The following is a 113,496-nucleotide window of genomic DNA, read 5'->3' on the forward strand; positions in this document are numbered from 1 at the left end:
TGCACGTCGCATCCAGCAGTTCCTCTCGCAGAACACCTACATGGCGAAGAAGTTCACCGGTGTCGAGGGCTCGACCGTCCCGATCAAGGAGACCATCGAGTCGTTCGACGCGATCGTGAAGGGCGAGTTCGACCACGTCGCCGAGCAGGCGTTCTTCAACGTCGGCGGCATCTCCGACGTCGAGGCCAAGTGGGCGCAGATCCAGAAGGAGAACGGCTGATCATGCCGCTCAACGTCACCCTGGTGTCGGCCGAGGCGGAGCTGTGGACCGGCGAGGCCAGCCTCGTCGTCGCCAAGACCGTGGAGGGCGAGATCGGTTTCATGGCCGGACACGAGCCGGTGCTCGCGATCCTCGCCAGCGGCCAGGTGCGCATCACCGGCGCCGACGGCGCGAAGGTCGTCGCGGATGCCTCGGACGGGTTCATCTCCGTCGAGGAGGACGTGGTGACGATCTTCGCCGGTCACGCGACGCTGGTCGCCTGACGTCGATCCCTCGTTCGACGCGCCGTCCGTGATCCACGGGCGGCGCGTCGCCGTCTGACCCGGAGGGTCTGCATGCTGGTGCTGCTTCCGCCGTCCGAGACCAAGCGTCCCGGAGGACGCGGCACGTTCGCCCTCGAGCGGCTGTCGTTCCCCGAGCTCGACCTTCCGCGCAGGGAGGCGATCGCCGCGCTCGCTGCACTGTCTCTGGACCCTGAACGTGCAGCGTCCGTGCTGGGGCTGAGTGCCCGTCAGCGAGACCTCGTCGCCGTCAACGCGGCGATGCCGCACGCGCCGACGCTGCCGGCCATCGATCGGTACACGGGGGTTCTCTTCGATGCGCTCGACGCCCACAGCCTCGACGCCTCGGCGCGGCGGTGGCTCGGCGGTCACGTCGCCATCCAGACGGCGCCGTTCGGGCTGGTCGGTGCGACGGACCGCATCCCCGACTACCGCTTGTCCGCGGGTGTCTCGTTGCCGGGCATCCCCGCTCAGCCACGGCACTGGGGCGCGCCGACGACCGCCGCGCTGGTCGCGGCATCCCGATCATTCGTGCTCGACCTGCGCTCCGAGGCCTACGCCGCCCTCGGGCCGGTGCCGAGCGGGGTGCCGAGCACCTACGTGCGGGTCGTCGCCGATTCGGGCGACGGCGAGGTGAGGGCCCTCAACCACTTCAACAAGCGCACCAAGGGTCTGCTGGTGCGTCTGCTCGCCACGGGTCGTCCGCCGGTGCGCTCGCTCGCGGGCTTGGCATCATGGTTGCGCGCGCACGACGTGCGGGTCGACACGACCGACGCCGCCGAGTGGCGGGTGCACGCGCTCCACTGAGCGCGCACACGACGGAGGGGTCGGGATGCCGCGGCATCCCGACCCCTCCGTCGTGACGATTACTTGATGAAGCGGAAGTTCACCGGGTAGCGGTAGCTGCCGCCGGCGTTCACGCGCACGCCGCCGATGATCGAGAAGATCGCGTTGATCACCCACAGGATGAACGGGAGGAACCCGAACAACGTGGCGATCGCCGCGGCGGGCGTGAAGATCAGCGCCGCGCTCAATACGGTCGAGATGATGAGGAGCGCCACGTAGCCGATCGTGAACGTGATCTGCCAGTTCAGGGCTTCCTTGGCCTCGACGTTGGTGCGGGGTCCGCGGTCCTTGAGGATCAGCCAGATGATCAGCGAGGGCAGGAAGCCGACGATGCCACCGATGTGGGCCCACATCGCGGCCGTCTTGTCGGACTCGGGGCTCAGAGGCTGTGCGGGAGCAGCGGAGTAGGCCGGCGGAGGCGTCGGCTGTTCGGGAGTGGGGGTGGAGTCGCTCATGGGATGGCCTTTCGGAAGGCTAAGGACGGGCGATGGACGTCATCGGCCCGGCCGCGGCTGGCGGCTTACCTGAAAAGGTACTGGGAAGGCTGTTCTCGGTGCAATCATCATCCACGCCGAGCCGTCACCCAGCGCCATCTCCGGGTCGCAATCCCGCCGTTTCCCTCAGGGGCCGGGAGCGTTCCCCGTGTCGGGCGCAGGGGTTAGCGTGGACCCGTGGCCACGTCTCCCGCTCAGCGCCGTGTCGGCGCCTCCGGTCTGCTCGTCTCCGCCGCCGGGCTCGGCTGCAATAACTTCGGCCGTGCCGGCAGCCGCACCGAGTCGATCGAGGGAACGCGTGCGGTGATCGATGCGGCGATCGACGCGGGCGTCACGCTGTTCGACACCGCCGACGTGTACGGCCGGGAGTTCGGGCTCAGCGAGACGCTGATGGGGGAGGCGCTCGACGGTCGCCGGGACGAGGTTCTCCTCGCGACGAAGTTCGGCCACGCGACGCTGGCACCCGCGCGCCTCGGCGCGTCTAAGGGGTCGCGCTCCTACATCCGCTGGGCGGTCGAGGGTTCGCTGCGGCGACTGCGCACTGACCACATCGACCTCTATCAGCTGCATACCCCCGATCCCGACACCCCCATCGAGGAGACGCTCGATGCCCTCCGCGATCTGGTGCGGGAGGGGAAGGTGCGCTACCTCGGGCACTCCAACTTCGCAGGGTGGCAGATGGTCGCCGCGGATGCCGCGGCATCCGATGTGCCCTTCATCTCGGCGCAGAACCACTACAGCCTGCTGGCTCGCGGCTCCGAGCGCGAGGCGCTGCCGGCTGTCGAGCACCTCGGCCTCGGGTTCTTCCCCTTCTTCCCCCTGTACAACGGACTGCTCACCGGCAAGTTCACGCGCGCCGGCGGGCCGGCCGACAGCCGCATCATGAACGTGCGCCCGCACTTGTGGCGCGACGCGCCCTGGGATGCGCTCGAGGGGTATCAGCGCTTCTGCGACGCGCGCGGCATCACCATGCTCGAGGCGACGTTCGGCTGGCTCCTCGCGCGCCCCGCGACCTCGAGCGTCATCGCCGGGGCGACGTCTGCCGAACAGATCGCGCAGAACGCGGCGGCATCCACCGCGTGGCACCCGACTGCCGCGGATCTCGCCGAGATCGACGCGCTGATTCCGCTGCCCGCCGACCCGGCCGCCTAGGAGGACACCATGCTCGGAACTCTGCTCGTGCGCTACCTGCGGCCGGCGTGGCCGCTCATCGTCGGCGTCGTCGTCTTCCAGCTCGCCCAGTCGGTGGCGTCGCTGCTGCTGCCGACCCTCAACGCCAACATCATCGACCAGGGCGTGGTCGCGGGCGACATCGGGTACATCTGGAACACGGGAGGCCTGATGCTCGGCATCAGCCTGGTGCAGATCGTGTGCGCGATCGTCGCCGTCTACTTCGGATCGCGCCTGGCCATGGGGATGGGCAAGGACCTGCGCCACGACATCTTCCACCGCGTGGTCGGCTTTTCGCAGCGCGAGGTCGGCACGTTCGGGCCGCCCTCCCTGATCACCCGCAGCACCAACGACGTGCAGCAGGTGCAGATGCTGGTGCAAGTGTCGGCGACCCTCATGATCTCGGCGCCCATGCTCGCCATCGGCGGCATCATCATGGCGATCACGCAGGACACCGGCCTGAGCTGGCTGATGGCCGTGTCGATCCCCGTGCTGCTGATCATCGTGGCGCTCATCGTCTCCCGCATGGTGCCGGCTTTCAGCCGGATGCAGAAGCGCATCGACCGGGTCAACCAGATCCTGCGCGAGCAGCTCAGCGGCATCCGGGTGGTGCGCGCCTTCGTACGCGAGGACACCGAGCGCGCCCGGTTCGGCGCCGCCAGCGGTGACCTGATGCGCACCGCGACGACCGCCGGAAACTACATGGCGCTCATGTTCCCCGCGGTGATGCTCGTGCTGAACGTCTCGAGCGTCGCCGTGATCTGGTTCGGCGCGTTCCAGGTGCAGAGCGGCGGTGTGCAGATCGGCACGCTGTTCGCGTTCCTCAGCTACCTGATGCAGATCCTCATGGGTGTGATGATGGCGACGTTCATGTTCGTGATGATCCCGCGCGCCGCGGTCTGCGCGACGCGCATCGGCGAGGTGCTCGACACCGAGCCGTCGGTCGCCGCTCCGGCCGTAGCCGCCGCTGCTCCTCCGCGCACCGGTCGGATCGAGTTCGTCGACGTCGACTTCACCTACCCCGGTGCCGATGCGCCCGTGCTGCACGATCTCACGTTCACGATCGAGCCGGGGACGACGACCGCCGTGATCGGATCCACAGGTGCCGGCAAGACGACCCTGGTCGGACTCATCGCGCGACTGTTCGACGCGACCGAGGGCTCGGTGCGGGTCGACGGGGTGGATGTGCGCCAGCTCGACCCCGACGACCTGTGGTCCCGACTCGGACTCGTGCCGCAGCGCGCGTTCCTGTTCTCGGGCACGGTCGCCTCGAACCTGCGCTACGGCGACGTCGCGGCATCCGATGACGACCTCTGGACCGCGCTCGAGATCGCCCAGGCCGGGGACTTCGTCCGCGCGATGCCCGAAGGTCTCGCCGCACCGATCGCACAGGGGGGAACGAACGTCTCCGGCGGGCAGCGGCAGCGCCTCGCGATCGCCCGCGCGCTCGTGAAAGCGCCACCCGTCTACGTGTTCGACGACTCGTTCTCGGCTCTGGATCTGAGAACGGATGCCGCGCTGCGCCGCGCGCTCGCTGTGCGCGTGCCCGGGGCGACGAAGGTGATCGTCGCGCAGCGAGTCTCGACGATCGTCGGGGCCGACCAGATCCTCGTGCTCGACCACGGCCGCATCGTCGGTCGGGGGACGCACGACGAACTCTTGGCATCCAACGACACATATCGCGAGATCGTCGATTCGCAGCTCGCGGCGGAGGAGGCAGCATGAGCGGGCCGGGAGCTGGTCGCGGGCCGATGCGGGGCGGCGGTCGCGGGCCGTTCGGAGGACAGGGGGCGCCGGCCGAGAAGGCCGACGACTTCGGCAGCAGCGCCTGGCGGCTGCTGGGCACGCTGCGACCGTGGCGCATCGCGCTCATCGGCGTCGTCGTCCTCGGTGCGGTGAGCGTGTTCCTGAGCGTGCTGGGTCCCAAGATCCTCGGCAACGCGACCGATCTCGTGTTCGCCGGCTTCCTCTCGATGCACATGCCGTCGGGAGTGACCCGTGACCAGGTCATCGAGTCGCTGCGCGCGCAGGGCCAGACCCAGCAGGCCGACCTGCTGTCCGGGGTCAACTTCACCCCCGGTGCCGGCATCGACGTGAACGCACTCGCCGGAGTCATCATCACGGTGCTTGTGATCTATGTGATCGCGAGTGTCCTCAGTTGGGCGCAGGCGTACATCCTCAACGTCGTGGTACAGCGCGCGATGAACCGCCTGCGCGGCCAGGTGGAGGAGAAGATCCACCGGCTCCCGCTCGCCTACTTCGACACTGTGCAGCGCGGCGAGCTCCTCTCCCGGGTGACGAACGACGTTGACAACATCGGACAGACCATGCAGCAGACGTTGTCGCAGGTCGTGGTCTCACTGCTCACGGTCGTGGGCGTCTTGGTCATGATGTTCGTCATCTCGCCCATCCTCGCCGTGATCGCGCTCGTGACGATTCCGCTGACCATCGTGGTCACCGCTCTGGTCGCGCGTCGATCGCAGAAGCTGTTCGTCGCCCAGTGGCGAGCGACAGGTGTGCTGAATGCCCGCGTCGAGGAGACGTTCTCGGGCCACTCCGTGGTGAAGGTGTTCGGCCATCAGAAGGAGGTCGAGCGGGACTTCCTGGCCGAGAACGACGAGGTCTACCGGGCCAGCTTCGGCGCCCAGTTCGTGTCCGGCATCATCATGCCGGCCATGATGTTCATCGGAAACCTGGTCTACGTCGCGATCGCGGTGGTCGGCGGCCTTCAGGTCGCAGCCGGCGCGCTCTCGATCGGCTCCGTGCAGGCGTTCATCCAGTACTCGCGCCAGTTCACCCAGCCTCTCAGCCAGCTCGGCTCGATGGCGAACCTGCTCCAATCGGGAGTCGCCAGTGCCGAGCGGGTGTTCGAGCTGCTCGACCAGCCCGAGGAGACGCCCGACCCTCGTGACCCGGAGACCGTCGATCCCACCGCGAGCGAGCTGCGGTTCGACGACGTCGCCTTCCGATACGTCGCCGACTCCCCGCTGATCCACGATCTGTCCCTCGTGGCGACGCCGGGGAGCACGGTCGCGATCGTCGGGCCCACAGGCGCGGGAAAGACGACGCTCGTCAACCTGCTGATGCGCTTCTACGACATCGACGACGGCGCGATCACGCTCGACGGGCTCGACACCCGGCGGATGACTCGCGCCGACCTTCGCGCGCGCACCGGCATGGTGCTGCAGGACACGTGGCTGTTCGCCGGGACGATCCGTGACAACATCGCGTACGGCGACCCCGAGGCATCCGAGGAACGACTCGTCGAGGCGGCGACCGCCGCCTACGTCGACCGGTTCGTGCATGCCCTGCCGGACGGCTACGACACCGTGCTCGACGACGACGCGGCGAACCTCAGCGCGGGGGAGCGGCAGCTCGTCACGATCGCGCGCGCGTTCCTCGCAGACCCGCGCATCCTGATCCTCGACGAGGCGACGAGCTCGGTCGACACCCGCACCGAGCTGCTGATCCAGCGGGCCATGTCGCGCCTGCGGGCCGACCGCACGTCGTTCGTGATCGCGCACCGGCTCTCGACGATCCGTGACGCCGATCTCATCCTGGTGATGGAGGACGGCGCCATCGTCGAGCAGGGATCGCACGACGAACTGCTTGCGCGCCGCGGCGCCTACTGGCGGCTCTATCGGGCACAGTTCGACGACCCGGCGAGCATCGATGTGGAGGAGCCGGTACGGTGACGGGCCTGCCCGTGGGGCGGCTCGGGTGGCTGCGGGCGGTTCCATTAGGATGTGAGGGCGCTGCGGGCAGGTGTGTCCCGGCGTCCACCCGACGAGAGGATGCCGTGTGCCCGAGCTGACGACGAGCGCGCACGACGTGCCGCTCCCGGCGGGCCCGATCCACCTGCGGTGGGCGGCGGCGACCGACACCGGCCGACGCCGCGAAGTGAACCAGGATGCGGTGCTCGCCCGCTACCCGTTGTTCGTCGTGGCCGACGGCATGGGCGGGCACATCGGCGGAGAGATCGCCAGCGCCTCCACCGTCACCCGCCTCGGCGACCTGGTCGACCATGGCAGCGTCACTCCCAAGGGCATCGAGAAGGCTCTCGGACGGGCCGTCAAGGACATCGCCTCGCATCCGGAGACGACCGACGAGGGCACGGGAACGACCGTGACCGGCGTCTATCTCGACACCGCCGTGCGCGACCCGCACTGGGTCACGCTGAACATCGGCGACTCGCGTGTCTACCTCCTCCGCGCCGGCACCCTCGTCCAGATCACGACAGACCACTCCGTCGTGCAGGAGCTCGTCGCGGCCGGGCGGCTGAGCCCCGAAGAGGCCGAGCAGCATCCGTACGGCAACGTGATCACCCGCGCGGTCGGGCCGACCGACAGTGTGCGACCCGACTACGTGCGCCTCGACATCGTCGACGGCGATCGCTTCGTCGTGTGCTCCGATGGGCTGACCAAGGAACTCACCGACTTCGGCATCCAGCACTTCCTCCGCGAGCACGCCGACCCGGCTGATGCCGTCTCGGCCATGCTCGAGGCCGCCCTCGAGAACGGCGGCCGCGACAACGTGACGATCATCGTCGTCGACGTGTCGGCGCCGGGCTACGGCCACGACGATGACGTCGACCGCGACGACGCCGACGACGACGCGCCCACCAACCCGGTTCCCGTCGTCGGGCCCTGACTCTCCTCCACACCGACGGTGACGGACGCGGCAATCCACCGCCGTCGTCCGACCGCGCCCGCGGGCCGCGTCCGACTGCTGGACTCGACGCATGTCCGGCACACCACCCACCCTCGCCCCTCTTCCGGTGGCTGTGCGCCTGCCGGCGACCCCTGACTCGCCCCGTCGGCCCGGGATCCCGATGTTCGCCGCCATCGTGCCTGTGGCCGGAGCGGTGGGAATGTGGCTGCTCACCGGATCGGTCGCGATGCTCTGGTTCGCCGCCCTCGGCCCCCTCATCGCCGGGGCGACCCTTCTCGACGGCGCCCGCACGCGGCGCCGCGAGCGGCGGGCGGCATCTCGCAGCTTCGAGGCCGAGCTCACGCGGGCCGCGGCGGAGATCGCTGGACGTCACGACGACGAGCGCCGCCGTCTTCGAGCGGTGCATCCCGATGTCGCCACGATCGCCGCGTCGCCCGACGAGATCTGGCGGATCGTCCCCGGCCGCGCCGCGCGGGTCACGGTCGGGCGCGGGTCGATCCCGAGCGCCGTTCCGGTCGACGGCGGCGCCGGCGACCCACGTGTCGAGGAGCTGCGACACGCGGCCGCGGTGCTCGACGACGCGACGGTGACGGTGCCGGTCGACGCGGGGATCGCGGTGGTCGGCCCGCGAGTCGCGGCATCCGCCGTCGTGCGCGCCCTTGCCGCCCAACTGGTCCTCACCCGTCCGCCGGGGGAGCTGCGCGTCGTCGTCCCGCGCCGAGACGCCCACCCGTGGGCGGATGCCCTGCCGCACCGCCGCGCGGCGGAAGGTGCCACCCTTGCGCTGCTGGAGCCCGGCGACATGCCGCCGGGCGAGGCCCGGCTGCTGATCGCGCGCGTGGACGACGGCGCCCCGCCGCCGCCGTGGTGCGCGGCGGTCATCACCCTCGACGGTGCCCTCCACGGGCGTGTCGACTACGCCGGATCGACGCTCCACATCGTGCCCGAGGCGCTCGGCGCCGACCAGGCCCGTGAGATCGGCAACCTGCTTCGTGAGCGCGGTCGCGCCATCCTCGGCGCAGGGGACGCGACCGAGACCGTGCCGCTCGCCGCACTCGTCGACCGCGGACGCCCGCCGCGGCCCGGCACACTCGAGGTGGCGTTCGCCGCCACGCGCGCCGGCGCGATGCCGGTGGACCTCGTGGCCGATGGTCCGCATGCGCTCGTGATCGGCGTGACCGGATCGGGCAAGAGCGAGCTGCTCATCTCGTGGGTGACGGCGCTCGCGCTGCACCACACGCCGGCCGAGGTCACGTTCCTGCTCGCCGACTTCAAGGGCGGCACGGCCTTCGACGCCCTCGCGGCGCTGCCGCACACGGCGGGTGTCATCACCGATCTCGACGGCGTCGGCGCCCGCCGGGCGATCGAGAGCCTGCGAGCCGAGATCCGCACCCGTGAGGCGGTGCTCGCACGCGCGGGCGTAAGGGATATCCGCGACGCCGACGGACTGCTGGCTCGGCTCGTGATCGTGGTCGACGAATTCGCCGCCCTTCTCGACGCCCATCCGGAGCTCGCAGCCGTGTTCACCGACATCGCCGCCCGTGGGCGCGCCCTCGGCATGCACCTGGTGCTGGGCACCCAGCGCGCGAGCGGCACGGTACGGGACGGGTTGCTCGCCAACGTACCGCTGCGGCTGGCCCTGCGTGTGACCGATCCGCATGACAGTCGATGGGTGATCGGCGACGATGGCGCCGCAGCCCTGCCGGGCGACCTTGCGTCACGGGGGCTCGCGTTCGTCCGGCGCCCGTCGGATGTCGCTCCCGTGCGCGTGCGCGTCGCGCTCACGGCACGCGAGGACATCGCCGCCGCGGCGGAGGCGGACACGTGCGAGGTGAGGCCGCCGTGGCTTCCGCCGCTTCCCGTGCGCGTGCCGCTGCGCTCTCTCGACCGCGCCGGACTCGCAACGCGCACGGTGCTCCTCGGGGTGCGCGACGAGCCCGAGCGGCAGCGCCGCACCACCGCCGTGCTCGCGCCGCACGATCGGGGGCTGCTCGTGGTCGGCGGCTCACGCTCCGGAAAGTCCGCGCTCCTCGCCGTCGTGGCGGCGCAGGTGCCGGCGGCCTCTCTGGTCGCACTCCCCGACGATCCTGAACGACTCTGGGACGCCCTCGTGCGACTCGACGAACAGGGGATGCCGCGTCGCGGTGTGCTCCTGCTCGATGACCTCGATGCCGTCGTCGCCCGGTTCCCCGCCGACTACGGTGCGGTCGTGCAGACGCGTCTCGAGCGCGTCGTGCGCTCGCTCGGTGATGGCGATGCCCGTGCGGTGGTGACGACTCAGCGGGTCTCGGGCGCTGCCGCCCGAATCGCGGAGCTTCTGCCCCACCGCGCCGTCCTCGCGCTTCCGGGCCGGTCCGATCACGTCGCGGCGGGAGCAGCGGCGTCCAGCTTCTCAACGACACGCCCGCCCGGCCGCGCCGTCTGGGGAGACCACGAGGTCCAGTTCGCGCTCGCCGCGGATGCCGACGATGCTCCGAGCGCTCCGGACGAGCGCGACGCCGAGAGTGCGGACGCACCGATCTGGCGACCGACGATGCCGCTCGCCGGTGTCGTCGTGCGCGGTGCGCGCGCGACACGCGGCCTTCACGAGGCGCTTCGCGGCCACGGACTCGCCGTGCACACCGTCGCCGAGGTCGTCGCCGAGCCCGGCCGCCTCGACGACGACACCACTGGTCGGGTCGTGATCGTCGGCGACGCCGACGACTGGCAGCGCGCGTGGGCGGTCCTCGGGCGCGTGCGGGGGCACGGGGAGCTCGTCATCGACGCCGGCCACGGCGGGGAGTATCGGTTGCTGTCGGGAGAACGCGACCTTCCGCCGTATTGGCGCTCGCCCCGCGGTCGCGGGTGGCGGATCGCGGACGGAGAGGTCACGCGCGTCACCGTTCCCGGTGTGCTCTGCTGACGCTCGGGCCCCGCGGGCGTCAGACGGTGGGTCGGATCGCTCCCACCGGAGCGCCGCCCCCGCGCACGACGAGATCGAGCGAACGGATCGCCGCGGCCGCGGCATCCGCCGTCAAGGCCCCCGCGCGCTCGAGCAGACGGACGGCGACGGCGCTCGCCGCGCGCGGCGAGCCGTCGAGCACCTTCAGTGCCGCGGTCGTGCCGTCGGGTGCGGCCATGATCATGACACCCTCGGCACCGCGCTTCGCGAAGACCCCGAGCGACGTGATGAGGGTCGTGTCGGCCGTACCCGGCCCCGCGATGGTCCACGGGTTCTCCCGCACCGCGCGCACCAGCTGCGCACCCAGACGGTGCATCGCGAACGGAGATCGCTCCGACGCCGTCGCGAGACGATGGATGCCACGGGCGAGCCCGATGAGGCTCACCGCGTGCACGGGCGCTCCGCACCCGTCGATCGCAGTGACCGCGGGCCGCTCGCCTGACAGGCGCTCGACCGTTTCGCGCACATGCACCTGAAAGGGATGGTCGATCTCCAGGTAGCCGTCGACGTCCCAACCGCTCGCGCGGCATGCGGCGAGCATCGCCGCGTGCTTGCCCGAGCACTCCATGCGCACCCGCGTCTTCGGGGAATGATCACGCACCAGCGCATCCCGGGTCTCGACATCGTTCGGCCAGGCCGCCGGGCATTGCAGCGCGTCCTCCGTGAGCTCCACCGACTGCAGGATGCCGCGCACGACATCAGCGTGCCGGTCGGTGCCCGTGTGGCTCGCCGTCGCCAGGCCCCGCTGTACATCGTCGAGCTCTGCCCCGGCGGTGAGCGCTGCCACCGCCTGCAGCGGCTTCAGCGACGATCGAGGAAGGATGGGCGCCGCAGGGTCGCCGAGCCGCAGCACCTCGGCGCCGTCGGCGGCGAGCACGACGGCGCTTCCCGCATGGCGGGACTCCACGAAGCCGTTGCGCTCGACGACGGCGAGCTCGGCGGCATCGGCGATGCGGAAGGTCTCGGGCATCCCCCCAGCCTATCGTCGGGCCTCTCCGCCCCCACCGCCTCGTGTGCGTCCGGCCGGTGCGAGACTGGGCGCATGATCGGCGAGCACACCTATCGCGTCCGTGCCACCTGGGATGGCAACCGGGGAGCGGGAACCACCGGCTACCGCGACTACGATCGCGCGGTCACGTTGGCGATCGACGGCAAGCCGGACCTCGCTGCGTCCTCCGACAAGCCCTTCCGCGGAGATCCGACACGATGGAACCCCGAAGATCTTCTCCTCGCGGCGCTGTCGGAGTGTCACCTGCTGTCCTACCTTCACGCCTGCGTCACCGTCGGCGTCGTCGTCACCTCGTACGAGGACGACGCTCACGGGGTGATGCGGGAGGACGGACGGGGCGGTGGAGCCTTCGTCGACGTGGTGCTGCGCCCCCGGGTGACCGTCGCGGACGCGTCGATGGTGGCCGCCGCGGAAGCCGCGCACGCGCAGGCGAACGAATGGTGCTTCATCGCCAACTCCGTCGCCTTCCCGGTGCGGCACGAGGCATCCGTCACCGTCGGCTGAGCGTCACGGGTGGTCCGCCCTCGTCGGCGCCAGTTCAGCGGCGCTCGTGGGGGAGCGCCTGCTTGATGCGCTCGATCGCGGTCGGAGCCGGCGGCTCGTTGTAGATTCCCGCGAGTTCCTGCTCGGACAGGGCGTGGATCGCGGCCATGATCGCGTCCGTCGCCTGTCGTCGGGCGCGGCCCGACGACGCCGGGCCCAGGTGGCGCAGCTCGAGGGGTTCACCGAAACGCACGACCATGCGCGGACGAAGCTTGGGCACCTTCGCGCCCACGGGCATGGCGAGGTTCGTGTTCTGAAGGCCGACGGGCACGACCTTCGCACCCGTCTGGAGCGCGAGGAACGCGACCCCGGTCCGCCCCTTGTACAACCGACCGTCGAGCGACCGCGTTCCCTCGGGGTAGAGCGCGACGGCCTTCCCCTCCTCGAGCATCTGCCGGTGCTGCTCGAGGGCGTCGAGTGCCGCCTGACCGGCGCCACGCTGAACCGGGCTCGCACCGAAGGACGTGAAGAACAGACGAGACAGCGCTCCCTTCAGCCCGGTGCCGGTGAAGTAGCTCGATTTGGCCAGGAAGTACACGGGACGCGTGGAGGTCACCGGGATGATCACCGAGTCGATGAACGACAGATGGTTGCTCGCGAAGATGACCGGGCCGGAGGTGGGGATGTTCTGGCGCCCCTCGACACGAGGGCGGTACACGAAGCGGGCGATGGGGGCGAGCACCGAACGCCCGAAGGCATATGTCGCCTTGGCGCGGTCGCGGCCATAGGTGGGTGCGACGTCGTCCGGAGGGCTCTGCTCGTCGTCGTCGTGAGGCACCAGACGAGGGTACCGCGCGACATATGCGCGCACGGTATGCCGCGGCATCCGTCGTTCTCAGGCATCGCATCAGGCGAGTGCGGTTAGATGGAGTGTTCCCCGACCGAATGAATCGCGAGGTGTTGCGTGCGTATCCGCTCCCTGACCACCCTGGCCGCTGTCGCCGTCGTCGCGGCCGCCCTGACCGGGTGCTCGGCCAACTCCACCCCGTCCCCGACCGCGAGCGCCGACCTCTGCTCGGCCGCGGCACCCTCCGGCTCGGCCTCCGACTCGGTGAAGGTCGCCGGCGACGCCGGCAAGCCGGCCACCGCCACCTTCACGTCGCCGCTCGAGACCTCGAGCATCGAGCGCACGGTCGTCTCCGACGGCACCGGCGCCGAGGTCAAGGCCGGCGACTTCGTCTCGTACGCGTTCACCGCGTACTACAGCGACAACGGCCAGCAGGCCGGCTCGCTCGGCTACACCGCCGGTGAGCTGCTGCCCCAGCAGCTGTCGCCGGAGTCGACCCTCGGCCAGTTCATCGGCTGCGTCAAGGTCGGCGCGCGCCTCGTGATCACGAACCCCTCGACCGAGTCGGCGCCGGGTGCCGTCTACGTGCTCGACGTGCTCGGCGTCACCCCCACCGCCGCGTGGGGAACCGCCCAGACCCCGACCGCGGGCTTCCCCGCGGTGACGCTCTCCTCGACCGGCGAGCCCTCGATCACGATCCCGAGCGGTGCCACCGCGCCGACGACGACCGAGGTCGAGACGCTCAAGAAGGGCGACGGCACCACCGTCGCCGAGGGTGACCAGGTGCTGCTGCAGTACAAGGGCGTGAAGTGGTCCGACGGGTCGACCTTCGACGCGAGCTGGGGCAAGAACGGCCCCACGACGCTCGGCACGAGCGGTGTGATCACCGGCTTCTCGAAGGCGCTCGTGGGCCAGACCGTCGGCTCGCAGGTGCTCGTCGTCATCCCGCCGGCCGACGGCTACGGCGAGAAGAGCGAGAGCAACACGAGCGCGCTCGCGGGGGAGACCCTCGTGTTCGTGATCGACATCCTTGCGACCCAGCACACGTCGACCAACTGATCGCCCGCTCGTGAGCGACCTCGCCGCGCCGCGGCGCGTCATCGTGCTCGGGTCATCCGGGTCGATCGGCACGCAGGCGCTGGACGTGATCTCCGCCAACCCCGAACGCTTCGAGGTGGTGGGGCTCGCGACCGGCTCGGCGCGCGAGGTGCTCGCCGAGCAGGCCGCGCGGTTCGGCGTCGCCGACACGGCACTGGGGGCCGAGGCTGCCGAGCAGCTGGTTCGGGATGTCGCGTGCGACGTCGTCGTGAACGGGATCACCGGTTCGGTGGGGCTCGGGCCGACGCTCGCGGCGCTCGAGGCGGGACGTACCCTTGCGCTCGCCAACAAGGAGTCCCTCATCGTCGGCGGCGATCTGGTGAAGCGGGTCGCAACGCCCGGCCAGATCGTGCCGGTGGACTCGGAGCACTCGGCGATCGCGCAGGCGCTGCGATCAGGCAGTTCGGCTGAGGTGCGGCGCCTGGTGGTGACGGCGTCCGGCGGTCCATTCCGCGGTCGTACCCGTGGCCAGCTCGCCGCCGTGACCCCCGCCGAGGCCCTTGCGCATCCGACCTGGAACATGGGACGGGTCGTCACGACCAACTCCGCGACCCTCGTCAACAAGGGTCTCGAGGTCATCGAGGCGCACCTGCTGTTCGACATCGACTACGACCGCATCGATGTGGTCGTGCACCCGCAGTCGATCGTGCACTCCATGGTCGAGTTCGTCGACGGGTCGACGATCGCCCAGGCGTCGCCGCCCGACATGCGGCTGCCGATCTCGCTCGGCCTCGACTGGCCGCACCGGGTCGCCGGGGTGGGTGCGCCGATCGACTGGACTCGTGCCGCCGCGTGGACGTTCGAGCCGCTCGACGAGGAGGCCTTCCCGGCCGTCGCGCTCGCGAAGCGGGTGGGCCGGGCCGGATCGACCTATCCGGCGGTGTTCAACGCGGCGAACGAGCAGGCGGTCGACGCCTTCCACGAGGGACGGCTGTCGTTCCTCGGCATCGTCGACACGGTGCGAGCGATCGTCGACGAGCACGACGCTCCGACCGATCTCACGCGCGAGAGTCTCGCCGAGGCAGAGGCGTGGGCGCGCCGCGCAGCCGATGAGCGGATCGCCGCGGCATCCTGACCCCGTTGGCGGGCCGCGAGGCTCGCCGGGTTGCATCGCGGCAGCGGAGCGGTCGAGCGACGCGTTGCCGGCGTCAGTACGCCGGGCGCTCCGGGTCGGACGCGGGCGTCGTGTCCGTGGGGTAGGGCACCGGCCAGTGCGGCTCGGGCACGGGCCAGCCGGCGTCGCGCAGCGCACGGCGGGCGAGTTCGCGCGCCGAGTACGGCGTGCGCACTCCGCGGATGTCGCGGTAGTCCTGGTGCCCGGGTCCCGCCCACAGGATCGCATCGCCCTCGCCGACGAGCTTCACGGCCTCGATAATCGCCCGCTCGGGCGGCGAGTACTCGTGGATCTCGGCGTCGGGCCGTGCCCGGCGCGCGCCCTCGAGGAGGGTCGCGCGGATCGTGTCGGGGTTCTCGCGTCGCGGGTGGTGGTCGGTGATGACGAGGATGTCGCTCCCCTCCACCGCGGTACGGCCCATGTCGTGGCGCTTGGTCGCGTCGCGGTCGCCGTCCGCGCCGAACAGCATCAGGACGGTGCCGGGCGTGACATGCCGCACCGCCGCGAGCGTCTTCTCGAAGGCGTCGGGGGAGTGGCCGAAGTCGACGTAGACCGCCGGACCCCGGTCGCCGGAGACCCGCTCGGTGCGCCCGGGGAGGTACGCCTCGATGCGGCGCCCGTCGAGTGCGGCGACGATGCGCTCCCAGTCGTAGCCGGCCGCATGGATCATCGCGATCGCGAGTCCCGCGTTCGCGGCCATGTGCCGGCCGATCGTCGGAACGGTCGTGGTGAGCGTGCGTCCCTCGGGGCCGCGCAGGGTGAAGTCGGTGCCGTCCTGGCGCTCGGCGAGGATCTCGACGGTCCAGTCGGCGCTCGCCGCGAGGGCGGGGTCGGCGGCGATGGCCGGGGTGCCGATGGTGGTGAACGGCACGCCGCTGCGGGACGTCACCTCGGCGGCGTACGGCGAGTCGAGTGCGATCACGGCCTGGCGCGCGCGTTCGGGACGGAAGAGCTCGAGTTTGGCCTCGAGGTACTCGCGCATGTCGGCGTAGTCGTCGAGGTGGTCGTGGCTGAGGTTCGTGAACCCCGCGATATCGAACATGAGTCCGTCGACCCGGTGGCGGCTGAGGGCCTGGGCGCTCACCTCGACGGCGACCGCCTCGACCCCCTCCTCGCGCATGAGGGCGAGGAGGGCATGGAACTCGGATGCCTCGGGCGTGGTCAGTCGCGACACGATCACCCGTCCCGCGATGTGGCGTTCCGCGGTCGAGGAGAGTCCGGTCGTCACGCCCAGCTGACCGAGGATGCCTTCGAGCAGGTGGGAGGTGCTGGTCTTGCCGTTGGTGCCGGTGGTCGCGAACAGCAGCGGGAGGTCGTCGTCGGCGCCCGTGCCGTAGACCCACGCCGACAGTGCGCCGAGGCGCGCTCGGGGGCCGTCGACCACGACGATCGGCAGACCGGCGGATGCCGCGATCTCGGCGCCCTCGGCATCGGTGATGACGGCGACCGCGCCGCGGGCCGCGGCATCCGTCGCCACTTCGGCGCCGTGCCGGTTGACGCCCCGGATCGCGACGAACGCCTCGCCGGGGCGCAGGTCCGCCGTGGCGAGTGTGAGGCCGCCGATCGTGACATCGCCGTCGAGTCCACGCACCTCGCCGTCGACCACCTCGGCGAGAGCGCGCAGCGATCGTGCGGGCGGGTGCGTCGGGCGGAGGACGGGCGGCAGGTTCGACGGTGTGGACATCGGTCCCATTCAACCAGAGCGACCCGCGCGCACCCGGGCGCCGAGCGCGCAGAGCGGGCACAGCGCACCTTGTCGGCCCGCTCCAAGACAGCCGGGGCTACCGTGGGGGCGTGACCGTTCTCGCATTCGTCATCGGAATCGTCGTGCTCATCGTGGGGCTCGCCGTCTCGATCGCGCTGCACGAGATCGGCCACCTCGTGCCGGCGAAGCTCTTCAAGGTGCGCGTGGGGCAGTACATGATCGGCTTCGGTCCGACCCTGTTCTCGCGACGCAAGGGCGAGACCGAGTACGGCGTGAAGCTCATCCCGCTCGGCGGCTACATCTCGATGGCCGGCATGTACCCGCCCTCCGAGTCGGAGCGCGCGGCGGCATCGGCCGACCCGCAGGTCGCATCCGTGGGCGGTGGCGTCGCGACGGTGACCCAGACCGAGACGGACCAGGCGACGCCCGACGATCGGGCTCGGCTCCGACGCGGACGCTTCTGGGCGACCATGGTGCAGGATGCCCGCGCGGCCAACGACGAGACGATCGCCGATGCCGACGACCGGGTGTTCTACCGGCTGTCCATGTGGAAGCGCGTCGTCATCATGCTCGGCGGCCCGTTCATGAACTTCGTGCTCGCGATCGTCCTGTTCGCGATCGTGTTCAGCGGCATCGGCCTGCAGACCGCGACCGCGACGGTCGCCTCGCTCAGCGCCTGCACGCCCGTCTCGTACTCGTCGCAGACGTGCGCGACCGATACCACCCCCGCGAAGCAGGCCGGGCTGCAGGCAGGCGACCGCATCGTCTCGATCGACGGCACGGCGGTCAGCGACTTCGCCTCGGCCTCGGCGATCGTGCAGGCCTCGCCCGGTCAGGCGCTCTCGGTCGTCGTCGACCGCGGCGGTGCCGCCCAGACCCTCACGATCACGCCGGCGACCATCACGGCTCCCGTGACGGATGCCTCGGGCAACCCGGTGACCGGAGCGGACGGGGTCGCCGAGACCCGCGAGATCGGCTTCATCGGCTTCGCCCCGACGGTGGAGTTCGTGCGACAGCCGATCTGGGACGGGCCCGCGGCCGCGGTGCAGAACGTCGGCGCGGTCGTCGGCATCGTGGCGCAGTTCCCGGTGAAGGTCTACCAGGCGGCGGAGTCGGTGTTCACGGGTGCCCAGCGCGACCCGAACGGACCGCTGAGCCTCGTGGGCGCCGGGGTCATCGCGGGGGAGGTGGCGTCGTCACCGGCCCCGATCATCAACCGCGTCTCGGTGATGCTGGGCCTGCTCGCGTCCCTCAACATCGCGCTCGGCGTCTTCAACCTCGTGCCGCTCCTCCCGCTCGACGGAGGTCACGTCGTCATCGCCCTCTGGGACGGACTGCGGCGGGCGTGGGCGCGGCTGTTTCGCCGACCCGCGCCGAAGCCCGTCGATGCGACCCGGCTCGTGCCCGTCACCTTCGTCGTCGTGGTGTTCCTGGTGGCGACGAGCGCCGTGCTGCTGCTCGCCGACGTCTTCAACCCGGTGTCACTGTTCCACTGACACCGGTTGGGCCCTGCCCCGACTGACGCCGGTCAGGCGTCGACGGGCGTGAGAGCCTGGGCGACGAGTCGTTCGAGGGTGCGCAGCCCGTCGCGCGACAGGATCGACTCCAGGTGGCCCTGCACCGAGGCGTAGCCCGGGCCGCGCAGGGCGTAGACGTCGCCGGTCGAGGGGTCGGCCGCGACATCCGCCCCGGCCACCTCGGTGGTGCCCGGAGCGACCTTCGCGGTGAAGGTGTTGTAGAAGCCGATCGAGGCGCGCTCGCCGAAGACATCGACGGCGAGCTGCAGGCCCTGGTGTGGCCGGTCGAGCGCGGCGAGTCCGATGCCGAGTCGGTCGGCGAGGATCTGATGGCTGAGGCAGACCGCGAGCAGCGGGCGTCCGGTCTCAAGGCGATGCGCGACGACATGTCGCATCGCGGCGATGCGGGCCGAGCCCTCGTCGCGGGGGTCGCCGGGGCCGGGGCCGGAGACGACCAGGTCGGCGGCGTCGAGAACGTCAGCGGATGCCGCGGCCCACGGCACGATCGAGACGTCGAGGCCGAGGTGGCGCAGTTGGTGGGCGAGCATCGTCGTGAAGCGGTCCTCGGCGTCGACGACGACCGCGGTGCGACCGGCGAAGGGGCCGCCGTCGGCGCGTTCCTGCGGGTTGAGCCAGAACGGGGCGAGGCGGGCGTTGCGCGACGTCAGCAGCTCGGAGATCTCCGGGTCGTCGGCGAGAGGCTCGCGCTCGGCCGTCGGCTGGTCGGCGTCGGCGCTCCGGCGCTCGTCGCGGGCGACCGCGCCGATCGCCCCCAGTACACCGGCGGCCTTGCCGTGGGTCTCGCTCACCTCTCCGTACGGGTCGGAGTGGCGCACGAGGGTGGCCCCGACGGGCACGCGCAGGCGGCCGTGCTCGAGATAGGCGGTGCGGATGAGGATCGGTGCGTCGAGGTCGTGACCGCCGCCGACGGCGGGCGTGAACAGTGCGGCGACGCCGGAGTAGTAACCGCGCGGCGTGCGCTCGTACCGCGTGATGACCGTGCAGGCATTCTGCATCGGCGAGCCGGTGACCGTGGGAGCGAACATCGTCTCGCGCAGGATGTCGCGAGGGTCGAGGGTCGACGTGCCCCGCAGCATGTATTCGGTGTGCGTGAGCCGCGACATCTCCTTCAGGTGCGGTCCGGTGATGCGGCCGCCGTCGGAGCAGACCGCGCTCATCATCTTGAGCTCCTCGTCGACGACCATGAACAGCTCCTCGGTCTCCTTCGTGGAGGCGAGGAACTCGCTCAGGGTCTCGCGCGTCGCGCCGCCCGCCGGGTGGCGGAAGGTGCCCGAGATCGGGTTCATGGTGACGACGCCGTCCTGCGCGCTGACGTGCGCCTCGGGGCTCGCACCCACGGCGACGTGGCCGGGCGTGACGACAGCGAACGTCCAGTACGCGCCGCGCTCGTGGGCGAGCAGCGCCCGGAACCAGGTGAGCGCTGCCAGACGCGGGTCGGCACCGACCCCGGCGGTGAAGTCGCGGCGGATCACGAAGTTCGCGCCCTCGCCGCGGCCGATCTCGTCGGAGATCACCGTGCGCACGATCCCCGCGTACTCCTCGTCGGTCAGATCGAAGCCGGGGTTCTCGAGGGCGATCGGCTCGGACGGCAGCGTGGCCACGGCCTCGGCCCGCGGCATCCGCTCGTGACCTTCGACCACGAGGCATCGCAGCGGCGCCCCGTCGTCGTGGGAGGCGAATCCGCGCTCTCGCACCTGCCGGAACGGCACGAGCGCGAGCACCTCGCGAGGGGTCCCCGTCGCATCGACGAGGGGGATGTCGGCGAGGGCATCGACGTCGACGACCTCACCCGTGAGCACCTCGACCCAGGCGTCGTCGCGCGCGATGAGCGCGAAGGGCGCGTCGGAGGCGATCAGCTCGGCAAAGGATGCGGGCATGGGATGGTCCTTCGGAGTCGGGGCGGCCGCTTCACGAAGAAGACCGCCCCTCGGGGCGGTCGGAATCGCACGATCCACCGCCTCAGGCGGTGGGCCACCAGCAGGTGCGCGCGAACATGGGGCGAACCTACCACACGGCTCGGCCGCGCCCGGCGCCGCCGGGGCTCGGATGCCGCGGGTCGGGGCCGCGGCATCCCCGTCGGCGTAGGCTGGGGGCGTGCCAGCCGTCAACATCGGGATGCCCAAGGTCCCCGAAACGCTCGCCCCCCGCCGCAAGAGCCGCCAGATCAAGGTCGGCAAGGTGCTGGTCGGTGGCGACGCGCCCGTCAGCGTGCAGTCGATGACGACCACCAAGACGACCGACATCAACGCGACCCTGCAGCAGATCGCCGAGCTCACCGCCTCGGGCTGCGACATCGTGCGGGTCGCGGTGCCCAGCCAGGACGACGCCGACGTGCTGCACATCATCGCGAAGAAGAGTCAGATCCCGGTCATCGCCGACATCCACTTCCAGCCGAAGTACGTCTTCCAGGCGATCGACGCCGGCTGCGCCGCGGTACGAGTGAACCCCGGCAACATCCGCCAGTTCGACGACAAGGTCGGCGAGATCGCGAAGGCGGCGAAGGACGCCGGCGTCTCGCTGCGCATCGGCGTGAACGCCGGATCGCTCGACCGCCGACTGCTCGAGAAGTACGGCAAGGCCACTCCCGAGGCGCTCGTGGAGAGCGCCGTGTGGGAGGCGTCGCTGTTCGAAGAGCACGACTTCCACGACTTCAAGATCTCGGTCAAGCACAACGACCCGATCGTGATGGTCAAGGCCTACCGTCAGCTCGCCGAGCGGGGCGACTGGCCGCTGCACCTCGGTGTCACCGAGGCCGGACCCGCGTTCCAGGGCACCATCAAGAGCGCGACGGCGTTCGGCATCCTGCTCGGCGAGGGCATCGGCGACACCATCCGCGTCTCGCTGTCGGCGCCTCCCGTCGAAGAGGTGAAGGTCGGCCTGCAGATCCTGCAGTCGCTCAACCTCCGCGAGCGCCGCCTCGAGATCGTCTCGTGCCCGTCGTGCGGTCGCGCCCAGGTCGACGTCTACTCCCTCGCGGACAGCGTCACCGAGGGTCTGAAGGATGTCACGGTGCCGCTGCGCGTCGCCGTCATGGGCTGCGTCGTGAACGGCCCGGGCGAGGCCCGCGAAGCCGACCTCGGCGTCGCGAGCGGCAACGGCAAGGGCCAGATCTTCGTGAAGGGCGAGGTCATCAAGACCGTGCCCGAGGAGGAGATCGTCGCGACGCTCATCGCCGAGGCCACCCGCCTCGCCGACGAGATGGGCCCCGACGCCCCCCTCGGTACCGCCCAGGTCGTCACCGCCTGAGCGCACCGGTCCACCCGTCGCCCGGTGGCACCGTCCGCCTGGTCGGGGTACGCCTCCGCGCCGCGATACGGTGCACCGGTGAGTGAACCGACCGCCGCGGCATCCAGCCCCTCGCTCGACGCGCCGCTGTCGAGGCCGATCTCGGCCGGTATCACCGCGTCGCTGGTGGGGTTCTCGAGCTCGTTCGCCGTCGTGCTCACGGCGCTGCACGCGGCCGGCGCCACGTCCGATCAGGCGGCCAGCGGTCTGCTCGCCGCGTCCTTCGCCGTGGGGGCCGGCACGATCGTGCTCGCGCTTCGCTACCGCCGCCCCATCACCCTCGCGTGGTCGACGCCCGGGGCGGCCCTGATCGCCGCGACCGGCGCCGTCGAGGGCGGCTGGTCGGCAGAGATCGGCGCGTTCTACGTCGTGGCGGGGCTCATCCTGCTCACGGCGCTCATCCCCGCTCTCGGGCAGGCCATCGCGCGTATCCCCGCCTCGCTCGCGCAGGCGATGCTCGGCGGCGTGCTGCTGCCGCTCTGCCTCGCCCCGCTCAGCGGACTCGTCAAGAGCCCGTGGGCGGTCGCGCCGGTGATCGTGGTGTGGCTCATCGCGCTGCGGTTCCTGCCCCGCTGGGCGGTTCCGCTCGCTTTTCTCGCGGCGGCCATCGCGATCGGCATCGAGGTCGGCGCGGCCGGCACCGCGATCGACCCGGCGTCCTTCCTCCCGCGGGTCGCGTTCACGGCGCCGACGTTCACCACCGGCGCCATCGTGGGTCTCGCGCTCCCGCTGTTCCTGGTGACGATGGCGTCGCAGAACGTGCCGGGCACGGCGATCCTCCGCAGCTTCGGCTACGACCTGCCGTGGCGGCCGGCGATGACCGTCACCGGTCTCGGCAGCGCCCTCACCGCCTCCGCCGGCGGGCCGGCGATCAACCTCGCCGCGATCACCGCCGCGCTGGCGGCTAGCCCCGACGCCCATCCCGATCCGCGCAGGCGCTGGTACGCGAGCATCGCGACCGGCTCGACGTACTTCGTGCTGGCCGCGGCATCCTCGTTCTTCGCCGTGCTCGTCGTGCTGGCGCCCGCCGGTCTCATCGCCGCCGTCGCCGGTCTCGCGCTCTTCGGCGCGTTCGGCTCGGCGGTGCAACAGGCCGTCGCCGACCCGCACGACCGGGTTCCGGCCATCGTGACGTTCCTCACGGCGGCGTCCGGCATCGCGTTCTTCGGCATCAGCGCCGCCTTCTGGGCGCTGGTCGCGGGGCTCGTGGTGCGCGCCGCGCTGCGACTCGGGCGGCGCTGACGGGCGGCGCCCCCGGCATCAGGCGATCTCGCCGCCCACAAGCGGGCGCCCGTCGTCGGATGTGAGGCTCACATCGATCGCGATCTCGAGGGCGCGCACGATGTCGGCGAGGGCGAGCGCCGGCGCACCTGCGGGCGCGGTCTCGGTCGACCACGGCACGTGCACGAACCCGGCACGCACGTCCGCGCGGTCGGCCGTCGCATCCAGCACGGTGTACATCGCCGCGTTGCACACGAAGGTGCCGGCCGTGAGCGACACGGAGGACGGCACGGATGCCGCGGCCACCGCCGCCGCGATCCGCTTGACCGGAAGCGTGGCGAACCGTGCGTCTGGTGCGCCCCCGACGACGACGGCGTCGGTCGGCTGCACCCCCGCATTGTCGGGGATGCGGGCATCGGCGAGGTTGAGGGCGACCCGCTCCGGCGTCACCGCCGAGCGGCCGCCGGCGAGGCCGGTGGCGATCACGACGTCGGGGGAGTGCCGCTCGATCAGGACGCGCAGGCGGGCCGCGGCATCCGCGAACGTCACCGGCAGCACCTCGACGATCAGCGTCTCGGCGCGATCCCACCGCGCGGCGACCGCGCGCACGGCGTCACCCGAGGGGTTCGCGGAGTCGCCCGCGAACGGCTCGAACCCGGTCAGCAGCACGGTCGTCATCGCTCCAGGGTAGGCGGCGGGCGGCGGCATCCATCGTCCTAGACTGGGGGATCGTGGTGACCCGTCTCTCGACCTATTTCCTGCGCACGCTGCGCGAAGACCCGTCGGACGCCGAAGTCACGAGCCACAGGCTGCTCGTGCGCGCCGGCTACATCCGCCGCCAGGCGCCGGGCATCTTCGCCTGGCTCCCGCTGGGCCTGCGCGTGAAGGCGAAGGTCGAGCAGATCATCCGCGACGAGATGTCGGCCGCGGGCGCGTTCGAGGTGCACTTCCCCGCGCTGCTGCCGCGTGAGCCCTACGAGGCCACCGGTCGCTGGGAGGAGTACGGCGACGGCATCTTCCGCCTGAAGGACCGCAAGGACGCCGACTACCTGCTCGCCCCCACTCATGAAGAGGTCTTCACGCTGCTCGTGAAGGACCTCTACTCGTCGTACAAGGATCTGCCGCTGACGATCTACCAGATCCAGGACAAGTACCGCGATGAGGCGCGGCCCCGCGCCGGCCTCCTCCGGGGGCGTGAGTTCACGATGAAGGACGCGTACTCGTTCGACCACACGGACGCCGGGCTGGATGCCTCGTACCAGGCGCAGCGCGACGCGTACGAGCGCATCTTCCAGCGCCTCGGGCTCGAGTACGCGATCGTGCAGGCCGACGCGGGTGCCATGGGCGGCTCGCGCTCGGAGGAGTTCCTGCACCCGACCCCGGTCGGCGAGGACACCTTCGTGCGCTCGGAGGGCGGCTACGCCGCGAACGTGGAGGCGTTCACCACGACGGCGCCCGCGCCCGTCCCGTTCGACGGGCTGGGTGGGCCGGTGGTCTTCGACTCGCCGAACACGCCGACGATCGACACCCTCGTCGCGCACTCCAACGCCGTGCTCGATGGCACGTACACCGCGGCCGACACCTTGAAGAACGTCGTGCTCGCGCTGACCCATCTCGATGGCACGCGAGAGCTCGTCATCGTCGGGCTTCCCGGCGACCGTGAGGTCGACGACAAGCGTGCCGAGGTGGCGTTCGCACCCGCCGCGGTCGAGGCCGCGACGGCCGAGGACTTCGAGAAGAACCCGCTCCTGGTCAAGGGCTACATCGGACCGTGGTCGCCGACCGGTGCGGTGCTGGGCGAGGAGTCGGCCACCGGCATCCGCTATGTCCTCGATCCGCGGGTCGCCGACGGCTCCGCGTGGATCACGGGTGCCAACATCGACCAGAAGCACGTGCACTCCCTCGTCGCCGGCCGCGATTTCGTCGCCGACGGGTTCGTCGAGGTCGCCAACGTGCGCGACGGCGATCCGGCACCCGACGGCTCGGGCCCGGTCACGCTCGCCCGCGGCATGGAGATCGGGCACGTCTTCCAGCTCGGCCGCAAGTACGCGGAGGCGCTCGGCCTGAAGGTGCTCGACGAGAACGGAAAGCTCGTCACCGTCACGATGGGCTCGTACGGCATCGGCGTCACGCGCATCCTCGCGATCATCGCCGAGCTCAACAACGACGATCGGGGGCTCATCTGGCCCGCGTCGGTCGCGCCCTTCGACGTGCACGTTGTCGCGACGGGCAAGGATGACGCGGCCTTCGCCCTCGCGGAGGAGCTCACCGCGGCACTCGAGGCATCGGGTCTCGACGTGCTCTACGACGACCGCCCGAAGGTGTCGCCCGGTGTGAAGTTCGGCGATGCCGAGCTCATCGGCGTGCCGCAGCTCGTCGTCGTCGGCCGCGGTGCGGCGACCGGCGAGGTCGAGCTCTGGGACCGCCGCAGCGGCGACCGTCAGGTCGTGCCGCTCGCCGACGCGGTCGCCCGGCTCACAACCCGCTGAGCGAGATCTTCAGAGCTTCGCCCAGCGAGTGCGCACGAACATGACGAGGCCGTAGGCGACGAGGCCGCTGCCGATCGCCGTGACGATGGCAGCACCGAGCGGCAGACGCAGAAGCGCGACAAAGGCGCCATCCAGTCCGCCCGCAGCGGCCGGGTCGACGGTGAGCGCAGCTATCGCCATGATCGCGCCGACGCTGATGAGCGCCGCGCCCTTTGCCACATACCCGACGACCGCGAGAGCCAGCGCGGCCCCACCTACCGGGCCCCGCGGGAAGGCGATGCTCTCGCGAAAGCCGCGAGTGAGCCCGCGCCATCCGAAACCGATCCCCACACCGGTAATGGCGGCGCCGAGCGCGCCGAGCAACCACGGCCCGCCCGGAAGCGAGAGGAGCGTCGCTCCCGTCGACTTCGCGGACTGCTCTGAGTTGCTCGCTGATCCGAGAGCGACTCCCGCTGCGAGCGCTCCGACTGCCAGATAGGCGGCCGCCTTCGACCATGCGGACACGAGTGCGCTCCATCCATTCCGTCGACGGTCCCAGAGGCCGTCGACGATGTACCAGAGCGTCAGCGCCCAGAGCGTCGCCGCGCAGGCCCACAGGAGCAGAACCCCACCGGGCAGCCGAGCGATGCCCTGAAGCGCTCCGGTCTGATCGGCTTCCGCCGCATGCCCCTGTGCGAGGGCGATCGCGAGGATGCCGATGCCGAGATGCACGAGCCCGCTCGCCGCGAACCCGACTCGCGCGACGACGCGGAACGCGGTCGACGAGTGGGCGGCGGCGGTCGCGTCGGTGGAGGGCACGATGCCACAGTACGACCGCAGGTGGGGGAACGCAGCGGAGCGGATCGCCCCGGCTCGAGGCATCCCGATCGGGTAACGTAGGGGGGATGCGTCGCCCCCGCGCCGCATCCCAGAACTGAAGAGGGAGGCCCCGTGGACATCGATCTCGGACTGCTGCGCACCGTGGAGCGCGAGCGGGAGATTCCGTTCGAGGAGCTCGTCTCGATCATCGAGCAGGCGATCCTCACGGCGTACGCGAAGAACAGCACGCCCACCGGCGTCCTCCCCGACGGCGCTCGCGCCCAGATCGACCGCAAGACCGGTCACGTCGCGGTGTTCGTGCCGCTGCGCGACGACGAGGACGCGGTGATCGGCGAGGAGGAGGTCACGCCCGACGACTTCGGTCGCATCGCCGCCTTCGCCGCCAAGCAGGTCATCAGCCAGCGGCTGCGTGACATCGCCGACGACGCGGTGCTGGGGGAGTTCCGCGGCAAGGAGGGCGACATCGTCGCCGGCGTCATCCAGCAGGGCCCGAACCCCCGCATGGTGCACGTCGACCTCGGCACGGTCGAGGCGATCCTTCCGCCCGAGGAGCAGGTGCCCGGCGAGGACTACGCCCACGGCTCGCGCATCCGCGTCTACGTCACGAGCGTCTCGAAGGGCACCAAGGGGCCCGCGATCACCGTCTCCCGCACGCACCCCGGCCTGGTGCGCAAGCTGTTCGCCCTCGAGGTCCCCGAGATCGCGTCGGGCGTCGTCGAGATCGTCTCGCTCGCGCGCGAGGCGGGTCACCGCTCGAAGATCGCGGTTCGCGCGAACGACCCGGCGATCAACGCCAAGGGTGCGTGCATCGGCGAGCTCGGCCGCCGCGTGCGCGCCGTCACGGAGGAGCTGGGCGGCGAGAAGATCGACATCGTCGACTACGACGCCGACCTCGCATCCTTCGTCGCGAAGGCGCTCTCGCCCGCCAAGGTCACCTCGAGCTTCGTGCTCGACGCGGGGACCAAGGCCGTGCGCGCCCTCGTTCCCGACTACCAGCTGTCTCTCGCGATCGGCAAGGAGGGCCAGAACGCCCGACTCGCCGCGAAGCTCACCGGGGCGAAGATCGACATCCAGCCCGACAGCATCCTCGAGGAGAGCTGACGGGGTAGGATGGAACCCGTACGGACGTGCGTCGGTTGTCGCACACGTGCTCCGCGATCCGCTCTCCTGAGAGTGGTGGCCCGCGGCTCCGAGCTCGTCGTCGACGAGCGCAAGAGTCTTCCGGGGCGGGGTGCGTGGGTGCATCCGACACTCGAATGCACGGATGCCGCCACCCGGCGGCGTGCGTTCGTTCGCGCCCTGCGCGTGTCAGGCCCGCTTGATACGCAGACCATCACCCAACACCTGCAGCGAAACGGCTGAACGGCTATGGACACAAAGTGAACGGCTCGAAATGAGACCCGTCCGCATCTAACGGTCTGCCCTGTCCGGGGTAGATCCCAGACAGGAGAATTGTGGCAAAACCACGCGTACACGAGATCGCCTCCGAGCTCGGCGTCGACAGCAAGATCGCCCTCGCGAAGCTGAAGGAGCTCGGCGAGTTCGTGAAGAGCCCGTCGTCGACGATCGAGCCCCCGGTGGCGCGAAAGCTCCGTGAGGCCCTGCAGGCCGATGGCACCGCCTCGGCCGCCCCGGCTGCGAAGCCGGCCGCCTCACGCCCCACCCCGGCGGCGCCCGCGCGGCCGCAGGCGCCCAAGCCCGCGGCATCCGCGGCCCCGGCCGCCCCGGCACCGTCGACGTCCGCTGCGGCACCCGCTCCCGAGGTGGAGCGCGCCGCGCCCGCGGCCGAGCGCCCCGCCGCCTCGTCGCGGCCCACTCCCGGTGGTGCGGCTCCGGCGCGACCGCAGACCCCGTCGGCTCCGGCCGCGCGCCCGCAGGGCGGCCAGGGCGGACAGGCAGCCCCGGCACCGCGTCCGGGAGGCGGCTCGCCGCGCCCCGGCAACAACCCCTTTGCGAGCGCGCAGGGCATGGGCCAGCGGCCCGCAGGCCCCCGCCCGGGCAACAACCCGTTCGCGAGCGCGCAGGGAATGGGCCAGCGCCCGACGCCCGGCAACATCCCGCGTCCCCAGGCCCCGCGTCCCGGTGCCCCGCGCCCGGGCGCTCCGCGTCCGGGTGGCGCGGGTCGTCCCGGTGGCGCCGGTCGTCCGGGCGCTCCGTTCCAGCAGCGCACCGGTGGTGCCGGACGCCCCGGGTTCGGCGGCGGCGCGGCACGTCCCGGTGGCGCCCCGGCAGCCGGCGGCTTCGCCGGGCGTCCCGGTGGTGGTGGCGGTCGCGGCCGTGGCCCCGGCGGTGGCACCGCGGGTGCGTTCGGCAAGGGCGGCGGCAAGTCCAAGCAGCGCAAGTCGCGTCGGGCGAAGCGTCAAGAATTCGAGATGAGGGACGCTCCGGTCGTCGGCGGCGTCAACGTCTCGAAGGGCAACGGCGAGATCATCCGTCTGCGCCGCGGCGCGTCGATCGCCGACTTCGCCGACAAGCTCGAGGCGCTGCGCGGCTACACCGTGCAGCCCGGCACGCTCGTGACCATCCTGTTCAACCTGGGTGAGATGGCGACCGCGACCGAGTCGCTCGACGAGGCCACCTTCGAGGTGCTCGGCGCGGAGCTCGGCTACAAGATCCAGATGGTCTCGCCCGAGGACGAGGACAAGGAGCTCCTCGAGGGCTTCGGTCTCGACCTCGAGGCCGAGCTGGAGGCGGAGAGCGAGGACGACCTCGAGATCCGGCCTCCCGTGGTGACCGTCATGGGTCACGTCGACCACGGTAAGACCCGACTGCTCGACGCCATCCGCCAGACCAACGTGGTCGCGGGCGAGGCCGGCGGCATCACGCAGCACATCGGTGCATACCAGGTCTGGACCGAGCACGACGGCATCGAGCGCGCGATCACCTTCATCGACACCCCCGGTCACGAGGCGTTCACCGCCATGCGTGCCCGTGGTGCGCAGGTGACCGACATCGCGATCCTCGTGGTCGCCGCCGACGACGGCATCATGCCGCAGACGGTGGAGGCCCTGAACCACGCCCAGGCGGCGGGGGTGCCGATCGTGGTCGCTGTCAACAAGATCGACAAGCCCGAGGCGAACCCCGCGAAGGTGCGCCAGCAGCTCACCGAATACGGACTGGTCGCCGAGGAGTACGGTGGCGACGTCATGTTCGTCGACGTGTCGGCCCGCCAGAACATCGGCATCCAGGACCTGCTCGACGCGGTGCTGCTCACCGCCGACGCCGGTCTCGACCTCACCGCGAACCCCAACAAGGCAGCGCGCGGTGTGGCCATCGAGGCCAAGCTCGACAAGGGCCGCGGCTCGGTCGCGACCGTGCTCATCCAGTCGGGCACGCTGCGTGTCGGCGACGCGATCGTCGCGGGCACGGCCTATGGCCGCGTGCGCGCCATGATCGACGAGAACGGCGACGCGGTCGAGGAGGCCGCGCCGTCGCGTCCGGTGCAGGTGCAGGGTCTGAACTCCGTGCCGCGCGCCGGTGACACCTTCATCGTCACCGAGGAGGACCGCACCGCCCGCCAGATCGCTGAGAAGCGTGAGGCCGCGGAGCGCAACGCCGCCCTGGCGAAGGCTCGCAAGCGCATCTCGCTCGAGGACTTCACCCGTGCTCTCGAGGAGGGCAAGGTCGAGTCGCTCAACCTCATCATCAAGGGCGACGTGTCGGGTGCTGTCGAAGCGCTCGAGGAGTCGCTGCTCAAGATCGAGGTCGACGACTCGGTGCAGCTGCGCATCATCCACCGCGGTGTCGGTGCGATCACCGAGTCGGACGTGAACCTGGCGACGATCGACAACGCGATCGTCATCGGCTTCAACGTGCGTCCTGACACGAAGGCTCGCGAGCGTGCGGCCCGCGAGGGTGTGGACATCCGCTTCTACTCGGTCATCTACAACGCGATCGACGACGTCGAGCAGTCGCTCAAGGGCCTGCTCAAGCCGGAGTTCGAAGAGGTGCAGTCGGGTGTGGCGGAGATCCGCGAGGTGTTCCGCTCGTCGAAGTTCGGCAACATCGCCGGTGTCATCGTTCGCAGCGGCACCATCACCCGCAACGCGAAGGCCCGCGTCATCCGCGAGGGCGTCGTGATCGCCGATGGTCTCGCGATCGAGTCGCTGCGCCGGTTCAAGGACGACGTCACCGAGGTCAAGACCGACTTCGAGTGCGGTATCGGCCTCGGCAAGTACAACGACATCCAGGTCGGCGATGAGATCGAGACGACCGAGATGGTGGAGAAGCCCCGCAGCTGATCCGATTCCCGGCTCCGATGACGGATGCCTCGTGGCCCTCGCGGGGACCACGAGGCATCCGTCTCGGGCACGGACCGTCGAAGAGGCCCGCGGGCGAGGAGGACGACATGGCGAATGAACGTCAGGCGAGGATCGCCGACCGCATCAAGGTGCTGCTCGCGGAGCGGCTCGACAAGGGGCTGCGCGACCCGCGGCTCGGCTTCGTGACGATCACGGATGTGCGGGTGACGGGCGACCTGCAGCACGCGTCGGTGTTCTACACCGTGCTCGGCGACGAGAAGGCCCGCGAGGACACGGCGGCCGCGCTGCGGTCCGCGACCGGCATGCTGCGCAGCGACGTGGGTCGTCAGCTGGGCATCCGGCTGACGCCGACGCTCGAGTTCATCCTCGACGCGCTGCCGGACTCGGCCGGGCACATCGAGGATCTTCTGCGCGAGGCGCGTGAGCGCGACGAGGCCGTGGCGGGCATCGCCGTCGGCGCTCACTACGCGGGCGAGTCCGACCCCTACGTGAAGCCGCGGGTCGAAGACGACGACGAGGACTGAGCGCGCTCAGCGCGTCTGACGTCGCAGTGACAGCGCGGCGAGCACGACGACACCGAGGGTGAACAGGGCGACGACGCCGAGTTCGCGCAGGGCCGGTCCGGTATCGGTCGAGGTCGCGAGGTCGTGCAGCGCCTGCACGGAGTGCGACATCGGCAGCCAATCGCTGATCGCCCGGAGCACGTCCGGCATGCTGTCGCGCGGCACGATGACGCCGCCCAGGATCACCTGCGGGAACACGATCGCGGGCATGAACTGCACGACCTGGAACTCGGTCGCCGCGAACGCGGATGCCAGCAGGCCGAGCGTCGTGCCGAGAAGGCCGTTGAGGATGGCGGCCACGATCAGCAGTCCGATCGGGCCGGCGATCGTGAGCCCGCACACCCACACCGCGAAGGCGACGGCGATGAGCGCCTGCATCGCGGCGAGCAGCCCGAAGGCGAGAGCGTAGCCGGCGATGACGTCGCCCTTGCCCAGCGGCAGGGTGAGCAGGCGCTCGAGGGTTCCGCTGCGTCGTTCGCGCAGCGTCGCGATGCTCGTCACCAGGAACATGACGATGAACGGGAACAGGGCGAGCAGCGCCGGTCCCACCTGATCGAACGTGTGGGCGTCGTCGAAGACCCACGCGAGCAGACCGAGCAGCAGCGAGGGGACGAACAGCAGCAGCACGATCGTGCGTGGGTCGTGGCGGATCTGGGTCAGCACCCGGCCCGCGGTCACGAGGGTGAGGAGCGGGTTCATGGGGTGTTCCGTTCGACGAGGGCCAGGAACGCCGCGTCGTGGTCGCTCGTTGCGGTTTCGGCGAGCAGTCCATCGGGCGTGGTGTCGGCGATGAGCCGCCCGTCGTGCAGGAGGAGGAGCCGGTCGCATCGCCGTGCCTCATCCATCACGTGGCTCGAGACGACGACCGTCGTGCCGTCGTCGGCGAGCGACCGGAACAGTGCCCACAGGTCGCGGCGCAGCAGCGGATCCAAGCCGACCGTGGGCTCGTCGAGCACGAGGATGGGCGGGCGGCCGACGAGGGCGATCGCGAGCGACACCCGATTTCGCTGACCTCCCGACAGACGCGAGACGAGCGCTCCGCGGAAGGCGTCGAGATCGACGGCCGAGATGGCGGCATCCGCGTCGGCACGGGAGCTGCCGCGCACCCGGGCGAAATAGCGCACATTCTGCTGCACCGTCAGGTCGTCGTAGATCGCCGAGCTCTGCGCCATATAGCCGATCCGGCCGCGCAGCGGTCGGCTCCCGGCGGGTTGTCCGAGCACGGTCGCGCTGCCTCGGGTGATGCGCTGCGCGCCCACGATCGAGCGGATGAGCGTCGTCTTTCCGCTGCCCGACGGCCCGAGCAGGCCGACGAGCTCGCCGGGTGCGAGTGCGACATCGATGCCATGAAGGATGCGCGTACGACCGCGCCGCACCGCCAGATCGTGTGTGACCACCGCCACCGTGCTGTCCACACCACGACATTCCCACGCGGGGTACGTGAGAGCAATGGGATGCCGCCGGAAGAATGCGGGCGGCAGCACCCTACGCCGGCAGTCGCAGCAGGCCGTCGGGCGTCGTCTCCGCGAGACCGTCGGCGAGCAGGGTGCCGATCGCGCGGTCGCGCTGCGCGGCATCCGGCCAGTCGGCGATGACGGCGTCGACGGGCACACCCTCGGGGGCGGCGTCGCGCAGCACCGCCATGACGGCGCCGCGGGCCTGACGGTCGCTTCCCTCATACCGGGCTTGGCGACGGCGGGTGTCGCCGGTGTCGGGGTAGCCCGCCGCGCGCCACGCGCACAGCTCCCGCACGGGGCAGAGGTCGCAGCGGGGCGTACGCGCGGTGCAGACGACAGCGCCCAGCTCCATGGCCGCCGCGTTCACTGTCGCCGCCGCCGCGCGATCCTCCGGAAGGATCGCCGCCATCCGGTCGAGGTCGCTTCTCGCCGGCGGCCCGGGCTGGGACCTTCCGTCGACGGCGCGCGCGAGCACGCGCCGCGTGTTCGTGTCGACGACCGGATGCCTGTCGCCGTAAGCGAACACCGCCACGGCGCGAGCCGTGTAGTCGCCGATGCCCGTGAGGGCGAGCAGGGCGTCGACGTCGCGCGGCACGACGCCGTCGTGCCGGTCGCGGATCTCGACGGCCGCCCGGTGCAGCCACAGCGCTCGCCGCGGATAACCGAGGTTCGCCCACCGCTGCACCGCCTCCGCGGGCGATGCCGCCGCGAGCGCGGTCGGTGTCGGCCACGTCACGAGCCAGGCCTCGAGCAGCGGGATGACCCGGTTCACGGGTGTCTGCTGCAGCATGAACTCGCTCACCAGGACGCCCCACGCCCCGAACCCCTGCGCCCGCCACGGCAGGTCGCGCGCGTTGCCGCGGTACCAGTCGACGAGGGCGGCGGCGAGGGGGGTCACCGACCCAGCGTAGAAGGTGCGCGGGCGGGGGATGCGGCATCCGTCGCCGTAGGCTGGGGACATGCGCCTGGCCTCCACCCCCGTCGTCGAACTGCAGCGTCAGCTGCGTGACGAGGTGCGGCAGCACTACCCGGCGGGCCGCATTGTGCTGGGGGTCGACGGCATCGACGGGGCAGGCAAGACGACGTTCGCCGACGGCTTCGCCGAGGTGTTCGCCGAAGCGGATGTCGCGGTCTTCCGTGCGTCCCTCGACGACTTCCTCCGCCCGCGGGCCGAGCGCTACGCGCACGGCCGTGACTCGGCTGTCGGCTTCTACCGCGACACCTACGACATCCCGACCTTCCGCCGGGTGCTGCTCGACCCGTTCCGTGACGGCGCGCGCACGTCGGGTGCGACCGGGTTCCAGCTCGCCGCGTTCGATCACCGCCGCGACGCACCCCTGGAGGCGCGGTGGACGACCGGTCCCGCGGACGCGGTGCTCATCGTCGACGGCATGTTCCTGCAGAGCCCCGAGACGCAGGGCATCTGGAACTGGACGGTGTGGCTGGAGGCGCCGTTCGCGGTCGCCTACGCCCGGGTGTCCGAGCGCGACGGCACCGATCCCGACCCCGACGCCCCTGCGAACGCCCGCTACCGCGGCGGGCAGGAGCTCTACCTGCGCGAGGCGCGGCCGTCGGCGGCGGCCTCGGCGATCGTCGACAACACCGACCCCGCCCGCCCGCTGCGCGCCTACCGGGACTTCTGCTGATGGCCGCCGACGTCGCCTCGCCGTCGGGCATCCTCCTCGTCGACAAGCCGCAGGGCATCACGAGCCACGACGTCGTCTCCCGTGCCCGTCGCGCGCTCGCGACCCGGAAGATCGGTCACGCGGGCACGCTCGACCCCATGGCGACAGGCCTGCTCGTGCTCGGCGTCGGCAGCGCGACCCGACTGCTCACCTACCTCGTCGGGCTCGACAAGACCTATGAGGCGACCATCCGGCTCGGCGAGTCGACCGACAGCGACGATGCCGACGGCGTGCGCACGGCGGTCGCCGATCCGGCGGCGATCGCTGCCGTGACGGATGCCGCGGTGCAGGCCGGGATCGCCCGGCTCACCGGGGAGATCGACCAGGTGCCGAGCACCGTGTCGGCGATCAAGGTCGCCGGTCGTCGCGCCTACGACCTGGCGCGGGCCGGGGAGGAAGTCGTGCTCGCCTCTCGGCGGGTCACGATCTCCCGGTTCGAGGTCATCGCCCTGTGCCGCACGGAGGGCGTCATCGACCTCGACGTCGTGGTGGACTGCTCGAGCGGCACATACATCCGTGCCCTCGCGCGCGACCTCGGCGCCGCCCTCGCGGTGGGCGGGCATCTGACGGCGCTGCGGCGTACCCGCATCGGCTCGTTCGACGTCGCGGATGCGGCATCCGCCGATGACATCGCCCCCGCGCGCCTCGTGCCCGCCGCCGACGTCGCGGCGGCCGTGCTGGGGGCGCTGCCGGTGACGGCCGACGAAGCCCGCGATCTGCGCCACGGAAAGCGGCTCGAGGGGGCGGCCGACCGGCTCGGCGGGGCCGTGCGCGCCGCCATCGCCCCCGACGGGGTGCTCGTCGGCATCGTCGAACGTCGGGGCGCCGACATCAAGAGCGCGATGAACATGCCCGAGGAGGCATCCGCATGATCCTGTGGTTCTCGCTCGTGCAGGTGGCCGTGGCATCCGTTGCCGGTCTGCTGTGTATCGTGCTCGGACTCGTGGGTCGACGGCCGTCCGACCTGTCGGTCGGGTCACTCGCGCTCGTCGAGCTGCTCCTGCTCGCACAGGTCGTGACCGCGCTCATCGCCCCGGCCGTCGGCAACACGCCGAGCGGAAGCGTGCTGGAGTTCTGGGTGTACGCGATCTCGGCGGCTCTCCTGCCGCCTGCCGCCGTCTTCTGGGCACTGTTGGAGCGCAGCCGGTGGAGCACGGTCGTCATGGGCGTCGGAGCGCTCGCCGTCGCGGTGATGGTGTGGCGCATGGAGGTCATCTGGACGCTGCAGGGGTCCTGATGCGAGACGCCGGGCACGTGTCCGGGCCCGAATAGGATGGAGCCGCCATGCCGATCATCTCGTCCGAGCCCGCGTCCGCCCGCACCTCCCGTACCCGTATGACGGGGATCGGTCGCGTGCTGGTCATCGTCTACGGCATCTTGGCGCTCGGGGCGACGGGACGCTCGGTGGTGCAGATCATCCAGGACTTCCAGGCCGCTCCGGTCGCCTATGCGCTCTCTGCCGTCGCCGCGGTCGTCTACATCCTCGCGACGCTCGCCCTCGTGTTCTCGGGATCGCGAGGCTGGTATCGCGTCGCGTGGATCGCGATCAGCTTCGAGCTCGCCGGCGTGCTCATCGTCGGCACGCTGAGCATCGTCGACCCGGCGCTGTTCCAGCATCCGACCGTCTGGTCGATCTACGGCATCGGCTACGTGTTCGTTCCGCTGGTGCTGCCGTTCTTCGGTCTCTGGTGGCTGCGCCGCCACCGTCCCGACGCGGAGAGCGCCTGATGCTCGTGTTCCGTTCGCCCGCCGAGGTGCCGGACGGATTCGGTCCGTCGGTCGTCGCGGTGGGCAAGTTCGACGGCGTGCACGCGGGGCACCGGGCGGTGCTCGATCGTGCCCGAGCGGATGCCGCGGGCACCGCGAAGGTCGTGGCCGTCACCTTCGACCGCAACCCGCTGGCCGTGCTGCGGCCCGACGCCTGCCCGCCGAGCCTCACCGGCGTGCCCCAGAAGCTTGAGCTGCTCGCCGAGACCGGCATCGACGCCGTCCTCGTGCTCACGTTCGACCGTGACCTCGCCGATCTCGAGCCGGAGCGATTCGTCGACGCCGTGCTCGGTCCGCTCGGGATGCGCACGATCCTGGTCGGCGGCGACTTCCGCTTCGGGCGCGGCGGCGTCGGCACCCCGCAACTGCTCGCCGAATTGGGCGCCGCGCGGGGGTTCACCGTTGACGTCATCGACGATGTGCGCGCCCGCGCGGGGGAGCGCCGGGTGTCCTCGACGTGGGTGCGTGAGGCGCTCGCCGACGGCGACATCGCCACGGCGACACGGCTGCTCGGGCGCGCCCCCTCGGTCTGGGGCGAGGTCGTACACGGACTCAAACGAGGTCGCGAGCTCGGCTTCCCTACGGCGAACCTCGGCGGCCGCACGGCGGGGGTGGCACCGGCGGACGGCGTGTATGCGGGGTGGCTTCTCGTGCGAGAGCCCGGCGGTGACCACCGTTATCCGGCGGCGATCAGTGTCGGCACGAACCCGACGTTCGATGACGTCGACCAGCGCCAGGTCGAGGCGTATGTCCTCGACGAGCATGACCTCGACCTCTACGGCGCATCCGTGGAGGTGCAGTTCACGGCCCGCATCCGCGGGATGGTCGCATTCGACGGCATCGATGCGCTCATCGAGCGCATGACGGCGGATGTCGCGGAGGTGCGCGCCATCCTCGCCTGAGCCGCGGTCAGGTGCGCTGCGGATCGCGGATCGCGATCGCGGACACCACCGCGCCGCCGGTGAAGAGTGCGGCCGCGAGGATCGCGGTGGCGTGGAATCCCGCGACATCGAGGGATCCGCCGGTCACGACGCCGAGCAGCGCCACCGTCACGAGCCCGGCGATCCTCGCGTCGGCGTTGTTCACCGCCGAGCCGACGCCGGCGTGATCGGCGCCCGCGGCGCCCAGCACCGCCGAGGTGAGCGGAGCGACGGTGAGGGAGAGCCCGACTCCGAACAGCACCACCGCCGGCAGCACCTGCGTCAGGTAGTCGACCGGTGTGCCGACGGTGAGCAGCAGTATCATCGCCGCCGCGCACACGAGCGGCCCCGCTGCCATGAACCGGCGCGGGCCGAATCGGGAGGCGGCCGCGCCGGCGAACCGGCTCGTGGCGATCATGATCACCGTCGCCGGCAGGGTCGCGAGGCCGGCCAGGGTCGCACTGAAGCCGCCGGTCTCCTGCAGGAAGAGCCCCAGCGCGATGCCGTTGAGCGACAGGGCGCCGTAGATCGCGAGCGTGGCCAGATTCCCCGCCCAGAAATTCCGTCGTCGGAACATGCCGAGGGGCAGGAGTGGGTCGGGGGTCGATCGCTCGCGGACGAAGAATCCCGCGAGGGCGATCACCCCGATCGTGAGAGCGCCGGCGACCAGTGGATGCGCCCACCCGAGTCTGGGCTGCTCGATGAAGGCGAGCACGACGCCGCCCAGCCCCAGGGCGCACAGCACCGCGCCCGCGACATCCACCCGGCCGCCGCGTCGTTCGTCGACGAGTCCGCCGCGTGCGAGGAGCACCAGGGCGGCGGCGAGGGGAACCACGTTCACGAGGAACACGGCACGCCACGACAGATGGTCGACGAACAGTCCGCCCAGCACCGGACCGACGAGCGTCGCGGCGGTCGTGAACGCCGTCCACGTGCCGATCGCGCGTCCGCGCGTGTCGTCGTCGAAGTGCGCGGTGATGATCGCGAGCGAACTGGGCACGAGAAGAGCTCCGCCCACGCCCTGCAGCGCGCGTGCGGCGATGAGGAAGACCGGGTCGGGGGAGGCTGCCACGAGCACCGAGGCGACGCCGAACACCAGGAGACCGATGCGGAGCACGACGACACGTCCGAGGACGTCGCTCAGGGCTCCTGCGGTGAGGATGAACGCACCGAGGGTCAGCAGGTAGGCGTCGACCATCCATTGCTGCGTGACGAGTCCGCCGCCGAGCTCGCGCTCGATCGCCGGCAGGGCGACGTTCACAACGGTGGCGTCGAGGAACGACACCGCCGAGGCGAGCACAGCGATGGCCATCACCGTGCGATCGGACGCGCGTGGGGGGACGCTCACCCGCCCACAGTAGTGCGGGCTGTGGACACCAGGACGACCATCGTGCGCTGCGCTCGTAGCATCCGAGCAGGAGGTGGGCGATGCGACTCACGATCAGGCTGCTCGTGGCGACTGCGGGGTCGGTCGCCGTCGCAGGCCTGATCGTCGGGTGTCGGCCCGACGCCCCGGCGCAGCCCCCTCCGACACCGTCGACGGAGGTGTCGGTGATCCCTCGCCCCGCCCCGGCGTCGCCGTCGCCCATCGAGACCCGGCTGCCGCAGGACGTCGGCCGATGACGGCGACCTGTCTGCGCGTCGTCGATCGGGTCCGACGCTCGGCGCCGATCGGCTAGACTGATCACGGCCCCCGCCGCGCACCGACACTCGTCACACCGTGCGGAAGCGAGGCGCCGCCCGCCCGCCGACATCCGATCTCCACGGATGGCCGCGGCAGCAGTTACCGGTGCTCGACCGTCGCAGGTCGACGCTTTCGGATTCGACGCTCAGGAGGAGCATGCCGACCACGGCAGCCGCTCAGCGGCAACGACGCTCGTCGTCCCGTCGAGACGACGACGCGCCCATCATCCCGATCCTCGCCCGCAAGGTGCGTGAGGTCGAGGCCAAGGCGCAGCGCGGGAAGCTCGGCCCGACCAACCGCGTGAAGTTCCAGGTGATCGCCTTCCTGGTTCGCGAAGAGCGCGCCCGGGTGAAGGCCGACACCGCGCTCGCCACTGACGTGCGCGCCGAACTGCTCAAGCGCCTTGACGGCGTGGCGACGATCCTCGCGAAGACCGCCGCCCGCGACACCTCGCTCATCCAACTGCTCGAGGTCGATCAGGCGACGTCGCCGGTGGCGCGCCGCATGCGCCGCGACTGGCTGCTCGAGTCGGGTGCCGAGCTCGCTCCCGACGAGCTGATCATCACGGATGCCGCCCCCGCCCCGGCCCCGGTCGTTCCGGCCGCGCTCGCCGAGCGTCAGGTGACGCCCGCCCAGGTGGAGTCGCGGCAGATGTCGAACCCGTTCCTCGCCCCCGACCTGACCTCCCGCCCCGCGGTCGACGCGCCGCGGCGCCGCCTCGACGGCTGGGAGCTGATGGGCCCGCTCTACAAGGCGTTCGAGACGGGTGCCGGCGGCGGATCGGCGTGCATGCCGCTGCCGCCCGTGCCCGAGTTCGACCGGCTCTCACCCAAGGGGCTCGAGGTCATGCCGCACCAGTCGCGGTTCCTCGAGGCCGTGCGCGAGGGGCACCGCACGTTCCTGCTGGCCGACGAGCCCGGCCTCGGCAAGACGGCCGAGTCGGTGCTCGCGGCATCCGTCGCAGGGGCCTATCCGCTACTGGTCGTCGTGCCCAACGTCGTCAAGATGAACTGGGCGCGCGAGGTGGCCCGCTGGACGCCGCAGCGTCGCGCGACCGTCATCCAGGGCGACGGCGAGGACGTCGACGCCTTCGCCGACGTCTTCATCGTGAACTACGAGATCCTCGATCGTCACCTGTCGTGGCTCAGCGAGCTGGGTCTGCGCGGCATGGTGGTCGACGAGGCGCACTTCATCAAGAACCTCACCTCGCAGCGGTCCCAGAACGTGCTCGCCCTCGCCACCCGCCTGCGCGAGCGCACCACGAACCCGCTGCTGCTCGCGCTCACCGGAACGCCCCTGATCAACGACGTCGAGGACTTCGACGCCATCTGGCGTTTCCTCGGCTGGACCAACGGGCAGAAGCCGGGCACCGAGCTCATGGCGAAGCTCGACGAGACGGGCTTCACGCCCGCCGACAAGGCGTTCTACCCGGAGGCGCGCAGCGCGGTGATCTCGATGGGCATCGTGCGGCGTCTGAAGACGGATGTCGCCGCCGACCTGCCCGACAAGCTGATCGCCGACCTGCCGGTGCAGCTCGACGACGAGTTCGGCCGGTCCATCCGGCAGGCCGAACGCGAGCTCGGCGAGCGCCTCGCCGCGCACTACCGCCGGGTCGTCACGGCCCGCGCCGACCGCCACGGCACCACGGTGCCCGCCGGCGAGGTCGACGAGGACGTCATCCGCATGGTCGCCCAGCACGAGCTCGACGAGTCGAAGGCCGCCGGAACGGGCTCGGAGAACGTCTTCACGATGGTGCGTCGCATCGGGCAGGGCAAGGCCCAGCTCGCCGCCGACTACGCCGCCCAGTTGCAGCGCTCGGTCGGCAAAGTCGTGTTCTTCGCCAAGCACATCGACGTCATGGACCAGGCCGAGGCGCACTTCGCCGCCGCGGGCGTGCGTGCTGTCTCGATCCGCGGCGACCAGACCTCGGTCGCCCGCCAGGAGGCGATCGACGCGTTCAACAACGACCCGGGCGTCGGCATCATCGTGTGTTCGCTGACCGCGGCCGGCGTCGGCGTGAACCTGCAGGCCGCCTCCAACGTGGTGCTCGCCGAGCTCAGCTGGACCGCGGCGGAGCAGACGCAGGCGATCGACCGCGTGCACCGCATCGGACAGGACGAGCCGGTCACCGCCTGGCGCATCATCGCCGCCCACACGATCGACGCGAAGATCGCCGAGCTGATCGACTCGAAGCAGTCGCTCGCCCTGCGCGCCCTCGACGGCGTCGCGGTCGAGCCCGGGTCGAGCGACTCCGTGCAGCTCGCGGCGCTCATCCACGTGCTGCGCCAGGCGCTCGGCGCCGCCTGACCGCATCTGTGTGCACGGCCCCGGGGCGACCGCATCGGTCGTCTCGGGGCCGTGTGGCACCCACGAGGCATCCGGCGATACAGTCGGGAGGGCAACGTCGCCTGTCTCCCCGGAAGCTCCACACCCGGAAAGCAAGGATCACAGCATGAAGATCGGCATCCTGACCAGCGGCGGCGACTGCCCCGGCCTGAACGCGGTCATCCGCGGCGTCGTGCTCAAGGGCACGACGAACTACAACATCGAGTTCGTGGGCATCCGCGACGGGTGGCGCGGCGTCGTCGACGGCGACTTCTTCCCGCTGACCCGCCACGAGGTGAAGGGTCTGTCGAAGGTCGGCGGCACGATCCTCGGCACGAGCCGCACGAACCCCTACGAGGGCCCCCGGGGCGGTGCCGAGAACATCGCGAAGACGCTCTACGGACACCGCATCGACGGCATCATCGCGATCGGCGGCGAGGGCACCCTCGCCGCTGCCGACCGCCTCTCGAACGACGGCATCAACGTGCTCGGCGTACCGAAGACGATCGACAACGACCTGCGCGCGACCGACTACTCGTTCGGCTTCGACACCGCCGTCAACATCGCGACCGACGCGATGGACCGCCTGCGCACCACCGGCGACTCGCACCAGCGCTGCATGGTCGCCGAGGTCATGGGGCGTCATGTCGGCTGGATCGCCCTGCACGCGGGCATCGCCGCGGGTGCGCACGTGATCTGCATCCCCGAGGTGCCCATGTCGATCGACGAGGTCTGCGAGCTCGTCAACAAGGCGCACAGCCGCGGGCGCGCCCCGCTGGTCGTCGTGTCCGAGGGCTTCAAGCTCACCGGCATGGAGGAGGCCTTCAGCGACAAGGGGCTCGACGCGTTCAACCGCCCCCGACTCGGCGGCATCGGCGAGGTGCTCGCGCCCGAGATCGAGCGCCGCACCGGCATCGAGACCCGCGCGACCGTGCTCGGTCACATCCAGCGCGGCGGCTCGCCGTCGGCGTTCGACCGTGTGCTGGCGACGCGTCTCGGCCTCCACGCGGCCGACGCCGTCGTCGACGGCGCCTGGGGTCAGATGGTGGCCCTGCGCGGCACCGACATCGTGCGCGTGCCGTTCGCCGAGGCGCTCGGCGAGCTCAACACCGTTCCGCAGTACCGCTTCGAAGAGGCGGCCGCGCTCTTCGGGTGAGTGATGACGGGATGCCGCGGCCCGCGGCATCCCGTCACGTCATCGTCTGCTCAGGCGTCGGCCTCGGCGCCCGACGGAACCCCGTCGCCGAGCACGTCGAGCAGCCACGCCAGTTCGAACGCCCGCTCACGCCAGGCGCTGTAGCGCCCCGAGACGCCGCCGTGGCCGGCGACCATCTCGCAGCGAAGCAGCGCGTCGGCGCCGACCTCGCGCAAGCGCGCCACCCACTTGGCCGGCTCGACGTACAGCACGCGGGTGTCGTTGAACGAGGTGACCGCGAGGATGCGCGGGTACCTCACGCCTTCGCGCACGTTCTCGTAGGGCGTGTAGGACTTCATGTACGCGTACACGTCGGCGTCGTGCAGCGGGTCGCCCCACTCGTCCCATTCGATGACGGTGAGCGGGAGCGACGGGTCGAGGATCGTCGTCAGCGCGTCGACGAACGGCACATCGGCGAGCACACCGGCGAACAGCTCGGGGGCGAGGTTCGCGATCGCTCCCATGAGCAGGCCGCCGGCGCTGCCGCCCTCGGCGACGAGGTGCTCGGGTCGGGTGTAGCCCGCGTCGACCAGGTGGCGGGCGACATCCACGAAATCGGTGAACGTGTTGCGCTTGTGCAGCAGCTTGCCGTCCTCGTACCACTGGCGGCCCATCTCGCCCCCGCCGCGCACATGGGCGATAGCGAAGACGACGCCCCGGTCGAGCAGCGACAGGCGTGGCACCGAGAACCCGGGGTCGATCGTCGCCTCGTACGACCCGTAGCCATACAGGTGCACCGGGCGCGGTGCGGCGCCGGGCTCGCCGAACGACCGCTTCCACACGAGCGAGACCGGCACCTGCACGCCGTCGGTCGCCGTCACCCACAGGCGGCGCTGCGCGTAGTCGCCGGGGTCGTAGCCGCCGAGCACGGGCTGCTGCTTGCGCAACGCCAGCGTGCGCGTGGCGACGTCGTAGTCGTACACGGTGCTCGGGGTCACGAATGAGCCGTAGCCGAGGCGCACGAGCGGCGGCGCCCACTCCGGGTTGCCGGCGGTGCCGACCGAGTAGAGCGGCTCGTCGAACGCGAGCTCGTCGACAGCGGCGGTCGCATAGTCGAGCACGCCGAGGCGGGCGAGCCCGTCGCGGCGGTAGCCGACGACGGCCCAGTCGCGGAACGTCGAGACGCCGAGGAGCCGCCGCCCCGGCTCGTGGGGGAGCACCGCGGTGCGCGGTCCCGCAGGATCGGACGCCGCGACCCGCACGAGCTCGAAGTCGAGCGCACCGTCGTTGTGGAGCACATAGAGCACGTCCTCGCCGTCGACGACCGCGTGGGACGAGTCGTACTCGACCCCCTCGCGCCGCGGCCACACGACGCGGGGCTGCGCGGTCAGGTCGTCGGCCGGCACGAGCCATTCCTCGCTCGTGATCGACGAGCCGAGCCCGATCACCAGGAAGCGGTCGCTGCGGGTGAAGCCCGCGTCGACCCAGAACCGTTCGTCGGGCTCGTGGAACAGACGACGGTCGGATGCGGCATCCGCACCGATCTCGTGCAGCCAGACGGTGTCGGGGCGCCATGCGTCGTCCACGGTCGTGTAGACGATGTGGCGTCCGTCGGGGGAGAGGGTGGCGCCGGCGAACGTGCCCTCGATGACGTCGGGAAGCGTCTCGTCGGTGTCGAGGTCGCGCACCCGCAGCGTGTAGCGCTCGTCGCCCTCGACGTCGACGCCGTAGAGCAGCAGCCGGCCGTCGGTGGAGACCTCGAACGTGCCGAGGGAGAAGAACTCCTGGCCGTCGGCCTCGAGGTTGCCGTCGAGCAGGATCTGCTCGCCGACGACGGGCTCGCCCGGCTCGAGCGCGGGCGGGGTCCAGTCGTCGGGCGAGCCGATCGGGGCGCGGCACTGGATGCCGTACTGCTTGCCTTCCTCGGTGCGCGCGTAGTACCACCACGCGCCGCGTCGCGTCGGCACCGAGAGGTCGGTCTCGAGCACGCGCCCCTTGATCTCCTCGAAGATGCGCTCCTGCACCGGCGCGAGATGGGCGGTGCGCGACTCCGTGTAGCGGTTCTCCGCCTCGAGGTGGGCGACGACCTCGGTGTCGTCCTTGGCGCGCAGCCATTCATACGGATCGTCCACCGCATCACCGTGGTGGGTGCGCACGTGGGTTCGACGGGGGGCGACGGGGGGAACGGATGCCGCGGCAGCGGCGGACGCATCGGTCACCCTGCCCACGCTATCCCAGCCCGCCGCGCCCGCGGCCGACCGCGCGTCGGTCGCCGTGCGTACGCTGGGGGCATGAGCTCCGTCTCCCTCGGTCAGTATCCGCCGGCGCTGCGCACGCTCATCCATCTCAGCGACACGCACTTCCTCGCCGGCAACCGTCCTCTCGGCGGTCGGTATGACACGTCAGCGAACCTCACCGCGACCCTCGCGCGCATCGACGCGATGCGCATCGCGCCGGACGCGATCGTGATCACGGGCGACCTCACCGACCTCGGCGAGCCCGAGGCGTATGCGTCGCTGCGAGCGGTCGTCGAACCGTTCGCCGCGCGCCTGGCCGCCCCCGTCGTGTGGGTCGCGGGCAACCACGACGAACGACCGGCGCTGCGTGCGGGGCTGCTCGACGCCGCGCCCACGGAGGAGCCCGTGACGGGCGTCTGGGACCTCGGCGGCCTCCGGCTCATCGCGCTCGACTCCACCGTGCCCGGGTGGCACCACGGCGAGCTCGGCGACGCGCAGCTCTCCTGGCTGCGCGATCTGCTCGCTCACCCCGCGCCGCTCGGCACCCTGCTCGCCTTCCACCATCCGCCGCTGCCGAGCCACGTTCCGCTGTTCGACATCCTGGAGCTCCGCGACCAGCCGGCGCTCGCCGAGGTGGTCGCCGGAACGGATGTGCGCGGCATCCTCGCCGGACATCTGCATTATTCGACGCACGGCACGTTCGCGGGTGTGCCCGTGAGCGTGGCCGCGGCGACCTGTTACACGATGGATCTCGCCGCTCCGGCGGCGAAGGTGAACGGTATGGACGCCGGGCAGTCGTTCCACCTCGTGCACGTCTACGCCGACACGATCACCCACTCGGTCGTGCCGGTCGCCGGGGCCGAGGCCGGCGACTACTTCGACGAGGCATGGCTCGCACGCATGGCCGCGCTCGATCCCGCGCAACGCCTGGAGCAGTTCTCCCGCAAGCGCTGAGCGCGCGATTAGGCTCGAGGCATCCACCTTCAGCCGTGATCACACCCACAAGGACACCCCATGGCAACCGATGCAACGACGCATACCCACACCCGCACCGAGACGGACTCGCTGGGATCGATGGAGATCCCGGGCCACGCCTACTGGGGCATCCACACCGCGCGCGCTCTCGAGAACTTCCCCGTCGCGAAGCGCCCCATCTCCGTCTACCCGGACCTCGTCACGGCGCTCGCGATGGTGAAGCAGGCCTCGGCGCGCGCGAACGCCGACATCGGGGTGCTCGATCCGGCCAAGGCCGACCTGATCGACCGCGCTGCGCAGCGGGTCATCGACGGCGACTTCCACGACCAGTTCGTCGTCGGTGTGATCCAGGGCGGCGCGGGCACGTCGACGAACATGAACGCGAACGAGGTCATCACCAACATCGCGCTCGAACTCGCGGGTCGTGAGCGCGGCGACTACGCGTTCCTGTCGCCCATCGACGACACCAATCGCAGTCAGTCGACGAACGACGTCTACCCGACGGCGGTGAAGATCGGTCTCTCGCTGACGCTCCGAAGCCTCCTCGACGAGCTGGCCAACCTGCGGCAGTCGTTCCTCGACAAGGCCGTGGAGTTCCACGATGTGCTGAAGGTCGGCCGCACTCAGCTGCAGGACGCGGTGCCGATGACGCTCGGGCAGGAGTTCCACGGCTTCGCCACGACCCTCGGCGAGGACTACAACCGACTCCGCGAGAACGCGTTCCTCATGTACGAGATCAACATGGGCGCGACGGCGATCGGCACGGGCATCACGACCCATCCCGGGTATGCGGCGGCGGTGCTCCACCACCTGCGTGAGATCACCGGCCTCGACCTCGCGACCGCCGATGACCTCGTGGAGTCCACGAGCGACACGGGCGCCTTCATGTCGTTCTCCGCGTCACTCAAGCGCAACGCGGTGAAGCTCTCGAAGATCTGCAACGACCTGCGTCTGCTCTCTTCAGGTCCGCAGGCCGGACTCGGCGAGATCAACCTGCCCGCGCGGCAGGCCGGCTCGAGCATCATGCCGGGCAAGGTGAACCCCGTGATCCCCGAGGTCGTGAATCAGGTCGCCTTCTCCGTCGTCGGCGCCGATATGACGGTCACGATGGCGGTCGAGGCGGGGCAGCTGCAGCTGAACGCCTTCGAACCCGTCATCGCGCACTCGATCTTCCAGTCGCTCACGTGGATGCGTCAGGCGATGTGGACGCTGCGCGTCAACTGCGTCGAGGGCATCACCGCGAACCGCGACCGCCTCGGTGCGATGGTCGGTGCCTCTGTGGGCGTGATCACTGCGCTCACGCCGTACATCGGCTACGCGGCCGCGGCGGCGCTCGCGAAGACGGCACTCATGACAGGGCGCAACGTCGCCGACCTCGTCGTCGAGGCGGGACTGATGTCGCGCGACGAGGTGACCAAGCAGCTGTCGCCCGCCCGCCTGTCGGGGCTGCAGACGATCACCGCCGCGATCCCCGTCATCGCGCCCGAGGACGCGCCGGTTCCGCCCGTCGGCTGACTCGACGTCGCGCCTCTTTCGGCTAACACTCAGGAACCGATATCGTCACGGTAGCGTCACGCAGTGGCGCTCTTGTATCGACCCTGAGAGGGATCCCATGTCCGAACCGCAGTACGCCCCGCCGCCCCCGCCGGCTCCCGCCGCCGCCGTCGAGCAGCCGGGCCGCACGCTCGGCATCGTCGCCATCGTGTTCGCGATCATCATGCCCGTGGTCGGCCTGATCCTTGCGATCGTTGCAAAGGTGCAGTCCAAGCGCGCCGGTGTGAAGAACACGCCCTCCACGGTGGCGCTGACGTTGAGCATCATCTTCATCGTGCTCGGCATCATCGTGGCCATCATCGTCGCGGCGGTCGGTGCGGCCGCCGCCGCCGCGCTGCTCCAGCAGTGTGCGACGCTCGGCACGGGCATCCACGATGTCAACGGTGTGACCATCACCTGCAACTGACACCCGCATCGACGAACGGCCGGCTCCCTCGGGGTCGGCCGTTCGTCGTGTGGGAGCGGTTGCCGCGTCAGTCGGTCATGCGGCAGTGCGTCGTGAGGGCGCCGATGCCGTCGATGCCGACCGTGACAGTGGAGCGATCGCGCAGGAAGATCTGCGGATCGCGCGAGTAGCCGGCCCCGCCCGGCGAGCCGGTCGAGATGAGCGTTCCGGGCAGCAGGGTCACGGACTGCGAGAGTTGGGCGATGAGGGTCGCGACCGACCGCACCATCTGCCCGGTCGAGGCGTCCTGCACGGTTGTGCCGTCGACGATCGTCCAGATGTGGAGGTCCTGCGGGTCGGGGATCTCGTCGCGGGTGACCGCGTAGGGGCCGGTGGGGGTGAAGCCGTCGAACGACTTGCACCGGCTCCACTGGGCCTCCGAGAACTGGATGTCCCGGGCCGTGATGTCGTTGACGACCGTGTACCCCCACACATGGTCGAGGGCGTCTGCGGCAGCGACGTCCTTCGCGTGTCGGCCGATGATGACACCGAGTTCGGCCTCGTAGTCGACCGACTCGCTGAGCGACCGGGGCCAGGAGGTCGTCTGCTCGTGTCCCGCGAGGGAGTTGGGCCAGAGCACGAACACCGTGGGCGTGGCATCCGTCTTCAATCCGAGTTCGCCTGAATGGGCGGCGTAGTTCAGGCCGACCGCGAGGATGACCGGCGGATCGTCGACGGCCGATGCGAATGCCACGCCCTCGAGCGAGGTCGCCGGCGCGGCCGGCGCCGCGGCGGCGATGCGGGCGAGCACGTCATCGCCGCCGGCGACGAGCTCGGAGAGGCGGGTCGGGGCGCCGGGGAACAGCTCATCGACGTAGACGGCGTCATCCTCCCGCACGAGAACGAGTCGGGGCTCCGTCGCCGCCGGGTGGAGCACGTGGGCGAAACGCATCTCTCCAGGCTAGTGCGGTCCCGCCTCTAGGCTGGGGCGATGGGGGATGCTGGCGGCGATCAGAATGACCGAAACCTGACCGAGGCCACTCCGCTCATCGGGGTCGAAGCGGAGCCCGGAGAGGCGATCCTGGCTGCGCCGCCAGCGATCGATGCGCGGATCCCCTCGTCTCGTGGACGTCGGGCCCGGTGGTGGGCGCTCGCTCTCGCAGCGCTGGCCGTCGCGGCGGTCGGGGCGTATCTGCTCGTCTTCGTCGGCATCGTCCCGTCGGTGGTCGCCGCTGCGCTCGCCGCCGTTCCGCTGGTGGGGACGTTGGCGGCGGTGCGAGCCGTCGATCGTGAGGTCCGGCAGCCGCGAAGTCTGCGGGTCTTCGCCGTGCTGTGGGGTGCGGGCGTCGCTGTACTCATCGCGCTCGGTGTGCAGGTGGTCTTCGTCGTCCTGGACATCCGGCCGGAATACGAGCTGATGCTGATCGTCGAGGCGCCGATCGTGGAGGAGGTGGCGAAAGGCTTGGGGGTGCTGCTCGTCCTCCTCTGCGCGCGGCGGGCCTTCGACGGTCCGCTCGACGGCGTCGTCTACGGGTCGGCGGTCGGCGCCGGGTTCGCCTTCAGCGAGAACATCACGTACTTCGGGGAGGCCATCGCCGACGGCGGGGCCATGTACGCCGGGATCCTGTTCGTCGCCCGCGGCGTGGTGACCCCGTTCGCGCACCTCATGTTCACGGCGGCAACAGGTTTCGCGCTGGGCCTGGCCGCGCGTCGCGGGATGCGGCTGCGCGGCGTGAGCGCGGCGTGGGTGCTCGGGCTTCTCGTCGCGATCGTGCTCCACATGGTCTGGAACGCATCGACTGCCCTGGGCGGCTTTGCGGCACTCGGGCTGTTCATCGTCGTCCAGGTGCCGTTGTTCGCAGCATTCGTGACCGTCGTCGTGCTGCTGCGACGAGCGGAGGCGAGCGCGGCCAGAGGGCGCATCGCCGAGTATGCGGCGGCGGGCTGGTTCACGCCTGGCGAGGCCCAGATGCTCTCGACGGCGTCGGGCCGACGCGCGGCCGTCGCGTGGGCCTCCGGATTCCCGCGGGATCGTCGTCGTGCGATGCGCATGTTCATCCGTGAGGCGAGTGTCCTCGCAGCTGTGCGCCAGCGGGTGGTGAATCGGCGCAACCCCCTCGATGTCGCGGACGAGCGGAGCCACCTGGATCGGATCGGCGCCGCCCGAGCGGAGCTGTTCGCGACGTGAGCGCATCCGATCCGGTGCCCCGCACAGACTCAGCGCCCGGTGCCGCGGCGATGCCTGCGTGTCTCCCGAGCGCTGAGTAGGTCTGGTGTCAGGATGCCCCGAGTCGCCGGACCTGTCAAGGGTGGGCCGATATGTCACACCCGCGCGCCGCGGCGTCGCGCGTGCTTGGATGGAGTCATGACTGACAACCGCACCAAGCCCGAGATCGACGCCCCTGAGGGTGACGCCCCGAGCGACCTCGTCATCCGCGACCTGATCGTCGGCGACGGGGCGGAGGCCAAGCCCGGCGACACCGTGACCGTCCACTACGTCGGTGTCGAGTTCACCTCCGGTGAGGAGTTCGACTCCTCGTGGGGTCGTGGCGAGAGCATCCAGTTCCCCCTGCGTGGCCTCATCCAGGGCTGGCAGGACGGCATCCCCGGCATGAAGGTCGGCGGACGCCGTGAGCTCGTCATCCCGCCGCACCTCGCGTACGGCCCCGCCGGTGGGCACTTCCTCGGCGGCAAGACGCTCATCTTCGTGATCGACCTGCTCGCCGTCGCCTGACCCGAGACATCCGGATGCCTCGTCCCCACGCGGGGGCGGGGCATCCGTCGTGTCAGCGGCCGTCATCTGTTCCGGCGACCGTCATCAGGAATTTTCCATTCTTGGGAATGCATGTTGCAGGATGGTGGTTGCACCCGCCAGACATCGCGATCCGCGCGACCATCCACATGGAGATGACATGACCGACACGACGCTCGAACTCCCCGGCTACAAGGCCGGCACCTGGGTCCTCGACCCCTCGCACAGCGAGGTCACCTTCTCGGTGCGCCACATGATGATCTCGAAGGTGCGCGGCACCTTCGGCGTCAAGGCCGCCACCATCGAGGCTCCGGAGAACCCGCTCGAGGCGAAGGTCACCGCCACCGTCGACGTCACCTCGATCGACACCAAGGACGAGGGTCGCGACCAGCACCTTCGCAGCGCCGACTTCTTCGACACCGAGACCTACCCGACGATCGAGTTCGTCTCCACCGGCGTGCGCCTCGAGGGCGACAAGTTCCTCGTCGACGGCGACCTGACGATCCGCGGCATCACCAAGCCGGTCACGTTCGACTTCGACTTCGGCGGCTTCGGCAACGACCCGTGGGGCAACTACAAGGCCGGCGCGACCGCCAAGACGGTCATCAACCGCGAGGACTTCGGCCTCACCTGGAACGCCGCCCTCGAGACCGGCGGCGTCCTCGTCGGCAAGGACGTCACCATCGAGCTCGACCTGCAGGGCTCGCTGCAGGCCTGATCGCCTTCCCGTGGACGGGGTGGATGCCGCGGCATCCACCCCGTTCGTCGTTTCCGGCGTCGTACGATGACGAAGACGCGAGCGTGAGCGGGGGATCGGGATGCGGGGGAGCGATGCAGCCTGGGCGCTGCGGATCGGACATGACGCGGTGCGAGAACGGCGGATCCATCGTCGCGGTGTGGTCGCGTGCACCCTGCTCCTCGCGTGCATCGCGCCGTTGTGGGCACTGCATCCGCTCGCCGCGGCGGCCGAGGCGGAGTGGATGGTGCAGGTCGGCGTGGGCGCCGCCGCGCTCGCTGCAGGTGTGACCTGGGTGGCGATCGTCGCCGACGGGCGCCGCCGATTGGAGGGCGAAGCGCTCCGTGCGCTCCGCGCTTCCAGCCCGTCGCTCACGACGGCGGAGCTCGCGCCCCATCTGCGTTCGATCGACGATTTCGACGCCTGGGCCGTGCGGCACGGTGTGCCGACCGACGGGGCGCAGTCATACGGGGCAATGGAAGACGCTTGGGAACCGAGCTTTCGCACGGACGTGCTGCCCGGCCGATCGGCCCAGTGGTGGAAGGACGCGGTGCTCGTCGCTGTGCTGGGCGGAGCGGTCGTCGCACTTGCCTCGATCGCGGTGGTCAACCTGGGGCCGCAGTGGTGGGCGTGGGGCTGGGGGATCGGTATGCCGATCGCGCTCGCCCTCTTCTTCGCCGGAGCACTGATGCGCATCGCCGCCGAAGTGCGCGTGCGGCGCGAATACCGCGCAGGCTACGCGACGACGGTCATGGACATGTGCGGACTCTCCTCTTCCCCGTTGTTCGCCGATGTGTTCACCGGCGTCGATCTGCTGGACGCGTCCACCGGTGGCGTCGTCGCAGCTGCGGGGCGTCGCCCGCTGAGTCGTGAAATGTTCATCGATCGTGTCGACACACTGCGTCGGGCGCGGGTAGTTCAGCCCTGACGGGGTGGATGCCGCGGCATCCACCCCGTTCGTCGTTTAACGCCGCAGGCGCAGCCGGTTCTGGGCGAGCAGGATGCCGAGGAAGACGATGAGTGCCCCGACGGGCTCCTGCCACGAGACGCCCTCGCCGAGCACGATGACGCCGAGCACGACGCCGACGACGGGCGTGATGTAGGTGACGGTCGATGAGCGGGTCGGGCCCCAGGCGCGCACGGTGTTCTGGTTCCAGACGTAGGCGACGCCCGTGCCGAGGAACCCGAGCAGCAGCATGCTGCCGACGACCCCCACGTCGAGGGTGATCGGGGTGAGCGCGACGACCGGGGTGAGGAGCAGCATGATGACCGCTCCGAGCCCGATGTTGAGCAGCGAGAACACGAGCGCGGACATGCCGGTGTTCGCGACGAAGCGGCGCATGTACGCGAGGCTGAATCCGTAGCAGGCGGTCGCACCGAGCAGTGCGAGCTGCGCGACGATGTCATGGCCGAGGTCGAGCCCCTGCCAGGGGCCGATGATGACGACCACGCCGAGGATGCCGACCCCGATGCCGACCAGCTGCACGGGCTTGAGACGCTCTACGCGGAACAGGAGCCCCGCCATGATCGCGGTCATGATCGGCGTCGTCGCGTTGTAGATGCTGCCGAGCCCGCTGCTGACGTGCTGCTCGGCCCACGCGAACAGCAGGTAGGGGGCGACGCAGAAGGTCACAGCGAGCATGAGCATGTGCCCCCACACGCGTCCGAATGCCGGCAGCCGCTCTCGGCGCCACAGCACGATGGCGGCGAGGGCGAGTGCACCGAGTACGAGACGGCTCCACACGATCTGCACCGGCGACAGGCCGGTGAGTCCGACTTTCATGAACAGGAAGCTGGCGCCCCAGACGATGCCGGTGAGGACGAACTGCACGGTCGTCGCCGCGGCGCGGGTGGGGGCCGGGGTAGGGGGAGCGGTGGTGGCCACCCCGGCACACTACGCGGGGGTGCGGACGCTGCACATCCCCTGCCACTGCGACGTCGGATATCCGCCGGAGAACGGCGGGATCGCGTCGATCAGGGCACGGGGTGCGCGGCGTCGTACGCGCGGAAGCCGGGCGACAGGCGCACGAGCACGGCGACGATCCCGATGATGAGGAATCCGCCGAGCAGCGGCGGGAACCACAGTGCGGTGAAGGTCGCGAGCGTGCCGGCGTAGAGGGCACCGATACGGGGTCCGCCGGCCACCACGACGGTGAAGATGCCCTGCAGGCGTCCGCGCATCGCGTCGGGCACGGCCGACTGCATCATGGTGGAACGGTAGATCGCGCTGACGTTGTCGGCGGCTCCGGAGACGGCGAGCACCGCGGCGCCCGCGGCGATCAGCACGACGTTCGGGGTGTTCGGGCCGACCGTCTCAGGCGCGAACGCGCCGAGGGCCGCGGCGGCGAGCACCGCGCCGAAGGCGAGGATGCTTGCGCCGTAGACGATGATCGACCGCTCGATCCCGAGGCCGTGGTGCCGATAGCGTGCGATCGGTCCCGACAGCAGGCTCGACAGCAGGGCGCCGAGCGCGACGGCGGCGGTGAGCACGCCCGTCGTGATCGCGCCACCTCCGAGCAGCACGGCGCCCACGGCGGGGAAGAGGGCGGTCGGCTGTCCGAACGTCATCGCGGTGATGTCGAGGATGTACTGCAGCCGGATGTTCCCGGCCTTCCGGAGGAATCCGAGCCCGTCGCGCAACGACTCGAGGCCGGGTCGCGCGATCGTGCCCTCGGGGCGCAGGCGCGGCAGGGTCCACAGGCCGAGGAACAGCGACGACATGAGCAGCACGTCGACCGAGTACGTCCAGGCGTACCCGACGGTCGCCACCAGCACGCCCGCGAGCGCGGGACCTGCCATCACCATGATGCCGACGGTCACGCCCTGCAGTGCGGCGGCCGCCGGGAGGAGGTCGCGGGGCAGCAGGCGCGGCGTGATGGCCGACCGTGTGGTCATGACGATCGAGTTGGCGGCGGAGTTCACGACACTCAGGAGGTACAGCGACCAGAGACTCTCGACCTGCGTCCACGCGAGTGCGGCGATGAGGGCTGTCGACACGAACGTGACGGATGCCGCGATGAGGGCGACTGCGCGCCGGTCGAACGCGTCGGCGAGCATGCCGCCGTAGAGGCCGGCGAGCACCATCGGGATGAGCCCGGCCACCGCGATCATCGACACCGCGAAGGTGTCGCCGGTGAAGTCGTAGACCTGCAGCATGACGGCGACGATCGTCAGCTGGCCGCCGAGGCCCGACAGGGTCGCTCCCACCCAGAGCCGCGCGAAGGCGGGCACCGTGGTGAGAGGGCGGATGTCGATGAATGCGCTGCGGCGGGCGTTCACGATCGGGTCGAGGGGGATGAAGACGAACGCACGCGTCGAGCCTAGTCGTGCCGGATGTCGCGGCCCGCTGCCGCGGTCGCGGTGGCCGCCCGGCGCTGGTAAGCTGTTCCGGTTGCCGTTCGATCGGCCGCGGAGAAAGAGAGCTCGCACATTCGGTGACGGGCACCGCGCAACGAGGAGAAAGGGGATCGCTCTATGGCACTGGAACAGGACGTCAAGAAGGCGATCATCGAAGAGTACGCGACGCACCCCGGTGACACCGGATCCCCCGAGGTGCAGGTCGCTCTGCTGACGCAGCGCATCAAGGACCTCACCGAGCACCTCAAGGAGCACAAGCACGACCACCACTCGCGTCGTGGTCTGTTCCTGCTCGTCGGTCAGCGCCGTCGTCTGCTCGGCTACCTCCAGGACATCGACATCGCGCGTTATCGCTCGCTGATCGAGCGTCTCGGCCTTCGCCGCTGAGTCACCCGGCGTACATCGTCTTCTGAGGCCCGTCCCACGGTGTGGGGCGGGCCTCTGCTCGTTCCCCGCGCCTCGCCCTTCGTCGCTCGCAGCGCACGGCGGGTGTGACGACGATCGGCCCGCCCCCGGAAGGGGCGGGCCGATCGTCGTCAGGTGTCAGACTCGTGCGGCGCGTGCGGCGACGAGGTCGGCGTGCCAGCGTTCGGCCACGTCCGGATGTGCGCGAAGGCGCGACTTGAGGGCGTTCTCGCCGTAGGTCGCGAAGATGGGGTTCGTGGGGTCGTCGGTTACGCCTCGCGCCTGGGCGGCGAGCTCCGCCGGCAGGTCGATGATCGGCAGCTGAGCGTCGAGGGTCGGGTTGAAGAAGAACGGAACCGAGATGCGCTCGTCGGGGTACCGGGGCGAGATCACGCGGTGGTTGGTCGCCTTCAGGTAGCCCTGCGTCGCATATTCGAGCAATTCGCCGATGTTGACCACGAACGCGCCCTCGACCGGCGGGGCGTCCACCCATGCGCCGTCGCGCTCGACCTGCAGCCCGCCCTTGCCGGGCTCGACCCACAGCAACGTCAGCACGCCGGAGTCCTTGTGGGCGCCGACTCCCTGCTGAGGCGTCGGGTCCTCCTTGCCGGGGTACCGCACGATCTTGATCAAGGTGGAGGGCTCACCGAAGTGCTGGTCGAAGTACGACTCCTCTGCGCCGAGGGCCAGTGCCCATGCCCGCAGCAGCGTCCGCGCCACGTCGCTGAGGCGCTCGTGCCAGTCGAGCACGACCTCCTTGAGCTCGGGCAGGTTCTCGGGCCACAGGTTCGGTCCGATCAGTCGCGCATAGTCGGGCGCGTCGGCATCCGTGATCGGTTCGCGCTCGGGCCCGATATCGATCTGTTCGCGCCAGTCGACCTTCCCCTGCGTGCGCTCGCCCCCGACGCGGGTGTAGCCGCGGAACTGCGGCGAGTTGAGGTTCTCGATCGCCAGCTTCTCGGCCTCGGGCAGGGCGAAGAGCTCCTTGGCGACCCGCAGCAGCCGCGCTTCCTCGGCGGGAGCGATGCCCGTGCCGGTGAGGTAGAAGAATCCGACGTCGTGCGTCGCGGCCCGAAGTTGCGCGCGGAATTCAGCGGCCTCAGCCTCGCCCTGGCGCAGCAGAGAGAAGTCGAGCACGGGAAGCGAGAGATCGGTCATGCGTCGAGGCTATGTCGGAACAGGCCGCACAGCTCGTTTGTTGCACCCCGTGACCGGAGCGCTTGCGCGGGGGCGCGCAGGCCGGGCGATAGCCTTCGCTCCGAAGGGGAGGGGCCGCATGACGACACTCGGCGACGCCGCAGAGCTGGATGCCGCGATCGGCGCCGTCGACTGGGCCGCCCTCCCGCCGGGTGTGGTGCGCGCCGACCTCGATGCGCCGAGCGGTCGCCTTGCACGCATCGTCGCCGGCGCTGAGGATGCCCCGCGGGTGCTCCTCGTGCCCGGGGCGACAGGCTCGAAGGAGGACTTCCTGCTGATGATCCCGTCGCTGCTCGCGGCGGGCTATCGCGTGGAGTCGTACGATCTCGCCGGCCAGTTCGAGTCGGGTGGCGCGGGTCCGGAGAACCTCGACCCGCCGCGCGCGCATTACGACTACGACCTGTTCTGCGCCGACCTGCGGGCTGTGCTCGATGCCGGACGCGCGCCCGCGCATGTGCTGGGCTACAGTTTCGGGGGTCTTGTGGCACAGGTGCTGCTGGTCGCGCAGCCCGAGCTGTTCGCGTCGCTCGCGCTGCTCACCTCGCCGCCCGACGTCGGCCAGGTGTTCCGCGGGGTGAAGCGCATCGGACGGTTCTCGGGGGCGACCTCGCCGCACGCGGGTGCGTCGCTCATGCTGTGGGGCATCCGCAACAACCTCAACCGGGTGCCGCCGGAGCGCATCGCCTTCGTGCGAGAGCGCTTCGCGCAGACGCGTCGGGCGAGCGTCGACGACATCGTGGGGCTCATGAAGCGGATGCCGGATGTCGCGGAGGCTGTCGCCGCCCTGCCGTTGCCGAAGCTCGTGGCGACAGGCCGTCACGACCTGTGGCCGGAAGCGCAGTATCGGGAGTACGCGGCGCGGATCGGGGCATCCATCGCGGTCTACGACACCGGGCACAGCCCGTGCGAGACGACGCCGCATCAGCTGGTGCGCGATCTGCTGGGCCTGTACGGCGAGACCGATCAGACCCCGCGGGAATAACCGTGGACGCGAGGTGTTTCACAAATTACATTCACGTGCATACAATCGTGAGTACGTAGACGAAAGCGGGACACCATGAGCGAGAACAGCGCACCCACCCCCGCCGTGCAGTTCGGCATCTTCACCGTGAGCGACATCACGCAGGATCCGACCACGGGCACGACCCCGAGCGAGGCCGAGCGCATCCGCGCGACCCTCACGATCGCGAAGCACGCGGAAGAGGTCGGGCTCGACGTCTTCGCGCTCGGCGAGCACCACAACCCGCCGTTCTGGTCGTCCTCGCCCACCACGACCCTCGCCTACATCGCCGCCCAGACCGAGCGGCTCATCCTCTCCACCGCGACGACGCTCATCACCACGAACGACCCGGTGAAGATCGCCGAGGACTACGCGATGCTGCAGCACGTCTCCGGCGGCCGCGTCGACCTCATGCTCGGGCGCGGCAACACCGGCCCGGTCTACCCCTGGTTCGGCAAGGACATCCGCCAGGGCCTGCCGCTCGCGATCGAGAACTACGCGCTGCTGCACAAACTGTGGCGCGAGGACGTCGTCGACTGGGAGGGGAAGTTCCGCAGCCCCCTGCAGGGCTTCACCTCGACCCCGCGTCCGCTCGACGGCGTCGCGCCGTTCGTCTGGCACGGCTCGATCCGCACCCCCGAGGTCGCCGAGCAGGCCGCCTATTACGGCGACGGGTTCTTCGCAAACAACATCTTCTGGCCCGCCTCGCACTTCCAGCGGCTCATCACGCTGTACCGCGAGCGCTTCGCCCACTACGGCCACGGCACCGCCGAGCAGGCGATCGTCGGACTCGGCGGTCAGGTGTTCATGCGCCCGAAGTCACAGGACGCCGTGAGCGAGTTCCGCCCGTACTTCGACAACGCCCCCGTCTACGGCCACGGCCCGTCGATGGAGGACTTCACCGAGATGACCCCCCTCACGGTCGGGTCGCCGCAGCAGGTCATCGACCGCTACGCCGGCATGCGCGACCTGTTCGGCGACTACCAGCGCCAGCTGTTCCTCATCGACCACGCCGGCCTGCCGCTGAAGACCGTGCTCGAGCAGCTCGACCTGCTGGGCTCCGAGGTGGTTCCCGTGCTGCGCAAGGAGTTCCAGACCAACCGTCCCGAGACCGTCCCGGATGCCCCGACCCACGCGTCGCTCGTCGCCGCGGCCTACGACGGCGCCGCTCCGCGCGAGGCGCGTCCGCGCGCGAACCGCGGCGACAACCTCACCCACGGTTCGCCCTATGAGGACACCAAGGAGCGCGCCGGCGCCGCCTTCGGCGCCGCCGCGACCCGGACGGGGGCCTGAGATGACCGCCCGCCGCATCGCGGTCGTCACCGCGGGATTGTCGAACCCGTCGTCGACACGCATGCTCGCCGACCGCCTCGCCGCCGCGACAGTGCGCCAGCTGTCGGAGCGGGGGATCGAGGCATCCGTCGACACCTTCGAACTGCGCGACTACGCCCACGACATCACGAACAACCTGCTGACCGGCTTCGCGCCGGCGCCGCTCGAGACGATGATCAACACCGTGGTCTCGGCGGACGCGCTCATCGTCGTCACCCCGATCTTCTCGACGAGCTACTCGGGACTGTTCAAGTCGTTCATCGACGTGCTCGACCCCGACGCCCTCACCGGCACCCCGGTGCTCATCGGCGCGAACGCGGGCACCGCACGGCACTCGCTCGCGATCGACTACGCGATCCGGCCCGTGTTCGCCTACCTGCACGCCCAGCCGGTGTCGACGGGGGTGTTCGCGGCGTCGTCCGACTGGGGTGGCGCGGGCGACCAGGTCGCGCCGCTCGCGTCGCGCATCGAGAAGGGCGCCGCCGAACTGGCGGAGGCCATCGCACTGCACGCCGAGAAGGCGGCATCCGACCCGTTCGACCCGTCGTCGTACCTCGGCGAGGGCCGCTCGTTCGGCCACCTGCTCGGGGGCCTCGCGGGGGAGTGACCCCCGCGGGTCAGGCGATCTCTGACTCGACGAGCGTCTTGAGCGTGCCGAGGCCGGTGAGGAACGTGTTCGCGAGCATCTTGTCGAGGAACAGCTTTCCCATGATCCAGGTGCGCACGTTCACCTCACCCGACACGATCCAGTGCACATCGACACCTCCGGCGGCCGCCGGAGTGATGGAGAACACCACGTCGGAGGTCGAGGGCTTGGGCGTCCAGAAGGTCATCGCGACGTCGAGTCGCGACGGACGCTCGGTGCCGGTAATCTCCATGCGTCCCTTGCCGAGGCGCTTTCCCTCGTAGAGGAACACCGAGCCGACTCCGCTCGTGGGGCCCTCGTTGCTGGTCACGGTGGTCGGGTCCATCGTGGGGAACGGGTTCCAGTCGTTGAAACGGCCGAGCTCGTTGATGCGGTCGAAGACGGCTTCGGCGGGGGCGTCGATGTGCTCGACGACGTCGACGTATTGGCGAGGCATGGCGCTCACCCTAGTGGGTCGGCCGGTGGCGTGTCTGCGGGCGCGGTCGGCACGACCCCGCGCCGCGCGAGCGCAGCATCGACGACGAACCCGATCGCCAGCGCGACCACGATCGAGACGAGCACGGCGACGATCGGGCCGCCCGGCAGCAGCACCGCTGCGGCCGCCCCGATGAGCGCCTGATATGCCGCCCATCCGAGGGCGGCCGTTCCCGTCACGCCGAGATAGCGAGCGGCGGGCACGTGGGACGCCCCGGCGACGAGATTCACGGCGAGGCGGGCGAACGGGATGAACCGGGCGGTGAACACCACGGCCCCCGCGCGTCGGTGCAGTCGGGCCCGCGCCCAATCGAACGCCGCGCGGATCTTCGGCCGCTGCATCCATCGCCATCGATCGAGCCCGACCGTGCGCCCGATCAGGTAGCAGCACGTGTCGCCGGCGAATGCGGCGACAGCCGCGACCAGGATCACCGCGACGATGAACGGATGCCCCGTGGCCACCGCCAGCGCGCCGAACGCCGTCACCGCGGTCTCCCCGGGGAGGACCACCAGGAAGGCGTCGCCGAACACGAGCGCGGCCAGCAGGGGGAGCGCCCACGGGCTCTCGGCGAGCCCGGTCAGCCAGTCGTCGACCATCGGATGCCCACGATCCCAGGCGGGAGTCGACACGTCGGGGAACCCTCGGTGACCGGCGGTGGGAACCTGGGTGAACACTCGGCGATCGCGGCCGATTCGGGGCATCCGCGTGTCGTAGGCACCCCACCCTGGTGTCGTGAGAGTCGCGCTGGTCGCTGAATCCTTCCTCCCCCACATGAACGGGGTCACCGGCTCTGTGCTCCACGTGCTGCGGCACCTGGGCGAGGCCGGGCACGAGACCCTCGTCATCGCCCCGAAGGCGCCCGACACGATCGGCGCCGTCGATGCCGCCCGCACCGAGCTGCTGCGATCGGTGCCGATGCCCTCCTATCCGCAGGTGCGTCTCGTGTTCGCGCGGGCCGCCCGCATCGCCGGGATCCTCCGCGACTTCCAGCCGGACGTCGTTCACCTCGCATCGCCCTTCGTGCTGGGCTGGCAGGCGCTCGTCGCCGCCGACGGTCTGCACCTGCCGTCGGTCGCGATCTACCAGACCGACGTCGTCGCCTACGCCCGGAAATACGGCCTGCCGAAGGCGACCGCCCTCGTCGAAGGCCACGTCACACGCCTGCACCGTCGCGCGACCTCGACTCTCGCGCCCTCGACCGCCTCGATCGCACAGCTGAACGAGCTGGGCGTCGACCGGGTGCGGATGTGGGGGCGCGGCGTCGACGCCGAGCGATTCGCGCCCGAGCGGCGCAGCGATCTGTGGCGCGCGCGCACGGCCCCCGGCGAGCAGCTCATCGGCTACGTCGGGCGTCTCGCGCCCGAGAAGCAGGTGGAGGACCTGCGGGCCGTCGCCGACATCCCCGGCACCCGGCTCGTCATCGTCGGCGACGGGCCCTCGCGGGCGCAGCTCGAACGCGAGCTGCCGCGCGCGATGTTCCTCGGCCACCTGGGTGGCGACGATCTCGCCCGCGCGGTCGCGAGCTTCGACGTCTTCGTCCACCCGGGGGAGAGTGAGACCTTCGGTCAGACCATCCAGGAGGCGCTCGCGAGCGGGGTGCCGGTCGTCGCGACCGGGCGCGGCGGCCCGGTGGACCTCGTGCACTCGAGCCTCGACGGCTGGCTCTATCGGCCGGGAGACCTCGGCGACCTGCGCGCCCGGGTCGAGGATCTCGTCGGCGACGACGCAAAACGCCGCGCGTTCTCCCGGGCGGCGCGCGAAGGCGTGAGGGAGCGCACATGGAGCGCGCTCGTCGGCCGGCTCGTGCAGCACTACGACGAGGCTCGGGACATGCGACGCATCGATGACGCGCTCTTCGTGCGCGCCGCGATCCGCCCGGAGACCGTCGCACGCACGGCCCCCGCGCCGCATCCGATCGCGTGGCACCGCTACGTCGCCCTCGGCGACTCGATCACCGAGGGCCTGTGCGACACCTCCCGTATGCCGGCCGGGATGTACCGGGGCTGGGCCGACCGGCTCGCGATGCTGCTCGCGCACGGATCGGCGGGCGCCGCGCCGTTCCGGTTCGCAAACCTCGCGGTGCGCAGCCGCCGCGTGCGCGACCTCGAGACCGATCAGGTCACCCGAGCCCTCGGCCTGCGCCCGGACCTCGTGTCGATCCTCATGGGGGCCAACGACCTCGTCGGGCACGGCGCCGACCCGCTCGCGCTCGCCGCCCGCCTCGAGGCGCAGGTGCGTCGCCTGCGGGACGCCGGCGTCGACGTGCTGCTGGTCACTCCCTTCCTTCCGCGGCGCCGCGCGGCGCGGCTGTTCGCGCGACGGTTCGCCGTCTACGCCTCGGAGCTGCGGCGCATCGCCCGCGACACCGGGTCGATGCTGCTCGACACCGAGGCGCATCCGGCGCTCGGCGACCTCGACATGTGGGCCGACGACAAGGTGCACATGCGCTCCCGCGGCCACCGCTTCCTCGCGTACCGGGCGGCGGAAGCGCTGGGGGTGCCCGATGCCGAGGCGCTCGGCGGGCTCGATGCCGCACTTCACGCCGACGACGACGCCCCGGATCCGCACGGCTGGCTTCGCCGGCACGCGCTGCCGTGGATCTGGCGCCGCCTGCATGGGCGCACCGCGGGGGACGGGTTGTCGGCCAAGCACGACGACTACGTCGACCTTCCGGTCGGCGGTGACGGCGTGCGAGGCCGCGTCTGAGGCTCAGTACCAGCCGGTCGCCTGCGAGTGCGCCCACGCACCGCAGGGGGAGCCGTAGCGCGCGCTGATGTAGGCGAGGCCCCAATTGATCTGCGTGTTGCCGTTGGTGCGCCAGTCGGCTCCGGCGGTGGCCATCTTCGAGCCCGGCAGCGCCTGCGGGATGCCATACGCCCCGCTCGAGGGGTTCAGGGCGTTCGCCCGCCAGCCCGATTCGCGATTCCACAGCGACACGAGGCACGAGAACTGGTCGGATCCCCAGCCGTACGCCCCTATCGCGCCCCGGGCGTAGGCCTGCGCGCCGGCCGGATCGACGACGACACCGTAGTCGGTGCCGCCGGACGACCCGGAACCCGACCCGCCTGATCCCGCCCCGCCGGTTGACCCTGACCCGCCCGACCCGGACCCCGCCCCGCTCGACCCCGACCCAGACCCGCCGCTCGGTGCCGTCTGCGGCGGTTGCGCCGCGACCTGCTGCGCGAGCAGGTACTGCTGCTCGAGTGCGGCCGACGTGTTCTTCAGCGAGGCGAGCTGGGCGATGAGCGTCGCCTGCCGTGCGAGGGTGCGGCTGACGGATGCCGCATCCGCCGCCGCCGCGGCCTGCGCGGCCTGCGCGGTGGCCGTCGCCGCATCGGCCGCCTGCGCGCGAGCTGCCTGCGCGGCATCCGCCTGCGTGCGCAGCGTCGATGCAAGGCCGGCCGTGCGGGTCGCCTCGCCGAGCACGACCTGCCAGGTCGCGCCGAGGCGATCGAGCAGAGAGAGTCGGGAGAGCAGGTCGGTCGGGTCGGCGCTCGTCAGCAGCCGCGCGAGCACCGGGCCGTCGGTCTGCGTGCGGTAGAGGGTGGCTGCGAGTGTCGCGGCCGCAGTGGTGGCGCGGCGGGCCGCGGCATCCGCTGTCGCGCTCTGCGCCGCCAGGTCGTCGGCGCGCGCGGTCGCGGTCGCGAGCTCGGCGGCGGCCGCATCGGCGGCTGCCGTGGCCGTCATCGCCGCGGTCGAGGTCGCCGCCGCCTCCTGCTGCGCGCTCGCGAGGATCTGCTGGATCGTGGCGATCTCGGCCTGCGTCGCGGCCACCGATGACTTGGCCGCCTGCACCTGCGCCCACGTGGGATCGTTCTCCGCGCCGTCGGCCGCGGTCGGTGCGGAGATTCCCACCACGAGCCCGAGCACCGCGGCCACCGCGACCGCGCCGGCGCGGTGAGCGATGTGCCCGATCGATCCCACCATGTGACCGACGCTAACCGGCTCGACGGGACCCCGCCACCTCGTGCGCCTCACCGCACCCAGCGGTACTCCGACTCGGGACGACCCGGGCTGCCGTACCGGGCGGCGCGCTCGATGCGCCCTTCCCCGGCCAGGTGCTCGAGGTAGCGGCGCGCCGACACCCGCGACATCCCGAGCAGTTCGCCGGCCTCGGCGGCCGAGAGCGGCCCGTGTTCGCGCACCGCATCGATGACCCGCCGCAGCGAGGTCTCGGCGAGCCCCTTCGGAAGGGATGCCGCGACCCGCGGCCGCGACGCGCCGAGCACGCCGTCGATCTCGCTCTGGGTGGCCGCACCCGTCGCCGACGCGACACGCTCGCGATAGTCGCGGAACGGCTCGACCCGTTCGCGGAACGCCGCGAAGGTGAACGGCTTCACCAGGTACTGCACCGCACCGAGAGCGACCATCTGCCGCACGACCTCGGCGTCGCGCACGCTCGTGACCGCAACGACGTCCACGTCGACGCCGGCGGCGCGAGCCTGGCGCAGCACGTCCACGCCGGTGCCGTCGGGCATGGTGACGTCCAGCAGGACCAGGTCGATTCCGCCCGGCGGCGGCTGCTCGACCAGCGCTCGGTGGGCTGCGCGCGCTGACGTGCACTCGGCGACGACCTCGAAACCGGGCAGTCGTTCGACGTACGACCGGTGCAGCTCGAGGGTGAGCGCCTCGTCGTCGACGATCATCACGCCGATCACGCGGCGCCTCCGCCCGGCAGCGTCACGGTGAACCGGCTCGGCGTCGTGCCGATCTCGACCGTGCCGCCCGCGTCGCGCACGAGGGCGCCGACAAGCGCCAGGCCGACCCCGCGTCCGCCCGCGCTCGCGGCCTTCGTCGAGAACCCGCGCTGGAAGATGCGCTCGCGCAGTTCCGCCGGCACCCCGGCCCCGCTGTCGGCGACCTCGATGATGAGACCCGTACCCGATACGTCGGGGCTCAGCCGCGTCGACACCCATCGGGGTGTGAGGCCCGCAGCCGCGGCATCCAGCGCATTGTCGACGAGGTTGCCGACCAGCGACACCATCTCCATCGGCGGCAGGAGGCCGCCGGGAGCCTCCGCATCGATGTGGGTCTCCCAGCGGATGCCCCGCTCCGCCGCCTGGGACGCCTTGCCCAGCAGCAGCGCTCCCACCGCCGGGTCGCCGGACGTGCCTGCGGCGACGTCGACGAGCGCCTGCGACTGCCGCGACGCCTCGGTCAGGAGCGCGATCGCCTCGTCGATGCGGCCGAGCTCCACCAGGGAGGCGGCGGTGTGCATGCGGTTGCCGTGCTCGTGGGTCTGCGCACGCAGGGCCTCGCCGAGCGTGCGCATCGACTCGTACGAGGAGAGGGTCTCGCGCACGCCCCGGGCCGACAGGTCGCCGGTCACGCGTCGAGTCACCCGGCGCACGACGAGCGCGACGGCGAAGCCGGCGGCGACGGCCACGATCGCGGCGATCGCGACGACGGGGAGCCGCTCGAGGAAGAGTGCGCCGATGCTGCCGGTCGTGACCCCGACCGACACCCACCCCACCAGCCGTCCGTCGTCGTACACGGGCGTGATGGTGCGCAGCGACGGGCCGAGCGTGCCGGTGTACTCCTCGGTGAAGGTCGCCGGCGGCTGCGGGATCGTGCCGATGTAGGTCTCGCCGATCACCGACACGTCGCGATGGGTGACGCGGGTGCCGTCGGGCTCCATGATCGTGATGAAGTCGATGCGGGCATCCGTCATGACCCGTGCGGCGACCGGCTGCAGGACCGCCGTCGCGGCCGTGCGGGTGTCGTCGGCGAGCGCGTTCTGCACCGCGGGCGTGTCGGCCAGCGCGACTGCCAGGGTGCGGGTGACGCGCTCCGACTCGGCGGTCACCGACTGCTGCGTCGTCCACAGCAGCACCGCCGCGAGAGCGGCGGTGACCACGATGACCGCGATCACGAGCGCGACGAACACCACGGATGCCGCGCTGCGCGCTCGTCGTCGAATCGCCACGGTCCGATCCTCCCCGATCAGCGCCGGGTGGGGGCGCGTTCACTACGACCATAAGTTCCGGATGCCGCGCCCCCCCGCCGACGCTGGGCACACCCCGCGCGGCTCGCGTGGGTGAGACGACGACGTTTCGACCCTGGAGGCCCTCATGGCTCGCATTCCCCGCACCACCGGCATCGCCCTCCCCGCTCCGCCTCCGCGGCTGCGGCGCCTCGACAAGCACACCTGGCTCTACGTGGCGGTCATCGCCGCCGTCGTGCTGGGTGCGATCCTCGGGCTCGCCGCCCCCGGGTTCGCCCGGGCGCTCGAGCCGATCGGCACCGGCTTCGTGAGCCTCATCAAGATGATGATCGCGCCGATCATCTTCTGCACGATCGTGGTCGGGGTCGGCTCGATCGCGAAGGCCGCGACGGTCGGCAAGATCGGCGGTCTCGCCCTCGTCTACTTCCTCGCGATGTCGACGTTCGCACTCGCGATCGGCCTCGTCGTCGGCAACCTCATCCACCCGGGCGAGGGCCTGAACATCAAGGGCGCGACCTATACGGCGCCGAGCACCGAGGGCACGAGCACGCAGGACTTCATCCTCGGCATCATCCCGACCACCTTCTTCTCGGCGTTCACCGGCGGCAGCGTCCTGCAGGTGCTGTTCCTCGCGCTGCTCGTCGGCTTCGCGCTGCAGGGCATGGGGGAGCGGGGCAAGCCCATCATGGACTTCGTCAAGAACCTCCAGGCGCTCGTGTTCCGGGTGCTGGGAATGATCCTGTGGCTCGCCCCGGTGGGCGCGTTCGGTGCCATAGCGGCGGTGGTCGGCAAGACCGGCGTGCAGGCGATCCTGAGCCTCGGCGTGGTGCTCGTGGCGTTCTACGTCACGTGCTTCCTGTTCATCGCGGTCGTGCTCGGCTCCCTGCTCGCCGTCGTCGCCCGCGTCAACGTGTTCTCGCTGATCCGCTACCTCGGCAGCGAGTACCTGTTGATCGTCGGCACCTCCTCGAGCGAGTCGGCGCTGCCGCGGCTGATCGCCAAGATGGAGCACCTCGGCGTCTCGAAGCCGGTCGTCGGCATCACGGTGCCGACCGGGTACTCGTTCAATCTGGACGGCACGGCGATCTACCTCACGATGGCGTCGCTGTTCATCGCGACGGGCATGGGCACGCCGATGTCGATCGGTGAGCAGATCAGCCTGCTGGTGTTCATGATCATCGCGTCCAAGGGTGCGGCGGGCGTCACCGGCGCCGGTCTCGCAACCCTCGCGGGCGGACTTCAGGCGTTCCGCCCGGACCTCGTCGGCGGCGTCGGCGTCATCGTCGGCATCGACCGGTTCATGTCCGAGGGGCGGGCGGTCACGAACTTCACCGGCAACGCCGTCGCGACGGTGCTCATCGGCACCTGGACCAAGCAGATCGACGCCGACCGGATGCGCCGAGTGCTGCGCGGCGAGCTGCCGTTCTCGGGCGGCGTCGGCGACGACCACGGCCCGGCAGGTGCCACCCCGGTGGCCGAGCCTGCGCCCGAGCGCATCCCCGCGGGCGTGCGCTGAACGGCAGCGGGGGTGCGGGTGTCCGTATCCGCACCCCCGCTCAGACGGGCCGGACTGGTAAGATCGGCGCGGATGCCTCTGCGGCATCCTCACAACTGAACACCTGCTCGCACACGCGAGCACAGGAGCAGGCCGGCAGGAAGCTGGTCCCCTGTGGTGGGTTCCTCGATCCGGATGCTGCGGCCCCGGCGGCGGGTGATCTTCTACTGGTGGCCAGCGCAGGCGTTAGGCATCACACTGCCCGCGCTCATAACTGCCTGTTCCTGCTCCTTCGCATGCCCTCGCCGGCGACACGCGCCCGCGAGGATAAACAAAGAAGGAGAGACCTCTTGGAAGGTCCTGAAATCACCGCGACCGAAGCCGTCCTCGACAACGGCCGCTTCGGCACCCGCACCATCCGCTTCGAGACCGGACGCCTCGCCCAGCAGGCGCAGGGTTCGGTCGCCGCCTACCTCGACGAGGAGACGATGCTGCTGTCGGCCACCAGCGCCAGCAAGCAGCCGCGTGAAGGCTTCGACTTCTTCCCGCTGACCGTCGACGTCGAGGAGCGCTCGTACGCCGCCGGCAAGATCCCCGGCTCGTTCTTCCGCCGCGAGGGCCGCCCCTCGACCGAGGCGATCCTCGTCTGCCGTCTCATCGACCGCCCGCTGCGCCCGTCGTTCGTCGACGGCCTGCGCAACGAGGTGCAGATCGTCATCACCGTGCTCTCGATCGCCCCGGGTGAGTTCTACGACGCCCTCGCGATCAACGCCGCGTCGGCCTCCACCCAGATCTCCGGCCTGCCGTTCTCGGGCCCGATCGCCGGTGTCCGCCTCGCGCTCATCCCGGGTCACGGCGAGCACGCCGACCAGTGGGTCGCGTTCCCGACCGCCAAGCTCCTCGAAGACGCCGTCTTCGACCTCGTCGTCGCCGGCCGTGTGCTTCCCGACGGCGACGTCGCGATCATGATGGTCGAGGCCGAGGCCACCGAGCACAGCTGGAACCTCATCAAGGCCGGCGCCACCAAGCCCAGCGAGGAGATCGTCGCGCAGGGTCTCGAGGCCGCCAAGCCCTTCATCACCGAGCTCGTCGCGGCCCAGACCGCCCTGGCGAACACGGCCGCGAAGGAGATCCAGCCCTACCCGGTGTTCCTGCCCTACTCGCCCGAGGTCTACGACTTCGTCGCGGCCCGCTCCTACGACGAGCTCAAGGGCGTCTACCAGATCGCCGACAAGATCGAGCGCCAGAACGCCGACGACGCGATCAAGGACCGTGTGAAGGCGGATGTCGCCGCCGCCGTCGAGGCGGGCGAGCTCCCGGTCGCGGCCCTCGCCGAGGTGGGTGCCGCCTATAAGTCGGTCACGAAGAAGATCGTGCGCGGCCGCATCCTCTCCGAGGGTGTGCGCATCGACGGTCGCGGCCTCGCCGACATCCGTCCGCTGGACGCCGAGGTCGAGGTCATCCCGCGTGTGCACGGCTCCGCGATCTTCCAGCGCGGTGAGACTCAGATCCTGGGTGTCACGACGCTGAACATGCTCAAGATGGAGCAGCAGATCGACTCGCTGTCGCCCACGACGAGCAAGCGCTACATGCACCACTACAACTTCCCGCCCTACTCGACCGGTGAGACCGGCCGCGTGGGCAGCCCGAAGCGTCGCGAGATCGGGCACGGCTTCCTCGCCGAGCGCGCGCTCGTGCCGGTGCTGCCGACCCGCGAGGAGTTCCCGTACGCGATCCGTCAGGTCTCCGAGGCCCTCGGATCGAACGGCTCGACGTCGATGGGCTCGGTGTGCGCCTCGACCCTGTCGCTGCTGAACGCCGGTGTGCCGCTGCGCGCTCCGGTCGCGGGCATCGCGATGGGTCTCGTCTCCGACGAGGTCGACGGTCACACTCGCTACGCGGCGCTGACCGACATCCTGGGCGCGGAGGACGCGCTCGGCGACATGGACTTCAAGGTCGCGGGAACGAGCGAGTTCGTCACGGCGATCCAGCTCGACACGAAGCTCGACGGCATCCCGTCGGAGGTCCTCGCGGGCGCCCTCACCCAGGCGAAGGACGCGCGTCTGCGCATCCTCGAGGTGCTGACGGCTGCGATCGACGGTCCGGATGAGATGGCGCCGACCGCTCCGCGCGTGATCAGCGTGCAGATCCCGGTCGACAAGATCGGCGAGCTCATCGGCCCCAAGGGCAAGACGATCAACGCGATCCAGGACGAGACCGGCGCCGACATCTCCATCGAGGAGGACGGCACCGTCTACATCGGTGCTGTCGACGGCGCGTCGGCCGAGGCCGCGCGTGCGCAGGTCAACGCGATCGCCAACCCTCACAACCCGGAGGTCGGCGAGCAGTTCCTGGGCACGGTCGTGAAGATCGCGACCTTCGGTGCGTTCATCTCGCTCCTTCCCGGCAAGGACGGCCTGCTGCACGTCAGCGAGGTGCGCAAGCTCGCCGGTGGGAAGCGTGTCGAGAACGTCGAGGACGTCCTCTCGGTCGGTCAGAAGCTGCTCGTGCGCATCACGAAGGTGGATGACCGCGGCAAGCTGTCGCTCGAGCCGGTGCTCGACGACCAGGCCGCGGCGGATGCCGAAGAGGCTCCCGTCGAGGACTGATCACCGTCCCTGACGACTGCCCGCCCGGATTCTCCGGGCGGGCAGTCGCCGTTTCAGGCCGGAAGAGGCGTGATCAAAGCGTTATGGCGCGTTCACTCCTCGGACGCGTGGGAGCGCCTCGGGTACTCCGGTGTGCCCTAGCCTCGAATCACGCGCGGGGGGCGACCGCGTCGCCGGCGCGAGAAGGGGGCTGCGCATGGCCTGGGACGACCGACTCCTCGGTCGCTCGCGTGCGCCCGAGACGCCGCACCCGTCGGCGCCGATCCCCGTGCAGGGTCCGGCCGTGGGGGCCGGGCTTCGTATTCCGCTCGGGGAATCAGGGTTCTCCGTCTTCCCGCTGATCCTCGGCGGCGGCGACTTCGGGTGGACAACCGACCTGCCGACCGCTCACCAGGCGCTCGATCGCTACGTCGAGCTCGGCGGAAATGCGGTGCACACCTCCGACAGCTACGGCGCCGGACGCAGCGAGCACATCGTCGGCAGCTGGATCGAGTCCCGGGGCCTGCGCGAGAGCGTGGTCGTGACCGCGAGAGTGGGCGCGCACGAAGACCACCCGGGTCTCGGGCCGGTGGCACTCGTGCGGGGCGTCGAGGCGACGCTCACCCGTCTGCGCATCGATGTGATCGACGTGCTCTACCTCGATGCGACGCGCGATTCGACTCCGCTCGAAGAGGTGCTCGCCACGGTCGACTGGCTCGTCGGCGCGGGCAAGGTGCGCGCGGTGGGGGCGTACGGCCTGCGGCCCGAGGCTCTCGTCGAGGCGCGTATCTACGCGTCCGCGGGCTATCCGCGTCTCACGGTGGCCGACGTGCCGTACAACCTGGTGAGGCGCAGCGAGTTCGAAGGCGACATGAGGCTCGTCGTCGGTGCGCAGCAGATCGCGCTGACCCCGTCTCATCCGCTCGAGCACGGCTTCCTCTCGGGTGCGCAGAGGCAGCGCCAGCGCATCGTGCTGAGCGTGCGCGCCGCGCAGCTCGCCTCCAACCTCAACCGGCGCGGCACCCGTGTGCTGCGGGCGATGGACGGCATCGGCGCTGAGCTCGGCGTGTCGAACGCGGCGATCGCGATCGCCTGGCTGCTCGCGCAGAGCTCGGTCGTGGCACCCATCGTGAACGCGCAGGATGCCGATCAGGTGAGTGATCTCGTGCAGGGTGTCGGGGTGCGCCTGACGCGCGCGCACCTCGCCGAACTCGCCCGCGCCCTCGACTGAAAGCTCGATTAGGGTGGAAGGCGGCCTTGCGGCCCCCGGATCCCGATGAAGAGAGCTGAGACGTGACGCACTACCTCTACCTCGTGCGGCACGGTGAGCATCAGGACGCTCAGCACGGCCTTGAAGACGGCCCGCTCTCGCCCCGCGGCCGCCGGCAGGCAGAGCTCATCGCCGACCGCCTCTCGGGGGTTCCATTCGATGCGGTGTGGCATTCGCCGCTGCTACGCGCGGCTGAGACGGCGCGGGTGATCGCCGAACGACTGCCGTCGATCGACCGGCAACCGTCATCGCTGCTGTTCGATTGCATTCCGAGCGGTCCGAGTCCCGAGATGCCGCCGATCTTCGAGCCCTTCTTCGGCGGGGTGAGCGAGGAGGAGATCGATGCGGGGCGCGCGCAGATGGGCGACGCGACCGCGATGTTCCTGAGTCGCAAGCCGCAGGCCTCTCACGAGCTGATCATCACGCACAACGTCGTGATCGCCTGGTTCGTGCGGGAGGTCATGGAGGCGCCCGAGTGGCGATGGATGACCCTCAACCAGGCCAACTGCGGCCTCACCGTGCTCGCTCAGCGCACGGGCCGTCCATGGGTGCTCGTGTCGCACAACGACCTCGCTCACCTGCCGTTCGAACTGCGCACGGGGCTGCCCGAGGTGCCCCTGGTCTGAGCGGATGCCGCGGCATCCGCTCGCCACTCAGAGCCGCTTGCCGTACCAGCGCGTCGCGTTGGGGTTGTCGTTGTAGGGCGGGATCGTGACGAATCCGCTCGAGTCGTAGAGACCTGCCGCCGCCGTCAGAGAGTGGTGGGTGTCGAGCACGAGCTCGGTGGCGCCGAGCCGGCGCGCCTCGTCCTCGAGGGCATCGAGCAGCAGGCGTCCCCACCCGCGCCCCCGGCCGGTCGGTGAGACGAAGACATTCTTCACCTCGTACCGGATGCCGGCCTCACCATCGGGGATGCGGCGCACCCCGCCGCATCCGACCGCGACGCCGTCCTCGTCGATCGCGAGGAACACGCCCGCGGGCGCCACGAACGCCGCAGGATCGGGGAAGGTCGTGGTGTAGCCGCCGCCGGGGAAGCTGTCGGTGCGCATCGAGAAGTACTCCTCGAGCAGGGCGTGCACATCGGGATCGGCGGGGGAGACGACGCGGGCGCTGGCCATGCGCTCGAGCGTACCGGCCGCCCGTAGGCTGATCCCATGACCACACGCGTCGCCATCGTCGGCGGGACCGGAAAGCTCGGTCGCGTCATCCTCGAGGTCGTCGAGTCCGAGCCCGACTTCGCCGTGCACGCGGTGCTCTCCTCACGCGACGACATCGCCGCGATCGACGGCGCCGACCTGGTGGTGGATGCCTCGACCCCCGCCGTCTCGATCGACGTCGTCCGCGCCGCGATCGAACGCGGCATCAACGTGCTCGTCGGCACGAGCGGCTGGTCGGCCGAGCGCATCGCCGCGGTGCGGCCGCTCGTCGACGCACAGGGCACCGGCGCCGTGTTCATCCCCAACTTCTCGCTCGGCTCCGTCGTCGGCTCGGCGCTCGCCGCCGTCGCGGCGCCCTTCTTCGCGTCCATCGAGATCGTCGAGGCCCACCGCGACACCAAGGTCGACTCGCCGAGCGGCACCGCCGTGCGCACGGCCGAGATGGTCGCGGCGGCCCGCTCCGAGGTGGGGCCGGTGCAGGCGCCGCACGTCGACCAGCGGGCGCGCGGTCAGCGGGTCGCGGGCGTTCCGGTGCACTCGCTGCGTCGCCCGGGTGTCGTGGCACGCCAGGAGGTCATGCTGTCCGGCCCGGGGGAGACGCTCACGATCGTGCACGACACGGCCGACCCGGCCGCGGCCTACGCTCCCGGCATCCGCCTGGCCCTCGGCGCGGCGCGCGACGCCCGCGGCGTCGTGATCGGGCTCGACAGCTTCATCGACCTCGGCATCCGTCTGCCCGGCGCCACGCCGACGACGGCAGGCCCCGGTATCGCCGACGGCGTGCCCGGTCAGGTCGCGCGGGCGACAGACGTATGACGACCCGCATCGGCGTCGCGATCATGAGCGCCGCACTGCTTCTCTACATCGTTCTGGTCGGGCAGCGGGCAGTGCTGTTCATCGCGACCGGCGAGCCCATCGCGATCGCTCTCGGCGTCGCCCTCATCTTCTTCCCGCTCCTCGCGGTCTGGGCGCTCGGGCGGGAGCTGTGGTTCGGGCATCGCGCCGCGGTGCTCGGACGCACCCTCGAATCCGACGCGGATCTCCCCGAGGAAGAGCTCACGACGCTGCCGAGCGGACGGGTCGTGCGGGCAGAGGCGGACGCCGCCTTCCCGCGCTATCGCGAGGAGGTCGAGGCGGCCCCCGAGGACTGGCGGGCGTGGTACCGCCTCGGGCTCGCGTACGACGGCTCCGGCGACCGGCGCCGGGCGCGCGCCGCGATCCGTCGGGCGATCGCCCTCGAGCGGCGGGGACGCCGCGGCATCCCCTCGACCTGACCGGGATCGCGTCGGGGGCGGTTTCCGGCCGGCGGCGTCAGGCGGCCGGTACCGCGGCGGCGACCGCGTCGTCGACGGTCGGGTGAGTGAACGTGAACCCGGCGTCGAGGAGGGTCTGCGGGCGCACGTCGGCATCGCTCGTGAGCAGCGCATCGGTCGCGTCGGCGCCGAGCACGAGGCGCATCGCCCATGCCGGCGCCCGTAGCAGGAACGGCCGGTTCATGCGCCGGGCCAGCGCGAAGCCCAGATCGTTCGCGGTCGCCCGTGCCGGGCCCGTGAGGTTCACGGGGCCTGAGATCTCGCCGTCGATCACCGCACGGATCGCCCGCACCTCGTCCTCGAGCGAGATCCACGGCCACGACTGCGTGCCGCGGCCGATCGGGCCGCCGAGGCCGAACCGGGTCAGCAGGATCAGGGGCTTCAGCACGCCGTCGCGATGCACGACGGGAGCCGTGCGCAGCAGCGCGACCCGGGTGACGGAAGCAGCAGCCTCCGCGGCCGCCTCCCAGTCGACGCAGAGCCGGGCGAGGAACGTGTCGCCGGCGGCCGAGCTCTCGGTGAGCACCTGTCCCGGCTCCGAGCCGTAGTAGCCGACGGCCGATGCGGAGACGAACGCGGGCGCGCCGGCTCCCAGACGCAGGAGGGCGGCCGCCAGGGTCTCGGTGGGTTCCAGGCGCGACCGCCGCAGCTGCTGCTTGTACGACGCCGACCACGGGAACCTGCCGACGCTCGCGCCTCCGAGGGAGACCACGGCGCGCGCCCCGGCCAGCACGGACTCATCGAGCCCGCCCGTCTCGGGCGCCCACGACACCTCGTCGGGTGCGGTCGCATCGCGCCTGACGAGTCGTGTCACCGGCACGCCGTCCGCACGCAGCGCATCGGCGAGAGCCGATCCGATGAGCCCGGACGCGCCGGCGAGCACGACCCGTTCAGAGGTGTCAGGCAAGCGTGGCCTCGAGGGTGATCTCGATGCCCGAGAGGGCCTGGGACACGGGGCATCCGGCCTTCGCCTCGCCCGCGAGACGGTCGAAGTCCTCGGCGCTGATGCCCGGCACGACCGCGTGCACGTTGAGGTGGCTGCCGGTGATGCCGGTGCCTGGGATGAAGGTCACGGATGCCGTCGCCTCGATGCTCTCCGGCGGGGTGCCGTTCTGCGTGAGGGCGTGGGAGAACGCCATGCTGAAGCACGAGGAGTGTGCCGCGGCGATGAGCTCTTCGGGAGTCGTCACCGACGACGATCCCTCAGACCGGGCCTTCCAGTTGACCGCGAACGGTCCCTGGTTGGAGCTCTCGAACGCGACCTCGCCGGACCCCTCCGCGAGGGAGCCCTTCCACGACGTGCTGGCTTCGCTGGTGACGCTCATGCGGTGCTCCTTCGATCGGATGGCGCGCCGAGATCCGACGCCGTCGCCAGCCTAAGCGGGGCGGGCGACGGGCACGAGGGGCTTGACGTCGATCAGACCGCCGCGGTCGAGCGGCGACCGATGAGGCCCGCGCGCTGCAGCAGCAGATAGAGCTCGCATCCGAGGCACAGGCCGAAGACCGCGTTCAGGAATGCGGCGACGAAGGCGGCCGCCGCGGCGATCGGCAGCGCCCACGGCACACCGATCAGGTGGAGCACGATGCCGACGACGCTGACGAACAGTCCTACGCCCTGCGCGAAGCGCGGCGGGCGCGGGTCCTCGAGCTCGGTGGGGGGCTTCAGCCGCGGGCGTACGACAGAGCGGAACAGTGCGCCCCACGGGGCGGTGCGCGGCGAGGCGACGCTCCACAGGAACAGCAGCGCGATCACGACCAGCAGTAGGAATGCCGGGTCGGTCACGCGCTGCGCGAGGGTGGTGCCGGTCTGGGTCGCGGTGCCGATCAGCGCCAGGTACAGGTCGATGATCAGCAGCACCGTCGTGATGGATGCCGCGAACCGCGGTCCGCGCGGATCGATCCCGGCGGGGGAGTTAGACACGGGTGTTCTCCTTCTGAAGGCGGGTGAGCTCCAGCTCGACGGCGGTGCGGGGGGCTGCGCCGGTGAAGCGCGTGCGCACGCGTCCGGAGCCGTCGAGGATGAGGGTTGTGGGGGTCTGCAGCACGCTGAAGCGCTTCGCGATGTCGGGACGGTGCGTCAGGTCGATGTCGACATGGCGCACGCCCGGGTGGGCGCCGGCGATCTCGCCGAGGGCCCGGTGCACGCCCGGGCAGCGCGCGCAGAACTCGGTGGAGAACTGCACGAGGGTGGCCTGCTCGCCGAGCTCGTCGAACCCGAGTCGCTGCGGGTTGACCACATCCCCGGACTCGATGCGCGTGGATCGGCCGAGGCTCCGCTTCGACAGCACGCCGAACACGCTCGCCACGGCCACCAGGCCGACGAGCACGAGGGCGACGATGATCGGATCCATCTGAGAAACGGTACCCGCGACGACCGAGGGTGGGGGCGGATCGACGGAGTGTGACAGCTCGGCGTAACAATCCGCGGCGCTAGTCTGTCGGCTGTGACCGATGCCGATGCGCGCCCCGAGATCCAGTTCCGCAGCGACGTGACCGTCGAGCTCGTGCGTGCGAGCGCGTCGGACGCCGATGTCCTCTTCGCCGCGCGGGTGTCGACGCAGGGCGAGCAGACGCTGGAGTCTGCGGCATCCGGGGAGGAGGCCTCGCCCCGTGATCGCGGCCTCATCAACTACCTGATGCGCGACCGTCACGGCTCGCCGTTCGAGCACAACTCGCTCACCTTCTACGTGCAGGCGCCCATCTTTGTGTTCCGCGAGTTCATGCGCCACCGCATCGCGAGCTACAACGAGGAGTCGGGCCGCTACCGCGAGCTGCGTCCGGTGTTCTACGTGCCCGGCCCCGAGCGCAACCTGCTGCAGGTCGGCAAGCCCGGCGCGTACGAGTTCCTCCCCGGCAGCGACGAGCAGGTCGCGCTGGTGGCCGAGACGACCCGGGCCGCCTCGATCGCCGCCTTCGAGGCCTATCAGCGCATGCTCGAGGCGGGCGTCGCCCGTGAGGTCGCGCGCATCGTGCTGCCGCTGAACATCTACTCGTCGATGTACGTGACGGTCAACGCCCGCTCGCTGATGAACTTCCTCTCGCTGCGCACCAAGGTCGAGGGCACTCGGTTCCCGTCGTTCCCGCAGCGTGAGATCGAGATGTGCGCGGAGCAGATGGAGGCGTACTGGCGCGAGCTCATGCCCCTCACCCACGCCGCGTTCACCGCGAACGGGCGCGTCGCCCCCTGACGGATGCCGCGGCCGGCCGCCCGCTCGTGACGCGCGGGCGCACCACGTAGGCTGGCGCCATGGCGCGCACGGCTCTCATCACCGGCGCGAGCGCGGGCCTCGGGGCCGAGTACGCTCGCCAGCTCGCGCAGCGCGGGGCCTCCCTCGTGCTCGTCGCCCGCAGTCATGATGCGCTCGAGCAGCTCGCCAGCCAACTGCGCGGCAGCTACGGTGTCGAGGTCGAGACGCTGGCCGTCGATCTTCTCAAGCGTCGCGAGCGCGCGAAGGTGGAGGCGCGCCTGCGCGATCGCGCTCGTCCGATCGAGCTGCTGATCAACAACGCCGGGTTCGGTCTGCCGCTCGCGTTCGAGCGCAACGACGTCGAGCTCGAGGTCTCCCACCTGAAGCTCCACGTGGAGGTGCCGCTGCGGCTGACCCACGCGGCCCTCGGCGCGATGCTCGAGCGCGGCCGCGGGCGCATCGTCAACGTCGCCTCGGTCGCCGGCTTCCTCCCGCGCTCGACCTACGGCGCCTGCAAGGGCTGGCTCATTTCGTTCAGCCGCTGGGCGAACGTGCAGTACACGCCTCGGGGCGTGACGGTCACCGCCGTCTGCCCGGGCTTCACGCACACGAGCTTCCACGAGCGCATGGGGCTCGCGCCCGGGAACGAAGGAGTGCCCTCGGGTCTCTGGCTCGATGCGTCACTCGTCGTCTCGGAATCGTTGCGGGATGTCGCCCGTGGCAAGTCCGTCTCGATCCCGTCGCTGCGGTACAAGATCCTGGTGCGCCTGACCGCGCTCCTCCCCGATGCGATCGCCGCCCGCATCGGCCAGCGGGGGCGCTGATTCCCGCAATCCAGGGCCGTGTGAACCGATAGCCTTGTGACCATGACGCACACGGGCAATCCCTTCGGACAGGTGCTCGTCGCGCTCGTCACCCCGATGACGGCCGACGGCGAGGTCGACTGGCCCGCCGTCGAGAAGCACATCGACGACGTGATCACCGCGGGAGCCGACGGCATCGTCGTCACCGGCACGACGGGGGAGACCTCGACCCTCACCGACCCCGAGAAGCTCAAGCTCGTCGAGGTCGGCAAGGATGTCGCATCCGGTCGGGCGAAGATCATCACCGGGGGCGGCTCGAACGAGACCGCCCACGCGATCGAGCTCTACAAGGCCAGCGAGAAGGCCGGCGCCGACGGCATCATGATCGTCACGCCGTACTACAACAAGCCCACGCAGGCCGGCATCCTCACGCACTTCCGGCTGGTCGCCGACGCGACCGACCTGCCGGTGATCCTCTACGACATCCCCGGTCGCACCGGCGTGCCCATCAAGTACGAGACGATCCTGCGTCTCGCGAAGCACCCGAACATCCTCGCGATCAAAGACGCCAAGGGCGACTTCAGCGAGGTCAGCCGTGTGCTCAACCAGACCGATCTGCTCTACTTCTCCGGTGACGACGCGAACGTGCTGCCGCACCTCGCGATCGGCGCGACCGGACTCATCGGCGTCACCGCGAACATCACGGCCACCCCGTACCGCACGATCGTCGACGCGGTGAACCGCGGCGACCTCGCGGCGGCGACCGCCGAGCACCAGCGCCTCGAGCCGCTCGTGCGTGCCGTCATGACGCATGTGCCCGGCACGGTGAGCGCGAAGTACATCCTCCACGGCCTCGGCCGCATCGGCAGCCCCCGCGTGCGCCTGCCGCTCGTCGGCCCCGAGGAATGGGAGGCCGCGATCATCGAGGACGAGCTCGCCCTCGTGACCGGCGTGCCCGGCGCCGATTTCTCCAACTTCCGCCCCGACCGCAACGCGGCCGCGGGCGGTGCGCTGCCGAAGGTCCACGGCACGACCCGCTGACACCGTCCGCCGCGAGTGCGGACACAAACGCCGCGCGAGCGGCCATACCGAGACGCCGCCCCCGCGGCGAGATGACGGATGCGCGCGAGGCGCGGCATCCCGGAAAGGCTCTGCATGCCCACCCAGGTCTACGATCCGCCCGCCCTCGACTCCGGCACCCTGCGCGTCACGCCCCTCGGCGGACTCGGCGAGGTCGGCCGCAACATGACCGTGTTCGAGTACGACGGGCGTCTGCTCGTGGTCGACTGCGGCGTGCTCTTCCCCGAGGAGCACCAGCCCGGCGTCGACCTGATCCTCCCCGACCTCGGTCCGCTGCGGGATCGGCTGGCCGACATCGAGGCGGTCGTGCTGACCCACGGCCACGAGGACCACATCGGCGCCGTCCCCTACCTGCTGCGGCTGCGCCAGGACATCCCGATCATCGGCTCGCAGCTGACGCTCGCCCTCACCGAGGCGAAGCTCAAGGAACACCGCATCAAGCCGTATTCGCTGACCGTCGCCGAGGGGCAGCGCGAGAAGGTCGGTCCGTTCGACCTCGAGTTCGTCGCCGTCAACCATTCCATCCCCGACGCGCTCGCCGTCGCGATCCGTACGCCCGCGGGCCTCGTGCTCGCGACCGGCGACTTCAAGATGGACCAGCTGCCGCTCGACGGCCGCCTCACCGACCTGCGGGCGTTCGCTCGGCTCGGCGAGGAGGGCGTCGACCTCTTCCTCGTGGACTCCACGAACGCGGATGTCCCGGGCTTCACGCCGCTCGAGCGCTCGATCGGCCCCGTGCTCGACCAGGTCATCGCCAAGGCCCCGCGCCGCGTGATCGTCGCGAGCTTCTCGTCGCACGTGCACCGCGTGCAGCAGGTGCTCGACGCCGCTGCCGCTCACGGCCGTCGGCTCGCCTTCCTGGGACGCAGCATGGTGCGCAACATGACGATCGCCGAGGACCTGGGCTACCTGACGGTGCCCGACGGCGTGCTCATCGACTACAAGAAGGCGCAGAACCTTCCCGACGACCAGGTCGTCTTCATGTCGACCGGATCGCAGGGCGAGCCCATGGCGGTGCTCAGCCGCATGGCGAACCTCGACCACGCCATCGAACCCGGACCGGGCGACACCGTGATCCTCGCGTCGAGCCTCATCCCCGGCAATGAGAACGCCGTCTACCGGGTGATCGACGGACTCACCAAGCTCGGCGCGAACGTCGTGCACAAGGCCAACGCCAAGGTGCACGTGTCGGGTCATGCCGCCGCGGGCGAGCTGCTCTACTGCTACAACATCCTCAAGCCCCGCAACGTGCTGCCGGTGCACGGCGAGTACCGCCACCTCATGGCCAACGCGAAGCTCGCGCAGGAGACCGGCGTCGAGCCGGAGCGCACGATCCTCGCCGAGAACGGCACGGTCATCGACCTGAAGGACGGCCGAGCGCGCATCGTCGGCCAGCTTGACGTGGGCTTCGTCTACGTCGACGGCTCGAGCGTGGGCGAGATCACCGACGCCGACCTGAAGGACCGCCGCATCCTCGGCGAGGAGGGGTTCATCTCCGTCATCGTCGTGGTGGATGCCGCGACCGGCCGCATCGTCTCCGGGCCTGACATCCACGCGCGCGGTGTCGCCGAGGACGACTCGGTCTTCGACGCGGTGAAGCCGAAGATCGCGGCTGCTCTCACCGAGGCTGTGCAGTCGGGCGTGCGCGACACGCACGCACTGTCGCAGGTCGTGCGGCGCACGATCGGTCGCTGGGTCAACCAGTCGCTGCGTCGTCGCCCGATGATCGTGCCGCTGGTCATCGAGGCCTGAGCGGATCGGGCGCGGGCATCGGCGGGACTACGATCTGAGGCATGCCCGAGTCGTTCGCGATCCGGCCGGCGACGAGGTCGGACGGAGCGTTTCTCGCCGACATGGTCGTGGAAGCGGCCAATTGGCGACCGGGTTCGGCGCGCCCTCGGCACGAGGTGCTCGGCTCGCCCGAGCACAGCCGCTATCTCGCCGGCTGGATGCGCCCCGGCGACGCGGGATTCGTCGCGACCTCGCCCACCGGTGAGCCGATCGGTGCGGCCTGGTATCGCATGTTCCCGCGCTCGGACCCCGGCTTCGGATATGTCGCCACCGGTGTGCCCGAGCTGATCATCGGGGTGCGTCCGATCTGGCGGGCGCACGGTGTGGGCCGCGCATTGCTCCAGCGTCTCGCCGCCCACGCCGCGTCCGCCGGATATCAGCGTCTGAGCCTCAGCGTCGAGCGCGGCAACTTCGCCGCCACGTTGTACCGCTCCGAGGGCTTCGCGGTGACTCAGCCCACGAGCGGCCGCGACATCATGGTGAAGCGGCTGCGGTGAGGCATCCGCTCGTCGTCACGCCGCCTTCAGCAGCGCGGTGACGCCGAGGCCGCCGGCCGCGCAGACCGAGATGAGTGCCGTGCCGCCGCCCCGCTCGTGCAGGATCTTCGCGGTGCCGGCGAGGATGCGCCCGCCGGTCGCCGCGAACGGATGCCCCGTGGCGAGGCTCCCACCCTTGATGTTGAGCTTCGCGCGGTCGATGGGCCCGAGCGGGGCGTCGAGTCCGAGCCGGGTGCGGCAGTAGTCGGCGTCCTCCCACGCCGCGAGCGTGCACAGCACCTGTCCGGCGAAGGCCTCGTGGATCTCGTACACGTCGATGTCCTGCAGGGTGAGCCCGTTGCGCGCGAGCAGGCGCGGCACCGCGTAGGCGGGTGCCATCAGCAGGCCTTCCGGGCCGGGGCCAGCGAAGTCGACGGCGGCCGTCTCCGCGTCGATGACGTACGCGAGGGGGTGAAGGCCCCGTTCGGCACCCCACGACTCCGTGCCGAGCAGCACCGCCGACGCGCCGTCGGTGAGGGGCGTCGAATTGCCGGCCGTGAGCGTGCCGCGTCCGCTCGTGCGATCGAAGACCGGGGAGAGCGTGCCGAGCCGCTCGAGGGAGATGTCGGTGCGCAGGTTGTTGTCGCGGGTGAGCCCGCGGTACGGCACGACGAGATCGTCGAAGAACCCCGCCTCCCACGCGGCGGCGGCGTTGCGGTGAGACGCATAGGCGAGCTCGTCCTGCGCGGCGCGGGTGATGCCCCACTCCTTCACCATGAGCTCGGTGTGCTCGCCCATGCTCAGGCCCGTGCGCGGCTCGCCGTTGCTGGGCACGTGGGGGCGCAGCATCCGCGGGCGGAAGCCGGCGAACAGCTTCGCCCGAGCACCGAACGAGCGCGCCTGGTTGGCGCGCAGAAGCAGATGACGCAGCCCCTCGTCGAGCGCGAGGGGGGCATCGGATGTCGTGTCGACCCCGCCGGCGATCGCCGAGTCGATCTGCCCGAGCGCGATCTTGTTCGCGACGGTCACCGCCGCCTGCAGCCCGGTGCCGCACGCCATCTGCACGTCGAATGCGGCGCTGGCGGGGGAGAGGGTCGTGCTGAGCGCCGACTCGCGGGTCAGGTTGAAGTCGCGCGAGTGCTTGAGCACGGCTCCGGCCGCGATCTCGCCGATGCGCTCGCCGTGCAGGTCGAACGCGTCGGCGACGGCCTGCAGCGTGGTCGTGAGCATGTCCTGATTGGATGCGTCGGCGTAGGCCGTGTTCGAGCGTGCGAACGGGATGCGTCGGCCGCCGTAGACGGCGACGGGGCGGGGTGGGGTCATGGGGGATCCTCCGTGCCCGCGTCGGCGCGGGCCTTCCGGCATCCTCCCACCGCACGCGGGGGTGCGGGTCGTGGCGGCGTGTGGCCGCGGCATCCGCGTCGCTACCGGCCAGTGTCGGCCCGGACGCCTACCGTGGAGGCATGCCCAGGAGCAGCAGCGCCACCTCGAGCGGCCGCGCGCCCGCGAAGAGCGGTGCGTCGCGCGCTCGCAAGCCCGAACCGACCCCGCGCGGCTACGTCGGCGAGCCTGACAGGCCGGCCCTCGCGGTGCGCGCCTGGATGGGGCTCGCGCACGGCGTCGGCGGGCTGTTCCGCGCGTTCGGGCCCGAGACGCTCGAGAAGGAGCAGCGCCGCGACGGGCTCCCGTTCCTGCTGGTCGTCCTCGCGGTCGCGGGCGCCGTGGTCGAGTGGTTCCTCATCGGCACGGATGTCTCCGCCTCCGTCTCCGCCTACAGCGTCGGCGGGCTGGTCGGACGGCTCGCGTTCCTCATGCCGGTGCTGCTCGTGCTCCTCGCCGGGTGGCTGTTCCGTCATCCGGCCTCGGTGCACGACAACGGCCGCATCGGCATCGGCTTCCTGCTGTTCGTCGTCGCGATCGCGGGCTTCTGCCACGTGGCCGGCGGACGGCCTGCTCCCTCCCAGGGTCTTCCGGCGCTGAGCGGCGCCGGAGGCCTCTTCGGCTGGATGGTGGCCGAGCCGCTCGCCTACCTCCTCTCCCCGATCGGCGCGTACCTCGCCCTGGGGCTCCTCGCCGCGCTCAGCGTGCTGATCCTCACCAAGACCCCGCCGAACCGCATCGGCCGCAGGCTCGGCGACCTGTACGCGTGGATGTTCGGCACCGAGCGCGTGTCCGAGCCCGACGCCTCCGCCGAGGCGGCCGATGAGACGCTGCCGGCGTGGCGTCGCAACCGCGGGCGTCGTGAGAAGGATGCCTCGACCTCCCCGTCGCAGGACCTCACAGAGCTGCTCTTCACGACCGATGACGCCCAGGGCGGGTTCGACCAGGCCGTCGCACCGGTGCCCACCGATGCGATCACCGAGGTCGTCGATCCCTCGATCATCCGCGCGGCGCGCACGCAGGCGGCTCGCAACGCGGCGACCTCCCTCGTCGACGACGGCGACACCGGCCCGCAGGAGGCACTGCCCGATGTGGTCGGCTTCGGATCGGATGCCGCGGGCCTCCCGCCCGCCGCCCCCTACCGGCTGCCGGCCGTGACGACCCTGGCGCCCGGCGCGCCCGGCAAGGCGCGTTCGGCGGCGAACGACGAGGTCGTCCGGGCGATCACCGGGGTGCTCGACCAGTTCCAGGTCGATGCGCGGGTCACCGGCTTCTCCCGCGGACCGACAGTCACGCAGTACGAGATCGAGCTCGGCCCCGGTGTGAAGGTCGAGCGCATCACGGCGCTCACCAACAACATCGCCTACGCGGTGGCCTCCAACGAGGTGCGCATCCTCGCCCCGATTCCCGGCAAGAGCGCCATCGGCGTCGAGATCCCCAACACCGACCGCGAGATCGTCACCCTCGGCGACGTGCTGCGTTCCTCGACCGCGCAGCAGCAGACCCATCCCATGACGATCGGCGTCGGCAAGGACGTCAGCGGCTCCTACGTCGTCGCCAACCTCGCGAAGATGCCCCACCTGCTGGTCGCGGGCTCCACCGGTTCCGGCAAGTCGAGCTTCGTGAACTCGATGATCACGAGCCTGCTGATGCGCGCCAAGCCCGCCGACGTGCGCATGGTGCTCATCGACCCGAAGCGCGTCGAGCTGACCTCGTACGCCGGCGTGCCGCACCTCATCACCCCCATCATCACGAACCCGAAGAAGGCGGCCGAAGCGCTGCAGTGGGTCGTGAAGGAGATGGACATGCGGTACGACGACCTCGCGTCGTTCGGGTTCCGCCACATCGACGACTTCAACCGCGCCGTCGTCGCCGGTCAGGTCGAGTTGCCGGCCGGTTCCGAGCGCGTGCTCAAGCCCTACCCCTACCTGCTGGTCGTCGTCGACGAGCTCGCCGACCTCATGATGGTCGCCCCGCGCGACGTCGAGGACTCGATCGTTCGCATCACGCAGCTCGCCCGGGCCAGCGGCATCCATCTCGTGCTCGCCACCCAGCGTCCGAGCGTCGATGTCGTCACGGGTCTCATCAAGGCCAACGTGCCCTCGCGGCTCGCGTTCGCGGTCACGAGCGTCACCGACTCGCGCGTCATCCTCGACCAGCCGGGCGCCGACCGTCTCATCGGACAGGGCGACGGGCTGTTCCTGCCGATGGGGGCGTCCAAGCCGCTGCGCGTGCAGGGCGCGTGGGTCAGCGAGGCGGAGATCGAGAAGGTCGTCGCCCACGTCACCGGACAGGCCCGCCCCGACTACCGTGCCGACGTGCAGGCCGCCGCGGAGAGGAAGGAGATCGACGCCGACATCGGCGACGACCTCGAGCTGCTCCTCGCCGCCGCCGAGCTGATCGTCAGCTCCCAGTTCGGCTCGACCTCGATGCTGCAGCGCAAGCTGCGGGTCGGGTTCGCGAAGGCCGGACGCCTCATGGACCTCCTCGAGTCCCGCGAGATCGTCGGGCCCTCGGAGGGCTCGAAGGCGCGTGACGTGCTGGTCACCCCCGAGCAGCTGCCCGAGGTGCTCGCGCGTCTGCGCGGCGACGACGTGCCGGCCGCGGCATCCGCCCCCGCTGGGATCGATGAGCGTTACGCCGACGATCCGGTCGAGCGGCAGTTCGACGGCTACGATGTCCTCGACTCCGACGGAGACGAGGATGCCTGGAGCCTGACCGGCCGCGACTGACCATGACGACGATTCCGCGACAGCTGCCCAACGCGATCACCATCGCGCGCATCCTCTGCGCGCCGGTCTTCCTGTGGCTGCTGCTCTCCGACGGCGGCACCGACGGAGGCCTGCGGTGGGCCGCCGCTCTGCTGTTCGTCGTCGCGATCGCGACCGACGGCATCGACGGCTACCTCGCCCGCAAGTACGAGGTCGTGACCGACCTCGGCAAGATCCTCGATCCGATCGCCGACAAGGTGATCACCGGCTGCGCGTTCGTCGGCCTCTCGATCCTCGGCAAGCTGCCCTGGTGGGTGACGATCATCGTCCTCGTGCGCGAGATCGGCATCACCGTCTACCGGTTCATCGTCATCAGCGACCACGTGCTCGCCGCAGCGTGGATGGGCAAGCTCAAGACCGTCGCCCAGGCCGTCGCGATCACGCTCGCCATCGCGCCCCTGTGGACGGTGCTCGGCGGCTGGGTCTCATGGTTCGTCGTGGCGACCATGTGGATCGCCGTCATCCTCACGATCGCGAGTGGCATCGACTACCTCGTGACCGAGATCCGCGGCGCCCGCGCGGCGCGGCGGTCGGCCACGTGACCGACATCGACGCGCACGACGGCAGCGCCGACGCGGAGGAGACGCTCGTGCGCTCCCGACCGGCGGCGCCCGCCTCCGACGCGGCCCGCCTCATCGCCCGGCTCGACGACCTCGGCTGGCGCATCGGTGTCGCGGAATCGCTCACGGGCGGCGCAGTGACCGCCCAGCTCGTCGCGGTGCCCGGGGCATCCGCTCACGTGCAGGGCGGAGTCGTCGCCTACGCGACCGAGCTGAAGGCCACGCTGCTCGGCGTCGATGCCGAGGTGCTCGCGCTCCACGGCGCCGTGCAGCCCAAGGTCGCCCGCCAGATGGCGGAAGGGGTGCGCGGCGCACTCGCCCTCCCAGGAGTCGAGGTGCAGGTCGGCATCGCGACGACCGGCATCGCGGGGCCGACCTCGCCCGACGGGCAGCCGGTGGGAACCGTGCACATCGCCGTGTCCACCCCCCTCGGCACGCGTGTCGAATCGCTGCAGCTCGACGGTGACCGCGACGGCATCCGTGCAGAGACGGTGCGCCGCGTCATCCGGCTCGCTCTCGACGCCCTCTGAGGGGTCACCGTGGCGAGGGGAATAGGGCCTGTTTCCGGTCGGTTACATTCGGTGATTCTGGCCCGATGCCCAGCGGCGCGGGTTAGATTGACTGCAACCGGTGAGGTAGCGTGGTCCCCCCGGACCGCGACCCGAGATGAGTGAGGAGGGGACCCGAATGATCCTGGTACGTCATGAGATCGGCGAAGTCCTGCGGGACCTGCGCCAGCAGAAGGGCCGTACCCTCCGTCAGGTGGCCAGCCGCGCGAGCATCGCGCTCGGCTACCTCAGCGAGGTGGAGCGCGGGCAGAAGGAGGCGTCGAGCGAGATCCTCGCCGCGGTCGCCGATGCGCTCGATGTATCGATCGCGATGATCATGCGCGAAGTCGCCGACCGACTCCTGGTGCTCGAGGGCCTGCAGGTCTTCCCCGATGTTGTCCCCGACGAGCTGGTGGCCTCGGTCGAGCCCGAGCTCTCGCTGCGCTGAGGTGCGACGCAGCGAATTCGAACGCGCGGTGTCCGACGAGTTCGGAGCGCGCGGTCCCGCGATCGTCGCGGACCTGGTGCTCTCCGAGCTCGGCGGGCGCACCCCCGTCGAGGCGCTCGATGCCGGCCTGGCGACGCGCGACGTCTGGCTCGCCCTGTGCGAGGCGACGGATGTCCCGCTCTCGCGCCGCCACGGCGCCGGACGCCTCGAGCCGAAGCGTCACTGACCCGTCCGTCGCTCCGATGAATGACGGTGTGTCGTTCGGCGTGTCGTCGAAGATCCGTTCGATGTCGGCGTAGTCTCCTTCACATCCGGTGACGTTCTCGTCGCCCTCACGGAATGCCGCAACGCCCCCGACCGATGTCGGAGGTGCGGCCTAGCGTGAGGGACGTCGAACGACACCAGACGCCTTGCCGGGAACACCCTCACCGTGGGGGCGGCCCGGCAGCCTACAGGCAGCGGAACGCGAGCAGAAGGAGCACGCCATGCCATCACCCGTCGAGCGCGAGAAGGCCCTCGAGTCGGCCCTCGCCCAGATCGACCGCCAGTTCGGAAAGGGCTCGGTCATGCGGCTGGGCAGCGACGAGCGCGCGCCGGTCGAAGTCATCCCCACCGGTTCCATCGCCCTCGACGTCGCCCTCGGCGTCGGTGGTCTTCCTCGCGGCCGCATCATCGAGATCTACGGTCCGGAGTCGTCGGGTAAGACCACGCTGACCCTCCACGCGATCGCCAACGTGCAGCGCGCGGGCGGCATCGCCGCATTCATCGACGCCGAGCACGCGCTCGACCCCGACTACGCCGCGAAGCTCGGCGTCGACATCGACCAGCTGCTCGTCTCGCAGCCCGACACCGGTGAGCAGGCGCTCGAGATCGCCGACATGCTCGTGCGTTCGGGCGCAATCGACCTGGTCGTCATCGACTCGGTCGCCGCCCTCGTCCCCAAGGCCGAGATCGAAGGCGAGATGGGCGACTCGCACGTGGGCCTGCAGGCGCGCTTGATGTCGCAGGCGCTCCGGAAGCTCACCGGTGGCCTGAACCAGACCAAGACCACCGCGATCTTCATCAACCAGCTGCGCGAGAAGATCGGCGTCTTCTTCGGCTCGCCCGAGACCACCGCCGGCGGGAAGGCGCTCAAGTTCTACGCGTCGGTACGCCTCGACATCCGCCGCATCGAGACGCTGAAGGACGGTACCGACGCGGTCGGTAACCGCACTCGCGTCAAGGTCGTCAAGAACAAGATGGCGCCGCCCTTCAAGCAGGCGGAGTTCGACATCCTGTTCGGCACGGGCATCTCGCGCGAAGGAAGCCTCATCGACTTCGGTGTCGAGCACGGCATCGTCAAGAAGTCGGGCGCCTGGTACACCTACGACGGCGAGCAGCTCGGTCAGGGCAAGGAGAACGCCCGGTCGTTCCTGCTCAAGAACGAGGACATCGCGGCTGACATCGAGCAGAAGATCAAGGCCAAGCTCGGCGTGGGCGTCCCGAAGGACGCCGATGCCGCCGTCGAAGACGAGCTCGCGAAGCGTCGTCCGGCCTGATCATGACGGTACCTCCCGGGGGCGAGCCCGACGGGCTCGCCCCCGTCATCCCCCTCTTCGGGCGCTCCGCGTCGGCCGGCCTGCCGCGTCCGACGTTGGCGTCCTCCTCGACGGATGCCTCTCCCGACGCGCCTGCCGAACCCGACACGCGGTGGCACACCACCTGGACGGCACCGGCCGCCCGGGGGCTGCACGCGCTGGGAGCCGTCGACGACTCGACGCGCGCGCCGGATCGCGGGCGCAGCCCGTCGTCGGGTCGCGCGATCGCAGGCCCCGGTGACGGCGAGACACCGTCGCCGGCGATCGACGCCGCGGCGGCGGAGCAGACCCTGCTGAAGCGCCTGCGGGGGCGGAGTCTGTCGGTGCGTGAGGCCCACGATGTGCTGCGGGCCGAAGGACTTGATCAGATGCAGATCGACGAGATCATCGACGCCTGCGTCGATCGCGGTTACCTCGATGACGCGGCCCTCGCCGAGCAGCTCGTGCACAAGGGGCTTCAGAAGCGGCAGGGGAGGGGCGCCGTACGTCAGGCGCTCGTGCAGCGCGGTCTCGACCGCGAGGTGATCGACGTCACGATCGACCAGCTGCCCGATGACGAGGAGGAGCGCGCGCTCGAGTTCGCGCTCGGCAAGGCCCGCACCCTGCGCTCACTCCCTCCCGAGGTGGGGCTGCGCCGTCTCGTCGGACAACTGCAGCGCCGCGGCTTCAACGGGGCGACGTCGATGCGGGTCGCGCGGCAGGCCCTGGGCGAGCGACCCCGTACCTCCGGGGTGCGATTCACCGACTGACTCCGTCGCGTGCTGGTCAGGCCGTCTGTCGTGGAGCCGACCGTAGAATGACAGGCATCATGACCTCCCCTCGCAGTACCCCGACTCTCATCGCGCCGTCGTCGGCAGCCCTCGACGTCGACGGGCACGCGCGCACGTACGAGGTGCGCACATTCGGCTGCCAGATGAACGTGCACGACTCCGAGCGGCTTTCCGGCTCTCTCGAGAGCGCCGGGTACGTGCGCGCGGCCGACGGCGAGGATGCCGACGTCGTCGTGATCAACACCTGTGCCGTTCGCGACAACGCCGCCGGCAAGCTGTACGGCACCCTCGGCCACCTGAAGGCCCGCAAGGACGCCCGCGCCGGCATGCAGATCGCCGTCGGGGGATGTCTCGCCCAGATGGACAAGCAGGTCGTCCTCGACAAGGCGCCGTGGGTCGACGTCGTCTTCGGCACGCACAACATGGGCTCCCTTCCGACCCTTCTCGAGCGCGCACGCCACAACGGCGATGCCGAGCTCGAGATTCTCGAGTCGCTCGAAGTGTTCCCCTCGACGCTCCCGACCAAGCGCGACAGCACCCACAGCGGCTGGGTGTCGATCTCCGTGGGCTGCAACAACACCTGCACGTTCTGCATCGTGCCGAGCCTGCGCGGCAAAGAGCGCGACCGGCGACCCGGAGACATCCTCAGCGAGATCAAGCTGCTGGTCGATGACGGCGCCATCGAGGTGACGCTCCTCGGTCAGAACGTCAACAGCTACGGCGTCGAGTTCGGCGACCGGGAGGCGTTCGGCAAGCTCCTGCGTGCCGCCGGCGAGATCGACGGTCTCGAGCGCATCCGCTTCACGAGCCCCCACCCCGCCGCGTTCACCGACGATGTCATCGACGCGATGGCCGAGACCGGTTCTGTCATGCCGCAGCTGCACATGCCGCTGCAGTCCGGCTCCGACCGCATCCTGAAGGCCATGCGCCGCTCGTACCGCAGCGAGCGCTTCCTCGGCATCCTCGACAGGGTGCGCGCCCGCATCCCGCACGCGGCGATCACGACCGACATCATCGTCGGCTTCCCGGGCGAGACCGACGAGGACTTCGAGGACACCCTGCGCGTCGTCGAGCAGGCACGCTTCGCGAGCGCGTTCACCTTCCAGTACTCGATCCGCGAGGGTACGCCGGCGGCCACTATGCCCGACCAGGTGCCGAAGGCGGTCGTGCAGGAGCGCTACGAGCGCCTCGTCGCGCTGCAGGACCGCATCTCCCTCGAGGAGAACCAACGCCAAGTGGGACGCACCGTCAACGTGCTCGTCTCCACCGGTGAGGGCAAGAAGGATGCCGCGACCCTGCGTCTGACCGGGCGCGCCGAAGACAACAGGCTCGTGCACTTCGCGGTGCCCGCCGGTTCGCCCGAACCGCGCCCGGGCGACGTCGTGACCGTCGAGATCACGCAGGCGGCGCCGTTCTACCTCCTCGCCGACGGCGAGCAGGGCGCCCTGCGCATCCGTCGCACCCGTGCCGGTGACGCCTGGGATCGCGGGCAGGCGGAGGCGTGCGGCATCCCGTCGCCCCATGGCGAGTCCGCACCGGGCGCGCCCGTGCGGCTGGGGCTGCCCACGCTCCGCGTCGGGGTGTGAGCGGCCGCGTCATCGCGGTCGTCGGCGCCACCGGCACCGGCAAGAGCGATCTGTCGCTGCGGCTCGCCGACCACCTCGCCGCGACCGGCGGTGCCGCCGAGATCGTGAACGCCGACGCGATGCAGCTCTACCGCGGCATGGACATCGGCACCGCCAAGCTCACGGTCGCCGAGCGCCGCGGCATCCCGCATCACCTGCTCGACGTGCTCAGCGTGCGAGACGACGCCGCGGTCGCCTGGTACCAGACCGAGGCTCGGCGTCTCATCGATGAGATCCACGCGCGCGACGCCGATGCGATCCTCGTCGGCGGCTCGGGACTCTACGTCTCCGGCGTGATCTACGACTTCCGCTTCCCCCCGCGCGACGAGGCGGTGCGCGAGCGCCTCGAGGCGGAGCTCTCGGAGGACGGACCCGGCGTGCTGTTCGCGCGTCTGCGCGATCTCGACCCGGCCACGGCGCAGCGCATCGACCCGGCCAACGGGCGGCGCATCGTGCGCGCGCTCGAAGTGCTGGCGCAGGGCAAGGCGACGCACGGTGCAGCGCTTCCCGATGCCCCGGTGCTGTGGCGCGCGGACACCCTGCTCATGGCCCCCGGGGTCGCGCGCGACGAGCTCGTCGTCCGCCTCGACGCCCGCGTCGAGCGGATGTGGCGCGACGGCATCGTCGCCGAGGCCGAACGGCTGCGCGCCGACGGACTCGACGAGGGCGTCACCGCGCGCCGCGCGATCGGCTACGCACAGGCGCTCGATCAGCTCGACGGCGTGCTCACCGAGGCTGAGGCGATCGCCCAGGCCCAGGCGCTCACCCGCCGTTATGCGCGGCGGCAGGTGTCCTGGTTCCGCCGCTACGACGGTCTTGCGTGGGTCGAGCCGGATGCCGCGGCATCCGACGCCCTCGACGCGGCCCTCGCACGGCGCCCGTAGACTCGACCCATGCCCGCATTGCCGTTCACCAAAGGCCAGGGGACCGGCAACGATTTCGTGATCATCGCCGACCCCGACGGCGTCGTCGACCTCTCCGACGCCCAGGTCGCGGCTCTCACCGACCGCCGCTTCGGCATCGGCGCCGACGGAACGCTGCGTGTCGTGCGCTCCGCGGCGATCGCCGAGGGCGCCAAGGCGGCGGCATCGGGAGTCGAGTGGTTCATGGACTACCGCAACGCGGACGGCTCGGCGGCGGAGATGTGCGGCAACGGCATCCGTGTCTTCGCCCGCTACCTCGAGCAGGCGGGACTCGCGACGTTCGGCGAGCAGCGCATCGGCACGCGCGCCGGCGTCAAGACCGTGCGTCGCGACGGCGACGGCTTCGAGGTCGACCTGGGTGTGTTCGTCGTCGACGAGACCGACGTTCTGGTGCAGGCCAAGGGTCTGCCGGTGGCGCGACCCGGTCTTGGCATCGACGTGGGCAACCCGCACGTGGTCGTCGCACTTCCTTCGCATGACGAGCTCGACGGCCTCGAGCTGGCGTACGTTCCCCAGCTGACGCCCGCACCGGCGGCGGGCGCGAACGTCGAGTTCGTCGTTCCGGGAGAGCCTCTCGTGGTGGACGGGGTCGGTTCCATCCGCATGCGGGTGTTCGAGCGCGGTGTCGGCGAGACGCTCAGCTGCGGCACCGGCGTCGCCGCCGCGGCCCTCGCTGTGCGCCATTGGGCGGGCCCCGCCGCCCCCGACCGCTGGCGCGTCGCCGTGCCGGGCGGCGAACTCGGCGTGCGGGTCGTCGACGGTCACGTGCTGCTCTCCGGCCCAGCCGTGCTCACCTACACGGGCGAGGTCGCCCTCGCCTGAACGGCGGGTGCTCCGGGCGAGGTCGCGCTCGCCTGACCGGCGGGTGCGCGTTCGACGGACGTCGCTCGCGGCGGGCTATCGCCTCGAGCGCGACCGCGGGGAATCGGCCGACAAGCGCCCGATCAGTCGACCGGGTAGGGCAGCTCGATCGCCTCGGTCGGCGGGGTGCCGTGTCGGCGCACCTTGAGGACGCGGTACCCCCGCGCGGTCGCCGCGCGGTGCACGCTGTAGCCCATGGGGAAGGTCGCCGAGATCCACCGCTGCAGGGAGTCCGACCCGAGGTTGCGGGCGACGACGAACCAGCCGTCGGAGCGCTCGTCGAGCCGCGGGATCCAGCGCTCGAGCATGTCGTGCAGCTCGTTCTTGCCGACGCGGATGGGCGGGTTCGACCGGATCGTGCGGAACACCACGTCGTCGGGAACATCGTCGGGCGTCACCGCGTTGACGTTCTCGAGGCCCAGGCGCTCCGCGGTGGCGCGGACGAGTCCGAGGGCCCGCTGGTTGACATCGACCGCCCAGATGGTGGCGCGCGGCGACTCGATCGCCAGCGACAGTGAGATCGGACCCCACCCGCAGCCGAGGTCGAGGAAATGACCTCCGGGAGGCGGCGGGGGCGTGTTCGCCAGCAGCACGGACGTTCCGGCGTCGAGGCGATCGGGACTGAACACGCCGTTCGCGGTCGTCACCTGCACGTCGCGTCCCGCGAGCGTCACGGTGATCAGCCGCTGCTGTTCGGGACTGGCCGGAGACGCACTGAAGTAGTGGTCGCTCGGCATGGTGCGAGCGTAGCGGAGAGCGCGTCTGGGCGGGAGGCTAGAGTGAGCGGATGCCGCGGCCACGGGGCATCCTCGAAAGGAATTGATGACGGACGACATCGACACCGCGCACGCGAGTCGACAGGATGACGCCGTGGAGCGGGTGCTCGCTCGGGCGGAGGCGCGGGCGGGAGTGCGTCGCTTCGACGAGCTCGGGTCCGCGCAGGCTCTGCAGGACGCGTCGACCGCGTACGGCGGCGAGACCGACGGCGAGCAGTGGGACCGTGAGGAGCGTGCCGCGCTGCGGCGTGTACCCGGGCTCTCGACCGAGCTCGAGGACGTCACCGAGGTCGAGTACCGGCAGCTGCGACTCGAGAACGTCGTGCTCGTCGGCGTGCATCCGCAGGGTGAGCAGGAGGACGCCGAGAACTCGCTGCGCGAGCTCGCCGCGCTCGCCGAGACCGCGGGTGCCGCGGTGCTCGACGGCGTGCTGCAGCGTCGGCCGCACCCCGACCCCGCGACCTACGTCGGTCGCGGCAAGGCCGAGGAGCTGCGCGACATCGTCGCCGCGGTCGGCGCCGACACCGTGATCGCCGACACCGAGCTCGCACCGAGCCAGCGGCGTGCACTCGAAGACGTCGTGAAGGTGAAGGTCATCGACCGCACCACCGTCATCCTCGACATCTTCAGCCAGCACGCGAAGTCTCGTGAGGGCAAGGCCCAGGTCGAGCTCGCCCAGCTCGAGTACCTCCTCCCGCGCCTGCGCGGGTGGGGTGACTCGATGAGCCGTCAGGCCGGTGGCCAGGTGGGCGCCGGCGGCGCCGGCATGGGTTCGCGCGGACCGGGTGAGACGAAGATCGAGCTCGATCGCCGCCGCATCCGCACCCGCATGGCGATGCTGCGCCGGCAGATCCGCGACTTCGCGCCGGCCCGCGATGCGAAGCGCGCCGAGCGCAAGCGCAACACGATCCCGTCCGTCGCGATCGCCGGCTACACGAACGCGGGGAAGTCGAGCCTGCTGAACCGGCTCACGAGCGCGGGTGTGCTCGTGGAGAACGCGCTGTTCGCGACGCTCGATGCGACAGTGCGGCGGGCCGAGGCATCCGATGGACGCGTCTACACGCTCACCGACACCGTCGGGTTCGTGCGCAACCTGCCTCATCAGCTCGTGGAGGCATTCCGCTCCACGCTGGAGGAGGTCGGCGACGCCGATGTGATCGTGCACGTCGTCGACGGCTCCCACCCCGACCCTGCCGCGCAGCTCGCGACGGTGCGCGACGTGATCGGCGAGGTCGGCGCGCGCGCCACGCAGGAGCTCGTCGTCTTCAACAAGGCCGACCTCGTCGATGCCGACGCGCGCCTGGTGCTGCGCGGACTCGTGCCGGGCGCGTACTTCGTGTCGTCGCGCACGGGTGAGGGCATCGCCGAGCTGCGTGCGGCTGTCGAGGCCGCGCTGCCGCTGCCGGCGGTGGAGATCACGGCGCTCGTGCCTTACGGTCGCGGGGACCTCGTCTCCGCGGTGCACGACACCGGGCTCATCGTGAGCCAGTCGCACGAGGAGACCGGCACTCTGCTGCACGCTCACGTCTCCGAGCGTCTCGCCGCTGAGCTCGCCCCGTTCGCGCGCTGAGCGTTCAGGTCCGTCAGTCGTGAGCGGCGACCCTTCGGCGCTCAGTCGAGCGCGAGCGGCGGCAGCCCCGGTGGAGTGAATCCGAACACGGCGCCGAGGAAGGCGAGCTCGGTCTCGGCGGCGTCGATGATCGTCTCCCGGCGGCGGAAGCCATGCCCCTCGCCCTCGTAGAGACGGTAGGCGTGCGGGATGCCGCGCGCCGCCAGCGCGTCGCGGATGGCCTCCGACTGGGTGGGTGGCACCACGGCATCGTCGGCGCCCTGCAGCAGCAGCACGGGCGCCGCGAACCGGTCCGTGTGTGACAGCGGGGATCGCTCGAGATAGACGGCCTCGGCCTCCGGCAGGGGACCGATGAGGCCGTCGAGGTAGCGCGACTCGAAGTCGTGCGTGTCGGCGGCGAGGGCGCGCGCATCGGCCACGCCGTAGCGCGAGATGCCCGCCGCGAACACGTCGCTGCCGGCGAGGGCGGCGAGCACGGTCCATCCGCCCGCGGAGCCGCCGGCGATCGCGATGCGGGCGGCGTCAGCGTCGCCTTCCGCGACGAGACCGGCCACCGCGGCGAGGACGTCGTCGACGTCGACGATGCCCCACTGACCGTCGAGGCGCTCGCGGTAGGCGCGTCCGTAGCCGGATGACCCGCCGTAGTTGACGTCGAGCACGCCGATGCCGCGGCTCGTGAGGTAGGCGATCGATCCCGACAAGCCCCCCGCGACGTGGGAGGTGGGTCCGCCGTGCACGGTGACCACGTACGGCGCGCGCTCGCCGGCGGGCGCCACGATTCCGGGAGCGGTCGGCGGGTAGACGAACGCGTGCACCGGCCCGTGCGGACCGGGGTAGGTGACCGCACGCGGGGTCGGCAGCCAGGCGTCGGGCAGCGGCGCGGCGCCGCCGACCACGGCCTCCGCGGCGCCGGTCTCGACGTCGACGAGCCACAGTCCGCTCGACACGGCCGAGCCCGCGCCCGTGAGCAGCACGCGCGAGCCCGCGGCATCCTCGATGAGCAGGTGGCTCGAGACCGGCAGCGGGATGCCGCGACTCGTCCCGTCCGCCTCGATGACGTCGAGCTCGTCCCGGCCGTTGGTGCGGAGGGCGGCGATGCGGCCGCCACCGAGCGGCGCGAACCAGCGACTGCCGAGCACCCACAGCGCGCCGCCGGTGTCGGCGTCGGCGGGCGCGACCTCCGTCACCGTGCCGCCGCGCACCCGACGGAGGTTCCAGCGCCCGGTCTCGTCGTCGGAGTAGAGCAGCGCGCCGTCCGGCTCCCACGTCGGCTGTACCGGCGCGCTCGCGCCGCCGGCGACGACGGATGCCTCGTCCGGCCGCCCGAGTGGAGCGCGCCGGAGTTCGCTGCGCTCCCACGGCATGTGCGGGTGGTTCCAGCCGATCCAGGCGATCTCACGCCCGTCGGGGGAGAGTGCGGGCTGGGCGACGAAGTCGGTGCCGGATGCGACGACCTGCAGCGCGGTCGGGTCGTCGGAGGCAGATCCGTCGAGCGGGATGCGCACGGCGTCGTGGGTCGTGCCGCGCGCGTCCTGGGTCTCGCGCACCGCGAGCAGCGCACCGCCCGTGACGGTGAGCCCACCGAAGCGCTGTCCGAGCCCGCCCGGCGTGAGAGGCTGAGGTTCCTCACCCGGGGTGAGTGAGTAGACCCGCTGGTCGCCCTTCTCGACGAACACCAGCCCGCCGTCGCCGCGAGGAGCCCACGCGCCGCCGCCGTACTCGTGCACCGCCGAGCGCGCGCTCCACGGTGCCGGAAGAATCTCCGCCACCTCTCCGCCCTCGAATCGCCGGCGCACGGTGCCGCGGCCGCCCTCCTCGGGCACCGACGCGCCCCACCAGATCTCCGATCCGACCAGGCGCGCGCCGTCGAAGCGGGGCGAGGAACCGGCGATGTCGGAGGCGGACAGCGGTGACGGCCAGGAGCCGTGGGGGAGAGTCTGCGGCATCCCTCCACGCTAGCCGCGGGCCGCGGCATCCGCCCGCTCGGCGCGGAGCGGGAGACGCGTGCGCGGTGCTCGCGTGACTCCGGGCGTCACACACGGCTGCGCACATCGCTCGGTGCTTTATGCTCTGATCCCACCCGTATGCGCATTCTGCGCACCTCTTCCACCGTGTGAAATGACCTCTTCCGTCGACTCCGTGCCCGCGCCTGCGCCGTTCTCGTTCGAGCTGTACCCGCCTCGCACGGCGGCGTCAGAGGCGGCTCTGCACGAGACGATCGCGCGCCTCGCCGAGGTCGGGCCGCGGTTCATCTCGGTGACGTACGGTGCCGGCGGATCCACCGGCGGACGCTCGCTCGAGGTGCTGCGTCACATTCGCGCCACGACCGATGTCGAGCCGCTGGCGCACCTCACGTGCGTGGGCAACACCTATGCGGGCGCCAACCGTCTCATCCGCGAGTTCCTCGACGCCGGCATCCGCAGCTTCCTCGCGCTGCGCGGAGACCCGCCCGCGGGCACCTCCGAGGACGACGTGTACCTGGGTGACCTGGAGAGCGCCGCCCAGCTCGTGCAGCTCATCGACCGCGTCCAGGCCGAGCGCGCTCCCTACCAGGAGTCCGGGATCCCCGGCATGCCCGGCGCCGCCCGCGTCGATCCGCGCCCGCGGGTCGACATCGCCGTCGCGGCCTTCCCGAACGGCCACCCGCGGTCGCGGCATCCGCGCGAGCACATCGACGCGCTGCTGGCGAAGCAGGCCGCCGGTGCGACCCTCGCCATCACCCAGCTGTTCTTCCACGCCGACGACTACGTCTGGTTCGTCGACCGCGCCCGTACGGCGGGAGTCACCATCCCGATCCTGCCGGGGATCATGCCGATCACCGGCCCGGCACGGCTGCGCCGTGTGCTGCAGCTGACCGGCGAGGAGATCCCCGCCGACCTTGCGATCGCGCTCGAGGTCGAGCCGACCGCCGAGGGCCAGCGGGAGATCGGCATCGCGCACGCCGCGCGTCTCGCCGAGGAGGTGCTGGCCGGTGGAGCGCCCGGTGTGCACCTCTACGCGTTCAACAACCACGACACCGTGCTCTCGGTCCTCCGTGAAGCAGGTATTCTCACCGCGGGCGCCTCCGGCCCCGCCTCCACCCCAGTGAAGGAGTCACGTCGATGACTGCACCCGCCCTGCCCGAGGGAACCATCCTCGGCTACCCCCGCATCGGCCGCCGCCGTGAGCTCAAGCGCGCCGTCGAGTCGCACTGGGCGGGCGCGCTCTCCGAGGCCGACCTCGAGGCCACGACGGCCGACCTCCGCCGCGACACCCGCGAGCGTCTCGCCGAGCTCGGTCTCGGCCGCACGGACTCCTCGATCCCCGAGTCGTTCTCGTACTACGACCAGGTGCTCGACGTCACCGCGACCGTCGGCGCCCTGCCCGCCCGCTTCACGCGTCTGCGCGAGAGCGACGGCAGCGTGCCGCTGTCGGCCTACTTCACGGCCGCCCGCGGCGAGGGCGATGACGCGCCGCTGGAGATGACCAAGTGGTTCGACACGAACTACCACTACCTGGTTCCCGAGATCGGTCCCGAGACCCGCTTCGCGCTCACGAGCGACCGCTTCGCCCGCCAGGTCGCCGAGGCCCGCGCCGACGGCTTCGTCACGCGCCCCGTCGTCGTCGGCCCCGTCACGTTCCTCGCGCTGGCGAAGGCGACGGATGCCGCGCCCGCCGGCTTCGCTCCGACGAGCCGCCTCGATGACCTCCTGCCCGTCTACGTCGAGCTGCTCGCGTCGCTGAAGGCGGCCGGAGCCGAGTGGGTACAGCTCGACGAGCCGGCCCTCGTCAGCGAGAGCGTCGACGTCGACCCCGCCGCTCTCGCGGCGCTCGCGGAGCGCGCCTACGCCGTGCTCGGCGGTGCCGCCGACCGCCCGTCGATCCTCGTGACCGCCGGCTACGCGCAGCTCTCGCCCGAGGCGTGGCAGGTTCTGGCCGCCGCCCCCGTCGAGGCGCTCGCGATCGACCTCGGCCGCGGTGCGCTTCCGGCGGCCGTCCCCGGGCTCGAGTCCAAGACCCTCGTGGGCGGCGTCGTCGACGGCCGCAACATCTGGCGTGGCGACCTCGAGGCCGCCTGGCAGAAGCTCGAGGCGCTGAAGGGGCTGGGCGCGGCATCCGTCGTCGCCGGCACCACCACCTCGCTGCAGCACGTGCCGCACGACGTCGCCGACGAGCCCGCGCTCGATGAGCGTCTCGTCTCGTGGCTCGCGTTCGCCGATCAGAAGGTCGGCCAGATCGCGGTGCTCGCGCGTGGCCTGGCCGAGGGTCGTGACGCGATCGCCGACGACCTCGCCGCCGCGACGGCGGCGCTCGAGGACCGTCGGTCGGCACCGGGCGTGCGTGTCGACGCGGTGCGTGCCCGCACCGGCGCCCTGACCGACGCCGACTTCTCGCGCGGCGACTACGCGGAGCGTGCCGCGGCGCAGGATGCCGCGCTGCACCTTCCGGCGCTCCCGACGACCACGATCGGGTCGTTCCCGCAGACCGGTGACATCCGTCGCGCCCGCGCACGCCACGCGAAGGGCGAGCTCACCACGGCCGAGTACGACGGGTTCCTCCGCGACGAGATCGCCGCGGTCATCACGCTGCAGGAGGATCTCGGTCTCGACGTCCTCGTGCACGGCGAGCCCGAGCGCAACGACATGGTGCAGTACTTCGCCGAGAACCTCGACGGCTTCGCGGTGACGCAGAACGGCTGGGTGCAGTCCTACGGCTCGCGTGCGACGCGTCCGTCGATCCTCTGGGGCGACGTGTCGCGTCCGGCGCCGATCACGGTGGCGTGGGCCGAGTACGCCCAGTCGCTCACCGCGAAGCCCGTCAAGGGCATGCTGACCGGCCCGGTGACGATCCTCGCGTGGTCGTTCGTGCGCGACGACCAGCCGCTGGGCGAGACCGCGAACCAGGTCGCCCTGGCGCTGCGCGACGAGATCGGCGACCTCGAGCAGGCCGGCATCGCGATCATCCAGGTCGACGAGCCCGCGCTGCGCGAGCTGCTTCCGCTGAAGAAGGCCGACCAGCCCGCCTACCTCGACTGGTCGGTGGGATCGTTCCGCCTGGCGACCGCGGGAGCCGAGACGGCCACCCAGGTGCACACGCACCTGTGCTACTCGGAGTTCGCCGTCGTGATCGACGCGATCGCCGCCCTCGACGCCGACGTCACCTCGATCGAGGCGGCGCGCAGCCGTGGCGACGTGATCGACGACATCTCTGCGTCGGGCTTCAGCCACGGCATCGGCCCGGGTGTCTACGACATCCACTCGCCCCGCATCCCGAGCGTCGAAGAGGTCACCGAGCTCCTCGAGCGCGCGGTCAAGGCGATCCCGACCCGCCAGATCTGGGTCAACCCCGACTGCGGTCTGAAGACCCGTGGCTACGCCGAGACGAAGGCCTCGTTGCGCAACCTCGTCGCCGCGACCGTCGCGGTGCGCGAAGAGGTGGGCGCCCGCTAGGGCTGAGCGCCTCGCGAACGACAGAGGGCGGCGACCGGATGCTTCCGGTCGCCGCCCTCTGTCGTCGTCTCGGTGTCGTCAGACCGCGCGCATGAGCGCGACGACTTTGCCGAGCACGACCGCCTCGTCGCCGAGGATCGGCTCGAACGCGGAGTTGCGCGGCAGCAGCCAGGTGTGGCCGTCCCGCTGGCGGAAGGCCTTGACGGTGGCCTCGCCGTCGAGCATCGCGGCGACGATGTCGCCGTTCTCGGCGGTGGACTGCGAGCGCACGACCACCCAGTCGCCGTCGCAGATGGCGGCGTCGATCATCGACTCGCCCTGCACCTTGAGCATGAACAGGTCGCCCTTGCCGACGAGCTGGCGGGGGAGGGGGAAGATCTCCTCGACCTGCTGCTCAGCCGTGATCGGGATGCCGGCGGCGATGCGCCCGACGAGGGGCACCATGGCGGCGTCGCCGACCGAGGGGGCCGTGTCGGCGGGGTTCTCGGCCGCGGTGCCGGGGAGGTCGATGAGCACTTCCATCGCACGGGTCTTGCCCGCGTCGCGACGCAGGTAGCCGCTCAGCTCGAGCTGGTTCAGCTGGTGCGTGACGCTCGAGAGCGACTTGAGTCCCACGGCGTCGCCGATCTCGCGCATGCTCGGCGGGTATCCGTGGCGCGCGATGGAGCGCTGGATGACCTCGAGGATCGCCAGCTGCTTGTCGCTGAGGCTCTTGCGCCGACGCGTCTGCGGCTTCTCCCGACCGGGCATCGCACGCTCCTTCCCTGGGCCGCCTCGTCGTTCTCGTTCGAATGTCGGAGGTCGGTGATGTGCTTCAGATGTCGAAAACCTATCCGGCTCTCGGCGCCCTTCGCGGGAGCGGGCACGCGTGTCGCGTTCGAAAGTCCTCGAAGGCGAGAGCCGGTTGACACTCGACAATATCGAAGATAGATTCGGAAAAGAAGTTCGCAAGACCGGCCCCCGGCCGGGTCCGGTCTTGCGACACTTCACCACTCTGAGGAGGCAGACATGACGACGATCCCGCTCACGCTCGCACCGCGCACCCGACTGCGGATGACGCGTCGTGGCCGCCGCGTGCTCGTGTTCCTCGCCGCACTGCCTTTCCTCATCGGGGTCTCGGCGGGCATCGTGTCGGGCGGGGCGGCTCTCGCGTCGCGCGACGCCGGTGCTCCGGCGGGCACCTACCAGACCGTCACGGTCGAGGCCGGTGACTCGCTGTGGTCGATCGCGGAGCGCGTCGCGCCGCAGGCAGATCCGCGCGACGTGGTCGACGCGTTCGTGCGGCTCAACGCACTCGGAAACGGCACGGTGGTGGCCGGCGAGCAGCTGTCGATCCCCACCGAGTACGCTCCGGCTCGCTGATCTCGACCGTCGGGTCGGCGCGTATCCCGCCTCTACGATGGAACGGTGACCCGTCTCGAAGACCTTCCGATACGCGACGACCTGCGCGGGCTCGTCCCTTACGGCGCCCCGCAGGTCGCGCTCCCCGTCGCTCTGAACGTCAACGAGAACACGCATCCGGTTCCGGATGAGGTCGCCAGCGACATCCTCGATTCCATCGCCCGCGCGCTGCGCGACGTCAACCGCTATCCCGACCGCGAGTTCACCGCGCTGCGCGAGGGCTTTGCGGACTATCTCGGCAACGGGCTGCTCCCCGAGCAGATCTGGGCCGCGAACGGGTCGAACGAGGTGCTCCAGCACGTCCTGCAGGCCTTCGGCGGCCCGGGGCGTCGGGCGTTCGGCTTCACGCCGACGTACTCGATGTACCCGCTTCTCACGCGCGCGACTGGCGCCGAGTGGGTCGCCGGCGAGCGGGCCAGCGACTACACGCTGTCTCCGCAATCCGCGGCCGACCAGGTGGCCGCCGCTGACCCCGACGTCGTCTTCCTGTGCGCTCCCAACAATCCGACCGGCACGCCGCTGCCGATCGATGTGATCACCGCCGTCTACGAGGCGAGCCGCGGCATCGTCATCGTCGACGAGGCCTACATCGAATTCGCCCCGCGCGACGCGGTCTCGGCGATCTCGCTCCTCGAGGGCCGGGAGCGCCTGGTCGTCTCCCGCACCATGAGCAAGGCGTTCGCCTTCGCCGGTGCGCGCGTGGGCTACCTCGCCGCCGACCCGGCGATCATCGACGCGCTGCGCCTCGTGCGCCTGCCGTACCACCTGAGTGCGCTCACACAGGCCGCCGCATCGGCGGCACTGCGTCACGCGGACGTCATGCTCGGGATGGTCGACGAGATCGTCGCGCAGCGCGACCGCATCTCGGCGACAGTCGAGGCGCTGGGCTTCCGCGCCCACCCGTCGTGGACCAACTTCGTGCTGTTCGGCGACGTCGACGACCCGCGGGCGACCTGGCAGGCGCTGTACGACCGGGGCGTGCTGATCCGCGACGTCGGCATTCCGCACCACCTGCGGGTGACGGCGGGCACCGCGCAGGAGACGACGGCGTTCCTCGATGCCCTGGCCTCGCTAGAATCGGGCGCATGAGCGCCGCACCCGCAGCACCCCGTACGGCGTCGATCACCCGCAGCACCAGCGAGTCGTCGGTCGAGCTCACCCTCGACCTCGACGGCACCGGGCGCAGCAGCATCGACACGAGCGTCCCGTTCTTCGACCACCTGCTGACGGCGTTCGCGAAGCACTCGCTCACCGATCTCACCGTGCGCTCGAGCGGCGACACGCACATCGATGCGCACCACACGGTGGAGGACGTCGCAATCGTGCTCGGTCAGGCGATCCGCCAGGCGCTCGGCGACAAGGCCGGCATCTCGCGCTACGGCGACGCGCTCGTGCCGCTCGATGAGGCCCTCGCGCAGGCTGTGGTCGACATCAGCGGCCGTCCGTACCTCGTGCACACCGGCGAGCCGGAGGGGTACGAGCACCACCTGATCGGCGGCCACTTCACCGGTTCGCTCGTGCGCCACACGTTCGAGGCGATCGCGTTCAACGCGGGCCTCACCGTGCACGTGCGCGTGCTCTCGGGTCGCGACCCGCACCACATCGCGGAGGCCGAGTACAAGGCGTTCGCGCGAGCGTTCCGTCAGGCGAAGGCGCTTGACCCGCTCGTCGAGGGCATCCCCAGCACCAAGGGCGCTCTGTGACGCGCACGCCGCTCGTCGCGGTGCTCGACTACGGGTCGGGCAACGTGCACTCCGCGGTGAAGGCGCTCGCGGTGGCCGGCGCCGACGCGCGCCTCACCGCCGATCGCGCGCTCGTGCTCGAGGCCGACGGTCTGGTGGTGCCAGGGGTCGGCGCGTTCCGAGCCGTCATGGAGGCGCTCCGCGCCAGCGGGGGAGACGAGCTCATCGACCGGCGCCTCGCCGGAGGACGTCCCGTGCTCGGAATCTGCGTCGGCATGCAGGTGCTGTTCGGCCGCGGGGTCGAACGCGGCGACGACACCCCGGGTCTGGGGGAGTGGCCGGGGGTGGTGACCGAATTGGATGCCCCGGTGCTCCCGCACATGGGATGGAACACCGTCGAGCCCGGCGAGGGGTCGACGCTGTTCGCCGGCGTCGAGGACGAGCGGTTCTACTTCGTGCACTCCTTCGCGGCGCAGCAGTGGTCGCTCGAGGTGCAGCCGCCCTTCCCCACGCCGTCGCTGACCTGGGCGACCCACGGGTCCCGGTTCCTCGCAGCCGTGGAGAACGGCGCGCTGTCGGCGACCCAGTTCCACCCGGAGAAGTCGGGGGCCGCCGGCATCCGACTGCTGTCCAATTGGATCGGCTCGCTCTCCGCGGGATAACCTCTCCCGGGCGCGCGTCGGCGCGCCGCGGCATCCGCCTGTTCGCTTCACCCGAGGACCCATGAACGACTTCGCTTCCACGCCCGAACTGATCCTCCTTCCCGCGGTCGACGTGGCCGACGGCAAGGCCGTGCGCCTCACCCAGGGGGAGGCCGGCAGCGAGACGAGCTACGGCGACCCCGTCGAGGCCGCCCTCGAGTGGGCCCGCCAGGGTGCGCAGTGGATCCACCTCGTCGACCTCGACGCGGCGTTCGGTCGGGGCAGCAACGCGGCCCTGCTGCGCAAGGTCATCACGCACGTCAAGGGTGTAAACGTCGAGGTCTCCGGCGGCATCCGCGACGACGCCTCGCTCGAGGCGGCTCTCGAGTCGGGCGCGGCGCGCATCAACCTCGGCACCGCGGCCCTGGAGAACCCGGAGTGGGCGGCAGATGTCATCGGCCGCTACGGTGACGCGGTCGCCGTCGGCCTCGACGTGCGCGGAACGACCCTCGCCGCCCGCGGCTGGACGCGCGACGGCGGCGACCTGTGGGCCGTGCTCGACCGGCTGGAGGAGGCTGGCTGCACGCGGTACGTCGTCACCGACGTCACCAAGGACGGCACGCTGCGCGGCCCGAACCTCGACCTGCTGCGCACCGTCGCCGACCGCACGCCGAAGCCGGTCATCGCGTCCGGCGGCATCTCGAGCCTCGACGACATCGCGGCGCTGCGCGAGCTCGTGCCGCACGGTGTCGAGGGCGCGATCGTCGGCAAGGCGCTCTATTCGGGGGCGTTCACCCTGCGCGAGGCGCTGGATGTCGCCGGAGCCTGAGTCGCGGCATCCCGGTCAGGGCGAGGCCTGCGGCCACGACCACGGCTCGGCGCACGATCCTCACCTGACCGATTCGGCGGGCACTCCGTGGGCGGGTCGCAGCTTCGAGCCGAACCCGCACGCGGGCGACGACGGCTCGGCCGACCCCGCTCTGCGGGCGGCGCTGGAGGCCTTCCATGCCGGCGAGGGCGATCAGGTCGCCGTCGCGACCGCGTACCGCACGGCGCGCCTGCTGATCCCGCTCATCGCCGAGAAGGGAGACGAGGGTGTGGGCCCGACCGGCCTTGTCGTCGACAAGACGCAGGAGCTGTCGATCGTCACGGTGGCTGCGCCCGACGGGCGACGCGTGCTGCCGGTGTTCACATCGGTGGCGACCATGAGCGCCTGGGATGCCGCGGCTCGCCCGGTGCCCGCCGACGGCGTGCGCACGGCGCTCGCGGCCGCGAACGACGACACCGACCTGATCGTGATCGACCCGGGCTCGGACACAGAGTTCGTGCTGCGGCGCCCCGCCGTGTGGGCGATCGCCAAGGGTGAGGAATGGGAGCCGTCCTTCGCCTCGCCGGCGGTGTTCCTGGGCCTTCAGCGCAGCATCGCGCACGAGCTCGCGGTGCTCGATCTGCAGGTGGCTCCCGGGGATCCGCGCGCGCGGGGTCTGGGCTCCGAACTCGTCGTGCACCTGAATCTCGCGGCGGGCCTCGATCAGCAGGAGCTCGACGCCGTGCTCGCGCGACTCGCCCGCCGGTGGGCCGCCGATGACGCGGTGGCGACCCTGGTCGACTCGCTGTCGGTCAAGTTGCACCGCGCGCGCTGAGCTGCGTCGCGCCGCCGCTCTGCCATCGCGACCGGACGAGTGCGCGCCGGGGCGGGGTCAGGTGACCGGGCCGGTCCACTTCTCGCCGGGTCCCTTGCCGATCGGGTCGGGAACGACGGATGCCTCGCGAAAGGCGAGCTGCAGGGAGCGCAGGCCGTCGCGGAGTGACCGCGCGTGCATGTCGCTGACCTCGGGGGCGGCGGCGGTGAGGAGGCCGGCCAGGGCGTTGATGAGCTTGCGGGCCTCGTCGAGGTCGGTCTGCGACTCCGGGTCGTCGGCGAGGCCGACCTTGACGGCGGCCGCGCTCATGAGGTGCACGGCGGTCGTGGTGATGATCTCGACCGCGGCCACGTCGGCGATGTCGCGCACGGCGCTCGACGCGGCGCGCTCCTGCTCCTCCCAGCGAGCGTGGCGCTCGTCGTCGGTGAAGGCGTTGTCGTCGGGGCTCGTGTGCACGTCGTTCTCTCTGCTAGACTGTGCGGGCATCCGAGCGTCTGCTTCGGATCGAAAGTGGATCACATCCCACCCGCGCTTGCCGCCCAAGGTTACCGGGTCGAACGCACAGCTCCGGTTCTCCGGTGGCGGCCTTGTGGCGCGTGCGGGCGCGAACGTCGTGACGTCGCGTGGGTGGAGTGTGCGAATCTTCCGCCCGCTTCGCACCCGCGTCGCGGTGGCACCCGCTACGTAAGAGGAGTTCCGCATCAGCGATCCCCGCACCAATGAGCGCATCCGCGTCCCCGAGGTCCGCCTCGTGGGTCCGAACGGCGAGCAGGTAGGCGTCGTCCGTATCGAGGTTGCGCAGCGTCTGGCCCAGGAGGCAGACCTCGACCTGGTCGAGGTGGCCCCCAACTCGAAGCCGCCCGTCGTCAAGATCATGGACTACGGCAAGTTCAAGTACGAGGCCGCGCAGAAGGCCAAGGAGGCCCGGCGCAATCAGGCGAACACGGTCTTGAAGGAGGTGCGGTTCCGCCTCAAGATCGAGGCTCACGACTACACCACCAAGCTCAAGCGCGCCGAGGGATTCCTCAAGTCGGGTGACAAGGTGAAGGCGATGATCCTGTTCCGCGGTCGCGAGCAGTCGCGTCCGGAACTGGGTGTGCGCCTGCTTCGCAAGTTCGCCGAGGATGTCTCCGAGTTCGGCACCGTCGAATCGAACCCCACGATCGACGGTCGCAACATGGTCATGGTGATCGCGCCTCACAAGAACAAGTCCGAGGCGAAGGCGGAGCAGAACGCCCAGCGTGCCGCGAACAAGGAGGCCGCCCGTTCGGCCGCCCGCGGCGACACCCCCACTGACGAGCAGCCCGCTCCGGTTCCGGCCGAGTAGGGCGCCACGATTCCCGTCCGCGGGACACAACACAGAAGGAAACCGACATGCCGAAGCAGAAGACCCACTCGGGTGCCAAGAAGCGCTTCAAGATCACCGGCACCGGCAAGCTCATGAAGCAGCAGGCCAACCTGCGCCACAACTTCGAGGGCAAGCCCACCAAGCGCACCCGCCGTCTGTCGCAGGAGCAGGTGCTCGCCCCGGGCGACGCCAAGGTCGCGAAGAAGCTCCTCGGCCGCTGAGCGCGCCGACCCACGTGAGGAAGACAAGAAATGGCTAGAGTCAAGCGGGCCGTCAACGCCCAGAAGAAGCGTCGTACCATCCTCGATCGCGCCTCGGGTTACCGTGGCCAGCGGTCGCGCCTCTACCGCAAGGCGAAGGAGCAGGTCACCCACTCGCTCGTCTACGCGTACCGCGACCGTCGCAAGCGCAAGGGCGACTTCCGCCGTCTGTGGATCCAGCGCATCAACGCCGCTGCCCGTCAGAACGGCATCACCTACAACCGCTTCATCCAGGGCCTCGGCCTCGCGGGTGTGCAGGTCGACCGCCGTATCCTGGCCGACCTCGCGGTGAACGAGCCCGCGACGTTCGCGTCGCTGGTCGCGACGGCGAAGGCCGCCCTTCCGGCCGACGTGAACGCGCCCAAGGTCTCGGCCTAAGCGTCACACGCTGCACGGGGCGTCCTCCTTCGGGAGGGCGCCCCGTTCGTCGTTCCCGGGCGAGGCACCCCACCGCTCTAGACTGGCCGCGTGCTCGAGAATCCCCGATCGCCGCGCGCCCGAGCGGTCGCGAAGCTCGCCAAACGGGCGGCGCGCGACGAGACCGGCCTGTACCTCCTCGAGGGTCCGCAGGCCGTGCGCGAGGCGCTCGCCTTCCGTGCCGACGGCCTGGTCGAGCTCTATGCGACGCCCGCCGCCTGGGATCGCCACGCCGACCTCCGCGAGGCGGCATCGCGCGCGGGGCTCCGCGTAGAGCTCGCGTCCGACGCGGTGATCGAGGCGATGGCTGACACCGTCACTCCTCAGGGCATCATCGCTGTCGCCCGCCAGGACGAGGCATCCATCGACGACGTTCTCGCCCGTGCACCGCGACTGCTCGCGATCTGCGAAGAGATCCGCGATCCGGGCAATCTCGGCACGATCATCCGCGCGGCCGACGCCGTCGGCGCCGATGCGGTGGTTCTGACCGGGCGCACGGTGGATCCCTACAACCCGAAGGTCGTGCGGTCGACGACCGGGTCTCTGTTCCACGTGCCGGTGGCGCGCGTCGAGTCACTGGAAGACGTGATCGACGCGGCACGCGCGGCAGGACTGCGCGTCGTCGCCGCCGACGTCAAGGGCGACGATCTGCTCGACGCGCGGCGAGCCGGGGAACTCGACGGCCCGACCGCCTGGGTGTTCGGAAACGAGGCGCACGGGCTGCCCGATGAGGCGCTCGAGTGGGTGGATGCCGCGCTGCGCCTGCCGATCTACGGGCAGGCCGAGTCGTTGAACCTCGCAACTGCGGCGAGCGTCTGCCTCTACGAATCGGCGTTCGCCCAGCGCGGCTGACCGGCCGGATGCCGTGTCGCGGAAGCCGGCCGAGGCAGGTTCCGCGGAGGTTACATCCCCCTGGGAGAATCCGCCACGGGTCGCGATCGTCCACATCCCGTTCATAGAGTGGACATCATGTCTTCCCAGGATTCCCCCGGCCCGGCGACATCGAACATCAGCGTGCGACGCGGCGATCCGCTGGTCGTCGTCGAGCGCGTGCAGAAGCACTACGGCGATTTCCACGCCCTCAAGGACATCGACCTGACGGTCAACCGAGGCGAGGTGGTCGTGGTGATCGGCCCCTCCGGATCGGGGAAGTCGACGCTCTGCCGCACGATCAACCGGCTCGAGACCATCACCTCGGGAACGATCGCGATCGACGGCGTGGCGCTTCCGAGCGAGGGGAGGGCGCTGGCGGCGCTCCGTGCCGACGTCGGCATGGTGTTCCAGTCGTTCAACCTGTTCTCCCATCTCACGATCCTCGAGAACGTCACCCTCGGACCGATCAAGGTCAAGAAGCAGAAGAAGGCGGAGGCGGAGGCATCCGGTCGTCGACTTCTCGACCGCGTCGGCGTCGGGGCGCAGGCCGACAAGCTGCCGGCGCAGCTCTCCGGCGGACAGCAGCAGCGTGTCGCCATCGCCCGGGCGCTCGCGATGGCCCCCAAGGTGATGCTCTTCGACGAGCCCACGAGCGCCCTCGACCCCGAGATGATCACCGAGGTGCTCGACGTGATGACCTCGCTCGCGCACGAAGGGATGACCATGATCGTCGTCACCCACGAGATGGGCTTCGCGCGCAAGGCCGCCGACCGGGTCGTGTTCATGGCCGACGGCCAGATCGTCGAGCAGGCGACTCCGGACGCGTTCTTCACGAACCCCGCCAGCGACCGAGCGAAGGACTTCCTCTCCAAGCTCATCACCCACTGACGCCCCCAGACCCGCGCGCCCGTCCCCGGCGCCGGACGAAGAAGAAGAGATACGAAACAGGAGAGATTCACATGCGCATCAGACGAATGATGGGAGCGGCTGCGGGACTCGCGGTCGCGGCGCTCGCGCTCACCGCGTGCAACAGCGGCACCCCGGGTGCCTCGGGAAGCGCGGATGCCTCGGCCGCGCCGCTGTTCGAGGTCGCGAGCAATGTCGAGATCGCCGGCAGCCCGACCTTCGAGAAGATCTCGGCCGCCGGCGTCGTCAAGATCGGCGTCAAGGAGGACCAGCCGGGTCTCGGCTACCTCGACCCGACCACGGGTGAGAGGTCGGGCTTCGACATCGACATCGCCCGGTGGATCGCGGCGTCGCTCGGCTACGACGAGAGCAAGATCGAGTACACCGCGATCGCCTCCGCGAACCGTGAGCAGGCCATCGAGAACGGGCAGATCGACTACTACGTCGGGACCTACTCGATCACCGATCGTCGCAAGGAGCAGATCGACTTCGCAGGTCCCTACTTCGTGACCGGCCAGGGACTGCTCGTGCGCAAGGCCGACGACTCGATCACGGGCGTCGACGCGCTCGCCGGCAAGACGGTCTGTTCGGCGACCGGATCCACATCGATCCAGCGCATCAAGGACGAGCACCCCGATGCGAAGACGGTCGAGTTCAGCGGCTACTCCGAGTGCGTCCAGAACCTCATCAGCGGCCAGGCCGATGCGGTGACGACCGATGAGGCCATTCTCATCGGGTACGCGGCGGCCGACCCCGACAACCTGAAGGTCGTCGGGGAGCCGTTCTCGACCGAGCGCTACGGTGTCGGGCTCGCGAAGGACGACACCGCTTTCGCGGCATTCATCAACACGATGTTCACCGACGGAGGGTCGACCTGGACCGCGATCTTCGAGAAGAACCTCGGCGCGTCCGGCGTGCAGGCCACCCAGCCTGCCGTCGATCCCGTCTCGTGATCATCGCCGGGGTGGCCGCGCAGCGGCCGCCCCGGCTCCCTCCGAAAGGACGACGACGGTGAACATCCTCACCGACTACCCCGATCTGTGGGGTGAGGCACTGCGCGGCACTCTGGTGCTGTTCCTCGGCGGCGGCGCGATCGCCCTCCTCCTCGGGCTCATCGTCGGTGCCATGCGCGTCTCCCCGGTGCCGATCGCGCGCGCGGTCGGCGCGGTGTACGTCAACTGGATCCGCAACACCCCGCTCACACTCGTGATGTTCTTCTTCGCGTTCTGTGTCCCGCTCCTCGTGCCCGGCCGTGCCGACTTCGTGCTGCTCGCGACGACCGCCCTCGGGATCTATACGGCCACCTACGTCGCCGAGACCGTGCGCTCGGGCATCAACACCGTGCCGGTCGGGCAAGCCGAGGCCGCGCGCGCCCTCGGGATGGGTTTCGGGCAGGTGATGGGCTACGTCGTGCTGCCGCAGGCGACCCGATCGGTCATCCCGCCGATGATGAGCGTGCTCATCGCCCTGCTGAAGAACACGACCGTGGCGAGCGGCTTCTCGGTCGTCAACCTCGGCAACATCCGCGCGAACATGAGCGAGCTGGGGGAGAACCAGCTCGTCACGATCCTCTGGGTGATGGTCGTGTTCGTGGTGCTCGTGCTGCTGCTGGCGTGGCTGCAGCGCGTGCTCGAACGTCGCTGGAAGGTGGCCCGATGAGTTCCGTCCTCTACGACGTGCCCGGCCCTCGGGCGCGACTGCGCAACCGGATCCTCGGCGTCGTCACCGTGCTCGTCGTCGCCGCGGGCGTCGCCTGGACGATCTGGCGTCTCGCCGAGACCGGTCAGTTCTCTGCCCGGAAGTGGGAGCTGTTCACCTACAGCCGGGTGTGGGAGCAGTTCGGACAGGCCACCATCGCGACGCTGTCGGCGTTCGCCGCGGCCGCGCTCGGCTCGGTCGTGCTCGGCTTCGTGCTCGCGATCGGGCGTCTTTCCGACCACGCGTGGGTGCGCATCCCGGTCACCGCGGTCGTCGAGGTGCTGCGCGCCATCCCGGTGCTCGTCTTCATGCTGCTGCTCTACTACGGGCTCCCCGTGCTCGGGCTGCGGCTGCCGAGCTACGGAGCGGTGGTGATCGCGTTGATCGCCTACAACGGCTCCGTGCTCTCCGAGGTGATCCGCGCGGGTGTCGAGGCGCTGCCGCGCGGTCAGAAGGAGGCGGGATACGCCATCGGGCTGCGCAAGGCTGGGGTGCTCCGCCTGATCCTGCTGCCCCAGGCGCTGCGCGCGATGCTGCCGGTGATCATCGCGCAGCTGGTCGTCACGCTCAAGGACACCGCGCTCGGCTTCATCATCACCTACCCCGAGCTGCTCTACTACGCGCGTCTGCTGGGCTCGAATCCGCAGTTCGGCTCGCCGCTGATCCCCTCGGCGCTGATCGCCGGCGCGATCTACGTCGCCCTGTGCCTGGCGCTCTCCTACGTCGCGTACGTCGTCGAGCGCCGCACCCGCCGGTCGCCGCGAGCGACGGGCACGGATGCCGCGGCCCCCGCGACGACCACGGAGTCCCTCGCCGCCCCGCGCGCCGAAGGCGCCCCGCCCGCGCCCTGAGACAGCCTGGGCGCTCGGTAGACTCGATTCCCGTGTCCGACGCACCCGAGAACGAGATCACGCCCGAGGCGGTGACGGCTGCGGCCGAGGCCGCGGTCGCGGCGATCGCCGCGGCATCCGATTCCGCCGAACTGAAGGCGGCGCGACAGGCGCACGTCGCGGAGGGCTCGCCGCTGGCGCGCCTGAACGCGCGCATGCGCGACGTGCCCGCGGACCGCAAGGCGGAGTTCGGCAAGCTCGTCGGCCAGGCCCGCGGGCAGGTCACGCAGGCGCTCGCCGCCCGCGAGACCGCGCTCGCCGAAGCGGAGCTCGCCGCCAAGCTCGAGGGCGAGCGCGTCGACATCACCGCCGTGCCGCAGCGCACGCGCGTGGGGGCGCGGCATCCGCTGACCCTCCTGCAGGAGCAGATCGGCGACATCTTCGTCGGCATGGGGTGGGAGATCGCGGAGGGTCCCGAGCTCGAGCACGAGTGGTTCAACTTCGACGCGCTGAACGTCGACCCCGACCACCCGGCGCGCCAGATGCAGGACACCTTCTACGTCGACCCGGTGGATCGCCACCTGGTGCTGCGCACCCAGACGAGCCCGGTGCAGATGCGCACCATGCTCTCGCGTGATGTGCCCATCTACGTCATCTCGCCCGGCCGCGTGTACCGCACCGATGAGTTCGACGCCACGCACCTGCCGGTCTTCACGCAGTTCGAGGGACTCGTGGTCGACAAGGGCATCACGATGGCGCACCTGAAGGGCACCCTCGACCACGTCGCCAAGCAGCTGTTCGGCGCCGAGGCGAAGACGCGCTTCCGCGCGAACTTCTTCCCGTTCACCGAGCCGAGTGCCGAGCTCGACCTGTGGCATCCGACCTTCAAGGGCGGCGCCCGCTGGATCGAGTGGGGCGGCTGCGGCATGGTCAACCCCAACGTGCTGCGCGCGGCGGGCCTCGACCCCGAGGTGTACTCGGGCTTCGCGTTCGGCATGGGGGTCGAGCGCACCCTCATGTTCCGCAGCGACGTGCAGGACATGCGCGACATGGCCGAGGGTGATGTGCGCTTCAGCGAGCAGTTCGGGATGGTGGTGTGATGCGCATTCCGCTGTCGTGGCTGCGTGAATATGTGGACGTCCCTGCGGACGCGACCCCGGAGGACGTGCTCGCCTCGTTCGTGAGCGTCGGCTTCGAAGAGGAGGACGTGCACTCCTTCGACGTGACCGGTCCGGTCGTCGTCGGCCAGGTGGTCTCGTTCGAGCCCGAGCCGCAGTCCAACGGCAAGACGATCCGCTGGTGCCAGGTCGACGTCGGCGAGGCGAACGGCGGCGTGCGCGGCATCGTGTGCGGCGCCGGCAACTTCTTCGCGGGCGACAAGGTCGTGGTGACGCTGCCCGGCGCAGTTCTGCCGGGGCCCTTCCCGATCGCCGCCCGCAAGACCTACGGCCACGTCTCCGACGGCATGATCGCCTCGGCGCGCGAGCTCGGCCTCGGCGAGGACCACTCCGGCATCCTGCGGCTCACCGAGCTCGGCCTCGACCCCGAGGTCGGCACCGATGCGATCGCCCTGCTCGGTCTCGACGACGTCGCCGTGGAGATCAACGTGACCCCCGACCGCGGGTATGCGCTGTCGCTGCGCGGCGCCGCACGCGAGTATTCGCACGCGACCGGTGCGGCCTTCCGCGACCCCGCGCGCGAGGGGCGGTGGGTCGACCCGGGTGCGGGCGTCGAGATCGCGATCGAGGATGCCGCACCCATCCGCGGGCGCGTCGGTGCGTCGCAGTTCGCGGCACGCGTCGTGCGCGGCGTCGATCCGTCGCGGCCGACGCCCCCGTGGATGGTGGCCCGGCTCGCGCTGGCCGGCATCCGCTCGATCTCGGTGCTCGTCGACATCACCAACTACGTCATGCTCGAGCTCGGCAACCCCGTGCACGGCTACGACCTCGACAAGCTCTCCGGCGGCATCACCGTGCGCCGGGCGGCGCCGGGCGAGACGCTCGAGACCCTCGACGGCAAGGTACGCGACCTGCATGTCGAAGACCTGCTGATCACGGATGCCTCGGGCCCCATCGGTCTCGCAGGCGTCATGGGCGGCGCGAGCACCGAGATGAGCGAGACGACCCGCAACGTGCTGGTCGAGGCGGCGACGTTCGACCCGGTCACGATCGCCCGCAGCGCGCGTCGCCACAAGCTGCCGAGCGAGGCGTCTCGGCGCTTCGAGCGCGGCGTCGACCCGAACGTCGCGTCGGTCGCCGCCGAGCGCGTCGTCGAGCTGCTCGAGAAGCTCGCCGGCGGCACGCGCGCGGTCGAGGGCGGCCTCGCGAGGGTCGAGTCCGCACACCAGCGCGACGGCATCCTGCTGCCGGACGGA

General features: G+C 70.7%; 109 protein-coding genes and 1 pseudogene (1 of these 110 only partly in view). 79 read left to right on the forward strand and 31 right to left on the reverse strand.

All coding sequences use genetic code 11. The features are described 5' to 3' along the window. The 3 genes and pseudogenes from BGO15_RS09890 to BGO15_RS09900 all read left to right on the forward strand — a co-directional run. A pseudogene (locus tag BGO15_RS09890) lies at positions 1–220 on the forward strand (F0F1 ATP synthase subunit beta); the annotation flags it as partial. Positions 221–222: 2 nt separating this feature from the next. Continuing rightward, complete coding sequence (locus tag BGO15_RS09895; protein ID WP_045246677.1) at positions 223–483, forward strand: F0F1 ATP synthase subunit epsilon; 261 nt, start codon at positions 223–225, stop codon at positions 481–483. 72 nt (positions 484–555) lie between these two features. Continuing rightward, positions 556–1,308 carry a YaaA family protein gene (locus BGO15_RS09900; RefSeq protein WP_056209490.1) on the forward strand — a complete coding sequence of 251 codons (753 nt, stop codon included), beginning with the start codon at positions 556–558 and terminating at the stop codon, positions 1,306–1,308. Positions 1,309–1,367: 59 nt separating this feature from the next. Here BGO15_RS09900 and BGO15_RS09905 read toward each other — a convergent pair whose 3' ends face one another. Then, complete coding sequence (locus BGO15_RS09905) at positions 1,368–1,802, reverse strand: DUF4870 domain-containing protein (RefSeq protein WP_056209487.1); 435 nt, start codon at positions 1,800–1,802, stop codon at positions 1,368–1,370. A 216-nt stretch (positions 1,803–2,018) separates the two neighbouring features. Between BGO15_RS09905 and BGO15_RS09910 the strand changes: the two genes are divergently transcribed. The 5 genes from BGO15_RS09910 (at position 2,019) to BGO15_RS09930 (ending at position 10,584) form a co-directional block, all read left to right on the forward strand. Continuing rightward, a complete protein-coding gene (locus BGO15_RS09910; RefSeq protein WP_056209485.1) occupies positions 2,019–2,993 on the forward strand; it encodes an aldo/keto reductase in 975 nt (324 codons plus the stop codon). A gap of 9 nt (positions 2,994–3,002) precedes the next feature. Beyond that, positions 3,003–4,736 (forward strand): ABC transporter ATP-binding protein, encoded by a 1,734-nt coding sequence (locus tag BGO15_RS09915; protein WP_056209482.1) that lies wholly within the window; start codon positions 3,003–3,005, stop codon positions 4,734–4,736. Beyond that, positions 4,733–6,706 (forward strand): ABC transporter ATP-binding protein, encoded by a 1,974-nt coding sequence (locus BGO15_RS09920; RefSeq protein ID WP_056209480.1) that lies wholly within the window; start codon positions 4,733–4,735, stop codon positions 6,704–6,706. Before BGO15_RS09915 ends, BGO15_RS09920 begins: the two co-directional genes overlap by 4 nt. A gap of 106 nt (positions 6,707–6,812) precedes the next feature. Next, positions 6,813–7,661, forward strand: coding sequence for a PP2C family protein-serine/threonine phosphatase (locus BGO15_RS09925; protein WP_056209477.1), 849 nt, complete (start codon positions 6,813–6,815; stop codon positions 7,659–7,661). Between the two features lie 91 nt (positions 7,662–7,752). Further along, the gene (locus BGO15_RS09930) at positions 7,753–10,584 is read left to right on the forward strand and encodes an FtsK/SpoIIIE domain-containing protein (protein ID WP_156454794.1); all 2,832 of its coding nucleotides are present in this window, start codon (positions 7,753–7,755) and stop codon (positions 10,582–10,584) included. Positions 10,585–10,603: 19 nt separating this feature from the next. On the opposite strand, the gene BGO15_RS09935 is transcribed toward BGO15_RS09930, so the two are convergent. Then, complete coding sequence (locus tag BGO15_RS09935; RefSeq protein WP_056519544.1) at positions 10,604–11,593, reverse strand: asparaginase; 990 nt, start codon at positions 11,591–11,593, stop codon at positions 10,604–10,606. Positions 11,594–11,665: 72 nt separating this feature from the next. Between BGO15_RS09935 and BGO15_RS09940 the strand changes: the two genes are divergently transcribed. Beyond that, a complete protein-coding gene (locus tag BGO15_RS09940; RefSeq protein WP_056209471.1) occupies positions 11,666–12,136 on the forward strand; it encodes an OsmC family protein in 471 nt (156 codons plus the stop codon). A 34-nt stretch (positions 12,137–12,170) separates the two neighbouring features. On the opposite strand, the gene BGO15_RS09945 is transcribed toward BGO15_RS09940, so the two are convergent. Beyond that, on the reverse strand, positions 12,171–13,001 hold the full coding sequence (locus BGO15_RS09945; RefSeq protein WP_048809420.1) for a lysophospholipid acyltransferase family protein: 831 nt from the start codon (positions 12,999–13,001) through the stop codon (positions 12,171–12,173). Between the two features lie 78 nt (positions 13,002–13,079). Between BGO15_RS09945 and BGO15_RS09950 the strand changes: the two genes are divergently transcribed. Both BGO15_RS09950 and dxr read left to right on the forward strand, forming a co-directional pair. Then, positions 13,080–14,021, forward strand: coding sequence for an FKBP-type peptidyl-prolyl cis-trans isomerase (locus BGO15_RS09950; RefSeq protein WP_056519541.1), 942 nt, complete (start codon positions 13,080–13,082; stop codon positions 14,019–14,021). Positions 14,022–14,031: 10 nt separating this feature from the next. Further along, positions 14,032–15,135, forward strand: coding sequence for a 1-deoxy-D-xylulose-5-phosphate reductoisomerase (dxr, locus tag BGO15_RS09955; protein ID WP_056209468.1), 1,104 nt, complete (start codon positions 14,032–14,034; stop codon positions 15,133–15,135). 73 nt (positions 15,136–15,208) lie between these two features. Here the strand turns inward: dxr and BGO15_RS09960 are convergent, their stop codons facing one another. Then, entirely contained in the window at positions 15,209–16,858 is a 1,650-nt protein-coding gene (locus BGO15_RS09960; RefSeq protein WP_056209465.1) for a Mur ligase family protein, read from the reverse strand. A gap of 110 nt (positions 16,859–16,968) precedes the next feature. On the opposite strand from BGO15_RS09960, the gene BGO15_RS09965 reads away from it, so the two are divergent. Further along, positions 16,969–18,375, forward strand: coding sequence for a M50 family metallopeptidase (locus BGO15_RS09965; protein WP_056519539.1), 1,407 nt, complete (start codon positions 16,969–16,971; stop codon positions 18,373–18,375). Between the two features lie 32 nt (positions 18,376–18,407). Here the strand turns inward: BGO15_RS09965 and BGO15_RS09970 are convergent, their stop codons facing one another. After that, positions 18,408–20,294: an anthranilate synthase family protein gene (locus BGO15_RS09970; protein ID WP_056519530.1), complete on the reverse strand. Its 1,887-nt coding sequence runs from the start codon at positions 20,292–20,294 to the stop codon at positions 18,408–18,410. Positions 20,295–20,532: 238 nt separating this feature from the next. Between BGO15_RS09970 and ispG the strand changes: the two genes are divergently transcribed. Then, positions 20,533–21,663 carry a flavodoxin-dependent (E)-4-hydroxy-3-methylbut-2-enyl-diphosphate synthase gene (ispG, locus tag BGO15_RS09975; RefSeq protein ID WP_045246202.1) on the forward strand — a complete coding sequence of 377 codons (1,131 nt, stop codon included), beginning with the start codon at positions 20,533–20,535 and terminating at the stop codon, positions 21,661–21,663. A 78-nt stretch (positions 21,664–21,741) separates the two neighbouring features. Then, on the forward strand, positions 21,742–22,944 hold the full coding sequence (locus BGO15_RS09980) for a benzoate/H(+) symporter BenE family transporter (RefSeq protein ID WP_056209462.1): 1,203 nt from the start codon (positions 21,742–21,744) through the stop codon (positions 22,942–22,944). An 18-nt stretch (positions 22,945–22,962) separates the two neighbouring features. Here the strand turns inward: BGO15_RS09980 and pcp are convergent, their stop codons facing one another. Further along, a complete protein-coding gene (gene pcp, locus BGO15_RS09985) occupies positions 22,963–23,601 on the reverse strand; it encodes a pyroglutamyl-peptidase I (RefSeq protein ID WP_200930914.1) in 639 nt (212 codons plus the stop codon). A gap of 53 nt (positions 23,602–23,654) precedes the next feature. Between pcp and BGO15_RS09990 the strand changes: the two genes are divergently transcribed. Then, a complete protein-coding gene (locus BGO15_RS09990; RefSeq protein ID WP_056209458.1) occupies positions 23,655–25,412 on the forward strand; it encodes a proline--tRNA ligase in 1,758 nt (585 codons plus the stop codon). Positions 25,413–25,421: 9 nt separating this feature from the next. Here the strand turns inward: BGO15_RS09990 and BGO15_RS09995 are convergent, their stop codons facing one another. Then, on the reverse strand, positions 25,422–26,210 hold the full coding sequence (locus BGO15_RS09995; protein ID WP_162237861.1) for a DUF1206 domain-containing protein: 789 nt from the start codon (positions 26,208–26,210) through the stop codon (positions 25,422–25,424). A gap of 132 nt (positions 26,211–26,342) precedes the next feature. On the opposite strand from BGO15_RS09995, the gene nusA reads away from it, so the two are divergent. The 4 genes from nusA to rbfA all read left to right on the forward strand — a co-directional run bounded on the left by nusA (position 26,343) and on the right by rbfA (position 31,017). Next, on the forward strand, positions 26,343–27,332 hold the full coding sequence (gene nusA, locus BGO15_RS10000; RefSeq protein WP_045246199.1) for a transcription termination factor NusA: 990 nt from the start codon (positions 26,343–26,345) through the stop codon (positions 27,330–27,332). A gap of 9 nt (positions 27,333–27,341) precedes the next feature. Continuing rightward, a complete protein-coding gene (locus BGO15_RS10005; protein ID WP_082483209.1) occupies positions 27,342–27,593 on the forward strand; it encodes a YlxR family protein in 252 nt (83 codons plus the stop codon). Between the two features lie 92 nt (positions 27,594–27,685). After that, on the forward strand, positions 27,686–30,472 hold the full coding sequence (gene infB, locus BGO15_RS10010) for a translation initiation factor IF-2 (RefSeq protein WP_056519527.1): 2,787 nt from the start codon (positions 27,686–27,688) through the stop codon (positions 30,470–30,472). Between the two features lie 107 nt (positions 30,473–30,579). Next, a complete protein-coding gene (gene rbfA / locus BGO15_RS10015; RefSeq protein ID WP_045246132.1) occupies positions 30,580–31,017 on the forward strand; it encodes a 30S ribosome-binding factor RbfA in 438 nt (145 codons plus the stop codon). A 6-nt stretch (positions 31,018–31,023) separates the two neighbouring features. Here the strand turns inward: rbfA and BGO15_RS10020 are convergent, their stop codons facing one another. The 3 genes from BGO15_RS10020 to BGO15_RS10030 form a co-directional block, all read right to left on the reverse strand. Continuing rightward, positions 31,024–31,755, reverse strand: a complete 732-nt coding sequence (locus BGO15_RS10020) for an ABC transporter permease (RefSeq protein ID WP_045246134.1) — start codon at positions 31,753–31,755, stop codon at positions 31,024–31,026. Further along, the gene (locus BGO15_RS10025) at positions 31,752–32,471 is read right to left on the reverse strand and encodes an ABC transporter ATP-binding protein (protein ID WP_273189964.1); all 720 of its coding nucleotides are present in this window, start codon (positions 32,469–32,471) and stop codon (positions 31,752–31,754) included. The genes BGO15_RS10020 and BGO15_RS10025 overlap by 4 nt, the downstream gene beginning before the upstream one ends. 70 nt (positions 32,472–32,541) lie before the next feature. Continuing rightward, complete coding sequence (locus BGO15_RS10030; protein WP_056209581.1) at positions 32,542–33,411, reverse strand: iron-sulfur binding domain-containing protein; 870 nt, start codon at positions 33,409–33,411, stop codon at positions 32,542–32,544. 61 nt (positions 33,412–33,472) lie between these two features. On the opposite strand from BGO15_RS10030, the gene BGO15_RS10035 reads away from it, so the two are divergent. The 5 genes from BGO15_RS10035 to BGO15_RS10055 are packed head-to-tail and all read left to right on the forward strand — an operon-like array spanning position 33,473 to position 36,867. Continuing rightward, the gene (locus tag BGO15_RS10035; protein ID WP_056519524.1) at positions 33,473–34,159 is read left to right on the forward strand and encodes a nucleoside/nucleotide kinase family protein; all 687 of its coding nucleotides are present in this window, start codon (positions 33,473–33,475) and stop codon (positions 34,157–34,159) included. Further along, positions 34,159–35,070 (forward strand): tRNA pseudouridine(55) synthase TruB, encoded by a 912-nt coding sequence (gene truB / locus BGO15_RS10040; RefSeq protein ID WP_056209448.1) that lies wholly within the window; start codon positions 34,159–34,161, stop codon positions 35,068–35,070. Before BGO15_RS10035 ends, truB begins: the two co-directional genes overlap by 1 nt. Continuing rightward, the gene (locus tag BGO15_RS10045) at positions 35,067–35,435 is read left to right on the forward strand and encodes a hypothetical protein (protein WP_045246144.1); all 369 of its coding nucleotides are present in this window, start codon (positions 35,067–35,069) and stop codon (positions 35,433–35,435) included. Before truB ends, BGO15_RS10045 begins: the two co-directional genes overlap by 4 nt. A gap of 47 nt (positions 35,436–35,482) precedes the next feature. Next, on the forward strand, positions 35,483–35,926 hold the full coding sequence (locus BGO15_RS10050) for a hypothetical protein (RefSeq protein WP_056209445.1): 444 nt from the start codon (positions 35,483–35,485) through the stop codon (positions 35,924–35,926). Further along, a complete protein-coding gene (locus BGO15_RS10055; protein WP_056209442.1) occupies positions 35,926–36,867 on the forward strand; it encodes a bifunctional riboflavin kinase/FAD synthetase in 942 nt (313 codons plus the stop codon). Before BGO15_RS10050 ends, BGO15_RS10055 begins: the two co-directional genes overlap by 1 nt. A 7-nt stretch (positions 36,868–36,874) precedes the next feature. Here the strand turns inward: BGO15_RS10055 and BGO15_RS10060 are convergent, their stop codons facing one another. Then, entirely contained in the window at positions 36,875–38,233 is a 1,359-nt protein-coding gene (locus BGO15_RS10060; RefSeq protein ID WP_235557451.1) for an MFS transporter, read from the reverse strand. Positions 38,234–38,313: 80 nt separating this feature from the next. On the opposite strand from BGO15_RS10060, the gene BGO15_RS10065 reads away from it, so the two are divergent. The 3 genes from BGO15_RS10065 to BGO15_RS10075 all read left to right on the forward strand — a co-directional run bounded on the left by BGO15_RS10065 (position 38,314) and on the right by BGO15_RS10075 (position 42,050). Further along, positions 38,314–38,508, forward strand: a complete 195-nt coding sequence (locus tag BGO15_RS10065) for a hypothetical protein (protein WP_056209437.1) — start codon at positions 38,314–38,316, stop codon at positions 38,506–38,508. A gap of 217 nt (positions 38,509–38,725) precedes the next feature. Beyond that, on the forward strand, positions 38,726–40,876 hold the full coding sequence (locus BGO15_RS10070; protein ID WP_056209434.1) for a DEAD/DEAH box helicase: 2,151 nt from the start codon (positions 38,726–38,728) through the stop codon (positions 40,874–40,876). Between the two features lie 145 nt (positions 40,877–41,021). Further along, a complete protein-coding gene (locus BGO15_RS10075; protein ID WP_045246155.1) occupies positions 41,022–42,050 on the forward strand; it encodes a 6-phosphofructokinase in 1,029 nt (342 codons plus the stop codon). 50 nt (positions 42,051–42,100) lie between these two features. Here BGO15_RS10075 and BGO15_RS10080 read toward each other — a convergent pair whose 3' ends face one another. Next, entirely contained in the window at positions 42,101–44,248 is a 2,148-nt protein-coding gene (locus tag BGO15_RS10080; RefSeq protein WP_056209430.1) for a S9 family peptidase, read from the reverse strand. A 72-nt stretch (positions 44,249–44,320) separates the two neighbouring features. On the opposite strand from BGO15_RS10080, the gene BGO15_RS10085 reads away from it, so the two are divergent. The 3 genes from BGO15_RS10085 (at position 44,321) to BGO15_RS10095 (ending at position 47,201) form a co-directional block, all read left to right on the forward strand. After that, positions 44,321–45,220 (forward strand): phosphodiesterase, encoded by a 900-nt coding sequence (locus BGO15_RS10085; RefSeq protein WP_056519522.1) that lies wholly within the window; start codon positions 44,321–44,323, stop codon positions 45,218–45,220. 60 nt (positions 45,221–45,280) lie between these two features. After that, the gene (locus BGO15_RS10090) at positions 45,281–46,756 is read left to right on the forward strand and encodes an aspartate ammonia-lyase (RefSeq protein WP_045246163.1); all 1,476 of its coding nucleotides are present in this window, start codon (positions 45,281–45,283) and stop codon (positions 46,754–46,756) included. A gap of 97 nt (positions 46,757–46,853) precedes the next feature. Further along, positions 46,854–47,201 (forward strand): hypothetical protein, encoded by a 348-nt coding sequence (locus BGO15_RS10095; protein ID WP_045246165.1) that lies wholly within the window; start codon positions 46,854–46,856, stop codon positions 47,199–47,201. Positions 47,202–47,268: 67 nt separating this feature from the next. Here BGO15_RS10095 and BGO15_RS10100 read toward each other — a convergent pair whose 3' ends face one another. Beyond that, entirely contained in the window at positions 47,269–48,132 is an 864-nt protein-coding gene (locus BGO15_RS10100; RefSeq protein ID WP_045246166.1) for a fumarylacetoacetate hydrolase family protein, read from the reverse strand. A 39-nt stretch (positions 48,133–48,171) separates the two neighbouring features. On the opposite strand from BGO15_RS10100, the gene BGO15_RS10105 reads away from it, so the two are divergent. The 4 genes from BGO15_RS10105 (at position 48,172) to BGO15_RS10120 (ending at position 51,596) form a co-directional block, all read left to right on the forward strand. Further along, positions 48,172–49,368, forward strand: coding sequence for a PrsW family intramembrane metalloprotease (locus tag BGO15_RS10105; protein ID WP_082483205.1), 1,197 nt, complete (start codon positions 48,172–48,174; stop codon positions 49,366–49,368). Between the two features lie 177 nt (positions 49,369–49,545). Beyond that, positions 49,546–49,914 (forward strand): FKBP-type peptidyl-prolyl cis-trans isomerase, encoded by a 369-nt coding sequence (locus tag BGO15_RS10110; RefSeq protein WP_045246168.1) that lies wholly within the window; start codon positions 49,546–49,548, stop codon positions 49,912–49,914. 178 nt (positions 49,915–50,092) lie between these two features. Then, the gene (locus tag BGO15_RS10115; RefSeq protein WP_045246170.1) at positions 50,093–50,650 is read left to right on the forward strand and encodes a YceI family protein; all 558 of its coding nucleotides are present in this window, start codon (positions 50,093–50,095) and stop codon (positions 50,648–50,650) included. A gap of 277 nt (positions 50,651–50,927) precedes the next feature. After that, positions 50,928–51,596: a hypothetical protein gene (locus BGO15_RS10120; RefSeq protein ID WP_162238391.1), complete on the forward strand. Its 669-nt coding sequence runs from the start codon at positions 50,928–50,930 to the stop codon at positions 51,594–51,596. A gap of 36 nt (positions 51,597–51,632) precedes the next feature. Here the strand turns inward: BGO15_RS10120 and BGO15_RS10125 are convergent, their stop codons facing one another. Continuing rightward, positions 51,633–52,553 carry a DMT family transporter gene (locus BGO15_RS10125; protein ID WP_056209422.1) on the reverse strand — a complete coding sequence of 307 codons (921 nt, stop codon included), beginning with the start codon at positions 52,551–52,553 and terminating at the stop codon, positions 51,633–51,635. 89 nt (positions 52,554–52,642) lie between these two features. Then, positions 52,643–53,947: an MFS transporter gene (locus BGO15_RS10130; protein WP_056209419.1), complete on the reverse strand. Its 1,305-nt coding sequence runs from the start codon at positions 53,945–53,947 to the stop codon at positions 52,643–52,645. Positions 53,948–54,142: 195 nt separating this feature from the next. On the opposite strand from BGO15_RS10130, the gene rpsO reads away from it, so the two are divergent. Continuing rightward, on the forward strand, positions 54,143–54,412 hold the full coding sequence (rpsO, locus tag BGO15_RS10135; protein ID WP_045245804.1) for a 30S ribosomal protein S15: 270 nt from the start codon (positions 54,143–54,145) through the stop codon (positions 54,410–54,412). 156 nt (positions 54,413–54,568) lie between these two features. On the opposite strand, the gene BGO15_RS10140 is transcribed toward rpsO, so the two are convergent. Continuing rightward, a complete protein-coding gene (locus tag BGO15_RS10140; protein WP_045245802.1) occupies positions 54,569–55,588 on the reverse strand; it encodes an isopenicillin N synthase family dioxygenase in 1,020 nt (339 codons plus the stop codon). A 118-nt stretch (positions 55,589–55,706) separates the two neighbouring features. Here BGO15_RS10140 and BGO15_RS10145 point away from each other — a divergent pair, with 118 nt between their 5' ends. From BGO15_RS10145 to BGO15_RS10155, 3 genes are all read left to right on the forward strand, one after another. Further along, a complete protein-coding gene (locus BGO15_RS10145) occupies positions 55,707–56,609 on the forward strand; it encodes an alpha/beta fold hydrolase (protein ID WP_056519519.1) in 903 nt (300 codons plus the stop codon). 75 nt (positions 56,610–56,684) lie between these two features. Beyond that, complete coding sequence (locus BGO15_RS10150; RefSeq protein WP_045245800.1) at positions 56,685–57,920, forward strand: LLM class flavin-dependent oxidoreductase; 1,236 nt, start codon at positions 56,685–56,687, stop codon at positions 57,918–57,920. Position 57,921: 1 nt separating this feature from the next. Beyond that, a complete protein-coding gene (locus tag BGO15_RS10155) occupies positions 57,922–58,566 on the forward strand; it encodes a CE1759 family FMN reductase (protein ID WP_056209416.1) in 645 nt (214 codons plus the stop codon). 10 nt (positions 58,567–58,576) lie between these two features. Here BGO15_RS10155 and BGO15_RS10160 read toward each other — a convergent pair whose 3' ends face one another. Together BGO15_RS10160 and BGO15_RS10165 are read right to left on the reverse strand one after the other, a co-directional pair. Beyond that, positions 58,577–59,041 (reverse strand): SRPBCC family protein, encoded by a 465-nt coding sequence (locus BGO15_RS10160; RefSeq protein WP_056519516.1) that lies wholly within the window; start codon positions 59,039–59,041, stop codon positions 58,577–58,579. Positions 59,042–59,046: 5 nt separating this feature from the next. Further along, a complete protein-coding gene (locus BGO15_RS10165) occupies positions 59,047–59,781 on the reverse strand; it encodes a DedA family protein (RefSeq protein ID WP_286748198.1) in 735 nt (244 codons plus the stop codon). 31 nt (positions 59,782–59,812) lie between these two features. Here BGO15_RS10165 and BGO15_RS10170 point away from each other — a divergent pair, with 31 nt between their 5' ends. Continuing rightward, positions 59,813–61,786, forward strand: a complete 1,974-nt coding sequence (locus BGO15_RS10170; RefSeq protein WP_056209414.1) for a GDSL-type esterase/lipase family protein — start codon at positions 59,813–59,815, stop codon at positions 61,784–61,786. 3 nt (positions 61,787–61,789) lie between these two features. Here the strand turns inward: BGO15_RS10170 and BGO15_RS10175 are convergent, their stop codons facing one another. Genes BGO15_RS10175 through BGO15_RS10185 form a run of 3 tightly spaced genes read right to left on the reverse strand, consistent with a single transcriptional unit; the run spans position 61,790 to position 65,006 of the window. Then, a complete protein-coding gene (locus BGO15_RS10175) occupies positions 61,790–63,007 on the reverse strand; it encodes an aggregation-promoting factor C-terminal-like domain-containing protein (protein ID WP_056519512.1) in 1,218 nt (405 codons plus the stop codon). 47 nt (positions 63,008–63,054) lie between these two features. Beyond that, positions 63,055–63,738: a response regulator gene (locus BGO15_RS10180; RefSeq protein WP_056519509.1), complete on the reverse strand. Its 684-nt coding sequence runs from the start codon at positions 63,736–63,738 to the stop codon at positions 63,055–63,057. After that, positions 63,735–65,006 (reverse strand): sensor histidine kinase, encoded by a 1,272-nt coding sequence (locus BGO15_RS10185; protein WP_082486381.1) that lies wholly within the window; start codon positions 65,004–65,006, stop codon positions 63,735–63,737. The genes BGO15_RS10180 and BGO15_RS10185 overlap by 4 nt, the downstream gene beginning before the upstream one ends. Positions 65,007–65,151: 145 nt before the next feature. Between BGO15_RS10185 and BGO15_RS10190 the strand changes: the two genes are divergently transcribed. The 4 genes from BGO15_RS10190 to BGO15_RS10205 all read left to right on the forward strand — a co-directional run bounded on the left by BGO15_RS10190 (position 65,152) and on the right by BGO15_RS10205 (position 71,003). Further along, the gene (locus BGO15_RS10190; protein WP_082483204.1) at positions 65,152–66,540 is read left to right on the forward strand and encodes a cation:dicarboxylate symporter family transporter; all 1,389 of its coding nucleotides are present in this window, start codon (positions 65,152–65,154) and stop codon (positions 66,538–66,540) included. A gap of 329 nt (positions 66,541–66,869) precedes the next feature. Continuing rightward, entirely contained in the window at positions 66,870–69,128 is a 2,259-nt protein-coding gene (locus tag BGO15_RS10195; protein WP_056209409.1) for a polyribonucleotide nucleotidyltransferase, read from the forward strand. Positions 69,129–69,324: 196 nt separating this feature from the next. After that, a complete protein-coding gene (locus BGO15_RS10200) occupies positions 69,325–70,338 on the forward strand; it encodes an aldo/keto reductase (protein ID WP_045247588.1) in 1,014 nt (337 codons plus the stop codon). A 62-nt stretch (positions 70,339–70,400) separates the two neighbouring features. Further along, positions 70,401–71,003 carry a histidine phosphatase family protein gene (locus BGO15_RS10205; RefSeq protein WP_056519501.1) on the forward strand — a complete coding sequence of 201 codons (603 nt, stop codon included), beginning with the start codon at positions 70,401–70,403 and terminating at the stop codon, positions 71,001–71,003. Positions 71,004–71,030: 27 nt separating this feature from the next. Here the strand turns inward: BGO15_RS10205 and BGO15_RS10210 are convergent, their stop codons facing one another. Next, positions 71,031–71,495, reverse strand: a complete 465-nt coding sequence (locus BGO15_RS10210) for a GNAT family N-acetyltransferase (protein WP_273190001.1) — start codon at positions 71,493–71,495, stop codon at positions 71,031–71,033. 36 nt (positions 71,496–71,531) lie between these two features. On the opposite strand from BGO15_RS10210, the gene dapB reads away from it, so the two are divergent. Together dapB and BGO15_RS10220 are read left to right on the forward strand one after the other, a co-directional pair. Further along, the gene (dapB, locus tag BGO15_RS10215; RefSeq protein WP_056209403.1) at positions 71,532–72,350 is read left to right on the forward strand and encodes a 4-hydroxy-tetrahydrodipicolinate reductase; all 819 of its coding nucleotides are present in this window, start codon (positions 71,532–71,534) and stop codon (positions 72,348–72,350) included. Beyond that, positions 72,347–72,808: a hypothetical protein gene (locus BGO15_RS10220; RefSeq protein ID WP_045247592.1), complete on the forward strand. Its 462-nt coding sequence runs from the start codon at positions 72,347–72,349 to the stop codon at positions 72,806–72,808. Before dapB ends, BGO15_RS10220 begins: the two co-directional genes overlap by 4 nt. Positions 72,809–72,845: 37 nt before the next feature. Here the strand turns inward: BGO15_RS10220 and BGO15_RS10225 are convergent, their stop codons facing one another. The 4 genes from BGO15_RS10225 to BGO15_RS10240 all read right to left on the reverse strand — a co-directional run bounded on the left by BGO15_RS10225 (position 72,846) and on the right by BGO15_RS10240 (position 75,198). Next, positions 72,846–73,754 (reverse strand): TIGR01777 family oxidoreductase, encoded by a 909-nt coding sequence (locus BGO15_RS10225; RefSeq protein ID WP_056209400.1) that lies wholly within the window; start codon positions 73,752–73,754, stop codon positions 72,846–72,848. After that, positions 73,747–74,172 carry an OsmC family peroxiredoxin gene (locus BGO15_RS10230; RefSeq protein ID WP_045247594.1) on the reverse strand — a complete coding sequence of 142 codons (426 nt, stop codon included), beginning with the start codon at positions 74,170–74,172 and terminating at the stop codon, positions 73,747–73,749. Before BGO15_RS10230 ends, BGO15_RS10225 begins: the two co-directional genes overlap by 8 nt. Positions 74,173–74,264: 92 nt before the next feature. Further along, entirely contained in the window at positions 74,265–74,768 is a 504-nt protein-coding gene (locus tag BGO15_RS10235) for a DUF4395 domain-containing protein (protein WP_056209398.1), read from the reverse strand. Continuing rightward, positions 74,761–75,198: a TlpA family protein disulfide reductase gene (locus tag BGO15_RS10240; RefSeq protein ID WP_045247596.1), complete on the reverse strand. Its 438-nt coding sequence runs from the start codon at positions 75,196–75,198 to the stop codon at positions 74,761–74,763. The genes BGO15_RS10235 and BGO15_RS10240 overlap by 8 nt, the downstream gene beginning before the upstream one ends. Positions 75,199–75,291: 93 nt before the next feature. Here BGO15_RS10240 and thyX point away from each other — a divergent pair, with 93 nt between their 5' ends. The 5 genes from thyX to BGO15_RS10265 all read left to right on the forward strand — a co-directional run bounded on the left by thyX (position 75,292) and on the right by BGO15_RS10265 (position 80,206). Further along, on the forward strand, positions 75,292–76,035 hold the full coding sequence (gene thyX, locus BGO15_RS10245; RefSeq protein WP_045247597.1) for an FAD-dependent thymidylate synthase: 744 nt from the start codon (positions 75,292–75,294) through the stop codon (positions 76,033–76,035). A gap of 59 nt (positions 76,036–76,094) precedes the next feature. Continuing rightward, positions 76,095–76,859, forward strand: coding sequence for an SDR family NAD(P)-dependent oxidoreductase (locus BGO15_RS10250; protein ID WP_056209395.1), 765 nt, complete (start codon positions 76,095–76,097; stop codon positions 76,857–76,859). Between the two features lie 42 nt (positions 76,860–76,901). Further along, positions 76,902–77,879, forward strand: a complete 978-nt coding sequence (gene dapA / locus BGO15_RS10255; RefSeq protein WP_045247710.1) for a 4-hydroxy-tetrahydrodipicolinate synthase — start codon at positions 76,902–76,904, stop codon at positions 77,877–77,879. 114 nt (positions 77,880–77,993) lie between these two features. After that, positions 77,994–79,670 (forward strand): ribonuclease J, encoded by a 1,677-nt coding sequence (locus BGO15_RS10260; protein ID WP_056209392.1) that lies wholly within the window; start codon positions 77,994–77,996, stop codon positions 79,668–79,670. 41 nt (positions 79,671–79,711) lie between these two features. Continuing rightward, the gene (locus tag BGO15_RS10265; RefSeq protein ID WP_056209389.1) at positions 79,712–80,206 is read left to right on the forward strand and encodes a GNAT family N-acetyltransferase; all 495 of its coding nucleotides are present in this window, start codon (positions 79,712–79,714) and stop codon (positions 80,204–80,206) included. A gap of 15 nt (positions 80,207–80,221) precedes the next feature. Here the strand turns inward: BGO15_RS10265 and BGO15_RS10270 are convergent, their stop codons facing one another. Then, positions 80,222–81,508, reverse strand: a complete 1,287-nt coding sequence (locus tag BGO15_RS10270; protein ID WP_056209387.1) for an acetyl-CoA C-acetyltransferase — start codon at positions 81,506–81,508, stop codon at positions 80,222–80,224. A gap of 140 nt (positions 81,509–81,648) precedes the next feature. On the opposite strand from BGO15_RS10270, the gene BGO15_RS10275 reads away from it, so the two are divergent. The 10 genes from BGO15_RS10275 (at position 81,649) to dapF (ending at position 91,609) form a co-directional block, all read left to right on the forward strand. Continuing rightward, positions 81,649–84,297: an FtsK/SpoIIIE family DNA translocase gene (locus BGO15_RS10275; protein WP_056209385.1), complete on the forward strand. Its 2,649-nt coding sequence runs from the start codon at positions 81,649–81,651 to the stop codon at positions 84,295–84,297. 2 nt (positions 84,298–84,299) lie between these two features. Further along, complete coding sequence (gene pgsA / locus BGO15_RS10280) at positions 84,300–84,878, forward strand: CDP-diacylglycerol--glycerol-3-phosphate 3-phosphatidyltransferase (protein WP_056209381.1); 579 nt, start codon at positions 84,300–84,302, stop codon at positions 84,876–84,878. Continuing rightward, a complete protein-coding gene (locus tag BGO15_RS10285; RefSeq protein ID WP_416361463.1) occupies positions 84,875–85,426 on the forward strand; it encodes a CinA family protein in 552 nt (183 codons plus the stop codon). Before pgsA ends, BGO15_RS10285 begins: the two co-directional genes overlap by 4 nt. Before the next feature lie 157 nt (positions 85,427–85,583). Beyond that, positions 85,584–85,892, forward strand: coding sequence for a helix-turn-helix domain-containing protein (locus BGO15_RS10290; RefSeq protein ID WP_045247604.1), 309 nt, complete (start codon positions 85,584–85,586; stop codon positions 85,890–85,892). Position 85,893: 1 nt separating this feature from the next. After that, positions 85,894–86,118 carry a DUF3046 domain-containing protein gene (locus BGO15_RS10295; protein WP_045247605.1) on the forward strand — a complete coding sequence of 75 codons (225 nt, stop codon included), beginning with the start codon at positions 85,894–85,896 and terminating at the stop codon, positions 86,116–86,118. 259 nt (positions 86,119–86,377) lie between these two features. Next, the gene (recA, locus tag BGO15_RS10300; RefSeq protein ID WP_056209378.1) at positions 86,378–87,430 is read left to right on the forward strand and encodes a recombinase RecA; all 1,053 of its coding nucleotides are present in this window, start codon (positions 86,378–86,380) and stop codon (positions 87,428–87,430) included. A 2-nt stretch (positions 87,431–87,432) separates the two neighbouring features. Then, the gene (locus BGO15_RS10305) at positions 87,433–88,218 is read left to right on the forward strand and encodes a regulatory protein RecX (RefSeq protein ID WP_056209376.1); all 786 of its coding nucleotides are present in this window, start codon (positions 87,433–87,435) and stop codon (positions 88,216–88,218) included. 59 nt (positions 88,219–88,277) lie between these two features. After that, positions 88,278–89,825: a tRNA (N6-isopentenyl adenosine(37)-C2)-methylthiotransferase MiaB gene (gene miaB / locus BGO15_RS10310; protein ID WP_056519569.1), complete on the forward strand. Its 1,548-nt coding sequence runs from the start codon at positions 88,278–88,280 to the stop codon at positions 89,823–89,825. Then, entirely contained in the window at positions 89,822–90,748 is a 927-nt protein-coding gene (gene miaA, locus BGO15_RS10315; protein WP_056209374.1) for a tRNA (adenosine(37)-N6)-dimethylallyltransferase MiaA, read from the forward strand. Before miaB ends, miaA begins: the two co-directional genes overlap by 4 nt. 9 nt (positions 90,749–90,757) lie before the next feature. Then, positions 90,758–91,609: a diaminopimelate epimerase gene (dapF, locus tag BGO15_RS10320; protein WP_056209372.1), complete on the forward strand. Its 852-nt coding sequence runs from the start codon at positions 90,758–90,760 to the stop codon at positions 91,607–91,609. Between the two features lie 122 nt (positions 91,610–91,731). On the opposite strand, the gene BGO15_RS10325 is transcribed toward dapF, so the two are convergent. After that, a complete protein-coding gene (locus BGO15_RS10325) occupies positions 91,732–92,385 on the reverse strand; it encodes a class I SAM-dependent methyltransferase (RefSeq protein ID WP_056209370.1) in 654 nt (217 codons plus the stop codon). 85 nt (positions 92,386–92,470) lie between these two features. On the opposite strand from BGO15_RS10325, the gene hflX reads away from it, so the two are divergent. After that, positions 92,471–93,994: a GTPase HflX gene (gene hflX, locus BGO15_RS10330; RefSeq protein ID WP_056519496.1), complete on the forward strand. Its 1,524-nt coding sequence runs from the start codon at positions 92,471–92,473 to the stop codon at positions 93,992–93,994. A 41-nt stretch (positions 93,995–94,035) separates the two neighbouring features. Here hflX and BGO15_RS10335 read toward each other — a convergent pair whose 3' ends face one another. Next, positions 94,036–95,940: a S9 family peptidase gene (locus BGO15_RS10335; protein WP_056209367.1), complete on the reverse strand. Its 1,905-nt coding sequence runs from the start codon at positions 95,938–95,940 to the stop codon at positions 94,036–94,038. A 172-nt stretch (positions 95,941–96,112) separates the two neighbouring features. On the opposite strand from BGO15_RS10335, the gene BGO15_RS10340 reads away from it, so the two are divergent. Together BGO15_RS10340 and metE are read left to right on the forward strand one after the other, a co-directional pair. Then, complete coding sequence (locus tag BGO15_RS10340) at positions 96,113–97,099, forward strand: methylenetetrahydrofolate reductase (protein ID WP_045247614.1); 987 nt, start codon at positions 96,113–96,115, stop codon at positions 97,097–97,099. Next, complete coding sequence (metE, locus tag BGO15_RS10345) at positions 97,096–99,423, forward strand: 5-methyltetrahydropteroyltriglutamate--homocysteine S-methyltransferase (protein ID WP_056209364.1); 2,328 nt, start codon at positions 97,096–97,098, stop codon at positions 99,421–99,423. Before BGO15_RS10340 ends, metE begins: the two co-directional genes overlap by 4 nt. A 78-nt stretch (positions 99,424–99,501) precedes the next feature. On the opposite strand, the gene lexA is transcribed toward metE, so the two are convergent. Next, the gene (gene lexA / locus BGO15_RS10350; RefSeq protein WP_045247616.1) at positions 99,502–100,173 is read right to left on the reverse strand and encodes a transcriptional repressor LexA; all 672 of its coding nucleotides are present in this window, start codon (positions 100,171–100,173) and stop codon (positions 99,502–99,504) included. Between the two features lie 258 nt (positions 100,174–100,431). Here lexA and BGO15_RS10355 point away from each other — a divergent pair, with 258 nt between their 5' ends. From BGO15_RS10355 to BGO15_RS10380, 6 genes are all read left to right on the forward strand, one after another. Then, a complete protein-coding gene (locus BGO15_RS10355) occupies positions 100,432–100,785 on the forward strand; it encodes a LysM peptidoglycan-binding domain-containing protein (protein WP_056209360.1) in 354 nt (117 codons plus the stop codon). A gap of 45 nt (positions 100,786–100,830) precedes the next feature. Beyond that, a complete protein-coding gene (locus BGO15_RS10360) occupies positions 100,831–101,913 on the forward strand; it encodes a histidinol-phosphate transaminase (protein WP_056209562.1) in 1,083 nt (360 codons plus the stop codon). Further along, on the forward strand, positions 101,910–102,527 hold the full coding sequence (hisB, locus tag BGO15_RS10365) for an imidazoleglycerol-phosphate dehydratase HisB (RefSeq protein WP_056519493.1): 618 nt from the start codon (positions 101,910–101,912) through the stop codon (positions 102,525–102,527). Before BGO15_RS10360 ends, hisB begins: the two co-directional genes overlap by 4 nt. Continuing rightward, a complete protein-coding gene (hisH, locus tag BGO15_RS10370) occupies positions 102,524–103,168 on the forward strand; it encodes an imidazole glycerol phosphate synthase subunit HisH (RefSeq protein ID WP_056209357.1) in 645 nt (214 codons plus the stop codon). The genes hisB and hisH overlap by 4 nt, the downstream gene beginning before the upstream one ends. 61 nt (positions 103,169–103,229) lie before the next feature. Further along, complete coding sequence (gene priA / locus BGO15_RS10375) at positions 103,230–103,976, forward strand: bifunctional 1-(5-phosphoribosyl)-5-((5-phosphoribosylamino)methylideneamino)imidazole-4-carboxamide isomerase/phosphoribosylanthranilate isomerase PriA (RefSeq protein WP_045247621.1); 747 nt, start codon at positions 103,230–103,232, stop codon at positions 103,974–103,976. Then, positions 103,960–104,790, forward strand: a complete 831-nt coding sequence (locus BGO15_RS10380) for an SseB family protein (RefSeq protein ID WP_056209353.1) — start codon at positions 103,960–103,962, stop codon at positions 104,788–104,790. The genes priA and BGO15_RS10380 overlap by 17 nt, the downstream gene beginning before the upstream one ends. 57 nt (positions 104,791–104,847) lie before the next feature. Here BGO15_RS10380 and BGO15_RS10385 read toward each other — a convergent pair whose 3' ends face one another. Next, positions 104,848–105,276: a DUF1844 domain-containing protein gene (locus tag BGO15_RS10385; protein WP_056209350.1), complete on the reverse strand. Its 429-nt coding sequence runs from the start codon at positions 105,274–105,276 to the stop codon at positions 104,848–104,850. Positions 105,277–105,490: 214 nt separating this feature from the next. Between BGO15_RS10385 and infC the strand changes: the two genes are divergently transcribed. The 10 genes from infC to pheT all read left to right on the forward strand — a co-directional run. Continuing rightward, positions 105,491–106,117: a translation initiation factor IF-3 gene (infC, locus tag BGO15_RS10390; protein ID WP_082483203.1), complete on the forward strand. Its 627-nt coding sequence runs from the start codon at positions 105,491–105,493 to the stop codon at positions 106,115–106,117. Positions 106,118–106,164: 47 nt separating this feature from the next. Further along, the gene (gene rpmI / locus BGO15_RS10395) at positions 106,165–106,359 is read left to right on the forward strand and encodes a 50S ribosomal protein L35 (protein WP_045247624.1); all 195 of its coding nucleotides are present in this window, start codon (positions 106,165–106,167) and stop codon (positions 106,357–106,359) included. Between the two features lie 30 nt (positions 106,360–106,389). Further along, positions 106,390–106,776 carry a 50S ribosomal protein L20 gene (gene rplT / locus BGO15_RS10400; protein ID WP_056209345.1) on the forward strand — a complete coding sequence of 129 codons (387 nt, stop codon included), beginning with the start codon at positions 106,390–106,392 and terminating at the stop codon, positions 106,774–106,776. Between the two features lie 90 nt (positions 106,777–106,866). Then, complete coding sequence (locus tag BGO15_RS10405) at positions 106,867–107,667, forward strand: TrmH family RNA methyltransferase (RefSeq protein WP_045247626.1); 801 nt, start codon at positions 106,867–106,869, stop codon at positions 107,665–107,667. A 117-nt stretch (positions 107,668–107,784) separates the two neighbouring features. Further along, entirely contained in the window at positions 107,785–108,576 is a 792-nt protein-coding gene (locus tag BGO15_RS10410; protein WP_056519567.1) for an amino acid ABC transporter ATP-binding protein, read from the forward strand. A gap of 71 nt (positions 108,577–108,647) precedes the next feature. Further along, a complete protein-coding gene (locus tag BGO15_RS10415) occupies positions 108,648–109,547 on the forward strand; it encodes a glutamate ABC transporter substrate-binding protein (RefSeq protein ID WP_056209341.1) in 900 nt (299 codons plus the stop codon). A 58-nt stretch (positions 109,548–109,605) separates the two neighbouring features. Next, positions 109,606–110,253, forward strand: coding sequence for an amino acid ABC transporter permease (locus tag BGO15_RS10420; protein WP_056519490.1), 648 nt, complete (start codon positions 109,606–109,608; stop codon positions 110,251–110,253). Continuing rightward, entirely contained in the window at positions 110,250–111,143 is an 894-nt protein-coding gene (locus BGO15_RS10425) for an amino acid ABC transporter permease (RefSeq protein ID WP_056519487.1), read from the forward strand. The genes BGO15_RS10420 and BGO15_RS10425 overlap by 4 nt, the downstream gene beginning before the upstream one ends. Before the next feature lie 32 nt (positions 111,144–111,175). Further along, a complete protein-coding gene (pheS, locus tag BGO15_RS10430) occupies positions 111,176–112,222 on the forward strand; it encodes a phenylalanine--tRNA ligase subunit alpha (RefSeq protein ID WP_056209559.1) in 1,047 nt (348 codons plus the stop codon). After that, positions 112,222–113,496: the 5' portion of a phenylalanine--tRNA ligase subunit beta gene (pheT, locus tag BGO15_RS10435; RefSeq protein ID WP_056519484.1), read on the forward strand. 1,233 nt of this gene lie beyond the right edge of the window; the window shows 1,275 of its 2,508 coding nt (coding positions 1–1,275); its start codon is at positions 112,222–112,224; the stop codon falls past the right edge of the window. The genes pheS and pheT overlap by 1 nt, the downstream gene beginning before the upstream one ends.

It is taken from the genome of Microbacterium sp. 71-23 (genome assembly GCF_001897265.1).
GTDB classification, from domain to species: domain Bacteria; phylum Actinomycetota; class Actinomycetes; order Actinomycetales; family Microbacteriaceae; genus Microbacterium; species Microbacterium ginsengisoli.

Excerpts from the sequence above, each read along its gene's own strand:
- BGO15_RS10385 (WP_056209350.1), bottom strand. The coding sequence starts at position 105,276 with ATGCCCGCACAGTCTAGCAGAGAGAACGACGTGCACACGAGCCCCGAC.
- BGO15_RS10380 (WP_056209353.1), top strand. The coding sequence starts at position 103,960 with ATGTCGCCGGAGCCTGAGTCGCGGCATCCCGGTCAGGGCGAGGCCTGC.
- BGO15_RS10240 (WP_045247596.1), bottom strand. The coding sequence starts at position 75,198 with ATGGATCCGATCATCGTCGCCCTCGTGCTCGTCGGCCTGGTGGCCGTG.
- BGO15_RS10115 (WP_045246170.1), top strand. The coding sequence starts at position 50,093 with ATGACCGACACGACGCTCGAACTCCCCGGCTACAAGGCCGGCACCTGG.
- BGO15_RS10270 (WP_056209387.1), bottom strand. The coding sequence starts at position 81,508 with ATGACCCCACCCCGCCCCGTCGCCGTCTACGGCGGCCGACGCATCCCG.
- BGO15_RS09945 (WP_048809420.1), bottom strand. The coding sequence starts at position 13,001 with ATGCCGCGGCATACCGTGCGCGCATATGTCGCGCGGTACCCTCGTCTG.
- priA (WP_045247621.1), top strand. The coding sequence starts at position 103,230 with ATGAACGACTTCGCTTCCACGCCCGAACTGATCCTCCTTCCCGCGGTC.
- BGO15_RS10075 (WP_045246155.1), top strand. The coding sequence starts at position 41,022 with ATGAAGATCGGCATCCTGACCAGCGGCGGCGACTGCCCCGGCCTGAAC.
- BGO15_RS09915 (WP_056209482.1), top strand. The coding sequence starts at position 3,003 with ATGCTCGGAACTCTGCTCGTGCGCTACCTGCGGCCGGCGTGGCCGCTC.
- rpsO (WP_045245804.1), top strand. The coding sequence starts at position 54,143 with ATGGCACTGGAACAGGACGTCAAGAAGGCGATCATCGAAGAGTACGCG.
- dapF (WP_056209372.1), top strand. The coding sequence starts at position 90,758 with ATGCCCGCATTGCCGTTCACCAAAGGCCAGGGGACCGGCAACGATTTC.
- truB (WP_056209448.1), top strand. The coding sequence starts at position 34,159 with ATGGCCGCCGACGTCGCCTCGCCGTCGGGCATCCTCCTCGTCGACAAG.
- BGO15_RS10305 (WP_056209376.1), top strand. The coding sequence starts at position 87,433 with ATGACGGTACCTCCCGGGGGCGAGCCCGACGGGCTCGCCCCCGTCATC.
- ispG (WP_045246202.1), top strand. The coding sequence starts at position 20,533 with ATGCCCAAGGTCCCCGAAACGCTCGCCCCCCGCCGCAAGAGCCGCCAG.
- BGO15_RS09900 (WP_056209490.1), top strand. The coding sequence starts at position 556 with ATGCTGGTGCTGCTTCCGCCGTCCGAGACCAAGCGTCCCGGAGGACGC.
- rbfA (WP_045246132.1), top strand. The coding sequence starts at position 30,580 with ATGGCGAATGAACGTCAGGCGAGGATCGCCGACCGCATCAAGGTGCTG.
- BGO15_RS10355 (WP_056209360.1), top strand. The coding sequence starts at position 100,432 with ATGACGACGATCCCGCTCACGCTCGCACCGCGCACCCGACTGCGGATG.
- BGO15_RS09960 (WP_056209465.1), bottom strand. The coding sequence starts at position 16,858 with ATGTCCACACCGTCGAACCTGCCGCCCGTCCTCCGCCCGACGCACCCG.
- BGO15_RS10055 (WP_056209442.1), top strand. The coding sequence starts at position 35,926 with ATGCTCGTGTTCCGTTCGCCCGCCGAGGTGCCGGACGGATTCGGTCCG.
- BGO15_RS10335 (WP_056209367.1), bottom strand. The coding sequence starts at position 95,940 with ATGCCGCAGACTCTCCCCCACGGCTCCTGGCCGTCACCGCTGTCCGCC.
- rpmI (WP_045247624.1), top strand. The coding sequence starts at position 106,165 with ATGCCGAAGCAGAAGACCCACTCGGGTGCCAAGAAGCGCTTCAAGATC.
- BGO15_RS10230 (WP_045247594.1), bottom strand. The coding sequence starts at position 74,172 with ATGAGCGTCACCAGCGAAGCCAGCACGTCGTGGAAGGGCTCCCTCGCG.
- BGO15_RS10085 (WP_056519522.1), top strand. The coding sequence starts at position 44,321 with ATGAGCTCCGTCTCCCTCGGTCAGTATCCGCCGGCGCTGCGCACGCTC.
- BGO15_RS10425 (WP_056519487.1), top strand. The coding sequence starts at position 110,250 with ATGAGTTCCGTCCTCTACGACGTGCCCGGCCCTCGGGCGCGACTGCGC.
- dapA (WP_045247710.1), top strand. The coding sequence starts at position 76,902 with ATGACGCACACGGGCAATCCCTTCGGACAGGTGCTCGTCGCGCTCGTC.
- BGO15_RS10090 (WP_045246163.1), top strand. The coding sequence starts at position 45,281 with ATGGCAACCGATGCAACGACGCATACCCACACCCGCACCGAGACGGAC.
- BGO15_RS10105 (WP_082483205.1), top strand. The coding sequence starts at position 48,172 with ATGGGGGATGCTGGCGGCGATCAGAATGACCGAAACCTGACCGAGGCC.
- BGO15_RS10325 (WP_056209370.1), bottom strand. The coding sequence starts at position 92,385 with ATGCCGAGCGACCACTACTTCAGTGCGTCTCCGGCCAGTCCCGAACAG.
- BGO15_RS09940 (WP_056209471.1), top strand. The coding sequence starts at position 11,666 with ATGATCGGCGAGCACACCTATCGCGTCCGTGCCACCTGGGATGGCAAC.
- BGO15_RS10220 (WP_045247592.1), top strand. The coding sequence starts at position 72,347 with ATGACGACCCGCATCGGCGTCGCGATCATGAGCGCCGCACTGCTTCTC.
- BGO15_RS10035 (WP_056519524.1), top strand. The coding sequence starts at position 33,473 with ATGCGCCTGGCCTCCACCCCCGTCGTCGAACTGCAGCGTCAGCTGCGT.
- BGO15_RS10140 (WP_045245802.1), bottom strand. The coding sequence starts at position 55,588 with ATGACCGATCTCTCGCTTCCCGTGCTCGACTTCTCTCTGCTGCGCCAG.
- BGO15_RS10070 (WP_056209434.1), top strand. The coding sequence starts at position 38,726 with ATGCCGACCACGGCAGCCGCTCAGCGGCAACGACGCTCGTCGTCCCGT.
- BGO15_RS10175 (WP_056519512.1), bottom strand. The coding sequence starts at position 63,007 with ATGGTGGGATCGATCGGGCACATCGCTCACCGCGCCGGCGCGGTCGCG.
- BGO15_RS10020 (WP_045246134.1), bottom strand. The coding sequence starts at position 31,755 with ATGAACCCGCTCCTCACCCTCGTGACCGCGGGCCGGGTGCTGACCCAG.
- BGO15_RS10210 (WP_273190001.1), bottom strand. The coding sequence starts at position 71,495 with ATGGCCAGCGCCCGCGTCGTCTCCCCCGCCGATCCCGATGTGCACGCC.
- BGO15_RS09895 (WP_045246677.1), top strand. The coding sequence starts at position 223 with ATGCCGCTCAACGTCACCCTGGTGTCGGCCGAGGCGGAGCTGTGGACC.
- BGO15_RS10265 (WP_056209389.1), top strand. The coding sequence starts at position 79,712 with ATGCCCGAGTCGTTCGCGATCCGGCCGGCGACGAGGTCGGACGGAGCG.
- BGO15_RS10050 (WP_056209445.1), top strand. The coding sequence starts at position 35,483 with ATGCCGATCATCTCGTCCGAGCCCGCGTCCGCCCGCACCTCCCGTACC.
- BGO15_RS10045 (WP_045246144.1), top strand. The coding sequence starts at position 35,067 with ATGATCCTGTGGTTCTCGCTCGTGCAGGTGGCCGTGGCATCCGTTGCC.
- pgsA (WP_056209381.1), top strand. The coding sequence starts at position 84,300 with ATGACGACGATTCCGCGACAGCTGCCCAACGCGATCACCATCGCGCGC.
- BGO15_RS09970 (WP_056519530.1), bottom strand. The coding sequence starts at position 20,294 with ATGCCCGCATCCTTTGCCGAGCTGATCGCCTCCGACGCGCCCTTCGCG.
- BGO15_RS10415 (WP_056209341.1), top strand. The coding sequence starts at position 108,648 with ATGCGCATCAGACGAATGATGGGAGCGGCTGCGGGACTCGCGGTCGCG.
- miaB (WP_056519569.1), top strand. The coding sequence starts at position 88,278 with ATGACCTCCCCTCGCAGTACCCCGACTCTCATCGCGCCGTCGTCGGCA.
- BGO15_RS10150 (WP_045245800.1), top strand. The coding sequence starts at position 56,685 with ATGAGCGAGAACAGCGCACCCACCCCCGCCGTGCAGTTCGGCATCTTC.
- rplT (WP_056209345.1), top strand. The coding sequence starts at position 106,390 with ATGGCTAGAGTCAAGCGGGCCGTCAACGCCCAGAAGAAGCGTCGTACC.
- BGO15_RS10145 (WP_056519519.1), top strand. The coding sequence starts at position 55,707 with ATGACGACACTCGGCGACGCCGCAGAGCTGGATGCCGCGATCGGCGCC.
- BGO15_RS10275 (WP_056209385.1), top strand. The coding sequence starts at position 81,649 with ATGCCCAGGAGCAGCAGCGCCACCTCGAGCGGCCGCGCGCCCGCGAAG.
- dapB (WP_056209403.1), top strand. The coding sequence starts at position 71,532 with ATGACCACACGCGTCGCCATCGTCGGCGGGACCGGAAAGCTCGGTCGC.
- BGO15_RS10250 (WP_056209395.1), top strand. The coding sequence starts at position 76,095 with ATGGCGCGCACGGCTCTCATCACCGGCGCGAGCGCGGGCCTCGGGGCC.
- metE (WP_056209364.1), top strand. The coding sequence starts at position 97,096 with ATGACTGCACCCGCCCTGCCCGAGGGAACCATCCTCGGCTACCCCCGC.
- lexA (WP_045247616.1), bottom strand. The coding sequence starts at position 100,173 with ATGCCCGGTCGGGAGAAGCCGCAGACGCGTCGGCGCAAGAGCCTCAGC.
- BGO15_RS10110 (WP_045246168.1), top strand. The coding sequence starts at position 49,546 with ATGACTGACAACCGCACCAAGCCCGAGATCGACGCCCCTGAGGGTGAC.
- BGO15_RS10340 (WP_045247614.1), top strand. The coding sequence starts at position 96,113 with ATGACCTCTTCCGTCGACTCCGTGCCCGCGCCTGCGCCGTTCTCGTTC.
- BGO15_RS10190 (WP_082483204.1), top strand. The coding sequence starts at position 65,152 with ATGGCTCGCATTCCCCGCACCACCGGCATCGCCCTCCCCGCTCCGCCT.
- BGO15_RS10410 (WP_056519567.1), top strand. The coding sequence starts at position 107,785 with ATGTCTTCCCAGGATTCCCCCGGCCCGGCGACATCGAACATCAGCGTG.
- hflX (WP_056519496.1), top strand. The coding sequence starts at position 92,471 with ATGACGGACGACATCGACACCGCGCACGCGAGTCGACAGGATGACGCC.
- BGO15_RS10155 (WP_056209416.1), top strand. The coding sequence starts at position 57,922 with ATGACCGCCCGCCGCATCGCGGTCGTCACCGCGGGATTGTCGAACCCG.
- BGO15_RS09905 (WP_056209487.1), bottom strand. The coding sequence starts at position 1,802 with ATGAGCGACTCCACCCCCACTCCCGAACAGCCGACGCCTCCGCCGGCC.
- hisB (WP_056519493.1), top strand. The coding sequence starts at position 101,910 with ATGAGCGCCGCACCCGCAGCACCCCGTACGGCGTCGATCACCCGCAGC.
- recA (WP_056209378.1), top strand. The coding sequence starts at position 86,378 with ATGCCATCACCCGTCGAGCGCGAGAAGGCCCTCGAGTCGGCCCTCGCC.
- BGO15_RS10095 (WP_045246165.1), top strand. The coding sequence starts at position 46,854 with ATGTCCGAACCGCAGTACGCCCCGCCGCCCCCGCCGGCTCCCGCCGCC.
- BGO15_RS10260 (WP_056209392.1), top strand. The coding sequence starts at position 77,994 with ATGCCCACCCAGGTCTACGATCCGCCCGCCCTCGACTCCGGCACCCTG.
- BGO15_RS10160 (WP_056519516.1), bottom strand. The coding sequence starts at position 59,041 with ATGCCTCGCCAATACGTCGACGTCGTCGAGCACATCGACGCCCCCGCC.
- BGO15_RS10065 (WP_056209437.1), top strand. The coding sequence starts at position 38,314 with ATGCGACTCACGATCAGGCTGCTCGTGGCGACTGCGGGGTCGGTCGCC.
- BGO15_RS10100 (WP_045246166.1), bottom strand. The coding sequence starts at position 48,132 with ATGCGTTTCGCCCACGTGCTCCACCCGGCGGCGACGGAGCCCCGACTC.
- BGO15_RS10290 (WP_045247604.1), top strand. The coding sequence starts at position 85,584 with ATGATCCTGGTACGTCATGAGATCGGCGAAGTCCTGCGGGACCTGCGC.
- BGO15_RS10200 (WP_045247588.1), top strand. The coding sequence starts at position 69,325 with ATGGCCTGGGACGACCGACTCCTCGGTCGCTCGCGTGCGCCCGAGACG.
- BGO15_RS09930 (WP_156454794.1), top strand. The coding sequence starts at position 7,753 with ATGTCCGGCACACCACCCACCCTCGCCCCTCTTCCGGTGGCTGTGCGC.
- BGO15_RS09935 (WP_056519544.1), bottom strand. The coding sequence starts at position 11,593 with ATGCCCGAGACCTTCCGCATCGCCGATGCCGCCGAGCTCGCCGTCGTC.
- BGO15_RS10165 (WP_286748198.1), bottom strand. The coding sequence starts at position 59,781 with ATGCCCCGAATCGGCCGCGATCGCCGAGTGTTCACCCAGGTTCCCACC.
- pcp (WP_200930914.1), bottom strand. The coding sequence starts at position 23,601 with ATGACGACCGTGCTGCTGACCGGGTTCGAGCCGTTCGCGGGCGACTCC.
- BGO15_RS10005 (WP_082483209.1), top strand. The coding sequence starts at position 27,342 with ATGGAACCCGTACGGACGTGCGTCGGTTGTCGCACACGTGCTCCGCGA.
- BGO15_RS09920 (WP_056209480.1), top strand. The coding sequence starts at position 4,733 with ATGAGCGGGCCGGGAGCTGGTCGCGGGCCGATGCGGGGCGGCGGTCGC.